Raw genomic sequence first — 115,343 nt, 5'->3', positions numbered from 1 at the left:
AAGTCGGGCTCGCCGGTGTATGAACGCTGGCGCGAACAGGTGCTCAAGGCCCACGACGGCCAGCCGCCCAAGCAGGGTGCCATCTGGCTGACCTACTACCCGAACATCATGATCGAGTGGTACCCGAAGGTGCTGACCGTCTCGACCCTGTACCCGGTCAGCACGCAGAAGACGCTCAACGTGGTGGAGTTTTACTACCCCGAAGAGATCGCTGCGTTCGAGCCGGAGTTCTGCCAGGCCCAGCGGGCCGCCTACATGGAGACCTGCATCGAGGACGACGAGATCGCCGAACGCATGGACCTGGGCCGCAAGGCGCTGTTCGAGCGCGGCGACGACGAAGTCGGCCCGTACCAGAGCCCGATGGAGGATGGCATGCAGCACTTCCATGAGTGGTACCGCCGCGTCATGGGCATGGGCCGCGCCTCCTGGTGAGCCCCCACTGGTGCCGGCCGCCCCGCCGGCACCGCCCACGGGCGACCTGCGGGTCGCCCGTGCTGTTTTCAGGGATCGCCCCAGGCGCCCGCTTGATCGGGGGCAACCCTGACGCGCATTTCCCCCGAAAGCCGGGCCCGGCATCGTATGCTGCGCCCATCTCCAGAACCTGCACCGCGCTCGCGGACATCAGCCCGTGGACAAGCACTTTCTGACCCCGCTCTTCACCCCCCGTTCCCTGGTGGTCTTCGCTGGCGATGCGGCCCATCCTGACAGCGCGATGCCGCTGGCGCGGGTGCTGCTGCAATCGCTGGAAGACAGCGGCTTCAGCGGCCCCATCACCCGCCTGGACATCGAGGGCGAGATCACCGCCAAGCTCTCGGAGCTGGCCCAGACCCGGGCCGATCTGGCCATCATCGCGCTGCCCGACGCCCAGATCGAAGCCGCGCTGGAGATCGCCGGGCGCATCCGCTGCCGCGCTGCGCTGGTGCTGTCCTCCGGCCTGCCGCAGAGCACCTGTGCCACCCTGCATGCCGTCGCCCGCCGGCATGGCATGCCGCTGCTGGGCCCGAACAGCCTGGGCTTCCAGCGGCCGTCGGCCCACCTCAACGCCGGCGCCACCGGCCCGCTGAGCCAGACCGGCCCGCTGGCCCTGGTGTCGCAGTCCGGGGCACTCACCACCTCCATCGTCGACTGGGCCCGCCACAACGGCGTGGGCTTCTCCACCGTCGTCTCGCTGGGGGCGAACAGCGCGCTGGGCCTGGCCGAGGTGCTGGACTACCTGGCCAACGACAGCGCCACCCACAGCATCCTGGTCTACATGGAGGGCATCCGCAACGCGCGGCGCTTCATGAGCGCGCTGCGGGCCGCCGCCTCGATCAAGCCCGTGGTGGTGATGAAGGCCGGGCGCAAGCCGGCCGGCACCCATGCCGCACGCACCCACTCGGCCGCCATCGTCGGGTCGGACGATGTGTTCGAGGCGGCGCTGCGCCGCGCCGGCGTGGTGCGGGTGCGGGCCTTCACGCAGCTGTTCTCCGCCGCCAAGTGCCTGGCCTCACGCTACCGACCGGTGGGCAAGCGGCTGTCCATCATCACCAACGGCGGTGGCCCCGCCGTGCTGGCGGCCGACTGGGCCAACGAGATCGGCCTGGAAGTGGCGCACCTGGGCGACAGCAGCCGCATCCAGCTGGCCCCGCAACTGGGCCCGCAGGCCGCCCTGGGGCAGGTCATCGACCTGGGCGAGGAAGCCACCGGCACCCACTACGCCGCCGCGCTGCAGGTGGCCAGTGCCGACACGGGGGTGGACGGCGCTCTGGTGATCTATTCGCCCAAGCCCGGCGGCCTGCCGGGCACCGAGCCGGACACCGTGGCGCAGGCGGTGGCCGACGTGGCCCACGCTCAAGGCAAACCGGTGGTGGCCTGCTGGATGGGCGACGAGACCGTGCGTGGCGCGCGGACCCTGCTGGCCCAGCACGCGGTGGCGAACTTCCGCACGCCGGAGTCCGCCGTCGAGGCCTTCGGCAACCTGGCCAGCTTCTACCAGAACCAGCAGTTGCTGCAGCAGACCCCGCCGCCCCTGAGCACCCTGGACAGCCCGGATGCCGAAGGCGCCCGGCTGCTGATCGAGAGCGTGCTGGCCGAGCGCCGCCAGGTGCTCACCGAGATGGAATCCAAGGCCTTGCTGGCCGCCTTCCACATCCCGGTCACCCGCACCATGCTGGCCCGCAGCGCCAACGAGGCCATGCTGATCGCCAGCCAGCTGGGCTACCCGGTGGCGCTGAAGATCGATTCGCCGGACATCAGCCACAAGAGCGATGTGCGCGGCGTGGCCCTGAACGTGATGACCGCCACCCAGGTGCGCGACACTTTCAACGACATGCTGGCGGCCGTGGCCAAGGCGCAGCCCGGGGCCCGCATCCACGGCGTCACCATCCAGCCCATGAGCGGCAAGCCCAACGGCCGCGAGCTCTACATCGGCATGACCACCGACGACCCCTTCGGCCCGGTGATCACCTTCGGCGCGGGCGGCACGATGATCGAGCTGATCGCCGACCGGGCGATGGAGTTGCCGCCCCTGAACCAGTTCCTGGCCCGCCGGCTGATCGAACGGGCCCGCGTGGCGGAGACCCTGGGGCCCTGGCGCGGCGCCCCGGCCGTGGACATCGAGGCGCTGGAGCAGGTGCTGCTGCGGGTCTCGGAGATGGTCTGCGCCCTGCCCCAACTGCGCGAGATGGACATCAACCCCATCATCGTCGACGAGCACGGCGGTATCGCGGTCGACGCCCGCGTGGTGGTGGACCAGGCCGCCCCTTCGGCCAGCCAGCCCTACCACCATCTGGCCATCCTGCCCTACCCGGCCGGCCTGGAGAAGGAATGGCCGCTCAAGGGCGGCGGGCTGTGCACCATCCGCCCCATCCGGCCCGACGACGCCGAGATGCTGCAGGCCCTGGTGCGCGGCCTCTCGTCGGAAAGCCGCTATTTCCGCTTCGTCAGCGCGATGCAGGAGATGCCGGCCCGCATGCTGGCCCGCTACACCCTGATCGACTACGACCGCGAGATGGCCTTGGTGGCCATCCGGCACCACCGCCAGGCGAACGACGACGGCAGTTTCAGTGACCGCGAGGAGATCATCGGCGTCTCCCGCTACATCACCAACCCGGACCAGACGACCTGCGAGTTCTCGCTGGTGGTGGCGGACAACATGGCCGGCCAGGGGCTGGGCTCGCGGCTGATGCTCTCCATCATGGATGTGGCGCGGGCCAAGGGCCTGAGCGAGATCCAGGGCCTGGTGCTGACCAACAACGACAGCATGCTGCGGCTGATGCGCGGCCTGCACTTCGAGGTCAAACCCTATCCGGAAGATCCCGACTTCCGCCTGTGCACCCAACTTCTGTAGCCTCATCTCCTCTGTGACCGGTTGCGGCTGCCGGTCTCCTACAATGGCCGCTCACCCGCCAAGACCCGGAGGACGCCATGTTCGAGGATCTGGAAGTCGGTTCGCAAATGAGCCTCTGGGCCGCCTGCATCCTGTTGGTGCTGGCCGTGGCGGGTGTGGTGGGGGGCCTGTGGGTCCGCGAGTGGCGGCAGGCCCATGCCGCCCCGGCGGCCACTCACCTGCCCCAGGGAGCCTCGGCCTGGTCGGCGCCCCCGACCGCCCGCACGCCCACCTGAACGCCGCTGGCTGACCTGTCCGCAAGGACCGCCGCCCCAGCGGCGGCCTCTCTTTTTCTTGCGCGACACGGCCATGGCCAGCATCCACCTTTCCGACCTCGAAGCCGCCATCAACTGGTGGCGTGAACGCTCCCCGTCGCCCGACGGCGTGGCCGCCTGTGCCGAAGTTCGCGCGCTGGGCGAACCCTATGCCCAGCTGGTCTACCGCCAGCAGCGCCGGATCGACGAGGCGGCCCTGACGTCTGCCGCACGTGCTGCGTGGCTGGCCTGGTACGACAGCACGCCCGACGCCCCCTGCATCGCCATCTGCTCCACGGCGCAGGGCGATGCCATCTGCAAGGGCTGCGGCCGCACCGAAGACGAAGTCCAGCACTGGCCGGTGCTGAGCCCGGCCGAGAAGCGCGAGGTCTGGCAGCGCATCACCGCCGAGGGCACCGCCTGGCGCTTCAACCGTTATGCCGAACGCGCGGGCGGCCGCACGCCAGGGGTGGCATGAGCGCGCCCTCCGTGACCGACGTCGCCACCACCGCGCGCCCCGTCGCCTCGCCGCTGCAGCGCTGGCTGGCGAGCGTGCGGCGCATCCTGCCCCTGGCCTGGCCGGTCTACATCGGTCAGCTGGCGGTGCTTGCCTTCAACACCGTGGACACCCTGGTCGTGGCCCGCCACTCGGCGGTGGACCTGGCGGCCTTCGCCGTCGGTTCGGCGGCCTACATGACGGTGATCATCGGCTTCATGGGCGTGGTGCTGGCGGTCTCCCCCGTCACCGGTCAACTGCACGGCGCCGGCCGGCATGAGGCCGCCGGCGACCAGGCCCACCAGGGCATCTGGCTGGCCCTGGTGTTGTCGGCCCTGGGCGCGCTGCTGCTCTGGCAGCCCGAGCCCTTCCTGTGGATGGCCCAGGCCACGCCGGAGGTCGCGGAGCGCACCCGGGGCTACCTGCATGCACTGGCCTGGGCCTTGCCGGCCGCGCTGATCTTCGCGGTGTTCCGCGCCTTCAGCACGGCGGTCTCGCGCCCCAAGCCGGTGATGTTGCTGCAGTTGGGCGGTCTGTTGCTGAAGGTGCCGCTGACGGTGGCCCTGGTGGCGGGCGTGCCGGCCCTGCACCTGCCCGCTCTGGGCGTGGCCGGCTGCGGCTGGGCCACGGCCGCGGTGCTTTGGTTGCAGGTGCTGGGGGCCTGGCTGTGGCTGCGCCGGGACGGGTTCTATGCCCGCTTTCGCCTGTTCGGCGAGGGTCTGCGGCCGCCGCACCGTCCCGCGCTGTGGGGCTTGTTGCGCCTGGGCCTGCCCATGGGCGCGGGCTTTCTGATTGAGGTGACCGGCTTCAGCTTCATGGCCTTGTTCATCGCCCGCCTGGGCACCACGCCGGTGGCCGGGCACCAGATTGCGATGAACCTGATCTCGTTGATGTTCATGCTGCCGATGTCGCTGGGCAATGCCACCAGCACCCTGGTCGCGCAGCAGATCGGCGCCGGCGAGCTGAAGGACGCCCGCCGCCTGGGCTGGCACGGCCTGTGGCTGGGCTGCGGCCTGGCGGTCATCGTCGGCAGCGCGGTCTACCTGGCCCGCACCCCGGTGCTGCAGCTCTACACCGACGATGCCCAGGTGGTGGCCGCCACCCTGCCCCTGCTGGCCTGGCTGGCCATCTTCCATGTGGCGGATGCGATGCAGACGGTCGTCGCCTTCACGCTGCGGGCTTGGCGGGTCGCCACGGCGCCGATGGTGGTGTATGCCGTGTCGCTGTGGGGCGTCGGGCTGGGAGGCGGCTATCTGCTGGCCTTCAATGTCCTGGGGCAGGTGCCGGACCGCCTGCAGGGCGCCCCCGGCTTCTGGACGGCGGCCACCGTCGGGCTGCTGGTGGCCGGCACCGGCCTCACGGCCCTGCAGGGCTGGGTGCTGCGGCGCCGGCCTCAGGCCGTGGCCGCGTCGGCCTGAACCCGGCTGGCCGGCAGGGTCAGCACGAAGCAGCTGCCACCGCCTTCGCGGCCCTCGCAGCGCACCCGCCCGCCATGGCGTCGGGCGATCTGACGCACCAGGGCCAGGCCCAGGCCCACGCCGCCTTCGCGTTCGGCATGGCCGGCCATGCGGTAGAAAGGCTCGAAGATGCGCTCCCGCTCGGTTGGCGGTACGCCAAGCCCGCGGTCACAGATGCGCAGCGCCAGCTCACCGTCCGGCTGCGGCACCACCTGGGCCAGGATGTCCGCGCCACCATAGCGACAGGCGTTCTCCAGCAGGTTGCGCAGCGCCCGCCGCAGCAGCCGCTCACTGCCCTGCACCGCAACGGAGGGGCCTTCCACCTGCGCGCCGACCCGACTGCCTTCCTCGGCCAGCACAGCCAGCACATCCACCGGGTCGTCCAGCTCCATGGCCACACCGGCCTCCAGCCGGCTGGACAACAGCACCTCTTCGACCAGTGCATCCAGCTCACGGATGTTGACGTTGATCTCCTGGCGCAAGGAGACACGCATGGCCTCGGGCGCGTCCTCCAGCATCGAGACCGCCATCTTCAAGCGGGCCAGCGGCGAGCGCAGTTCGTGGCTGGCATTGGCCAGCAAGGTCTGGTGCGACTGCACCAGCGTCTGGATGCGGTCAGCGGCTTGGTTGAAGCTGATGGCCAGGGTCGCCACCTCGTCACGGCCCTCCTCCGGCACACGCTGTGCCAAAGCGCCGGCCCCAAAGGCCTCCACGCCCTGCTTGAGCCGCTCCAAGCGCCCCGTCAGGCTGCGCACCACCGGATAGGCCCCGGCCGCCACCGCGATGAACAGCATGGCCAGCAGCACCACCAGCCCCAGGCTCGCCGGCCATTCACCGGCGGGGCCCAGCAGGAAGCCCGGCGGCGGCAAGGGCGGGCGCTCTTCCCGTCCGCCATCGTCTGCACCGGCCTGGCCTGGCGGGGCGGGCATGCGGCCCTCGCGCTCGGGCGGCCCCCCCCACTCCCCTTCCGGGCCGCGTTGCGGTGCCGAGGCCTCCTGCACCGGCGGCATCCGCCGCAGCGGCAACAGGTGGGGTTCGGGGCGCATGATCGACAGCCGGCGGCCGTCGTCCAGGGGAACGGACAAGGGCCGCCCCCGTCCTTCGGCCTCCAGTTCCTGGTAGCGCCGTGAGGCAGCGATGCGCAGCCCGTGGGCGTCGGTGAGCGCCAGCGGCGTGTGCAGGCGGCGCGTCCACTCGTCCAGCGCCTCGGCCTGGGTCTGCAACGGCGCGCTGCGCGCCGGCAGCGAGTTCTGCACCAGCGAGGCCCAGCCGGCCAGACGCTCGGTGAGCATGGCGTCGGCTCGGGCGCGCTCCTGGGCCAGATGGCGTTCCAACAGCCACCCCGACGCCAGCGCAAACAGCGCCAACGCCGCGATCACCGTGAGCCAGATGCGCAGGTAGAGCGACTTCAATCCGAGTCCTGCCGGCGCGCAAAGACGTAGCCGGAACCCCGCACGGTGAGCACCCGCTTGGGATTCTTGGGATCGTCCTCAATCACCGCGCGGATGCGCGAGACGTGCACGTCGATCGACCGGTCAAAGGCCTCCAGCGGATGGCCTTTGAGGGCATCCATGATCTGGTCGCGGCTGAGCACCCGGCCCGGGCTCTGGGCCAGCACGGCCAGCAGATCGAACTGGTGGCTGGTCAGCTCACAGCGCAGGCCGTCCAGCCGGGCTTCGCGGGCCCCCAGGTCGATCTCCAGCCGACCGAACTGCAGCACATCCTCGACCACCGGCTCCGGGGTGGCCCTGCGCAACAATGCCTTGATGCGGGCCAGCAACTCGCGCGGCTCGAAGGGCTTGGGCAGGTAGTCATCCGCCCCCAGCTCCAGGCCCACGATGCGGTCCATCGGTTCGCCCCGGGCCGTCAGCATCAGCAGCGGCAGACGCCGCAGCCGGGCATCGGCCCGCAACTCCCGCGTCAGATCCAGGCCATCGCCATCGGGCAGCATCAGGTCCAGCACCAGGGCATCGTAGGTGCCCAGTTGCAGCCGCGTGCGCCCCTCGGCCAGCGACCCGGCCGTGTCCACGTCAAAGCCATGGCCCCGCAGGTAGTCCCCCACCATGGCGGTCAGGCGGGAGTCGTCGTCGATCAGCAGCAGCTTGGAAACGGCCATCTCGAGCATCGGGCCGGACGTCGATTCAAACGTCCGACGGGAAGACTGAAACGTCAGCATGGTACCCCCCTCCTCGGCACCACGGCTCATTGACCGGCCTGCGGCCCGGAGGCCCGGTCCGGCGCAGGAACCATCGGCGCGTGCGGCATACCGCGGCGCCCCCCGTGGGGACCGGCCACCCCCGGCCGGCCGAAGGGGCGATCCGCCTCGCAGCGGGCCTTCCACTGGGTCACCAACCGGGCCCGCTGTTCCGGGCTCAACACCGCTGCAGCCTCCAGGGTCGATTGCAGCAGACGGCGGCTCGTCACATCATGGGCCGCCTCCATCCTGACGCGCAGCGCCTCGGCCGCCTTTACGTCGACCTTGGGCGCGGTCAGCAGCTTTTCCCATTCGCCGGCCTCGGCACGCCGTGCCTCATGCTGCTTCTGCAGGTCGCGCCGAGTGGCCTCGCCAATCTGGCGCAGCTTGTCTTTCTGCGCATCGGTAAGCTGCAACTCCGGCGGGAAATGACCATGCCACAGGCCTTCCATCGGCGACGGGGCTTCCCCCATGGCAGGCGCAGGTGGCATCGGTTGCCCCCCGGCCTGCGGCGGCGGCGCATCTTCCTGGGCGGATGCCAGGGCCACCAGGCCCAGGCTTCCCCCCACAGCCAATGCCAGGCCTGCCGCGGCCAGCCGGATCTGTTTGGTACTGAAGCTCGAACGTGTCATCACGGCATCCCTCCCTCGTCGGTTTCGCGATGGAGGGATCGTCGCCTTGACCCGTTAGGCCGAGTTGGCCGCACCGTAAAGATGGGTAAACCGCCCGAGGCCTTCAGCCCGCGACCACCGTGCCCGGCTCCAGCAGGCGGCGCAGAGGCACCATCATCTCGCACGCCATGCGGTCGCAGAATTGCTGGCGCACCTCCCGTGGAGCTTCCGCGCGGGCCATCAGCAACATCTGGGTCCCGAGCACCTGGGTCGTCAGCAGATCGCGGCAGACGAGTTGCAGCTCAGTGTCCTGAGACAGCCCTGGCAAGGGCCTGAGCAGTTCCTCCAGGTGGGACAGCCGCTCCTGGAACCACGGCGGCAAGCCGCCCCCCCGGGTCTCCTGCTGCAGCGCCGTGAGGATGGTCTGCAGATGATCGGGGTGATCCACCCAGTAGGACAGGAAGCCGCGCAGGCAGCCGTCGATCTGCTCCCAGACGGGCCGCTCGTCCCATCCCGAAGGCCGCTCCTGGGCGCAGGCCGCATCAAGGATGCCGACCCAGACATGGCGCATCAAATGGGCCTTGGTCGGGAAATAGGCATACAGGGCCATCGGCGAGAGCCCGACACAGCGCGCCAAGGTGCGCATCGACACGGCCGGTTCCCCGCCCGCCCGAAACAAGGCCCAGGCGGCGGCGATGATCTGCTCGCGCAGCGCCTCGCGTTCCGCGCCACAGCGTCGGCGGGAGCGCGGGCCGACCTCGGGGCAAGCGTTGTCAGCCATCACGCGCAGGCACTGGATCAAGGAAACCGGAGGGACGATGCATCGCGCCGAGCATCGCACCCGAGGGCGGATTCCGTGCAGGAAGGCACACCCGGCCTGGGGTTTTCGCCACACCCTGCAAACAAGGGGGGGCGGGCCACCCGCCGTACGCGTACGCTTGGATCTGACAAGCTCCTTACCCCTTGGAAGGCTGAACTGGCAGGGCACCTCCCGGCGAAGCAGTTCCGCGTCGGTGCATGACACAAGATTTGCCGTCCCCCTTTCCAGCCGACACCCTGCTGGACACGCTGGAAAGCGCCATCAGCCTGCTGGCCCTGAGCCAGGCCGCCCCCGACCGGCTCCCCACCGTGGTGACGCATCTGCTCACCCTGGGCCAGTGGATGGCCCAGCACGGCGGACCGCACTGGGCCGAAGCGGGACGGGTGCTGGAGCGTCATGCCGAGCGGCTGCGCCTCCCCGCCCCATCCCGGGAACACCAGAGCACACGCCAGGAGCTGTTGGCCCTGCTGCAAGGCTGGCACGCCCAGTTGACCCCACCGCCCTTGGCCAACCCTGTGCAATCGATCCCCGCGCTCGGCTTGCCGTCGGACGCCCCGCGAGAGGCCCATCTCCAGCGCCTGGCGCTGGATGAGCATGCCATCGTCAGCGTGACCGATCGCCGCGGCGTGATCACCGAGGTGAACGACCGGTTCTGCCACATCAGCGGCTACCGGCGGGATGAACTGCTGGGGCGGACCCATGGCCTGCTGCGCTCCGGGCGCCATCCCGACAGCTTCTACCGGGACATGTGGGGCACGATCGTGCGCGGCCAGGTCTGGCAAGGGGTGCTGTGCAACCGCAGCAAGGACGGGGGCTACTACTGGGTGAAGTCCACCATCGTGCCAGTGCCTGATGCCCAGGGCGCGGTGGTCGAGTTCATCTCGGTGCGCACGGATGTCACCGCCCTCAAGGAGATCGAGGAGCGTCTGCACCTGCTGGACCGGGCTGCCCAGGGCAGCCGCACCGGCATGCTCGTGGTCGACCTGTGCCACCCGGACACGCCGGTGGTCTGGTCCAACGAGGCCGCCCGCCAACTGACCGCAGACGATGCCCCCTCCGACGCGCCCCCCGACGCCAGCTCGGCCCTGCGACGTCGGCTGCGTCTTCAGATCCAGGCCCGCGACCTCGACGGCGCTCCGTTTCCGGTGCACACCGAGGCCGGTCGGGTGTACGAACTGCGGCTGAGCCCCATCCATGACGACCAAGGGGTGGCCACCCATGGGCTGGTGCTGGTAGAGGACATCACCGAAAGCCAACGCCAGCGCGAAGCCCTGCACCGCACCCAGGCGCGGCTGCTGCAAGCGCAGCGCATGGCCCGCCTGGCCCACTGGCGCTACGACGCCCACTGCCAGCGTCTGGCCGGCAGCGAAGGCCTGGGCGAGCTGCTGGGGCTGAGCGACGCCCAGACCCCAGCAGACCTGGCGACGCTGTACCGGCACGTGCGGCCCGAAGACCGGTTCACCGTCCTGCGCAGCCTGGCGGCTCTGCGCCGCACTGGCGCTGCCGCCATCAGCTTCCGCTACCAGGCCCCCCACCAGGCCCTGCGGCATCTGCACGCCACCGCCACGGCAGAGACCCTCCCCCACCAACCCCGACGCTGGATCGGCACCCTGCAGGACCTGACCCCCTTGCGCCAGGCGGAGGAACGGGTGCGCCAACTGGCCCAGGTGTTCGACCACACCGACCGGGGCGTCTGCATCTCGGACCTGGGCGGAACCATCCAGCACGCCAACCGAGCGGCCAGCCAGGTGCTGGGCCTGCCGGTGACCCAGCTGCTGTCACGCCGACTGGAAGAGTTCATCGCCCCCGCCCAGCGCGAGGAAGCCACCCGGCAATGGCAACATCTGGCCCAGCATGGCGGTCACTGGAGCGGCCTGCTGCGGGCTCAGCGGCTGAATGGCCAGGCCTTCGACATCCGGCACGAAACCGGCTCGATCACCGCGCCGCAAGGCCAGGCCCGTTACTACTACCACCTGTTCCAGGACTGCGCGCAGGAACTGCGGCACCACGAGGAACTGCTGGAGGCCAAGCTGGCGGCCGAGCGGGCCAACGAGGCCAAAACGGCGTTCCTGTCGCGCGTCAGCCACGAACTCCGGACGCCCCTCAACGCGATCCTGGGCTTTGCCCAGCTGATGGAACTGGACCTGCCCAACACCACGCCGCACGGCCAGTACGTGCGCGAGATCGTCACCGCGGGCCGCCACCTGCACGCGCTGATCAACGACGTGCTGGACCTCTCCGCCATCGAGTCCGGTCAGGTCAAGGTGTCGCGCCAGTTACTGGTCTTGCCCGAACTGCTGCGCGAATGCCTGAGCTTGGTCAGCCCGCTGGCCGAGGCGCGGCAGATCCGCCTGCAGCCGGCGTGCGACGTCCCGCCCACCCTGTTTGCGGACCGCACCCGGCTGAAGCAGGTGCTGATCAACCTGCTGTCCAACGCCATCAAGTACGGGCGGACGGGGGGCATGGTGCTGCTGGAGACCTGGTCGACCCCGCCGAGCATCCGCATCACCGTCACCGACGATGGCCCCGGCATCCCGGTGGAATACCGGGAGCGCCTGTTCCGCCCCTTCTCGCGCCTGCACCTGGAGGCCCGCCCCGTCGAAGGCCATGGCATGGGGCTGGCCATCTCCCGGCGGCTGATGGAAGCCATGCAGGGCCAAATCGGCCTGGAGGACAACCCCGCCGGCTCAGGATGCCGCTTCTGGCTTGAACTGCCGAGTCAGCCGCTGGCGGCTTGAGTCGGACGCACCAAGAAAAACGCCACCGCGGCTGCGGTGGCGTTCTCATTTGGCGGGAGGGAGTCAGCTGTAAAAAGGCTGGAAACCCAGCATTGGCGCGGGTTTCCGGGGTATCAGGAAGTCGCGTGCCCCCAGCCGTGCCCCGATCCATGTTTCGTGTATTTTGCGTCCTGTTCCTCTTTTTCCATTTCGACTTGGCTTCAGAATCGACGGGAACAGCGGGACGGCGGGAACACCTTCAGTAACCCACTGTCAGCAAAAGAGTTTTCCGTTCCCGCCAATGCAAAAGGGTGTTCCCGTCGCCCTGTTTGGACGGGAACACCCCTTCGGGGCTTGAGGCCCGGCTTTCGGGCCCTGCTGATGGCGCCGGCTGGCCGGCGTGCGGGTCAGATCACAGGGTGTCGGCGAAGATCGACGCCTTGACGTGGTAGTACGCCGTCAGGCCCATCCCGGGCAGGCGACGCTTGTTCATCAGCCGGTCCTTCTCGTGCACCAGGTGGCCGCGCTGGCGCAGCAATGTGGCCACGGCCGAGGGGTCGAAGCCCTTGCAGATCTCCCGGAACCGCTCGCGGAAAATCATGTAGTCCACCAGCGCTTCCTTGCGCTCCTGGCTGGCGCTGCCGGTGCGCTCCAGATAGTCGGTGGCCGAGTCGGCTTTGATCGGCTCGCCATCGCCGCCCATCATGATCCTGAAGCCGGCGCGCAGTGGGGTGTTGGGCTTGTGGTCCTCCATGCCCCGGTGGTGCCAGGTGAACAGCGCTTCGCCATTCGTCTCCAGGAAGGCACGCACCTGGCGCAACATGGCCACCTCTTCGCCGTTGTCCAGGTGGCCACGGGCCGCCAGCCAGGCGTTGAAGCACTCACGCACCGCCCATGCCGCGTGGCCCACCGGCCACGGCAGGATGCCGGCTTCAATGGCCAGCTCGCCCGCCACCGCCACCAGTGCAAAGCGCCCGCCCACGCGGCGCACCTGTTCGCTGGCCACTTCGGGCACCAGGGCCGCCCGCTGGCGCTCGATCTGCGGGGCCAGCAGCTGCGGCAGCCCCTCGAATCGCGGGGCCAGCCATTCCAGCCAGGCCCGGCCCGCGCTGCCGTAGACCCGCGCCGCGCCCTTGGTGATCGACTCGGCCAGGTCGCCCGCGCCCTCGTGGCCGTGGAGTTCCTCAATGCCCCCCATGCCAGCGCCAGCATCCAGCGGGATGTCCACCATCCGCACTTCCTGGCCCGCCATGGCTCGCTTGCCAGCCTCGGCCATGTGGTCCGCCATGCTCTTCTCGCCTGACGACAGCCACAGGATGCGCCAGCTCAGCCGGCGCCGGTTGAAGCCCTTGGCTGTGCTGCGGTTCTTGTTCTGGGCGTTACCCAGCATGTAGACCGTCTCCCCCAGCTCGCGGCCGTCCACCTGGCCAATCTCGTCCAGGATCAGCACGCCGTCGCAGTGCTGCATGGCTGTGCCCTCGATGGCGTTGGAGGTGGCCCGCCATGTCTGCATGTAGGTGGGGCGGCCCCACACGCTGGCGGCCACCCGCAGTGTGGTGGTCTTGCCCTGGCTGGAGCCGCCCCGGAAATGGAAGCCGCCGCTTTCGGCGCCCGTGGGCTGCAGCAGCGCGCCGGCCAGGGCCGCACACACCCCGAAGGCCAGCCGGCTGTTGTGCTCGCACAGGGCGGCCACGGTGCGCTGCCAGTCGCCCAGCTCGCCGGCCCGCCGGTATTGGTCATCAATGCCGGACTCGCTTTGATAGACGTAGCGCCGCTCCGGGCTGGCGCTGATGCACCGGGTGGGCAGCACGAACACCCCGCCAGCATGCCAGCCCAGGCGGTCGGTGCAGGTCACCCGGTCGGCCGGATACCGGCTGTTGATGTACTGGCCCACCAGGTTGCGCACCCGGGTGCCATGGCCCATGTCCAGGCCCATGTCCCGCAGGCGGGCGGCCCACTCGGCCCCCTCCCCGCTCAGCAGCGCCGAGGGCATGGCCCAGGTCTTGGCGTTGCCGTCGAGGTCGGCGAACTCCAGCAGCAGGCCCCAGCCGTTGGCATCGTCGGCCCGGGTGCGGGCGGTGATGCGCAGCGGAGCACACAGCCACACCGGCCGCTTGGTGTTGCCTTCGGCATCGCGGGGTACGTGCCACACACCCCGCTCATCCAACACGAAGGGATCAGGCTGGCCGCCACCGGCTTCGGTCTGCTCGCCGTCCTGGTCATCGTCCCGGTCCTGGGCTGTGGCGCTGGCGTCGCCATCCAGCACCCTGGCCTCATCCTCGGCCCCGTTCGGGCCGCCTGCGGCCGGCCTGGTGCCACGGCGGGGCCCTGGCACGGTCGGGTGCGCCAGGGCCGCAGCCACCTGGCGGGCCACCTCGGCCGCGCCGGCATGCTGCGCCAGGTCGTTGAAGTCGCTGCCGCCCTCGGGCAGGCCATCCGGGAAAACAGCGCCAGCCAGTGCAGCGCCTTCCACCGCCACCGCCCGCGCCGCGCTGGCGGCCTTCTCTCGGCCGGGGTTCTTGCCGGTGCGGGTCTCTGTGTCGTGGTCATCGTCACCGCACACCAGCAGCAGGGCCCCGGGGTGAAGAGCGCGCAGCGCCTTGGCCACGTGCACCAGGTTGCCGGCGTCGAAGGCCACTGCCACAGGATGCCCAGTGGCCTCATGCAGGCTGGCGGCCGTGGCGTAGCCCTCGGCCAGCAGCAGCACGGGCGGTGCGGCTTGCCCCTCTGCGGGCGTCTGCACCTGGCCGATGAGGTGCCACAGGCCCGTCTTGCGGCCCCCAGCCATGAAGCGCTTTTCCCGCATGCCGCGGGCTTCCTGCTCGGCCGTGGGCCTGGCCGGCGCGATGCGCTGCAGGTTCTGCAACTGGCCCGCCTGGTCGCGCATGGGCACCAGCAGCGTCCCGTCCACCAGGTAGCGCACGCCGTGGCCTGCCACGCCCTTGCGCTGCAGGTAGGGGCTGGCGCCCTGCTCGCTGGCGCTGGCCCACAGCTTCACCGCATCCCGCGCGGCCTGGTCGGCGCGGCGGCTGTACTCGGCCTCCTCGGCCTCGCGCTGCTGGCGCTTCTGCTCAGCCAAGCGGGCCCGCTCGGCTTCGTCCTGCAGTTCTGCGGACGTCCGCGCATCCCCCGCCGCCGGGAAGCTAAAGCCTCGGTCCTTGGCCATGCCGAACAGCGTGCCAATGGTCACCTTGCCGCCTGCCTTGACGCTGCGCCAGGTGTCCCGGGCGGCGTGCTCGTCATAGCCCTGGCCCTGGGCGCTCCAGTCGTTCCACAGGTCAAAGCCGGCGACGTCCGGGAATTCGCTCTTGATGGCCATGGCCAACCTGGCCCAGGTGTCCCGGTCCACGTCTGGCGGGATGTGGCCCAGTGCCTGGCGCACCAGCTCGGGGGTGATGGGGTGGCGCGGTGTTGCAGCGCCTTTGGGCTTGCTGTTGGACATGGGTGTGGGGGGGTGGCCGCCAGCTGCGGACGCTGGTCAGTGGTAGTTCTTCGGTGTTGGTGCCACGGGCTGGTCGGGCATCAGCGGCCCCTGCGCGATCAGCCGCGCACGCATGGCATTGGCAAAGTGAGCTTCGAGCTCCTCGGCAACCAAGAGGCCGGATGCCAGCACCTGGTCATCGGCCCCGAGCACGGCCCATTGCCCGGGCAGAGCGGCCACCGCGCCCAGGGATTCCAGCGGCGGCCGACCCTCCATGAGCTGGAGCAAGGCAACAACGTCCACAGGCGCCAGGGGAGGCGGGCCACCCTCGGCCAGCGGCTTGCCGCACAGAAACAGCCAGTAGGCTCTGAAGGTGGCGAAGGCGGCCGTGTTGGCAACCACGGTGCCGCGAGCCACCACGGCACCGGCATCGTTGAGCACTGCCACCTCTGCAGGCCGGCCTTGGGCTGTCAGGGTCAACTGCCCCTCCAACGACACCGCCACATCGATGCCATGGGCCTGCAGGCGCCCTGTTTTCATGGGTCCGATCATCGTTCTCTCTCCTTCAGGTTTTGGGGCCACGGTTCGACGTGACAGGGTTAGCCGGGTCGATCAGCGATCAGCCTTCGGTGTCTTGCGCAGGCTGCGCGGGCGGGGCGGAAAGGGTCCTGAGCCAGCCGCCGGCTTTCAAGTAGTCCCGATAGCCTCTGACCATGACGGCCTCAACCTCGTCCGCGACGTCCTGACCGGACACGATCACTCGCCCTGTTCCATCAAGGATGGCCAGCGCGCCAGGGCATGAGCTCACACCACCAGAGGGATCGAGCAGCTCCACCCGCAAACCCTCGTGGGAAACGGTGCTGATTCGCGCGACAGCAAACAGGGCAGCGGGCTCCTTGATCTCAGAGCCGATGCGCTCCCAGCCCTTTGCACGCAGGAACTGCCTGTAGCCATTGACACTCACCAAGGCCGCCACGGCCGCCACAACCTCGCCCTGGCACACGATGCCCCCATCGGAGTCCAGCACAGCCAGGGTGGCCGGCGCGCTATTCACAGCGACAGCCACGTGCTCATGGGTGCCCGTCAACTTCACGCCATAGGCCTTCAGGCGGCCCTGTGCCTGCAGTCCAGTCATGCGCGTGCCCCCTGCTGAAACGAAACTGTGGGCCGGCCCGACCGCCCTTCCTCGGTCCACGCGCAACCGAGGCCTTCGGCTTCGATGTTGATCAGGTCGCTGACCTGATGGGCTACCTTGTCCTCCATCAGCTGCGCCAGCACGCCGACATGCTTCTCCAGGACGCGGGGCCTGGCCCGCAGCCACGGATCAGCGAGCATGAGCCGCTGCGCATAGGCCAGGGCACTAACCACGTCGGCCGCCTCTTGCACCAGGCCATCAGCGTTCTGCAGGGCGTTGCCCAGCGCTTGAACAGTGGGGGCCGGCTTGGCTTCTGCCGCTGCGGCCAAGTCACGGGGGATGTCTCGCTTCATTGCAGTTCTCCTTGAGAGTTGGACAGGGTTGAAATGCCATGCCGAGCGGCATGTGCTCGCAGGAATCGTTGGCCATCTGCCCAGCCAGCGACGCGGGACAGAGCCCCCGCTTGTTCCGCCAAGGCGGACACGCAGAAGAGCAGATCAGCCAGGTCTGCACCGGTCTGGAACGAACCGCTGCCCCTCCTTCCGTCGCGGTCGTCGCTCGCCACCATGCAGGCCAGCCCATTGGTGAAGGCAGCGATGTGCCCCATCAGGTTCTCAGCCTGCTCTGCGTGGCCCTCAAGGCTCTCCAGATCCTCGTCGGTGAGGTTTTCGCTGGCACGGTCCAGCAGGCTGTCCATCAACCTGGGCAGGTCGAAGGTGCCCACCAGCCTGGAAGCAGTCTTCGGGCGCATGTCATGTTCACCTTGCGCAGACGGATTCGGGGCCTGCACCGAGGCGAGGCGAGGCAATGCAGCGGCTTCACCGGTGGCGCTTGCCCCGGGTGTCTTGGTGATGGCCATGGTCAGTCCCCCCGGCTGGCGCTGGTGGTGGACTCGGCCGCATCGGCGGCCTGCTCGAAAGCCTGCGCCAGTGCGCGGGCCTGGGCGGCGGTGATGCGGCTGATGCGCTCGCTGTCGGTGTCCTGCAGCGCAATGGACACGGCCAGCGGCTCGCCGGCCTGGCGCGAGCTGTACACGCTCAGCAGCAGGTCACCAGCCAGGCAGACGCCTTGCAAGCGACGGGTGCGGGTGGACGCGGGGACGCGATAGAAAGGGCGCAGCGTGGCGCCAGGGGTGAGGACAGGCGCAGCGGCGCCCAGGGGATTACCAGCCATGATGTTGGCTCCTTCGTTGCGGTCATCAACCGCCACCCTCCACGCCAATGAAGGGCGGCGGCCCAAAGCAGGGTTGGCGTACCGGAACGAAGGGACCGGCGCACCCGAAGGTGCCCCCACCCGGGCCGCCATGGAATTGGAGCCTGAGCGCTGCGCGCAAAGAAAAAGCCGCTCTTGAGGCGGCCGCGCGCCTTCGTTTTCCGGGACGCCAATCCCGCTGGCTTTCGCCAGTGGCCACTGCATGTGCAGCGGTTGCAGGCAGTGTAGGGCAAAGCCAAGGCGCAAGGAAGCGCTGGCGCTGGCTGCAGCGTGCCGCATGTTCAGCCCCCCGCCTGCCGCTCTTCGTGGAGATGCAGGTCCACCAGGTCGTGGGGATAGGCCGTGGTGTCCAGGAAGGACAGATCCAGCGTGGTCAGCTCGTCCTCCGCAGGCAGCGAGCGGCACACGTAGTTGCCGCTGCGGCCATCGAACACCAGGACACGCGGGCCCGGCTGATCGGCCGGCCACTCCATGCGGGCGACGTACTGCCGCTCCTCGCCATCGGCCCACAGGGAGAAGTGGCCCACCGTGGCAGGCCAGCGCGCCCGCAAGATCGCCGCGGCGCGGTCCACCAGGTCGTGCATGTAGCGGGGTGCGCCCTGCGCAGGCGCGGGCACATCCGGTGTCCCGTCGAAATAGGGATCAAAGGTTGCGTCAAATGTCATGGTGTCACCCGTGGCGAGAGAAGGCGCGCACCGAGGCGGCATAAGCCCGCGTCGCCATCTGCTCTTGCATGGCGCGGCTGGTACCGGGTGGCGTGGTGATGTGCTGCGTCAGGTTGATGGTGCCGCCGTTGCGGACGTCCGCACGGCCCCCGCTGCCATCGGCACCGCTGCTGCGGGCAGGCTGCAGCGGTGTCACGAGGCCTGCCTTCTGCGGCATGAGCAGGTAGCTCTTGTTGCCGATGCCGAGAACCTCAGGCTCATTTCGCTCCACGATGGGGTGGATCCCACCGGCCTGCGCAGGCCCGCCGTTGGCCAGCCCAAGCCCCATCACACCGATGAAGTTGTCCAGCGAGTCGCCCGGCAGCGCGTTGGCCACGGCAGCACCCGAGGACGTGGAAAAGCCCCCGAAGAGCGAAGCGCCCCAGCCAATGGCGCTGCTCAACCAGGAGCCACCGGCCCCGGCTGCACCAGCGCCAGCCACACCGCCTGTGCCGAAGATGGCATTGCCGATCTTTGCAGCCAGGGCCTCCGCCGCCATGTTGTTCAGCATGTCCACGAAGCTGGTCTCGATGCTCTTGAAGTCGCCCTTCATCGCCTTGGAGAGGAAGCCGCTCATACTGTTCTGGATGTTGCGCTGCGCCTGGTCGGTGAAGGTGGTCCACTCGTCGGCTTGTTTCTTCACCTGTGGGTTCAACTGGTCCATGTCGCCATAGATCGACTTGGCGGCTTGGTCGAACTGCCCTTCGGAAATCGCCCCGCTGCTCAGCCGCTCCTGCAGGATGGACAGCTGTTCATTCAGCTCAGCCACCTTGTCGGCCTTGCCGTACAGCAGCTGGTCAACGGCTGCATTCAGATCCTGCAGGTGCTTCTGTGCCGGGTCGAGGTTCTGGATACTCTGCTCCAGGTTGAGGATGGCCTCATCAATACCCAAGCGGTTGTCCCCGCTGGACTTGAGGTTCGCCAGGTACTGCAGCTGCAGACGCAGGTTTTCAATCTTCACCGAGTCGGTTTGCTCCAGCGCGCGCAAGGCCTGGACGTAGCTCTCGGGAATCTCCGGCCCCACAAAGTCAGGCTTCTCGGTCTTGGCCTTGCCGCCGCCTGTCCGGCCCCCGGCGCCACCGGCCCCGCCAAACGTCACACCGGCCAGCGACAGCTTGGGCGCGTTGCGTCCCTCGTGGCTGTAGTCGGCCGGGGCGTCCTGCCCCACCAGACGCTTCAGCGCTTCGTTGGCCTGGGCGGCCTCACGTTGCAGACCGGGGATCTCGGCCCGCAGCTCGGCTACCCGCTTCTGCAGCGCGCTGTTGCCTGGGTCCTTGTTCAGCGCGTCAGACAAGTCCTCCAATTGGCTCACAGCTGCCTGCAGCTTCAGAGAAGACACCTCAGATCCCATCTCCGTGGTGTAGGTGTCCCAGAAGTTGGCCTTGCCGGACGTCACCTTGTTGAGCTTCTCTGCCCAATCGTTCAGTGCCGGCAGCATCTCAGTCACGATGGCCCGGGCCGAGAGAGTGACGTTCGTCTGAAACTGCGCCAGCTTCTTGTTGAACTCCTCGGCCCGTGCAGCTTCCTCGGCCGTGGTTGTGGCCACCAGCTGACCGGCATCTGCTAGGTCGTGCAGGAAGTGGGCTGCTTCCTTGGCGCTCTTGCCGAACAGCTCTTGGATGAGGCGGGCCTTGTCGCCATCGTCAGCGTAGCGAGACAGCGCTACCGCGGTCTGGCGCAGCGCCTCGGCCGGGTCCAGCTGGCGCAGCTCTTCGGCGTGCAAGCCGATGGCTTCCAGGGCCTGGCTCACGCCGTTCTTGCCGTCCGCGTCCTTCAGCACGCCGTTGAACTTCACCAGAACGTCGGAGACCAGATCCAGGTTATCGCCAGTGCGCAGGGCCAGGGCCTCCAGGGCGCTGATGCTCTCCACCGTGCTACCCGTGGCGTCCACCACGTCATTGAGCGCGTCCACCGCGTTGGCGTTGTTGCGGATGAAGGCCGCGATGGTTCCCAAGGAGAAGGCACTGCCAATGGCCACGCCAAGAGACTCGGCCGTCTTCTGCATCCGCTCCCAATCAGCCTGGATAGCGGCGGCGTGTTGTTCGGCGATGTGGCCGGCCTTGTCGAGGTTGTACTGGAAGTTGGCCAGGCGGGCTTCCAGGTCGATGGTCAGCTTTGCAATGGGCATGGTCAGACCTCCCTCGGCCCAGCGCCCTGCTGCCGCTGCTTCACGAAGTCATAGATGGCCCGCTCACTCCACCCCACGCAACGGGCGCTGATGCGAAACCCGCGTGGCGCTTCACCACGGGCCACCATGCCATACCAAGTGGTCTTGCTCACCCCAAGGATGCGCAGCACCTCGGGACGGCGAATGAGACGGTCACGGTTTGCGGCTTCAGGCGCCTGCTTCACCGAGGCCAAAGCGACAAGAGAGGACATGAGGGCTCCTTCCAAGTTGAGACGGAACCCGCCGGAACGCTTCGGACCGCGGCGGGCTTGGAAGGAACGATGGGGCCGGGAAGCACTTCCCGACAACTTCCCGATTCCGCCGTGAGACGTGGCGGTCCGCTGTCACTCTGTGAAGACCGCCCGAGTAGAAGGCGGGCGGGAAGTCCCGGGAAGTGCTGGCCCCGTTAGATCAAGCCGACTTGCGCGGCTTGGCGTGCCACGCCTGCTCCAGCGTCTCTGGCGCAGCCGCCTTGCCGCCCGGCACATCGGCGTGCTTCTTCGCCAGCGATGTGACCCACCTGCCGGAAATGCCATAGCGCTCGCCGACCACCCCACTGGCGCTCTTCGTTCCACGCTCTTTCTCAGTCCAGTAATCCTGCACGATCCGAACTTCCCGATCGACGCCAGTGAGCTCGCCTTCATCGGGCCCGGTGCCGGCGTCCATCTGATGGTCACCGTACCCGAACAGCTCGGCCGCCAGGCTTGCGCGGATGCACCATGTGGATGCGGATGAAAGATAGAGGTCTTCAATTCGCGTGGCCCTACCTCCCCACATTTCAGCGATCCAGATGACTGGCGGCAGCAGTCTCGTTAGCTCATCGGTCCAGTCGAAGAGATGATGCCGACTCTTCCATAGGACAGGATGCAATGTGCTCCGGCCACAGGGGAGCCTCCTAGCCGTGTCCGCACGCGAGGCAGCGAAAAATTCGGCGCGCTCGGTCTGCTCCTCGACCCATGTTCGATAGCTGCGGTCAAAGTCCCTGTCCATGAAATGCAAAAACGAAGGCGCGTTGTTGGCGGCCTGATCGCTTGCCAGTACCGTGGCCACCTTCCAGTGGTCGCCAAGTCGCTCGGCAATCAAGCGCGCGGCAGGCCGCAGCGGGATGCCCTTTTCGCGCATGACGTGGCGCACCACATCTGCCAGGCGAGCCAGTGCGCCATCGGGCGAGTCATCGGCCCTGAGGTAGAGAGAGGTTGTGCGTTTAACCTGTTCCGACATGGATTCCCCACAGCCCCGCAAGGTGAGTGCACCTCGCCGCCGGGCGGGGGCCGGACTGGCCGCCCGTGATCAGCGGGCGGTGGCGTGGTGCGCTGCCATCCTAAGGCTCATCAACTGATCCTCAAAGCGGACGTCCGCACTCGCTCGCCGCCGCTGGTTGGCGGCACGGGTGAACCCTTCGCCGCAGCATTCCAGGGAAGACCGGCGAGGGCCGCAGCGGTTCGGCGACGGGCTGACGATGTCCAGACAACGCCCCACCCCCTGAAATTCCCGCTGTACCCCCCCACCCCGAAACCCCCGCGCCCAAAAATTTGGCTGGGGGATCGGTTTCCGGGCCATGGGCCGCAGACTTTGACTCCCCCCCTGCCCTTGCCTGGCCGTGCATGGCCATAGGGCTGGCCTATCGACCAGGCGAGCCATCGGGCCTGGTGCTGAAGCTGAAGCAGTGACTTGAACTGAAGGACTCTCTCACTCTCTCCTGTTCCCGCCGTTCCCGTCCTGTTCACGGTGCCGTCCCGTCATTCCGTCGCCTGTCGTCCGCCCATTGAGGCTAGCCACACCTGCACTTTTCCTCTGAACGGTGTGGGTGTTCCCGCCGTCCCGCCCTACGTGGTACGCCGCCGCCTGTTCCTGCCCTGGAGCCCTACCCCTGGGCAGCGCGAACGTAGTCCCCTCCCCGCCACCGGCCAAGCCGGCCGCCCAATGACAAAGGGCCCCTGCGGGCCCTGGATCAAAGCTAGATGGACGAAGCCCGGCGGTCGCCGGGCTGAGGGTGTGCCTGCGCCTCAGGCGGTGCAGTAGCGCTTGACGGTGGCCGTGCTCAGGCCGAAGTGCGCCGCGGTGGTGGCGATGCTGGCCCGGTTGTCCTGGCGCCAGGTGCGCACGGCAGCAGCGTCCGCCTTGGCCGGCCGGCCCAGCGAGGTCTTGCCCCGATGTGTCAGGCCGGTGCTGGCCAGCGCCTGGCGGGCGGTGGCCCTGCCCTGCTCGGTGCGCTCCACGATGCGCTGGCGCTCCATGTCGGCCACCTGGGCCAGCACGGCCAGCACCAGCTCGCCCACGCCCTTGGCAATGGTGCCCAGGCCGCGCACCTCCAGCGTCACGCCACGCTCGATCAGGCCGCGCACGGTGGCCTGCACGTCCAGGGCATCACGGCCCAGGCGGTCCACGGCGTAGACACACACGGTGTCGCCCTCCCGGGCGTACTGCAGCAGCGCTGCAAAGCCGGGGCGCTTGGCCGCCGGCACGGCGCCGCTGATGCCTTCGTCGCTGAACTCCTTGGCGAACCCACCGCCCAGCGCATTGCGCTGGCTCTCGATGCTTTGGTCCGTGGTGGAGACGCGGTAGTAGGCGATGCGGCTCATGGGGTGCCCCGTCTGGCTCAATTGATATGTATTCATTATGATCCTAGCTCACAATGCATTGCAAGTATGTTTAGAGCCAATTCTGGAGCGGTTGGCGTGGGTGGCGCAAAAGTTAGAACTTCTGCACCTAGCGTGCGGCACCTTGGTCAAAAATCCCCGCACACTCAGGCCGCGCTGCGCGCCTGCCGGAACGGGATCACCTTGCCACCTCGCTGCACCTGGTCCAGGTAGTCGGCCCAGCCGCCCATCATCTGCCGGCGCTCTTCCAGGTACTGGGCATGGTTGTAGGCGGCCCGCACCTTGTTCGGGTCCACGTGCGACAGCTGGGCCTCAATCACCTCGCCCCGGTAGCCCATCTCATAGAGGGCCGTGGAGGCGATGCCACGGAAGCCGTGGCCGGTCTGCCGCCCTTGGTAGCCCATCACCTTCAGGGCCTTCAGGATGGTGCCGTTGGACATGGGCTTGTCGTGGTCGCGCTCACCAGGGAACAGGCGAGCCGGCCCGGTGCAGCAGTCGGCCCCGCCGCGCGCCACCTGCAGCAAGCGCAGCACCTCCAGCGCCTGAGGTGACAAGGGCACCAGGTGCGGCCGGCGGTCGCCCTTGCGTCCCTTGCGACCGGTGCGCTCCGGAGGAATCAGCCACTCGGCCGCCTCCAGGTCGAACTCCTGCCACTGGGCCTCGATTAGCTCCGAGGTGCGAACGAAGGTCAGCGCCATCAGCTTCAAGGCCAGGCGGGTGAACACCGCCCCCTGATAGGCGTTGATCCGCTGCATCAGGTCCGGCAGATCCGCCGCCCCCACCCGGGCGAAGTTGCGAACCTCCCGCGGCTGGAGGAAGTCGCCCGGCTTCACGTCGGTCACTGGGTTGCGCTGGGCCAACTCGTGGGCAATGGCCCAACGCATCACCAGCCCCGAGGACTGCAGCACCCGCCGGGCCAGCTCGGGGGCGCCGCGTGCCTCGGTCTTCTTGGCCATGCGGATGAAGTCCGATGCCTTCAGGTCGGCCACCGGCTTAGCGCCGATCTCCGGGAAAGCATCCGCCTCCAGCCTGGCCAGCACGTAATTGCCGTAGCGCTCGGTCACGCCCTTGCGCCAGTTCTCCCACCAGCGCCGGGCGACCGACTCAAACGAGTTCTCCATGGCCAGCAGGCGCGCTTCCTTGGCCTCCCGCCGCATGGCGCCAGGGTCCACGCCATGGGCCAGGGTGTCCCGGGCCTTGGCGTGCTCGCGCCGTGCCTCAGCCAGGCTGACCTGCGGATAGTGGCCCAGGGCCAGGCGCTTCTCTTTGCCGAGGAAGCGGTACTTCCAGCGCCACAGCTTGGAGCCACCAGGATTGCGGGGCCCCGGCCTGGTGACTTCCAGGTAGAGGCCGCCGGCATCGGCTAGGCGAATGAAAGCACGGTCCTCGGGGCACTTGGCGGCACGGCACTCGGTGTCAGTCAGGGGCATGGGCTGTTCCTGGGGGCATGAAGCGTGCCCCCAGCATAGTCCCTTCCCTGCCCCCAAATGTGCCCCCAAAAAGTCCCGGCTCTTGCCGAACCTTAACGGACCTTGGCGGAACGTCCAGACGCAAAAAAGCCCCGACTGGCGGGGCTTTATGCCGTCCCGGTGGACCTTGACGGACCTTGCCGGAACGATCTTTGGCGGAGAGGGAGGGATTCGAACCCTCGGTACGTTATTCACGTACGCCTGATTTCGAGTCAGGTACAATCGACCACTCTGCCACCTCTCCTGAAAGCGGCTTTTCACCCGGTTTTGCCAAACTGCAAAGCCCTCGAGTGAAGCTGTGCATTCTAGCGCAAGCTTTTCGCTTTCGGCAAGCAATCGCGAAGTCGCCGTCGCGGCTCACTCCGGCAGCGCTTCCTCGCGCATCAGCGCCACCAGTTCGTCGCACGAAGGCATGGCGCTGCCCTCCTCCCCGGCCAGCAGCATCTCGGCCAGCTCCCGCTTGTCGCGGTGCAGGGTGAGGATCTTTTCTTCCAGCGTGCCTTCACAGACCAGCCGGTAGACCGTCACCGGCCGCTGCTGGCCGATGCGGTGGGCGCGGCCGGTCGCCTGGTCTTCCACGGCCGGGTTCCACCAGGGGTCGGCGATCACCACGTAGTCCGCCACGGTCAGGTTCAGACCGAAGCCGCCAGCCTTCAGGCTGATCAGGAACAAATCGCCTTGCCCAGCCTGGAAGGCATCCACCCGCTGCATGCGCTCGGCGGCCGGGGTGCTGCCGTCCAGGTACTGGTAGGCGATGCCGGCCGCGTCGAGCGGCCCCTTCAACAGGGTCAGGAAATCGACGAACTGGCTGAACACCAGCGCCTTGTGGCCATTGGCCACCAGCTCGGCGGCCAGCTCGCCAAAGGCCTGCACCTTGGCCCCCACCAGGCTCAGTGACGGCGTGACCAGCCGCGGGTCACAGGCCGCGCGGCGCAACCGGGTCAGCCCAGCCAGGATGTTGAACTGGGCCTGGCCAGGCGCATCGCCCGACAGGCTGCGCTCGGCCGCCACCAGGGCGTCACGCCGCAAGGCCTCGTAGTGCGCCTGCTCAGCCGCATCGGGCTGGACCTTCAGAACCAGCTCGGTGCGTGGTGGCAGATCGTCCAGCACCTGAGCCTTGGTGCGGCGCAGGATGAAGGGGGCGATCAGCCGGCTCAGCTGCCGGCGCGCGGTCTTGTCGCGCTGGCGTTCGATGGGGCCGGCAAAACGTTCATTGAAGCGGGCCTGCGTGCCCAGCAGGCCGGGGTTGCAGGCCTGCATCACCGACCACAGCTCGCCCAGCCGGTTCTCGATCGGGGTGCCCGACAGCGCCAGCCGGAACCCGGCCTGCAGGCCGAACACGGCCTGGGTGCGCTTGGCGGCGGCGTTCTTGATCGCCTGCGCCTCGTCCAGCACCAGCGTGGCCCAGGGCCGGGCGGCAAAGGCCTCGGCCTCCGGCTGCAGCAGGGCGTAGGACACCAGCAGCACCTGGCCCGGCCGGTCCAGCGCCCGCTGGGCCGCTCGGTCGGCGCCGGGCTCGCCATAGACCTGCACATCCAGCGAAGGGGCAAAGCGCCGCGCCTCGGCCCGCCAGTTGCCCACCAGCGAGGTGGGCGCCACCACCAGCGCCGCGCCCTGGCCCGCGCGGGCCAGCAGCACGGCCAGGGCCTGCAGCGTCTTGCCCAATCCCATGTCGTCGGCCAGGCAGGCACCCAGGCCGGCATAGGACAGGCGCATCGCCCACTCGAAGCCCTCTTCCTGGTAAGGCCGCAGGGTGGCCTGCAGCGTGCGCGGCAGCGCCGGCACCCAGGCCCGGGCTTCGTCCAGCCGGGCCAGCTGCGCGGCGAAGGCTTCGTCCACCGTGACGGCCAGGTCCTGGGTCAGCTGCTGCAGCCAGGGCGCGGCCACCTTGGGAATGCGCAGGCTGGCCAGCCCCTCCTTGCCGGCGCGGGCTTCGGCCACGGTGGCCAGCGCCTCCAGCCGCTCGCGCAGTTCCTGGGTCAGCGCCAGAAAGCGGCCCTCCCCCAGCGGCACGAAGCGGCTCTTGCGCCCCTTCTGCAAGGCCAGCAGCTGTTGCAAGCCCAGCACCAGTTCCTCGTCCACGGCCAGCTCGCCCTCCAGCGCCAGCCACTCCTGGCGGGTGTGCACCCGCAGGGTCAGCGCGGACAGGCCACTGCCCTCGACCTTCAGGGCCTTGCCCTGTGGCCAGTCCAGGGCCTGCAGCGCGTGGAGCGTGCCCAGGCGCTCCACCACGGCCAGGGCCTGTTCGGGATCGTCCAGCGACCATTCACACGGCGCCTCGTCCGCAGCCGCGGACAGCGGCGGGCAGGCCTGCAGCACGGTGTCCAGATGGGCCCGCTCGGCCGCCAGGTCCCGCTGCACGCCCAAAGATTCACCGCCCAGGGTGGCCACCAGCCGGGCCCGGCCCGCCCCCGGCACCAGCCGCGGGCCTTCGGCCGCCCAGGCCGGCCCGAACGGCGCGGCCACCAGGCGCAGCTGCAGACCTTCGCCCACGGGCACCAATTCGGCCCGCAGCCGGGCGTCGGCCGGCACCTCGCGGGCAGCCTGGGCGGTCTGGGCATCGTCGCTGTGGATGCGGAAGTGCGAGCCCAGGCCGGTCAGCACCTGCTGCAGCTGATCGGCCCCTTGCGGCGGAATGTCCAAGCCCTCGGGCCCCAGCAGCTGGGCCACGCGCTTCTGGGCCGGCGTGAGCCGCACCAGCCGGGCCCGGTGGGGGCCGTCCCGCACCACGCAGATCAGCCGCAAAGCCTCCAATTGCTTCTGCTCGGCCGCACTGCCCCCCCAGCGGGGCTGGGCTTCGTCGCTGCCCACCTGCATGGGCGGCCACAGGCGCACGCGCAGCCGTTCGCCCTCGCGCAGCACCTCCAGCTCGGCCCCGGCCTCCTGCAGATCCACCAGTTGCTCGGGATCATCGGCCAGTGCCAGCGAGGGGTGGCCCACCAGGGCCGCGACGGCCGCCGGCAGATCAAAGCGCACCGTCCGGCCATAGCTCTCCTGCTGCAGGGTGCGGGCCACCGCCGCATCGGCCGGGGACAGGGATTCCGCACCGCGCTGCAGGCGCGACAGCGGCACCTCCTTGAGCTTGCCCCAGCCGCGCGCGCCATGCCGCTGCTCCATCGCCAGCAGGTCCAGCACCCCGCCGCGAGCGTCCAGCTCCAGCACCCAGCGCAGCCGGGTTTCAGCCGAGGGCGCGGCCTCGGCGGGTGCAGGCGCGACGATGCCGCGCAAGGCCTCCAGGGCCTGCTGCCAGTGTTCGCGCGGGCCGGCGATGAAAAAGCCGGCGGGTGGCGACTCGCCCTGCAGCACGCACAAAGCGCCCTCCAGCTGCCCCACCGCCACCGTCAGCCGCGCCGCCAGCAGGCGCTGGCGCAGCTGGCCGGCAGCTTCCAGCTCGGCCAGGGACAAGGCCTCGGGCTGGACGCCCTCCTTCAACCAGGCGCGCATCAGCCAGCGCCACAGGTCCAGCGGAGAGACCTGCACCCGCCCGCCCAAGGTGTAAGGCCGGAACGGCCCCGGTTCGCGGCGGGTGTCGCCCCGGCGCATCTGGATGGCCAAGGCGACGAACCCGAAGGGCGTGTCCAGCACGGGCTCGCGCTTGCCGCCTTCGCCCAGGCAGAACTTGAGCGCAGTCTCCCAGTCGGTGGGCGTGCCGCGCGCCAGCAGGGCCAGGGCATAGGCGGTGCCGGCCTGCGCCGGCAGCAGCCGGGTGCGGCGGCCGGTCAGCTTGCGCAGCTCGACCAGGGCTTGCTCGGCCAGGTTGATGCAGGCGTCCCAGTGCCCGGCCTGGGCCTGCGCCACGGCCGCCAGCGCGGTACGCATGGCCTGGCGACCCGGCAAGGCGGCGTCGTCCGGACGGTGGGTGGGCTGCAGCGCGGGCGCCAGCCAGGGGTCCAGCGCATCGGCCTGGCCCTGGGCGCACAGCCATTCGGCATAGGTCCAGCGCAGCACCCCGAGGTCGGCCGCCTCCCCCGGGCCGGAGGCCGTCAGCAGCCGGGCCACCAGGGCGTCCAGGTCCAGGCCCTCCGGCGGTGGCAGCAGGTTCAGGCAGCCGGCCACGACCTCTTGCAGGGCGATCGCGCAGACCTCCGGTGCCAACAGTTCGGCCAAGCCATCGACCAGCACCGGCCCCACGGCCAACGGCAGGATCTGGTCCAGCCGTTCGCAGCCCCAGGGCAGACGGGTCTCCAGGGTGCTCAGCTCGGTCAGCCCGGCGCCGGTCAGGGCCTCCAGCCGCAGGCGCGCCACCGCGGCATCCACCGACGGCAGTTGGCTGGGGCCGTAGCGGCTGAGGGCCAGCAAGGGGTAGCCATCACAGCGGGCCAGGGTGTCCCGCAGCGTCTCGGCCCGCGCCTGGTCCAGCAGGGCGCGCCAGGCCAGCGGCAGCGCCGCCGAGGTGGGCGACCAGTAACCGGTGCGGCGCAGGTCCTGCGCCGCCCAGCCGCCCTGGGCCAGGGTCTGCAGGGCTTCGCGCACCTGCTCCTGGGTGGGGCGGCGGGTGTCGGGTTCGCGCAGGCCCGGCTCGGCCAGGGCCTCGAAGACCCAGGTGCGCGGGCGCGGAACGGCGCCCAGTGCCAACGCCGCCAGCACCACGCGCGCCAGCGGCGGCAGCGCGGTGTGGGCGTCAGCGTTCAGCGGCACCACGTCGGACAAGCGGGGCTCAGGCCTTCAAGACGGCCACGCCGCCCAGATAGGGGCGCAGCGCCTCGGGAATGGCGATGCTGCCGTCGGCCTGCTGGTAGTTTTCCAGCACGGCCACCAGGGTGCGGCCAACCGCCAGACCCGAGCCGTTGAGGGTGTGGACCAGCTCGGTCTTGCCCTGGGCGTTCTTGAAGCGGGCCTGCATGCGGCGGGCCTGGAAGTCGCCCATGTTCGAGCAGGAGCTGATCTCGCGGTAGGTGCCCTGCGCCGGCACCCAGACTTCCAGGTCGTAGGTCTTGCTGGAGCCGAAGCCCATGTCGCCGGTGCACAGCTGCACCACGCGGTAGGGCAGGCCCAGCGCCTGCAGCACGGCTTCGGCGTGGCCGGTCATGTCCTCCAGCGCGGCGTTGCTGTGCTCGGGGGCGACGATCTGCACCATCTCGACCTTGTCGAACTGGTGCTGGCGGATCAGGCCACGGGTGTCGCGGCCGGCCGAGCCGGCTTCCGAGCGGAAGCAGGGGCTGTGGGCGGTCAGCTTGATCGGCAGCTCATCGGCCGCCAGGATGGTGTCGGCCACCGTGTTGGTCAGCGTGACCTCGGCGGTCGGGATCATGTACCACTTGCTGCTGGCGTCTTCGGCCGCGCCCGAGGTGACGTGGAACAGGTCCTGCTCGAACTTGGGCAGCTGGCCGGTGCCCTGCATGGTCTTGCCGTGCACGATGTAGGGCGTGTAGCACTCGGTGTAGCCGTGGCGCGTGGTGTGCAGGTCCAGCATGAACTGGGCGAGCGCGCGGTGCAGCCGGGCCACCGGACCCTTCATGAAGCTGAAGCGCGAACCGCTGAGCTTGCTGCCGGTCTCGAAGTCCAGCCCCAGCGGCGCGCCCAGGTCCACATGGTCCTTGACCGGGAAGTCGAAGGCGCGCGGCGTGCCCCAGCGGCGCACTTCCACGTTGGCCGTCTCGTCCGGGCCCACCGGCACATCGGCCTGCGGCAGGTTGGGCACGCCCAGCAGCATCTCGGTCATCTCGGCCTGCAGAGTGTCCAGACGGCTGGCGCCGCTGGTCATCTCGTCGGCAATGGCGTTGACCTCGGCCATCAGCGTGGCCACTTCGGCCGCGGTGTCCTCCCCCTTGGCGGCCTTGCCCTTGAGCATGCCGATCTGCTTGGACAGGGTGTTGCGCTTGGCCTGCAGTTCCTGGGTGCGCACCTGCAGTTGCTTGCGCTCGCCCTCCAGGGCGGTGAAACGGTCCACGTCCAGGTAGGGCTGGGGGTTCTTGCGGGTCTGAAGGCGGGCCACGACGGCGTCCAGGTCGCGCCGCAACAGGCTGATGTCGAGCATGGTGTGTTCTTTCAGGAGATGCTTGAAATTGTAGGCAGAGGGGCGTGCACCGCAGCGCCGGCCCCTCGGTCACGATCGGCGGCGACAGCGCTCAGGATCGCGACGCGACGAACTCGGCCATGGACTTGTCCCCTAGGCCCTTGGGCAGCGGGAACTCGGTGGTCTCCTTGACGCCCGGCATGTGCCGCACCGACACCGAGCCCAGGCTCTTGAGCCGGGCGATCACGGCCTGCACCAGCACGTCGGGTGCCGAGGCCCCCGCGGTCAGCCCCACGCGGGGCCGGTCGACCAGCCATTCGGTGCGCAGGTCGGCCGCCGAATCGACCATGTAGGCCGGCGTGCCCAGACGCTGGGCCAGTTCGCGCAGCCGGTTGCTGTTGGAGCTGGTGGGGCTACCCACCACGATCACCACGTCCACAGCCGGCGCCAGCACCTTGACCGCGTCCTGCCGGTTCTGCGTGGCGTAGCAGATGTCCTGCTTCTTGGGCTCGCGCACCAGCGGGAAACGGAGCTTCACCGCGGCCAGGATCTCGGCCGCGTCGTCCACGCTCAGCGTGGTCTGGGTGACCACCGCCAGCTTGTCCGGCCGGGTCACCGGCACGGTCGCCACATCGGCCACGTCTTCCACCAGGAAGATGCCCTCGTGCAACTGGCCCATGGTGCCTTCCACCTCGGGGTGGCCCTTGTGGCCGATCATGATGAACTGGTAGCCCTCCTTGGAGAGCTTGGCCACTTCCACATGCACCTTGGTCACCAGCGGGCAGGTGGCGTCGAAGACACGGAAGCCGCGCGCCGCGGCTTCGTCCTCCACCGCCTTGGGCACGCCGTGGGCCGAGAACACCAGCGTCGCGCCGGCCGGCACCTCGGCCAGGTCCTCGATGAAGATCGCGCCCTTGGCCTTCAGATCGTTGACCACGTAGGTGTTGTGCACGATCTCGTGGCGCACGTAGATGGGGGCGCCATGGATCTTCAGCGCGCGCTCGACGATCTCGATGGCCCGGTCCACGCCAGCGCAAAAACCACGCGGCTCGGCCAGCACGATGTCACCCGGTTGAAGGTTCAGGGCTGCGATGGGGCTCATCTCAGAGCACCCCGATCACCTGGACCTCGAAGGTCACAGCCTGGCCCGCCAGCGGGTGGTTGAAGTCGAACACCGCGTTGTCCGCGCCGACCTCGCGCACCACCCCGGCAAAGCGGCCCTGGCCGTCGGGGGTCGGGAACTCCACCACGTCACCCACCTGGTATTCAGCCTCCGGGTCGCCATGTTCGCGCAGCAGCGCCAGGCTCACCCGCTGGATCATCTCCGGGTTGCGCTCGCCAAAGGCCTCGCCCGGCGCCAGCGTGAAGCTGGTGCGCGTGCCCTCCGCCAGCCCCAGCAGCCGGGTTTCGATGGCCGGCGCCAGTTGCCCCGTGCCCAGCGTCAGGGTCGCCGGCTGGTCGTTGAAGGTGGTCACCACGTCCGCACCGTCCGGCCCGGCCAGACGGTAGTGCAAGGTGAGGAAGGATCCCGGCTGGATGGTATTCACAGGGTGAAGCTCGCGCTGATAGTCTGCGCCGATTTTACGGGGCGGCCGGATCGCCCCCGGGGAGGCGTGGATGTCATTGAAGGATCTGCCTGCGGCCCTGCGCCCGCGGGAGAAGCTGCTGGCGCAGGGCCCGGCGGCCCTGGCCGATGCGGAACTGCTGGCGCTGCTGCTGCGCACCGGGCTGAAGGGCAAGGGGGTGCTGATGCTGGCCGACGAGCTGTTGGCCAGCTTCGCCGGTTTCGGCGGCCTGCTGCAGGCCCGGGCGGAGGACTTCCGCCGCGTCAAGGGCCTGGGCCCGGCCAAGCGGGCCGAACTGGCCGCGGTGATGGAAATGGCCCGCCGCGCCCTGCGCCAGCCGCTGGAGCGGGGCCCGGTGTTCGATTCGCCCCGCACCGTCAAGGACTACGTCAGCCTGCACCTGGCGCGGCGCGAGAAGGAGGTCTTCGGCGTCCTCTTTCTGGACGCCCAGCATCGGCTGATCGAATGGCGTGAGCTGTTTGCCGGCACCCTCACACAGACGAGCGTCTACCCCCGTGAGGTGCTGCGCCAGGCCATGGACCTGAACGCCGGGGCCGTCATCCTGGCCCACAACCACCCCTCCGGCCTGGCCGAGCCCTCCAAGGCCGACGAGTTCCTGACCCAATCCCTGAAGACCGCGCTGCAGATGGTGGACGTGCGGGTGCTGGACCATCTGGTGGTGGGCGCCGGCGAGGTGGTGAGCTTCGCGGAACGCGGACTGCTGTAGCTGTTGTAGGCTTGGGGCCCGCTTGAGCACCTGAGCCAGAGAGAGACGATGAAGGGACACGGACTGCAGGACCTGGGCCGCTTGCGCGCCGAGCTGCGCCGTGCCCAGGCCGAGGCGGCGGCCGAACGGGCCCGCCAGGCGGCCGAGCAGGCCCGGGCCGAGGCTGAGCGCCATTTGTTCAGCCACGCGGTCGGGCCGGTCCAGCCTTTGAAGATGGACAACCGCGCCGTCGCCAGCCGCCCGCTGCCCGCCCCCATCCCCCGCCAGCGCGAGCTGGATGAGCAGGCCGCGCTGAAGGCCGCGCTCTCGGACGAGGTGGATGTCGAGTCGCTGCTGCTGACCGATGACGGCCTGAGCTTTCGCCGGCCCGACATCGGCCCCGACGTGGTGAGCAAGCTGCGCCGGGGGCACTGGAGCATCCAGGGCGAGCTGGACCTGCATGGCCTGCGCCGTGACGAGGCCCGCGAGGTGCTGTCGGCGTTCATCCGCCAGGCCCACCAGCACAGCCGCCGCTGCCTGCGGGTGGTGCATGGCAAGGGGTTGGGCTCGCCCGGGCGGGAACCGGTGCTCAAGTCCAAGGTGCAGCGCTGGCTGGCCCAGCGCCAGGAGGTGATCGCCTTCACCCAGGCCAGCGGGCCGCAGGGCGGCGCCGGGGCGCTGATCGTGCTGCTGGGCAGCCGCCGCCATGGCGGCACACCGGCCAGCGGCGGCTGAGGCTCAGTCGGCGCGGTTGCGCATCCAGTCGGCGGTGTCGAACAGCGAGCGCTCCAGCCGGGCCCGCATCTCAGGGGCGATGCCCTGCTCTTCCATGGCCTGGAACATGCACGTCAGCCACTGGTTGCGCTCCTCGACCCCGATCGAGAACGGCAGGTGCCGGGCCCGCAGACGCGGATGGCCAAAGCGCTCGATGTAGTGGTTGGGCCCGCCCAGCCAGCCGCAGAGGAACCAGAACAACTTGTCGCGTGCCTCGTCCAGCGTGCTGCCGTGCCGGGAGCGCAACAGCGCGTACGCGGGCTCCAGGTCCATCAGGTCGTAGAAGCGGTCGACCAGGGCCCGGATGACCGGCTCACCGCCCAATTGCTCGAACGGGGTGGGGCCGGGGGTGGGAGATTCTTCGACGTCGTCGGTACTCATCAGGCGCTCAGGCGGGTGGCGGCCGCCACGATGGCCTGCGCGGCCGGGCTGCCGGGATAGCATTCCAGCAGCAATTGTCGCCGAGTGACCGCGTCCCGCACCGCCGGGTCGGACGGCACTTCGCCGACGAACTCCAGCTTGACCGGCGCATCCAGCCCCGGTGAGACGTAGCGGTCCACCACCTGCTGCAGCTGGCCGCGGATGGCCCGCCCTTCGCCAGGCCGGATGACCTGGTTGATCAGCAGGCGCAGATCGCGCCGCCCATGGGCCGTGGCCAGCACCTTGATCGTGGCATAGGCATCGGTCAGCGCGGTGGGCTCAGGGGTGCTGACGATCAGCACCTCGTCGGCCAGCGAGACGGTGAACAGCACCACATCGGAAATGCCTGCCCCCGTGTCCAGCAGGATGCGGTCGAAGTGCGGCCGCATCTGGCGGATGACATCCAGCAGCTTTTCGCGCACATCGGGCGTCAGGCGGGAATACTCGACCATGCCGGAGCCCGCCAGCAGCACCGAGAAACCGCCCGGCGCCGGCATCACGGCCTCCTCGAGCGAATGCTTGCCGGTGAACACGTCGTGCAGCGTGATCTTGGGATAAAGGTTGAGCACCACGTCCAGGTTGGCCAGCCCGAGGTCGGCATCCAGCACCAGCACGCGCTGCCCCTGCCGCGCCAGGGCGGCGGCCAGGTTGGCGGACGAGAAGGTCTTGCCCACCCCGCCCTTGCCGCTGGTGATGGCGGTGATGCGGGCCTGCCGTGAGGTCCCCGCGGAGGAAGGTGCAAATGAAGTCATGCGTCGTCGTCCTCCGGCACGGCGCCGCCGAAGAGCAGGCCTTTTTCCTCGGCACTCACCGTGGAAACAGGCGTCGGTTCCAGACAAGTGCGGTTGCGCCCCTCGGACTTGGCCCGGTAGAGCTGCAGGTCGGCCCGCTCAACCCAGAGCGAGGCGGTCGACCGCACCCATTGCGGCGCGAAGGCGCCGCCGATGCTCACAGTGACACCCAGCCGCTGATCCGGGCCGGTGTCGATGGAGCGCCCCTCGATGCGGGTGCGCAAGCGCTCGGCCACAGTGTGGGCGAAGGCTGGCGCGCAGTTGGGCAGGATCACCGCGAATTCTTCGCCGCCAATACGGGCCGGCAGGTCCATCGGCCGCACGCATTCCTGCAGGGTGTCGGCCACGGCCTTGATCACCAGATCGCCAACCCGGTGGCCATGGGTGTCGTTGACCCGCTTGAAGTGGTCGATGTCCAGGATCAGCAGCAAGGCGGGCTCCCCCGAGCGCGCGACCCGGTCGATCTCCCGCAGCAGGGCCGATTCGAAGGCCCGCCGGTTGGGCAGCCCGGACAGGGCGTCCCGGCTGGAAAGATCGCACAAGGCGTCGATCAGCCCCTGCAGCCAGACCGCGCTGCCCGGTGCACCGCGCAACTCGCCATGGCCGGACTGCTGCAGCAACTGCATCGCATGGTCCAGCCGCAAGGCGTTCGGATCCGCAAGCATGCGGTGTTCGGTGGTGGTATTCACAGAGTATGTGAAATGGCTGACGTCTGTAGGGGTTTCGGAGCAGTCTAGCAGCGCAAATCGGGGCGCCAGATGCCGAAATAGCGTGGTGAACCCCCCTCAACTCCGGACCTCATGGGACAGCCAATTTCGCACCATTGCCATCAGCCCCCATCGGCCCATCCCACCCGGGTGAGCCGGTCCGAGCGTGTCCGTTTGCCCAAGCCTATTCCCACATGAACGCTTTCCTCGACGCACCGCGCAACCCCACGGCCATCGACGGCGACATCGTGGACCACGAGTTCAGCTTCGGCCCGGCGGATTTCGACCGGGTGCGCAAGCTGATCTACCAGCGCGCCGGCATCAGCCTGCATGAAGGCAAGCGGGCCATGGTCTACAGCCGGCTCTCGCGCCGGCTGCGCGAGACCGGCCATCGCAGCTTCAAGGACTACCTGCAGTGGCTGGAGAGCGCCACCGGCCCGGCCGCCGATCAGGAGTGGGAGCAGTTCGTCAACAGCCTGACCACCAACCTGACGGCCTTCTTCCGCGAGGAACACCATTTCCTGGCCTTTGCCGAGGCCCTCAAGGCCTTCAAGGGCAAGCCACCACGGGTCTGGTGCAATGCCGCGTCGACCGGCGAGGAGCCCTACTCCATCGCGATGGTGCTGGCCGAGGAACTGGGCGAGCACTCCGGCGCCCGCCTGATCGCCAGCGACATCGACACCAAGGTGCTGTCCACCGCGCGGCGCGGCGTCTACACGGCCGATGCCCGCGGGCTGTCGCCCGAGCGCCTCAAGCGCCACTTCCTGCGCGGCACTGGCGCCAACGCCGGCTTCATCCGGATCAAGCCGGACCTGGCGCGGATGATCGACTTCCGCCCCTTCAACCTGATGACGCCGAACTGGTCGATGGGCGAGCCCTTCGACATGGTGTTCTGCCGCAACGTGATGATCTATTTCGACCATGACACCCAACGTCAGGTGCTGCGCCGCATCCACGGCGTGATGCGCCCCGGCGGGCTGCTGTTCGTCGGTCATTCCGAGAATTTCACCGACGCACGCGAGCTGTTCGTTCTGCGCGGCAAGACGATCTATCAGCGCGTCTGAACGGAGCCGCCCCATGGTCACCTCTTCCCTCCCCGCGGCCCGCAGCAGCGTGCCCCCCCTGGTGCCTTCCGGGGGTGGGACCCGCACCGCCCGCCTGGAACGGCTCAAGGCCCAGCCCCGCAAGCCGGGTGAAGCCTCGTTCTTCTTCTACGACGCCCATTTCAAGAATGAAGCGGTGAAGGTGCTGCCCGGCGAGTACTACGTGGACAACGAGGACATCCTCGTGATGACCACGCTGGGCTCCTGCATCGCCGCCTGCCTGTGGGACCGCAACGCCCGCGTCGGCGGCATGAACCACTTCATGCTGCCCGAGGGTGCCGGCGACTCCGGCCGCTATGGCAGCTACGCGATGGAACTGCTGATCAACGAGATGATGAAGCGCGGCGCCTCGCGCATGACGATGGAGGCCAAGATCTTCGGCGGCGGTGCGGTGATCAGCGGCATGAACACGATCAACGTGGGCGAGCGCAACACCAAGTTCGTGACGGACTTCCTGGCCACCGAGCGCATTCCCATCGTCTCGAAGGACGTGCTGGACATCTACCCACGCAAGGTCTGCTTCCTGCCGGCCAGCGGCAAGGCCATGGTCAAGCGCCTGGCCCCGGCCAGCGCCGATGCCCTGGTGGCCCAGGACCGCCTGGCCGCCCAGCGGGCGGTGCCGGTGGCCACCGGCGGCGGCTCCATCGACCTGTTCTGACCCCCCATACCAACAAAACTCTTCTAGGAGGACGCCTGACATGCCCAAGACGACCGTCGTGGTGGTGGACGACTCGGCCCTGGTGCGCAGCCTGTTGGCTGAGATCATCAACCACCAGCCGGACATGACCTGCATTGGCGCCGCTGCGGATCCGTATGCCGCGCGCGAGATGATCCGCAACCTGAACCCGGACGTGATCACGCTGGATGTGGAGATGCCGCGCATGGATGGCATCGACTTCCTCTCCAAGCTGATGCGCCTGCGTCCGATGCCGGTGGTGATGGTCTCCACGCTGACCGAACGCGGCGCGGAAGTGACCCTCAAGGCGCTGGAGCTGGGCGCGGTGGACTTCGTCGCCAAGCCGAAGATCGGCATCGCCGACGGCCTCAAGCAACTGGCCGAGGAGATCACCGAGAAGGTCCGCATCGCGTCCAAGGCCCACATCAAGCGCATGGTGCAGCCCACCACCCCGGCCCGCCCGGCGGCAGCCGGTGGCGCGGTGGCGGCAGTGTCTGCCGTGGCGTCCGGTGCCGTCAGTGGCACCGCCCGCCCGGCCGTGTCCTCCGGCCTGGGGCGCATCTCGACCGAAAAGCTCATCTTCATCGGCGCCTCCACCGGCGGCACCGAGGCCACCAAGGAAGTGCTGCTGGGCCTGCCGCCCGATGCCCCGGCCGTGGTCATCACCCAGCACATGCCACCGGGCTTCACCCGCAGCTACGCCGCCCGCCTGGACGGGCTGTGCCGCATCCGGGTCAAGGAAGCGACCGATGGCGAACGCATCCTGCCGGGCCACGCCTACATCGCCCCGGGGGGCCTGCACCTGAGCGTGGAGCGCTCCGGCGCCAACTACATCGCCCGCGTGCGTGACGGCGAGCCGGTGAACCGCCACAAGCCCTCGGTGGAAGTGCTGTTCGAATCTGCCGCCCGGGTGGTCGGGCCCAATGCCTTCGGCATCATGCTGACCGGCATGGGGGCCGATGGCGCCAAGGCCATGCGGATGATGCGGGACGCCGGGTCCTACAACTACTGCCAGGACGAGGCCAGTTGCGTCGTGTTCGGCATGCCACGCGAGGCCATCGAGGCCGGCGCCGCGCACGAGGTGCTGCCGCTCACCCAGATCGCCCCGCACCTGATGGACAAGCTGCGCCAGACCCATGGCGCCCTGCTGCACCGGGTCTGAACCCGCCGGTGCCGCGCCGGCTCAGGCCTGCGGCACCAGGTAGCGCCGCTCCCAGGCGGAGATTTCCGCCAGGTAGTGGTCGTGCTCCAGCAGCTTGACCGCCAGGTAGGCCCGCACGAAGTCCGCCCCCAGCAGCGTGGCCGCATGGGGGCTGCCCGCCATGCGCTCGTAGGCCACCATGAAGGTGCGCGGCAGGTCATGCGCCTGGTCGTAGCCATCCCCCACCAGGGGCTCGCTGGGCGCCAGGCCCTGCTCGATGCCGGCCAGCCCCGCCGCCAGCGAGGCCGCGATCGCCAGGTAGGGGTTGGCGTCGGCCCCGGCGATGCGGTTCTCCACCCGCCGGGCCGCGGGCGCGCTGGTGGGCACGCGCAATCCGGCCGTGCGGTTGTCGGGGCCCCATTGCAGGTTGATCGGCGCCTGGCTGCCGCTGACATAGCGGCGGTAGGAATTGACGAAGGGCGCGAAGACCAGCATCAGGTCGGGCAGATGGGCCTGCAAGCCCCCGATGAAGTGGCTGAACACCGGTGTGGCGGCCCCGTCGGCATCGCTGAAGATGTTCTGGCCCTGGGCATCCACCACGCTCTGGTGCAGGTGCATGCTGCTGCCCGCCTCGCCAGCCATCGGCTTGGCCATGAACACGGCGTTCATGCCATGGCGCAGCGCGATCTCCTTGGCGGCGTACTTGAACAGAAAGGCCTGGTCGGCCACCTGCAACGGGTCGCCGTGCAGCAGGTTGATTTCGTACTGGCTGGTGCCCACCTCGTGGATCCAGGTGTCGGCGGCAATGCCCAGCGTCTCGATCGCGGCGTGGAACTCGTCCCAGAACGGCGCCAGCGCGTTCAGCTGGTTCATGCTGAAGGCCGACTGCCCCACCTCGGCCTGGCCGGCGCGTCCGGCCGGCGGGCGCAGCGGCTGGGCCGGGTCGGTCACGGCGGCGGTCAGGTAGAACTCGATCTCCGGCGCCACCACCGGGGCCAGCCCCCGGGCCGCATAGCGCGCCAGCACGTTCTTCAGCACCGAACGCGGCGCAAAAGCGCACAGCTCGCCAGTCAGCTCGACACAGTCGTGCACCGCCAGGTAGCGCGGCACGCTGGCCCAGGGGGCCGGCCGCAGCGTGCGCAGGTCGGGCACCAGGCGCACATCCGGGTCCTCGTCGGGGAAGATCTCGTCGTAGGAGTACTCGCCCGTGACGCACTGCATCGAGATGGCCTGGGCGATGCGCAGCTCCTGCCCGCGGGCAAAGGCCGCGGCCGGCATCAGCTTGCCGCGCGGGTAGCCGGACACATCGGGGAACAGGCACTCCACGTCCCGCACGCCCTCCGTGCGAAAGCGTTGCAGGAGGTCGTCGGGCACAGGGGTGGTGGACATGGGATGGCCCGGCGGGCGGGCGGCAAGGTCAGAGGAAGAGTTCCTGCAGATCGCTGAGGAAGTCGAAACCCCGCGCGGTCGGCCGCAACAGCGGCCCCTGCGGGCTGTCCCGTCGTTCTAGCAAGCCGCGGGCCACGGCCGCTTCCACGGGGCGGGCGATGGCCGAGGGTGGCAGGCCGGTGCGTTCACCGAACAGGGCCTCGTCAAAGCCCTCGCGCAGACGCAGCGCGTTGAGCATGAACTCGAAGGGCAGCGCCTTGCGGCTCACCTCCTCCTCGTTGGAGACGGCCCGGCCTGCCAGGGCCTCGCGCATGTAGGCAGCGGGCTCGCGCCACTTCACCTGGCGCAGCACCCGGTGCGGGAAGCTCAGCTTGCCATGCGCGCCGGCGCCCAGGCCCAGGTAGTCACCGAACTGCCAGTAGTTGAGGTTGTGCGCGCAACGGTGGCCAGGGCGGGCGTAGGCCGACACCTCGTAGCGTTCCAGCCCCGCCTCGGCGGTGAGCTCGACCAGCCGGTCCAGCATCTCGGCACTGGTGTCCTCGTCGGGCAGCACCGGCGGCCGGTTGGCGAACTGGGTGTTCGGCTCCAACGTCAGGTGGTAGAGCGACAGGTGCGGCGGCTGGAAGGCCAGCGCGGTGCGCAGGTCGGTCTCCAGCCCGGCCAGGTCCTGCCCGGGCAGCGCATACATCAGGTCGAGGTTGAAGGTGTCGAACACCTGCCCGGCGAGCTCGGCAGCGGCCAGGGCCTGGGCACGGTCGTGCACCCGGCCCAGGGCCTTCAGCTTGGCGTCGTCAAAGCTCTGCACCCCGATCGACAGCCGCGTCACGCCCGCGGCACGGAAGGCCCGGAAGCGCCCGGCCTCGAAGGTGCCAGGGTTGGCTTCCATCGTCACCTCGCAGCCGGGTTGCAGCGGCAGCAGCAGACGCAGATCGTCCAGCAGGCGGGCGATGCCCTCCGGCGAGAACAGGCTGGGCGTGCCCCCGCCCAGGAACACGCTGTGCACCGGGCGCCCCCAGACCAGCGGCAGGCTGGCCTCCAGGTCGGCGCGCAGCGCGTCCAGGTAGCGCGACTCCGGCATCTCACCGACCGCCGCGTGCGAATTGAAATCGCAGTAGGGGCACTTCTGCAGGCACCAGGGCAGGTGCACATAGACCGACAGCGGCGGCGGCGCGCCCAGCTGCAGGGTGCCCGGGCGCAGGTAGCGGTCGGTCAGGCTGAGCGCGCTGGCCGCGCCCGGCGACGGCGAGGTGTCGCGCGTCATGCGCCCAGGTGCCAGTCGCGGCGCAGGCGCTCGACCATCTGGGCCGCGGCCAAGGCGCGGTGGCTGTGCGCGTTCTTGGTCTCGGCCGGCAGCGCGGCCACGGTGCAGCCGAAGGCCGGGATGAACATCAGCGGGTCGTAGCCAAAACCGCCCTGCCCTTGCGGCGCGGTCAGGATCTCGCCGCCCCAGCGGCCGAAGGCGATCAGCGGCTCCGGATCGGCCGCCGAGCGCACCGCCACCAGTGTGCACACGAAGGCGGCTCGCCGGTCGGTGACGCTGTGCAGCCGCTGCAGCAGCAAGGCGTTGTTGGCCTGGTCCTGCAACGCCCGGCGGGCTTCGCGTTCCAGCCCGGCGTCAGCTTCCAGCGGCGCGAACACCGCGCTCTGCACGCCCGGCTCGCCACCCAGCGCGTCGACGCACAGGCCCGAATCATCGGCAATGGCCGGCAGCCCGGTGGCCTGGGCCGCGTGGCGCGCCTTGGCCAGCGCGTTCTCGATGAAGGTGATGTGCGGCTCCTCGGCCTCGCTGACCCCCAGCGAGCCCTGGGTCACCAGCTCGATCGGCAGGCTGCCGAACAACGTCCCCAGCTCCTTGAGCTTCTTGGCGTTGTTGGAGGCCAGCACCAGACGCAGTGGCGCGCTCATGGTCTCAAGCCTCCTTGGGCAGCGGCTGGGCCAGCGCCGCCTTCTGCAGGCCCACCAGCTCGCCGATGCCGGCCGTGGCCAGGCCCAGCAGCCGGTCCATCTCGGCCCGGGTGAAGGGCACGCCCTCGGCGGTGCCCTGGATCTCAACGAAGCCGCCGGCGCCGGTCATCACCACGTTCATGTCGGTGTCGCAGGCGGAGTCCTCAACATACTCCAGGTCCAGCAGCGGCGTGCCCTCGACGATGCCGACCGAGATCGCGGCCACCTGGTCACGGATGGGCGAAGCCTGCAGCAGCCCTTGGGCGATCAGCGTCTGCACCGCATCCTGCGCAGCCACGAAAGCGCCGGTGATGGCCGCGGTGCGGGTGCCGCCATCGGCCTGCAGCACATCGCAGTCCAGCGTGATGGTGCGCTCGCCCAGCGCCGCCAGGTCGAACACCGCGCGCAGCGAGCGGCCGATCAGGCGCTGGATCTCCTGCGTGCGGCCGGTCTGCTTGCCCTTGGCGGCCTCGCGGGCGCTGCGGGTGTGGGTGGCGCGCGGCAGCATGCCGTACTCGGCCGTCACCCAGCCCTCGCCGCTGCCCTTCTTGTGCGGCGGCACCTTCTCCTCGACCGAGGCGGTGCACAGCACGCGGGTCTGGCCGAACTCGATCAGCACCGAGCCCTCGGCATGGCGGGTGTAGCCGCGGGTGATGCGCACCGGACGCAGTGCATCGGCGGCACGGCCCAGGGTTCGTTGGTAGCTCATGGATTCGGATCCTTCTGAAAGAAAGCGGCCGCCCCAGGCGAGGCGGCCGCAGAAAAGGGCGGGGAGCCGATCAGTCGTTCGGCTTGCGCGAGGTGCGGCGGATGGCCTCGTTGATCTCGCGGATCGAACGCTCGATCTCGGCCTCGTCGAGATCACCGGTCGCGCTGTCACCCAAGGTAGCCTGGATGGTCGAGGCAAAGACGTCCTCGCCCAGCGAGCGGGTGGAGATGCCGACGGTGGAGTCGGCGTCCTCCACGGTTTCCCACTCCACGCCCAACAGCGTGACGTTGTCGGAATGGGGGCCACCGTTGCGCAAGGCCTCCTCGACCAGATCCGGCACCGCATCCTGCAGCGCCCGGGTGCTGAGCATGTCGACGATGACCTCGTCGCTCACACTGCTCCACAGGCCGTCAGAGCAGACGACGATGCGGTCGCCCGGCAGCAGCGGCACCGGCCCCACCGTGTCCACCACCGGCTTGCCGGGGCTGCCCAGGCAAGTGAACAGCACCGAGCGGTTGAAGCGCGCGTCGATGGGCACCACATGGGCCAGGCTTTCCTGCAGCTCCATGTAGGAGTGGTCACGGGTGCGGGCCTGCAACTGGCCCTTGCGCACCAGGTACAGGCGCGAATCGCCGCAGTGCGCCCAGTAGGCCGCGTTGCCCTGCAGCACGCAGGCCACGACCGTGGTGCGCGGGGTGTCCACCAGGGCCCGCTCGGTCGCGTAGCGCAGCAGCTGGTGGTGACCTGACAGGATGGCCTCCTGCAGGAACCGGATCGGGTTCTTCAACGAGGGCTTGGCCTCGCGCTGAAAGGCGGCGGCCAGCGCCTGCAGCGCCAGCTGCGACGCCACCTCCCCTTCGGGGTGGCCACCCATGCCGTCGGCCAGCGCGAACAGGCCGGACTCCCGCGTGTAGCAGTAGCCCATCCGGTCCTCGTTCTTCTCGCGCCCGCCCTTGCGGCTGATCTGGTAGACGGAAAACCTCATCACGGCACCTGTGCTGGTCTGGGGCGCGCCATCAGGCGCGGCTGCTGCTCTTGAGGTTCTCGATCTGCAGCTTCAGGCGCTCGGTGAAGCCGAGCGAGGTGTAGCGGCGCTCGGTCTCGCGCGAGAGCTCCTTCTGCAGTGCAAACACGCTTTGCGGGCGCGACAGCGGGTCGAGCGACATGCACCACTCGGTGACCTCGATCAGATTGTCGGAGTAGACGTTGCGCATGCGCGAGAGCGACAGCTGCAGGCGGTCCTTCTCAATGCGCTGCGGCGCATCGTTGGGCGGGTAGCCCTGCATGCAGGCATAGATGCAGGAGCCGATGGCGTAGATGTCGGTCCACGGGCCCAGTGAGCCGTCACGGCGGTACATCTCGGGGGCGGCAAAACCGGGCGTGTACATCGGCCGGATGAAGTTGCCTTCCTTGCTCAGCACCTCGCGCGCCGCGCCGAAGTCCAGCAGCACGGCCTTGTTGTCGTTGGTGATGAAGACGTTGGCCGGCTTGATGTCCAGATGCAGCATCTTGTGCTGGTGCACGATGCGCAGCCCGCGCAGGATCTCGTCGAACAGCGAGCGGATGGTCGACTCGCGGAACACCTTGTCGCGCTTCAGGTCGCGTGCGGTGACGATGAAGTCCTGCAGGGTGTCGCCCTGCAGGTAGTTCATCACCATGTAGACGGTTTCGTTCTCGCGAAAGAAGTTCAGCACCGAGACGACGCTGGGGTGGCTGATCTGCGCCAGTGAACGGCCTTCCTCGAAGAAGCTCTTCAGGCCCAGCCGGTAGAGCGGCTGCTTCTCGGGTTTGACGCGGGGGATCAGTTCGCCAGGCGCCCGCTCGGCCAGCGAGGCCGGCAGGTATTCCTTGAGCGCGACCAGGTGGCGGCTCTCATCCTCGGCGAGGTAGACCACGCCAAAACCGCCGGCGGCCAGCTTCTTGACGATCTGGTAGCCACCGACCACGGTGCCCGCAGGCAGCGGGGCGGGTTTCGGCTTTGACATAATCGGGTTTTTGCTTCCTGCAAAAGCTTCATGCCAGTTTACAGCATGACCGGCTTCGCCAGCGCGAGTGCAAGCCCGGTTACAGACGGCGACACGGCCGTTCCCAGCGTGACCGTGGAGGTCCGCACGGTCAACAGCCGTTTCCTCGACATCGCCTTCCGTCTGCCCGACGAACTGCGCCAGACGGAACCCGCGCTGCGCGAGCGCTTGACCACGGCGCTGCGCCGCGGCAAGGTGGAGTTGCGCGCGGCCGTGGGCCGTGGCACCGACGACGCCCTGCCCCAGCCCAGCACGGACCAGCTCAACCGCCTGTCGCGGCTGGAGTCCACCATTCAGGGTTGGCTGCCCAAGGCCCAGCCGCTCTCCGTCCATGAGGCGCTGCAGTGGTGCCGTGGCGGCAGCACCAGCGCGGCACCGACGGCCGCACTGGACGAACTGGTGCAACAGGCCACCAAGGCGGCGATCGACAGCCTCAAGCAGGCCCGGGCCCGCGAAGGCAAGCGGCTGGTGGCCATGCTGCTGGACCGCATCGGCTCGCTGCGCGAACTGGCCGCCCAGGCCGAACCGCTGGTGCCCGCGGTTGTGCAGAAACAGCAGGAGCGCTTCCTGGAGCGCTGGCAGGAGGCCCTGGCCAGCGCGAGCGACAGCGGCAACGGCGTGTCCGTCGAGTCGGCCCGTGAACGGGCCCTGGGCGAAGCCGCAGCCTTCGCCATCCGCATCGACGTGGCCGAGGAGCTCACCCGGCTGGTGGCGCACCTGGACGAGATCGAACGCCTGCTCAAGGCCGGCGGCGAGCTGGGCAAGCGCCTGGATTTCCTGATCCAGGAACTGCACCGCGAAGCCAACACCCTGGGCTCCAAGTCGGCGGCGCTGGAGCTGACCGGCATCTCCGTGGACATGAAGGTCCTGATCGAGCAGATGCGCGAGCAGGTCCAGAACATTGAATGAGCGCCCCGATGGAAACCCCCGGCAACCTCTTCGTGGTGGCCGCACCCAGTGGTGCCGGCAAGTCCAGCCTGGTCAAGGCCCTGCTGGAACTGGATTCGCACCTGCGGGTGTCCATCTCACACACCACCCGGGCGCCCCGCGGCCAGGAACAGCACGGCCGCGAATACTGGTTCATCGGCACCGATGAATTCCAGGGCATGGTCGCGCGTGGCGAGTTCTTCGAATGGGCGGAAGTGCACGGCAACCGCTACGGCACGTCGCGGGTGGGCATCGAGCAGCGGCTGATGGCCGGCGAAGACGTGGTGCTGGAGATCGACTACCAGGGCGCGCTGCAGATCAAGCAGATCTTCCCGAACGCCGTGCTGATCTTCATCCTGCCGCCCAGTTGGCAGGAACTGGAACAGCGCCTGCGCCGACGTGGCGAAGACCACCCCGACGTGATCGCCCAGCGCATGGTGAATGCGCGCATCGAGGTGGCGCAGGCCCGGCATTTCGACTACGTTATAATCAACGGCTTGTTCGAGACGGCGCTCTTTGACCTCAAGACCGTCGTCCATTCGCAGCGTCTCAAGTATGTGACGCAGCGGCGCGCCAAATCGGCCGTGTTCACCGCGCTCGATCTGGCCTGAGAAGCCGCATCCCGTTTGCAGAATTCACCATCAGGAATTCACATGGCCCGCATCACCGTCGAAGATTGCCTGAAGAAGATCCCCAACCGCTTCCAGCTGGTGCTGGCAGCAACCTACCGGGCCCGCATGCTGAGCCAAGGCCACGCGCCCAAGATCGAATCCAAGAACAAGCCCAGCGTGACGGCGCTGCGCGAGATCGCCGCTGGCGAAGTCGGCGTGGAGATGCTGCGCAAGGTTCCGACCTGAGCCCGCATCGGGTCAACCCGTCGTCAACGGGCGCCGCAAGGCGCCCGTTTTGTTTGTGTGCTGCGCCACCAAGGGCCCAAACCGCCGAGGTGGCGGGTTATGGGCTAAATTCAGTCCATGGGCATTCGTTCCTTCGCCGCTGACCTGTTGCCTGCCGCCCTGCTGGGTCGGCCCCATCTGCTGCCAGTCTTGGCCCCTGCCGTGGGAGCCAAGCCGCAGGAGATCACCACCTTTGCCGAACTGGCCGACAAGCTCGGCTATCTGAGCAAGGCCGACCTGAAGAAGGTCCGCGACGCCTACAAGTTCGCCGACGAGGCCCACCTCGGCCAATACCGGGCCAGTGGCCAGCCCTACATCACCCATCCCATCGCGGTCGCTGGACTGGTGGCCGACTGGAAGCTCGACGCCCAGGCCCTGATGGCCGCGCTGATGCACGACGCGATGGAGGATTGCGGCGTCACCAAGGTGGAGTTGATCGAACGCTTTGGTGCGCCTACCGCCGAACTGGTGGACGGCCTGACCAAGCTGGACAAGCTGCAGTTCTCGACCCGCGAGGAAGGCCAGGCCGAGTCCTTCCGCAAGATGCTGCTGGCGATGTCGCGTGACGTGCGCGTCATCCTGATCAAGCTCTGCGACCGGTTGCACAACATGCGCACCATGGATGCGATGCGCCCGGACAAGCGCAGCCGCATCGCCCGCGAGACGCTGGACATCTACGCCCCCATCGCCCACCGGCTGGGTCTGAACCAGACCTACCGCGAGTTGCAGGAGCTGTCCTTCTCCTACATCCACCCCTGGCGCTTTGCGGCGCTGCAGAAGGCCGTGCTGCGGGCCCGCGGCTACCGGCGCGACATCGTCTCCCGAGTGCATGACGACGTGGTCGAGGCCTTCAACGAAGCCAAGATGAAGGCGGAGATCAGCGGCCGGGAGAAGACCGTCTATTCCATCTACCGCAAGATGGAAGAGAAGCGTTCGGGCTTCGCCAAGGTCAACGACATCTTCGGCTTTCGCATCATCGTGCAGACCCTCCCGGAGTGCTACCTGGCCCTGGGCGTGCTGCACCAGCTCTACAAGCCGGTGCCGGGCCGCTTCAAGGACTACATCGCCATTCCCAAGCCCAATGGCTACAAGTCGCTGCACACCACGCTGGTGAGCCCCTTGGGCACCTCGGTGGAGTTCCAGATCCGCACCGAGGAGATGCATGCCGTTGCCGAGGCCGGCATTGCCGCGCACTGGCTCTACAAGGTGGGCCAGGAGGCCAACCCGAGCGACGTGGCCCAGCGCCTGGGCGCCCTGTGGCTCAAGTCCCTGCTGGACATCCAGGACGAGACCCGCGACGCCGGCGAATTCCTGGAGCACGTGAAGATCGACCTGGTCCCCGATGCGGTCTACGTCTTCACCCCCAAGAGCAAGATCCTGGCACTGCCCAAGGGCGCCACGCCGGTGGACTTCGCCTACGCCATCCACTCCGACGTGGGCGACCGCTGCGTGGCAGCCAAGATCAACGGCGAGGCCGCCACCCTGCGCACCGCGCTCAACACCGGTGACGTGGTCGAGGTCATCACCGCCAGCAGCGCCCGCCCCAACCCGGCCTGGCTGAACTTCGTGCGCACTGGGCGCGCCCGCTCCAAGATCCGGCATTACCTGAAGACGCTGGAGAACGAGGAAACCCAGGCACTGGGCCAGAAGATGCTGGCCCAGGCGCTGCGCGCCGAGGGCCTGCCCCTGCCGCCGCAGGAACCGAACAATGGCAAGCCCTCGGTCTGGCCCACGCTGCTGCGCTGGAGCGGCAACCGCACCCCGGCCGACCTGCTGACCGACGTCGGCACCGGCAAGAAGATCGCCACCATCGTGGCCAAGCGCATTGCCCAGTTGTTGCGTGAACAGGGCCAGGTGCCCGACGCCGTCACGCTCAGCCTGGGCCGCTACAGCAACGACGACAACGCCCCCAGCCAGGGGCTGGTCGTGATCGACGGCTCCGAAGGCGCGTCGATCACGCTGGCCCACTGCTGCCGCCCCATCCCGGGCGATGCCATCGTCGGCTACCTGGGCCGGGGGGAAGGCCTGGTGGTGCACACGGCCGACTGCCTGGTCGGCAAGCGCCTGTTCGAGCGCGACCGCGAACGCTGGATGCAGGTCGAGTGGAGCGAGGAGCCCACCCGCCTGTTCGAGACCGCGGTCAGCATCGTGATGCGCAACGGCAAGGGCGCCCTGGCCCAGGTCGCCCAGGCCATCAGCAGCGCCGAGGCGGACATCACCCACATCGACATGGGCGACGAGGCCGTGGGATCCACTGCCGAGATGCGCATCCTGGTGAGCGTGCGGGACCGCCAGCATCTGGCCGATGTGCTGCGCACCCTCAAGCGCAGCCCGGCCGTGCTGAAGGTCCAGCGGGTCAAGCCGGTCTGAACCGGCACCGGCCCTTGGCGGCTCAGCCGGCCGCGGGGGCTGGATACCGCACCGCCAGCACCTCCAGCGTCTCCTGCCCGCCCGGGGTGGTCAGGGTGACCTCGTCGCCCTCGCGGGCCTTCAGCAGCGCACGGGCGATCGGCGACACCCAGCTGACCTCGCCGGCCAACTGGTCCACCTCGTCCACGCCCTTGATCGTGATGGTTCGCTCCTCGCCCTTGCTGTTGGCGTAGGTCACGGTGGCGCCAAAGAAGATCTGGTCGTTGCCGTGGTGGGCGGAGGGATCGGCCACCTCGGCCAGGTCCAGGCGCTTGGTCAGGAAGCGGATGCGGCGGTCGATCTCGCGCAGGCGTTTCTTGCCATACAGATAGTCGCCGTTCTCGGAGCGGTCCCCGTTGGAGGCCGCCCAATGGACGATCTCGACGATTTTCGGGCGCTCGACATCGATCAGGTTCAGCAGTTCGGCCCGCAGCCGGGCATAGCCAGCCGGCGTGATGTAGTTCTTGGTGCCCGCAGGCAGCGGGGGCAGGCCACCGGTGTCGTCGTCGTCATCGGCGCCATCGGTCTCCTTGGTGAAGGCCTTGCTCATCTCAGGGTTCACAATCAGGTCAGGACATAGCGCACAGGCTGGGGGGCGGGTGGCAGATCGGTCTCCCCCAAGGCCTCGCGCAGGCTGGTTTCGATGGTGACACAGAGCGCGTCCAACGGCAGGTGGTTCAGCTGGGTGCCAAAGGGGTCTTCGATCTCGTCACCCAGCGCATCCAGCCCGAAGAAGGTGTAGGCCACCAGCCCCACCACCAGCGGCGTCAGGCCATGCAGGGTGTCCACCAGGCCGAACGGCAGCAGGAAGCAGTAAATGTAGGCCGTGCGGTGCAGCAGCAGCGTGTAGGCGAAGGGGATGGGCGTGCTGGCGATGCGCTCACAGCCGGCCGCACAGCCGGCCAGCTCGGCCAGCCGGTTTTCCATCGTGGCGGCCAACTGGGGTTCCAGCCGCCCCTCGCGCACCCACTGCCCCAGGCCCTGTCCGGCTTCCTGCAACAAGGCGGCCGGCACATTGCGCTTGCCCGCCAGCCGCGCAGCGGCGGCCTCGTCCAGACAGCGGGCCAGATCACCCCGGGCCGAACTGCCACGCAGTTGGTGCCGCAGGGCGTGGACCATGGCGGCCACGGTCATCACCAGTTGCCGCCGGCTCGGGCCGGCCGAGGCCTCGCCCGGCGCAGGATAGGTCATCACGCCCCGGGCCCAGCTGCGGCAGGCGTGGACCATCTCGCCCCAGAGCTTGCGGCCTTCCCAGTAGCGGTCATAGGCCGCGCTGTTGCGAAAGCCCAGGAAGATCGCCAGCGCCAGGCCGATCAGCGAGAACGGTGCCGTGGTGACTTCGATCTTGTGGTCCAGGAACTCGCCATGCACCCCCGTGACCAGCACGGCGAACAGCACATTCACCGCCAAGGCGGGCAGGATGCTGGGCAGCACCGAGCCACGCAAGATGAAGAACAGCGCCAGGCCGTGCGGCCGCTCGCGAACGATCATTTGCCGGCGGCTTGCGGGTACTGGGCCGCCGCTTCGCGCAGCCGCTGTGCCACCTGGCGCGCCAGCGCCGCCGGGGCCGTCACCTTCACCTGGGGCCCATGCCGCAGGATGTCCATGGCCAGCTCGGTCGCGTCCGCAAACGGCAGCTTCATCTCCAGGCAGCCATCGGCCAGGGTGCGCAGCGTCTGCCGCGGGTGCCATTCCTCCAGAGACACCCACTGGGCCGCCTCGGGCGTGAACACCAGGTTCGCCCACTGGACGGCCTTGCCACTGAAGATGCCGTAGCCACTGTCCAGCTCGGTCTCGACCGTCTTCACCGCCACGTCCTTGGCCCGGCTGTCGAGCACCTTGGCCGAGCGCACCGCATCCAGCGCGAAGCGGCGCAGGCCATCGCTCTGGTGGCACCAGGCATCCAGGTACCAGGTGTTGCGGTAGTGGATCAGGCGCTGCGGCGACACCTCGCGCTGCGATTCGCTCTGCTTGGCCCGGGTGAAATAGACGATGTCGAGCCGGCGGCGCTTCAGCAGGGCGCTGCCGATCGCCTCGAACCAGCGGCTGGGCACGGGCCGGCGGGCCGGATGGACGATCTTGACCCGCTTCATCAGCTCCTTGGACTCGGACGCCGTGGTGCCCAGCATGCCGTTGAGCTTGTCCAGCAGCGGCTGCAGATGCCGCCCCAGCACCCCGCCTTCATCCAGCCCGGCGATCAGCTGGTGCATGGTCAGCAAGGCCAGGATCTCCGATTCGCTGAACCAGACCCCCGGCAACTGGTGGGCCGTCTCGCCCAGGGCGGCCTCCCCTTCGAACTTGTAGAGGTTGTCGAACCGGTCATAGACGATGGGGGCGTCCATCCGGTCGCGCAGGTACTGCAGGTCACGCTTGAGCGTGGCGCGCGACACCTCCAGCTCGTCCATCAGGGTCTCGAAATTGACCCCGCCGCGGCTCTTGATCAGCAGTTCGATGCGGTAGAAGCGTTCGGTCCGGTTCATGTTCTCAGCTCATGGGATGAGCCATCAGCTTACCCCAAAAGAGGGGATTTCCTTCCGCCGGCAGGGCCGCGAAATGAGGTTTCAAGGCTCACGCCATGAGCTCATGGCCTCGCACACTGACCTCCAGGCTGACGGACATGGGGTCCGCCACCCGCCCGGCGGGCCGAACCGCCGACGAGACCTTGCCAAGGAGCACTCACCATGGCCCAGACCTCTTTCGCTTTCGACGAACTGCCCGTCACCGCGCCTGTTGGCCGCCCCCGTCCGGCCGACGCCGCGGAGATCGCCGATCCGTCCTTCCAGACCGGCTACGGCATCGGCTGGGACCACGCCCGCCACGGCCAGGTGCCGCCGCCCCGGCACCTGCTGCCCGGGCATCCGGTTCGCCAGGGTTGGCAGGCAGGGCGGCGCGCCTTTGCCCGCCGCACGCTGGCCGCCCACGCTGGCGTGCCCCTCTGGCTGGGCCTGCGCCTGGAGGCCTGGGAGCGCAACCTGGCCTTCGAGGAACTGCTGGTCACGCCCCGCTTCCTGGCCCAACTCGTCACGCCCCGGTGCCCGGTCGCCCGGGAGGCCCTCGCCGCCGGACAGGGCCGGGTGGTCCGGCTGAACCAGGCTGCTGGCTATGCCGCGGGCAACCTGGTGATGCTCTCTGAACGGGTGGCAAAGGTGCTGGAAGGCCTGGACCTGGCGACGGCCCAAGCCACCGCAGCGCAGGCTCGTGCCGCGGAAGACGGCCTGTGCCAGCAGTTGAGCGCGGCCGAGTGGGACCGCCTGGCCACCCTGATCTCACTGGCCACGCCCTTGGCACCGGAACAGGCGGCCACCCTGCCCTTGCGCGCTCTGCCGCCCAACCGGGTGCGTGTGTTGAATCCGGTCCAGGGTCTGCAGGCCTGGGTCACGTTGCAGGTGGAGTTGGATGGCTGGAGCCAGCGCATGAACCGCTTCGCCACCCTGCTGCCCGAGACGGCCCGTCCGGCCTTTCGGGTCTTCGTCGGTGGGCTGCTGCCCCGGGTCTGGCAGGCGGGACGCCCGCTGGATGCCCAGACCCTGCGGGAGCGTCTGGAAGATGCCTGGTGCGACGAGCGCGTGGTGCGCCGATGGCGGCGTCTTGCCCAAGCGCTGAGCCAGGCCGACATCGACCGGCTGCTCGACTCGGCCGTCACCCTGGGCTTGAGCGGGCGGCGCCTGTGCGGCCATGCCCAAGCAGCCGCCACCGAGGGCTGGGCCCTGGGCAGCCGGGGTCGGGTGGACGACGTCGCTGCGGCGACGCCAGTTCAGTTCAGGCCGATGCCGTGCAGGAAGCTGTCCACCGCCTCGGTGTAAGCCCCGGCCTCACCCAGGCGTTTGTTGACGTCGGCATGGGTCATGTCCAGCGGCAGCACCGTGGCCTTGCCGCCCAGGGACATCACCCGGTCCGCAAAACTGCGCGCCTGCGGACAGGAATCGGACCGCTTGGTGGAACACACCAGCATGAACGGTGCGGGCGCCTTGCGCAGACGGTCGATGGGGGAGGTCTGGCGCCAGAAATTGCGGTCGCTGCCGAACACCTTGTCATAGAAGCTGTAGTGCTTGTCTTCCATGGTGCGGGGCACATCCATGGACGCACTGTCCAGCGACACTGTGCCCAGCCAGGGCCGTGCCCCCTTGCCCAAGGCCATGCCGGGGTCGGACGCGATCAGCGACACCAGATGGGCCCCGGCCGAGTGCCCCATCAGCACAAAGCGGGTGGGGTCGCCGCCCCAGTCGGCCGCGTGTTTCTGGGCATAGACCAGGGCGTTGACGACGTCGTCCGCCTGGGCCAGCACATCCGCCTTCGGCAGCAGCCGGTAGTTGGGGCAGACGACGACATAGCCCTTGGGAATCCAGTGGGTGATCTTGTTCATCACCACATTGCTGGTGGACTTGTCCCCGATCATCCAGGCACCGCCGTGCACCATGAAGATCACCGGCAGCGGCGCATTGCCACTGCGGTTGGCGGGCAGATACACGTCCAGACGCTGGGCGGGATCCGATCCATAGTTGATGTCCAACTGCCCCTTGACGAAGGACGGCAGCGTCAAGGGCTCGGACTTGCCCTCCCCGAACTCACCGCTGTCCTGCAAGGCCTCCAGACGACGGGACAGCATGCGGTCCATGATCGCATCGCGCAGCGGCCCCCCGAAGACCGGCGTCACCAGCAGGCCTCCCAATGCGGCCAGAACCCATCGTTTGCTACGGTCTTGCATGGTGTTCCCCTGCACAGGATGGTGTTGCACATGCCACGTCCAACGCGGGGGCATGGCTTGGCGGTTGACACGGACATGTGAGTTTCAGTCTCCGGAAGAAGCCAGAAAGACCTCGCAGCCCCCGCGCGGATTCGGCACATACCGGTCCCCTCCCAGCGGCATGATCTTGGGCCCGAAGGGGTTGGCCGTGCCGATGAACATGCCGTGTGGCGTGGACACCAGCGTGCGCAGCCCCATGTTGTACGGATTGCCCATGCCATTGGTGGTCACCGGCACCCAGTTCACGCCGTCATAGCTGCGATAGAGGTCGAAACCGCAGGAATGTTCCATCAGGAACTCGGGCGTCAGCTTGTTGACGATGTTGGTGAAAGCGGGCGGCCAGCGCCGGCGGTTGGCATAGCCCAGCACCGAACTCCACTCGAAGGTGCCCATGTAGAGCCAGCCCTCGTGCGCGCACATGCGCCAGAAATAGCCGTTGAAGAAGTTGTCGAAGCCCGGCAGCCAGCCCGACAGGGCTTCCTTGCGGCCGATCGGCGTGTCGCGGCTCTCGCCCACCAGCAGGTCCCAGTGGCCATCCGGCGCGATGCGGATCATCTCCGGCGGCGCCGGACCGATGCGGTTCTGCGTGTCGACCCCACCGCCCTGGATGCCACCGCCCACGTAGAGATGGCCCTTGAACGGATACAGGCTCAGCACGCACTGATTCAGCGGCCCGCGATAGGCGCCCTTCTCGACCACCTTTTCCCAAAGGTAGGGCTTGGGGCCGTCCACCGTGCTGCGCCAGATCTGGAAACCTTCCAGGTTGAAGGTGCCCACGTAAAGGTGGTCGCCGAAACCGGCCATCTCGAAGATGGTCTTGTTGCCCGCGTCACCAAAACCGAAGTCGGACACCGGTTCCCACTCGCCGCTGCCAGGGTCGGTGCTCTCGTAGACCACCGAGTGGGCCGAGACGTTCGGGTTGCCGCCGCGTGAGCCCGCTGGCGTGGTGAACATGCGGCCCTTGAACGGCACCATGGTGCGGATGGTGGTGACCGGCAACCCGCCCAAGCCCGGCTCGCAGGTCGGCTCGAAATGCCGGCCATCGGTAGACCGCAGGATGTTCGGGCCCGGCCCACGGGCAGGGGACCAGGTGCTCACGAACAGCTCAGGCTCTGCCGCGGGCGTGGGCTGGTAGACCACCATGCCGCGAAAGCCCAGTTCCCGGGGAATGGGCTTGCCGTGGCTGCCAATGATCGTCGGCGCCTTGAACACCTTCTCCCAGCTGTTCTCGGCAGGCGTGTAGCGCCAGATCTCGGCGTGCATGTCGAGATCGAAGGGGCTCTCCGGACACTCGACCGGCCACACGTCCATGCCGATCGGCAACCGGGCCTTCATGAAGGGGAAATTGCCCCGAGTGGTCGCGACGTAGAGATGGTCCTTGTAGTAGGCCATCGAGTGCGCATAGGCATTCAGTCCGTCGCCAAACCCCCCGTGCGCGATCAATCGGAAATCACGCTGGCTGAATCCCGGATACGTTCCCAGCTTGTTAGACGGCCGCCGCACTCTGTTCTTCCGTTGCCATGGCCGCCATGAAGGAGGCCAGCAACTGCTCGGCCTCCTCCCGGCTGGCGGCCGGCCCCACACGGGCCTGTTCACGTGTCATGAAATACCAAGCATCGCCGGACTGGATGATCCGGTCGCAGCGGAAGTAGTTCTTCTGAATCTCGCCTGCCCGTTGGCGAGGTCGGGCCTGGAACTCCCCGCCCCAGAAGCGTTCGCAGCCGTGGATCAGTTCCTTGGGCCGTGACGAGGGAAAGAAGTGCCCCCCATCGGGCACCCGCCGAAACACCGCATGGCTCCAGACCTGCAGCAGTTCCCGGCCAGTCAGCCGCGCCTGCGAATGGTCGCCATACATCGCCATGATCGGGAAGCTCAGCTTGCGCAAGGCGTCCAGGCGCAGCCCGTCGTCGGCCCCCATCAGCTCCTGGCCTGCATCGGTCTGGTCCATCAAGCGGATCCACTGGCTGGCGGTTCGGTTGCCGTACTTGCCGATGAAGGGGCTCACCAGCTCGGCCAGGGCCGGCGGCACCTCCTCGCTGCGCAGCTGCAGATGCGCCACCTCGGTCAGCAGCTTGTAGCCAAAGTACGGGTCCCGCGTGTCCAGATGGATGTTGTGGGCGTGGAGGATGGCCTGCATCTCCTCGCCGAACTGCCCGGCCTCCCATTGACGCTGGTGCCGGGCGGCCGCGATGTGGGTGTCGGCCAGCACCAGGCTGCGAAACCGCTCAGGGGCTTGGCAAGCGGCGTTGAGGGTGATCACGCCGCCATAGCTGTGCGACAGGAAATGCGCTTTCTCGATGCCCAGATGGTCCAGCAAGGCCAGCAGGTCCTGGGCCTGCTGGGGCGGCGTGTAGCCGCCGGGCGTCATCTCGGAGCGGCCATGGCCCCGCAGGTCGTACAGGGTGACGCGAAAGCGCTGTGAAAACACCGGGGCATAGTGGAAATACCAAAATGCCAGATTGGTGGCGAGACCGTGCACCATCACGAGGTCTTCGACCTCACCCTCGGCGTTCTGCGGCTCCATCTGAACATAGTTCAGACGCACACCATGGACTTGTGCGACAGGCATGACGGCTTACTCCACCTCAGGACAGCTCGGCGCGGTGGCTCTGCTCGACTGCCAAGGCGATCACGGATTGCGCATCCCGATACAACGACACCTCCACCTGCATCGTGTCGTGCATCACCTGAGCATTCTGCCCCGCGGCATCCAGAAACCGAACCTCGAATTTCTCCGGCTGTCCCTGCAAGCCCGTTCCCAGACACTTCGCCGCCGCTTCCTTGGCGCACCACAAGGCCAGCAGATGCTCGCTGTGCTGCCCAGCAGGAATCGCGCCAAGCGCCGAGCGTTCCTGCTCGCTCAGCGAGGCGGCGAACAGTTCCGGGCTGCGGATGCGGCCCCATTGCTCGGCATCGACCCCGACCGGCACCTGCGGTGGGTTCACCGCCACCACGCTGCCCCAATCGTTGTGGGTGAGCGAGATCTCCGGCGCGGCGATCAGCCGATCCCGCCACTCGCCGTCCACCCAGGGCGCCCCCAGCGCGTCATGCCGGACCACGATCTCGGACGAGTACAGCCACTCCCCGGTCTGCTGGGCGATCCAGTAGCGCACGGCCTCCTTGATGCAGGCGCGGCCCAGCAGCCACTGCCGCTTGTGGCGGGTGTTGCCCGTCAACGCGGCCCACGCCTCCCGCTCCTCGGCACCGAGGTAGATGTGGGCCAGGATGCGCAGGAAGATGTTGGCCGACTGGCTGCAGAAGTCCTCCGGCAGGTGCTCCAGCGCCCACACCAACGTGCCGCGCTCGGCCCCAGCGGACATGGCTTGCCCCAGCCAGCCGTTCAAGGGGTCACGTCGGACCTGGTAGAAGCGATTCGGCACCGCGAAGAAGACGTTCACCAGGTTGTGCACCCGCACCAGCGGTTGCCCTTGCGCGTCCAGGCACTCGAACTGCCAGGCCCGCGGTGCCGTCACCGCATTGCTCGAGGGATCCAACGAATGCTGGCGTGCCAGCAGGCGCAGCTGTGGCAGATCGGCCGGACAGGGCGTGTAGAGCTCGATCCGGTCGATGGTCGACGGGAAGCAGTTGAAATCCGTGCCCACGAACTGGGCGATCCAGTAGGCCGCCAGCTGGCCCATGGCGTCCAGCAGCACCGGGTTGAGCACCAGCTGGGTGGGCTGGCCCGGCACAAAGAAGTCGCGCAGACTCACCGGCGAGAGCTGGCAATCGATGCCAGCGTCGTCCCAGCCGTCGATGTGGGTGATGCTCTGGAACACCGGGCCATGGAACATGCCGCAGGTGTAGAGCTCCTCGTCATTCCACAGCGAATTGCGCCATTCGGTCAGGGGCGTCAGGCCGGGCAGTTGCCAGACCGGCTGGAACAGGAACTCGCCACTGACCAGCTTGCCCGAGGGACCGGACAGCACCGCCGCATAGCGCTGCTGCGTCGCGTCGACCACGCGGGCCTCGACGGTCAGCTCCACCTCGCCATCATCCAGCGCGATCCAGTCGAAGGCACGGACATGCTCGATCACGGTGATGTTGACACTGCCGGCCAGGGCCGCGCAGGCCTGGGCCATGATCTCCAGGCTGACCATCATGGGCACACAGGACAAACCCAGCACCGCGTCCTGGGGATCCACCCGCCCCGACAGCACATGGTCGCGCAGGAAGTTGTCGCGCGCCAGGCTCAGCGCACTGCGGGCCACCAGATGCTCGGCGTCCTGCTCGACGATCTCGTCCAGGAAGCCCGTGGCGGCGGCGACCGGGTCCACGGCCGCAGCCCCTTCGCCGTCGAAGGTCTCGGGCTGAAAACGGTTCATCACCGACTGCTGCTGGGCCAGGAAACCCCGCATCACGTCGAAATACTCGCCCATGACCTGCTGGCGCAGTGCCAACTCGGCATCCTCAGTGGCTTCCACAGAGGCCGCGGCGAAGGCAGGTTCTGTCGATACGGCGGGCACTGCTGCAACGGTCGATTCGGCAGGTCCGGCCACCGCCTGCACCACCGCGGGGGCGGCCAGCGTCCCCAACTGGACGCGCTCCGCCTCAGTCAGGTGCATCTGCGGCATGGTGTTGTTCAGCAGAATGCCCTTGGCCTTGGGCACCGACAGATCGCCCAGCGGCACCTGCGCGAGCGCGCGCTGCTCGAACAGCTTGCCCAGCGATACCGGCTTGCGGTTGACCCAGAGCTGGCCCAGCACCATCAGGAACTGGTCCACGCCCGGGCGCTTGCGCTGGTTGGTGGCCACGGCCACATACTCGCGCCCGGCCAGGATGTCGTTCACGAAGGCGGTCAGGTTGGCCGAGGGGCCGACCTCGATGAACCAGCGCACGCCCTCGTCGTGCATCTTCTGGATCGTCTCTCGGAAGCGCACGGTGGTGGACCACTGCGACGCCGCCGTCTGGCGGATGGCCGTGGCGCCATCCGGGAACAGGCCAGTGGTGGCGCAGGAGTACAGCGGCACGCGGGGCGAGCCCAGCTTGATGGCCTTGTAATACTTCAGGAAGGCCTTGGTGACGGTGTCGAAGGCCGGCGTGTGGTAACCGCGGTCAAAGGGCAGCGGCATGCAGATGGCGCCGGCCTGGGTCAGGCGCTGCTGCAGCGTGGCCATCACGTCGACGTCCCCATACAAGATCACCTGGTTGGCGCAGTTGTCCATGGCCACGACCACGCCCGGGCCGCTCTCGGCCAGGTGCTGGTCCAGACTGGGCCGGTCCATGGCGCCCACGGCCAGCAGCGCGCCGGTCGGGATCGAGCCGTTGGCCAGCTCTTCGCGGTAGACGCGGTTGAGCTCGCGGATGAACTCCGCCAGCTCCTGCGACGAGGCGGCCGGAATGGCCCCCGAAGCCGCCAGGGCCGACGACTCGCCGGAGCTGTGACCCAGCATCACGTCAGGCTGCACACCCATCGTGCCCAGCAGGGCGTTGAGCGCCTGGGCCCCGACGAACACGGCCTCGGAGCCGACGTCCATGTCATGCATGCGCCGCTCGAGCTCAGCCCGGCGCTCCTCGCTCAGCCCGGTAGGCGGCGGGAAGGCGATGTCGGTGCGACGCTCGCCCGGCACATCGGGGTACAGGCCGCACCAGAAGTCCAGCCAGTCGCGCACATCGTCGAAGCACTGGGCCATGTCCGACAGCATCGCGCTGTACTGCGAGCCTTCACCCGGGAAGATGAAGGCCAGCTTACCCTCCAGCGGCTGTGCGCTGTAGAACATGCCGCCGCGGGTGGCCCAGGAAGTGGCGCCACCGCTGCCCAGCTTCTTGAGGGCCTGTTGCAGCTGCTTGTTCAGCCCGGCGGCGTCGCTGGCAACGATGGCCAGGCGACAAGCGCCCTCGCCCACCTGACCAGCCAGGGAAGCGGCGATGTCGCCCATCGACAGATCGGTGCGGGCCGTGAGCCAAGCCTGGACCTGCGCGATGCGCTCGACCAGGGCTTCGGTGGTATCAGCCGCCAGCACGCACAGCTCGGACGGCCAGGGCAGGCAGCGCGCCGGCTTAGCGGCGGCCACGGGCGCCTCTTCCAGCACGGCATGGGTGTTGATGCCACCGAAACCAAAGGAGTTCACCCCGGCGCGGCGCGGGGCGCCCTGCGGCGTGATCCAGGGCCGCGCTTCGTTGTTGACGTACAGCGTGGTGTCGTCGATGCCCAGCTCGGGGTTGACCTCGCCGCAGAGCATCGGCGGCAGCACCTTGTGGTGCAGGGCCAGGGATGCCTTGATCAGCCCAGCCATGCCCGCCGCCGGGATGGTGTGGCTGATCATGGACTTGACCGAGCCCAGGGCGATGCTGCCCTGCGCCGCCGTGCGCGCGCCGAACACCGACTTGAGCGAGGCGATCTCGGTCTTGTCGCCCAGCGGGATGCCTGTGCCATGGGCCTCCACCAGGCCGACCGTGGACGGGTCCACGCGGCTTTCGGCATAGGCGCGTTGCACCGCCAGCGATTCGCCTTCCATGCTGGGCGCGAGCAGACCGGTGCCCCGGCCGTCACTGGACTGGCCCACGCCACGCAGCACCGCATAGATGCGGTCGCCATCGGCCAGCGCCTCGTCCAGCAGCTTCAGCACCACGATGCCCAGGCCTTCGCCCAGCAGGGTGCCGTCGCTGCCCTTTTCAAACGGACGTACCTTGCCACGGCCGCTGAGGGCGCCGAGCTGGGTGAAGATCACCGCCACCTCAGCCGGCAGGGAGGCGTTGACGCCGCCCGCGATCATCAGCTTGCTGCGCCCCAGGCGCAGCTCATCGATGGCAGCGTTGACCGCCAGCAGCGAGGACGAGCAGGCCGCATCCACCAGGTAGTTGGGGCCCTTGAGGTTCAGGCGGTTGGCGATGCGGCCAGTCATCACATTGGGCACCAGGCCCGGGGCGATGTCGGGCGTGGCCGCCGGCAGCTTCTTGACCAGCAGCGTGCGCACCGATTCCAGCTGCTCCGGCCCCAGGTGGGGACAGGCCGCCTGCAGGATCTCCAGCGTCTGATCGACCACGATGTGGTTCTGGATCAGCGTGCCCTGCCCGCGGTGCAGGTAGGTGCTGTGGCCCAGCACGATGCCGGTGTCGCGGTGGTCGTAAGACGGATCGAGGTAGCCCGCGTCCTTCAAGGCCTCGGCTGCCACCTTCAGGGCCAAGAACTGGTCCGGCTCACCGCCGTCCAGCGAGCTCGGCATGATGCCGAACTCACGCGGGTCGAAGCGGTACAGATCCCTCAGGTAGCCGCCGTAGGGCGTCTTGATGCGACCGCTGTCCAGATAGCGCTGGGCATCCCAGGAATCCACCGGCTCGGAGATCGCGTCCACCCCGCCGATGATGTTGCGCCAGAACGCCTGCAGATTGGGGGCCTGCGGGTACATGCAGGCCATACCGATGATGGCGACAGGCGCCGGGGTGGATGCGTTCCCGCTCACGGGGACTCCTTGGGAAAGATCGGTCATGGCAACGAACTCACACCGACGACTTGCTGGGCTGCTGACCGGCGGTGCCGCCCAGCCGATTGAGGGCCTGGCTGGCGATGCACTGCATGTCCTCGATCATCATCACCACCTCACCGGCGGCATTGGTGTAGTAGACGTTGGCGCCCACGAGGCCGGCATCGTCCAGCGGCACCACCTCCAGTTCCATCGTCATCTGCTCGGGCAGCGTGTCCACAAAGCGGACCACCCGGCCGAAGCGCGTCGGCAAGCAGGTCTCGTTGCGGAACTCGCGTGACCAGACGATGGCCAGCTGCGGACCGGCGTCGATCACCGCTGGGTCGAAGACCCAGTGGTCGTGCTCGGCCGGCACGCCGCGCAGCCAGCTGTGCGGTGCGCTGGGCACCACGGCCGCGGCGGCGGCATCGGCCGACAGGCCCTTGAGCGCCGTCATCACCTGGAAGCGCGGCCCGTGGAACAGGAACTGGTCGTAGGCCTGGGCCACCGGCAGCTTCTTCTCGAAACGCGCCCGCACCGGATGGGCAAAGCCCTCGGGCAGGCGCTGCTCCAGGCGCAGCACGGCCTTGTAGTGCACCACCGTCTTGCCGCCCTGCTGCTCGCTCTGCAGCGTGGCGTTGACCTCGAAGCCCTCCGCACTGCCATAGGGCGGCGGGTTGATCACGATGTCAAAGCGGCGCACGGCCTCCTTGAGCTCCACGCCCTTCATCAGGCGGAAGTCCTTGACCTCGACCACGCGCCAGCCCGGCCACAGCGCGTGGCCGGCCTGGGACAGCAGTTCCAGCGCCACGGCCGCCGGCAGCACCGGGGTCGCATCGATGCGGTGTTCCTGCAGGTAGGCATGGTTGGCGTCGATGGCGAAGCTCACCACCTGACCGCCCATCGGCAGGGTCATCATCTCCGCAGCACCGAGCAGCGCACCCAGCACCTTGCCGGGCACCGCAGGCGCCTGCAGCTGCACGCTGCCCAGATCGGCCTCGCGCTGCTCCCAGGGGCCTGCGCCGCAGATGATCTCGACGTAGGTGTCGTCGGTGCGCAGCAGCTCGTCCTTGAGCAGCTGACGACCGTCGGCCGCCGTCACCAGGTAGACGCCCTTCTCGGCGAACTTGGCCTCGGTCTCGGCGGTGACCATGCCGGCGCCGAACATCGTCGGGCCCCACGGTCCCCAGCACAGGGCGTTGACGTTGACCTGCCCACCCCAGCGACGGTAGAGCTGGCAGCACAGGCGGTTCATCAGTTCGTTGGCGGTGGCGTAGTCGGACTGGCCGCTGTTGCCGTACCGGCCCGCCACCGAGCTGAACACCGTCAAGAAGCGCAGCGACTCGGCACGCAGGTACTTCTGCAGCAGCAGCAGGCCGATGACCTTGGTGTTCACCACGCGGTCCCAGCTGTCCGAGGCCTTGTCCACCAGGAGCTTGTCCTCAATCACACCGGCGCCGTGCAGCACGCCGTGGACGGCGCCGAACTGGGCGTACAGGTCCTCGATCAGGCCCTTCATGCCGGCGTCGTCAGCCACGTCGACCGAGCGGTATTCAACCTTGGCCCCGCGCTGTTCGAAGTCGGCGCGGTTGCCCCGCATTTCGCGGGCGGCCAGCACGGCCGCCACCTTTTTCTGAATTTCGGCCGGCTTGAGCGAGCTCTTGCCCGCGCGCACCTGGGCGATAAAGTGCTGGCGCAGGGCCTCCGGCGTGGCCAGCGCGGCCTGCTCCACCGGTTCGGCCTCGGGCCAGGCGCCGCGGCCGGTCAGCACCAGGGTGTTGCCCGGCAGGGCCAGCTCGCGCAGCACCTCGGCGGTGATGCCGCGGGCGCCGCCGGTGGCCAGCACCACGATGCCCTGCAGCCGGGCCATGCGGGCCGGATCCACCGGCGCGACCATGGCCTCGGTCTTGAAGACCGTGCGCTGACCGTCGGGGTAGCCCACTTCCTGGCGGCCCCCCACAACTTCCAGCTCGGTCATCATTGTCTGGATCTGGGCCGCCGGCGACTGGCTGGGGTCCAGGTCCACGATCTTGACCCTTAGCTCAGGACGTTCCTCGTGGAAGGACTTGAGCATCCCGGCGGCGCCGGATTGCAGGGTCAGGCCGGCCGGCACATGGGCCCCGGCACGGTTGAAATAGCCGCCCAGCGCGCTGACCGACATCACATGGGCGCCCTCGCCCAGATTGGCCGACAGTTCGCGCAGCAGCAGGAACAGCGATTTCTCGTTCACCAGCAGTTGCTGGCGCCATTCGGCCACCGAGCCTTGCGGGGGCAGCATCTCGCTGCCCAGCTCGGCCAGGTGGATCAGGCCGGCCAGGGGCTGCGCACCTTCGCGCAGCTTGGCCGCCCATTCGATCAGGGCCGACTCACTGCCCAGCACATCACGTCCCACCAGGACGGACTCGCGCCCCTGCTCACGCAGGGCGCCTGCCAGGGCCTTGGCCTGGCCTGTCAAGTCATCGGTGATGACGAACAGGCCGGCCTTGAGCTGCTTCAGTGCATCGGCATCCAGGGCTTCGTGCACGGGCACGACGACATGCCGAGGCGGGTGGTTGCTGCTGGCGGAGGCAGCAACCTTTGATCCCGTCTCGGCAACATCAAAAGGGCTGGCGACAGCGCTCCCGCTCTTGGCCGAACCCATGATGTCCAGCATGCCGTTCAGCGTGGGCTGGGTGTTGAGCTTGCTGCGGCTCTCGGTCAGGGCCGCGCGCAGGCCATCGGGCAGCTTCTGCAGCATGGCACCGACGACCTCGATGCGCTTGATCGAGTCGATGCCCAGGTCCGACTCGAGGTTCTGGTCCAGACCCACCATGTCGCGCGGGTAACCGGTCTTCTCCTCGACGATGGCCAGCAGCATGTCGACCATCTGCTCGCGGCTCAGTGCCGCACCGGCGGCCGGGGCCACCGCCACGGGAGCGACAGCCACTGGAGCGGCCACAGGGGCGGGCTTGGCAGCGACAGGGGCCGGCACCGGCGCAGGCATCACCGGCGCGGGCACGACCACGGGCGGGGTCATCGGCGCCACGGCTGCCGGAACCACCGCAGGCGCGGCTGGCGGCACCTCGGCCACACGGGCCAAGGCCACCGGCTGCACGGCACGCGGCAGACGGGACGGGCGGGCGGGCATGGCCACACCTTCGCCAACGAACATGGCCATCACCCGTTCCTGGGTTTCCAGGAACTGGCGCATGGTCTCGAAGTATTCCGACATGACGCCGGAAGAACCTGCCGGTGGCAGGGGACGTCGTTCATCCATACGGGGCTCTCTTCTCCAACGTGAAGGGGTTGCGGGCTGCGGGACCGAGGGCGTGGCCGCCACCGGCATGGAAAGGTGAGCGGCTGCTGCGGCCACCGGATGAGCCGCCGAGGCCGGGCCAGCGGCCGGTGCCGCCAGCGCGAGCGTCTCGGCCTGCTCCAGCGTGACACCGATCTGGCGCACCGGATCCGACAAGCGACGCACGCCGCTGCCATTGATCATCCAGGCGTGCTTGGGCACGCTGACGATGCGCTGCAGCGCGGCCAGCTGCGCAGGGTCGCCAACGCGGCAGTCGCGGCCGAACAGCACCGACAGGTCCAGGTCCAGGCCCGCGCACAGCATCTGCGCAACGCCATTGAGGAAGCCACCGATGCCAGAGCCGTCGTCCAGCGCAATCGCCGTGTGCGGCTGGCCGGCCAGGATCTTGGCCGTCAGCTTGGTCAGCACCGCCTTGGGCCCCACCTCGATGAAGGTGCGGGCGCCGTCGACATACATGCTCTCCACTTCGGACACGAATTCGACCGACTGCACCAGGTGTTCGGCCATGCTGCGCTTGACCGTCGCGACGTCGTCCGCATGCGGACGACCGGTGGCATTGGAGTAGACGGGCATCTGGCCCGGTTGCCAGTCGGTGGACTCGATCATCGCGGCCAACGCCGACTGGGCCGGCGCGACCAGCTTGGAATGGAAGGCCGCAGCCACCGGGATGGGCGTGACATCAAGGCCCGCCGCCGTCATCTTGGCCATGGCGGCCTCGACGCCCGCGCGGGTGCCCGAGATGATGGTCTGCAGCGGGGCATTGTGGTTGGCCACCACGACATCCGAGACATCCGCCAACAGACGGTCAACCTCAGCGCGCTGGGCCTGCACCGCCGCCATGGTGCCCAGCTCGGCCCCATCGGCCTTGGCCGCATCCACGATGAAGCGACCGCGCGCGGCCGACAGCTGCATCAGCGTGTCCAGCCCGAAGGCCCCGGCCGCATGATGGGCGACGAACTCGCCATAGCTGTGGCCAGCCGCCATGTCGGGCGCCAAGCCCATGCCTTTGAGCAGGCGCAGCAGTGCCACTTCGATCGCGCCCAAGGCGGGCTGGGCCACATCGGTGCTGGTCAGCGCTTTGCGGGCGGCATCCAGTGCCTCTTCGTCGTAGACCGCGGGCGGGAAGATGAACCGGCCCAGCGTGCTGCCGCGGCCGAAGCGTTCCTCGAACGGCGCCTTCAGCGCGGCATTGGCTTCGGACAGCGCATCGGCGAACTGAGGGAAGGCCACCGCCAACTCGCGGCCCATCATCGGGTACTGCGAGCCCTGGCCGGAGAACAGCACCGCGACCTTGCCCGGTTCGGCCCCGACGGCACCATGGTGCACACCCGGCGGCAGCATCGGCACCTGCCCATTCAGGAAGGCCACGGCCTTGCCCAGCTTGTCGGTCAGGTCGGCCAGGTCCTTGGCCACCACGGCCAGGGTTTCCAGGCCCGGTTGCCACTGCGATGCCAGCGTCGCAGCCAGATCCCGCAGGGCCAGCGCCCCCAGCGTGGGGAGCTCATCGGCCAGTGCAGCAGCCTTGGCCACCAGCTGGGCCTTGTCGTCGGCCGCCAGCAGCACCAGTTCGGCCGACCACTGGTTCATCGGCGCGGAGCGCAGCCAAGGACGGTATTCCCGGGTGTATTCCTCCATCACCACGTGGAAGTTGGTGCCGCCAAAGCCGAAGGCGCTGCAGGCGGCGCGGCGTGGCGTGGCATCGCTCGTCAGCCAGGGCTGGGCATCCAGCAGCACGTGCAAAGGAGCGTCCTCGGCCAGCAGAATCTTGTTGGGCTTCTTGACATGCAGGTGCGGCGGCAGCACCTTGTGCTGCAGTGCCAGGGCCGCCTTGATCAGACCCGCCACCCCGGCGGTTGCCTTGGTGTGACCGATCATGCTCTTGACCGAGCCGACGACCGCCGCGTGCGGCGCCACGCCCTGCTCGCGCATCAGCTGGCTGGTGCTCTCCAGCTCGGCGGTGTCGCCCGCCACGGTGCCGGTGCCGTGGGCCTCGAACAGCCCCACCTCGGCTGGGCCAAAGCCCGCTTGCGCGTAGGCGCGGCGCATCGCCCGCAGCTGCCCCGCGGGCAGCGGTGCGGTCATACCCTTGGCATTGCCATCGCTGCTGGCCCCCACCCCCTTGATCACCGCGTAGATGCGATCGCCGTCCCGCTCAGCGTCTTCCAAGCGCTTGAGGGCGATCATCGCGATGCCCTCGGAGATGGCGATGCCATCGCCTTCCTGGTCAAACGTCGCGCAACGGCCACGCGGCGACAACGCCTGGGTCTTGCTGAAGCACAGGAAACCAAAGGGGCCCTGCACCGTGTCCACGCCGCCGGCCAGCACGAAGTCGCTGCGCCCAGCGGTCAGCTCGGACACCCCCTGGTAGACGGCGGCCAGCGAAGAGCCACAGGCGGCATCAGTGGTGAAGTTGGCACCGCCGAAGTTCAGGCGGTTGGCAATGCGCCCGGCGATGACGTTGACCAGGATGCCTGCAAAGGAATCCTCGGTCCACTCGGGCAGACGATCCGCCACGTCCTTGGGCAGTTGGCCCGCGAAGCGCGGCAGCTCAGCCCGCAGGCCGTACTGCGTGCCGACATCCCCGGTGCCGCCGCTGGCCCCCAGGATGACCGAGGCGCGCTCGCGGTCGAAGGGGCGTTCCACATAGCCCGCATCAGCCAGCGCCCGGTGAGCCACCTCCAGCGCCATCAGCTGCATCGGATCGATGGCCTCCAGCGACTTCGGCGGCATGCCGAACTTCAGCGGGTCAAAGGCCAGGTCGTCCACAAAACCACCCCACTTGGAGTAGATCTTGTCCTTGGCGTAGCGGTCGCTGTCGAAATACAGACGCCAGTCCCAGCGATGCGAGGGGATCTCGCTCATCGCATCGACCTTCTTCAGGATGTTTTCCCAGTACTCCCGGGCCTCGGCTGCCTTGGGCAACAGGGTGGCCACACCCACGATGGCCACATCGGCGGGCGGCACCGGCACGGGTGCAACCACCTGAGGCTGGCTGTCTGCCAGACGATCAGCCAGCAGGGCCGCGGCATCGTCGGTCACTTGGCGGTGCAAAGTGGCGATGTCGGTCACTTCGGCGCGAAGCGTGGCCACCTGACCCAGCATGTACATGCCCTCGGCGCTCTGACGCTCCGGCGTCAGGGTCTCCAGCGCGCCGTTCAGACCGCTGCGGGTGGTGCCCTTGGAAGCGATGCGCAGCCGGCCCATCACCAGGTCGTCCAGCACCTTGCGCGCCTCATCCACCGGCACCTTGGCCTCGCGCATCTGGTCGCGCTGGCGGAAGAAGTCCTGGGCGAAGGCGGTGTAGGCACAGCGGCTGGCATGCCCCGGGCCGGACTCCAGCGCCACCGTGTGATCGCAGTCGATCACTTCCTTCTGGAACTGCTCAACAATCGCGCCGCTGTCGACGATTTCCTTGGTGAACAGATAGGCACTGCCCATCAGGATGCCGACCTTCACACCCTTGGCCATCAGCGGAGCCACCAGGGTCTGGACGAAGGCGGACGACACCGCGTCGTGGATACCGCCAGCAAACAGCACCTGCAACTCGGCCGGTGCGACCTTGCCCTTGCCCAGCTCCTCCAGCAGCTTGTCGACCATCGTGCTCCAGAGCACGAAGCTGCTCAAGGGGCCGATGTGGCCACCGCATTCGCGGCCTTCAAAGATGAAGCGGCGTGCGCCTTCCCCGACGAACATCGGGATCAGGTTGGCCGAGGGCACATGCAGGAAGGTCGGGATGCCCGCTTTTTCCAGGGTCACTGCCTGGTCGGGACGGCCGCCGGCGATGATCGCGTAGGCCGGCTTGTGCGCGGCCGCCATGGCCAGTTGCTCATCCAGCAGGGCCTGGGGTGCGAAGCCCAGCAGGCCGATGCCCCAGGGCTTGTTGCCCAGGCGCTGGGTGGACTCGTCCAGCAGCTTGCGCAGGGCTTCGCCCTTGAGCAGCGCAAAAGCCAGCATAGGCAGCGCCCCACCCTCGGCGACCGCTTGTGCGAAAGCCGCGCTGTCGGAGACGCGGGTCATCGGCCCCTGCACCAGCGGATAGGGAATGCCCAGAGCCTGCGCCAGCGGCGCGTCCTGGGACAACGCCTTCGAGGACACCGCGGCGGACAGGTGATCGATCACAGCGGCATCAATGGCCTTGAGCACCTCGCCCAGACGGCGGTACTGCTTGCGCCAGGTGCCGGCGAAGCAGACGTCCTGTCCCAGCGGCAGCAGGCCGCCACGCAGGTTCACCCAGTCGATCTTGCCCTGCACCAGGGTTCTCAGGCGTTCGAAGCCCGCGCCCTCCCCCTCCACCGCCAGTTGACGCGCCGCGGTGTGGCCCGGACGCACCAGCACGCGGATGTACTCGCCATGCTCGCCATCCCCGATGGCCTGGGCCTCGTTGCCTGACAGGTTGCCCAGCAGTGCCACCAGGGCCTCGGACGGGCCGGCATCCTCCAGCAGCAGCAACTGCGAATCCAGGGCCACACCCGCCATGCCGATGGCATGGCAGGCAGCCGCCACATGGGGGGTGACGCCTCCGCGCAGGTACAGCGGCAAGGTGGTGAGCTTGAGCCACTTCTGAATCAGGATGAAGCTGGCGTCTTCGCCGACGAAGCCGCCGGCCTCATTGCCCTTGAGCAGCCAGCCCTCCACCACGCCCTCGGCCGGCAACGCCGGCAACACCGGAGCGCAAACCTCGACCAGGATGTGCACGCCGCGCTCATGGAGCTGGACCAGAAGATCCCAACTGGAGATGGCAACCCCGGGCTCGACGATCAGCCAGGCCAGGCCAGCCAGCGCCGGGGAGCGCAGCGCGGTCTCCAGCGTCAGGTCCATGCGGTCCAGCTTCAAGCCATAGCCCTCGCCGGCAAAGCGGCTCACCGCCGCCAGCATCGACAGCACGGTCTGGCTGTCGGACTGGAATTCGGCGTTAACCACCCCGACGGCACCGGCACGGCAGGCCGCAATGGCCAGGGTCGCATCGGAAGCGCCCGCGGGGGTGAAGACAAATGTGGTGAACAAGGGCTTGGGCATGTCTTCGGGCCGGTTAACCTCCGGACGCGTCGGCCAAGCGCGCCGGATGGATAGGAGAAACGCCCATCAGTGGACCCGCTCGGATTCCACCTCCGATACGGATTCCGTTGATGGATATGCGTCTGGTGCTAATGTCCCCCGCCCCCCTTCTAGCGACTATCCCTAACTGACGCGCCAGCGCCCGTCAGGGGTATCGGCCGGGTCGGTGTGAGATTGTGGGGACGAGACGGGGTTTTGCCGTCATCCCTGAAGAGGGGACAGGACGGCTTTCAAGCTTGGGGGGCTCTCATCAAACAGAGGAGGAGACCCATCGGCCTGGAGCCCCCTCCGACACCCCACGGACTCAGGGAATCCAGGACCAGACCTGCACGGTCACGAAACGCTGCACGGCCAGCGTGAACGCCTTCCAGACCGGCATGGACAGCCCCGCGATCTTCGCGTAGCCCGTCATCCCGGTGCGCAGCTCCCCATCAGGATTGGGGACGACGGCGATCACCTTGACCACTGTCCCCAGGGATTCGCTGGTCACGTTCCGGTCGATCACCGTGACCTTGCCGTCGTAGATCCGATCGCTGAAAGCCACCGGCCGCACCCGCACGACAGCCCCTTCCTTCACATAGGAGATGTCCGTTTCCGGCACCTGGATCTCCACGGTCACGTTGGAGGTGTCTTCCACCGTGGCAAAAGCCTGCCCCTTGTCGATGTAGCTGTTGAGGCGATCCTTCAGGTGCAGTGTCAGCAGGTTGCCATCGAACGGCATCACCATGGAAGCCCGGCCCACCTTGGAGGCATACAGATCCCGCTCGTCCTTCAGGGACTTGAGCTTGGCCTCCGCGGCGGCGATCTCATCCTTGGTCGGTCCAGTCTTGGCCAGGGTCAGGGCGGCGCGCTTCTCTGCCGTCTGTGTCACGTCGACCTGGTACTCGCGGCGGGCGGCATCCAGTTCATCGTAGGACACGACACCGTCCTTGTGCATCTGCTCCATGCGCGGCACGCGGGCCTTGGTGAAGGACTCATGCTCCTGCGCCACCTCCAGCTCACGCTGGGCCACCGCCACATACTCGGGCTTCGGCTTGGACTTCAGGTCGGCCACCACCGCCTGCTGCTCGGCCACCTTGGCGTCAAGGACACTGACCTGGGCCTGGTAATCCGGCGTGGCCAGCGTCGCTATCAGCGTGCCTTTCTTGACCGTCTCCCCGCCATCGAAGTTGACCGACTGGACCACCCCACCGAAGTCGGTGGTGATCACCTGCCGCTGATTGGGATAGGTGCTGAACCGCCCGCCGCTCTCGTAGGGATAAGGCATGACCAGCACCAGCAAGGCGGTCAAGGCCCCGGCCACCTTCAGGTAGCGCGACCAGCCGCTCTTGGGCTTGAGCTCATCCTCGGCCTCGCCCACCGAATCGGGCAGGGTCCGCTTGCGCCAGCGGTCGAACTGCACGGAACGCTCGTAAGCGGCCTGGATCATTTCCAGACGCTTGATGGAACGCTTGATCAGGTAGAAGCCCATGATCAGGGCCAGCACGATGGCCGTGCCGCCCAGCATCACGGACTGGAGATAGGCCCCCACCATCAGACAGGCCACGATGATCAGCACGAAGGCATACAGCGTGGTCAGCAACGCGTAGGTGGACAGCAACCCGCCGTCGGCGTCCTTGTAGCCGCGGCCGTTCAGGCGGTTGAGCAGCGTCTTGTAGGCCTTGCCCCGCAGATGCGGCTCGTTGGCAAAGGCCGACAGCAGGTGGTAGCCACAGCCCTTGACCAGCGGATTGCCGGAAACGAACAGCAGGTCGAGGCCGGCAATGAAGAACAGCGCCATCCCGATCTTGGGCGCCAGGCTGCCCCCGTCGCGGGTGTTGTACCAGATCAGCACCCCGAGGCTGAACAGTGCCAGCCGGACCAGCAAGGGGCCGCCCTGCAGCCACATCCGCTCCCGGCGGGACAGCTGCTCGACATGGCTCACCTTGGCCACGAAGCGGGGCAGGAAGCCCATGAACACCGAGACCCCGATGGCGCTGACCGTGGCCCGGAAGGCGTGGGCGATGAACGCCGTGGTCAAGGTCACCAGCAGGTTGACCGTGAACATGCTGAAGATCACATGCTCCAGCAGGCTGGTGAGGCTGTGCAGCCGCTCCATGTCCTCGACGATCAGCCGGCTGTACTCGAAGCACAGCATCAGCGCCGCGACCAGCAGCAGCGGCAGCACGTAGACGACGTAGCGCAGTGGCGCGACCACTGGCCCCAGCAGCTTCAGGGCGGGACGGGGGTCGAACAGCTTCAGCATCCAGCGGGTGGCCCGTGGATCGAAGCCCACCGCGTCGTTCATCCCCGCCGGCAGATCGCCTTCGGGCCCTGCTGCCGGCTTGGCCGGCGTCGGAGCCGGCACCGGTGTCCCCTCCGCCGGCGCGGCCGTCACCGCCGCCGCCTCGACCTGCGCCACATGGGCCTTGCGAACGGCCTGGCCGTCCTTCACCTCGTAGCCCTTGTCCCGGAACGGAGCCAGCAGCGCGTGGGTGTTCCCCTCCATGTCCAGCAGTTGGCGATCCCCCAGGCTGGCGAAGAACAGCTCGATCTCCTTCTGCGAGATCGGACGACCGAACCGGTCCTCGAACACCGACTGGAGCTTGGGATAGTTCTCACAGCCCGGCAGCACCTCCAGCAGGAAGAACTGCCATGGCTCCATGTCGTGAACCTTGTTGAGCAGCTTGTCGCGCAGCAGATAGCTGGGCTGGCCGTCCTTGGTGATCTTGAAGGCTTCCAGGCGCTTGGGCAAATAGGCGGGCAAGGCCACCTTCTTGGTTTGCTCGGTCATGACCAGGTCTTTCTGCGTTTAATTCATCGGGCTCGAAGCCGGGCTCGTGGCCACGCTGTCCAGCACATCGGGGGCAGCGACCTTCCAGCCGCCTCCCAGAGCCTTGTAGATCAGCACCAGCGACAGATGCTCATCCCGCTGTGCGTCCAGCTTCAGGCGCTCGGCCGCGGTCAACTGACGCTCGGCGTCCAGCACCTCGAACAGGGTGCCCTGCCCGCCCTGGTAGCGCTTGCGTGCCAGCTCGGCCAGCGAAGCCACCGCCTTCATCTGCCGGCCCAGAGCCTGTTCCCGTTCCATCGTCTTCTGGTGGTAGACCAGCGCGTCTTCGGTCTCCATCAGCGCGTTCTGCACGGCACGTCGGTAAGCCTCCACATGCAGGACCTGCACCGCCTCGGCCGCACGCACCGAGGCGTCGTTGCGCCCGCCATCGAAGACCTTGAAGACCAGCTGGCTGCCCACGCTGCCGAACAAGGCCTTCTCGGTGATGAAGCGCGACAAGTCGGTGCTGGCATAGCCGAACAGGCCCGTCAGCGAGATCGTGGGAAAGAACTCGGCCTTGGCCACGCCGATGCGGGCATTGGCTGCCCGCAGATTCTGTTCGGCCATCCGGACGTCCGGCCGCTGCTCCAGCACCGACGCCGGCAAGCCCTGCGGGACCGGGGGCGGCGTCAGTTGAGCCAGACTGCGCCCACGCCCCACGGCCGACGGGTTGCTGCCCAGCAGAATGGACAAGGCGTTCTCGGCGGCGGCGATCTCACGCTCCTTGGCAGGGATGGCCGCGGCCGCTTCCTCGGCGGCGGCGCGTGCCTGCATCACTTGCAGCAGGGTGCCGGCGCCGCCCGTCTGGCGAACCTCGGCCAGGCGAGCCACCTCCTGGCGGTTGGCCACGTCCTTCTGGAGCAGCGCCAGTTCCCGGTCGAGCGCCAGCAACTGCACATAGGTGCTGACCACATTCGAAACCACGGTCAGCGTGATGGCCCGGCGGTCCTCGTCGGTGGCCATCAGATCGGCGATGTAGGCCTCGTTGGTCCGGCGGACCCGGCCCCACAGGTCCAGCTCCCAGCTCACCTGGGCCTGGATCTCGTAGGCGGCGCTGTTCACCGGGGTGCGGCTGGCCAGGGGCACCTGCCGCTCCTCGCTCAGCTTGTCACGCGTGGAAGATCCGCGCGCCGTGACCTCCGGCAGCGCCTGCGCCTTGGCCAGATCGGCCCGGGCCGCGTATTCCCGGACCCGCCCCACGGCGATGCGGATGTCCCGGTTGTTCTCCAGCGCCTGCTGGACCAGTGCGTCCAGACGCGAATCGCCAAAGGACTTCCACCACGCCAGGTTGGCCATGTCGGCCATCGCAGCGGCATCCGGCTCGGGCGTCCGCCAAACCCCCGGCGTGGGCATCTCAGGGCGCTGGTAGTCCGGTCCCATGGCACAGCCAACCAGCGTCGCCGCCATCAAGGCGGCCAGTGACAGGCGCATGGGAGGCAGGCTCCGGGCGCGCAGGGAAAGTGGGTACGTCATTCGTCCTTGTGCTCCCGTGCGAAGCGCTCGGCCAGCAGATCCAGCGCGTGCTCCTCGATTTCCTTGACCCGCACCAGGCGGTTGCGCAGTTCGTCGAGGATGGCCTCGAACCAACGGATCTCGTACTCGATGTGGCGCCGCTCGGCGACGATGTCCTCCATCGGCATGTTCGGCGGCGGGCGGCCCTCCTCGTCGAACAGGAACTTGATGCCCTCCGCGATGCGGGTGTTGGCATTGATGTACTGGACCTGCTTCTCGACGTACTTCTTGACCTTCTTGGCCTTGAACTCCTGGATCACAGCCAGGCGAAGCGCCCGCTGCTGGGGCGACAGCTTGCCGAGGTCGGGGTGGCTGGTCACGGGATCGCCGTCGATCGGGCCGATCCGTGGCCGGTTGCCGGGCTTGCGCTCTGGGTGGTCGGTCATGCGGGGTGTTCTCGTTCGATACCTGGTCCGGGCGTTCAGTGGTAGCCCAGCTCGGCGGCCAGTTCCAGCACCTTGGGATGCAGGCCCTTGCCATCGGGGCGCCAGGCCAAAGGCTTGTCCAGCGGAGGCACCTTGACCTTGTGAGGCCGGAATGCCGGTCCGCGCAGGAAATTGGGGTCGTTGCCAAACAGCGCCGTGATCGGCCCGAAGCAGGCAAACGGCGAGCGCTCCGGATGCATCATGGCGTCGATGGCCTCGGCATCGTCCCGGATGCCCAGCCAGCGGCACACATCCCCGAGGAAGTGGGTCGGGTCGTGCATGATGTCCTCCCCGCGCACCCGCATCTGCTGCGCCGGGGGTACCTGATCCAGGAAATTGAGGATGTTGGCGTTCAGGTCGTGCCAGGCGAACTGAGGATCGACAAAGGCCCGGTCCTCCAGGAAGTCGATCGAGTTCACGTAGAGCGCGAACGCACCATCGTTCATGGCCATGATGGACTTGCAGGTGGCCACCGGATGGCGTGTCAGGTGCAGGAAGCGTGCATCCGGAAAGGCCCGGTACATGGCCTGCATCCGCTTGATCGAGATGGTGTAGGACGGGCTCTTCTCGACTGCGATCAGCGGGTGGATGTCCGCCACCAGCTCCTGGTAGATCTCGGCGGTGCTGCGGTGCTGCCGCGCCGCACACCAGTGGTTGGCCATCTGCACTGTGGCGGTGGTTTGCTCTCCCCCATAGATCTCAGCCACCGCGCGCAACAGGCCTTGGCGGGTCTTGGAGAAGTTCTCGATCTCATCGCTGCGGCGAACCCACAGCTCGATCAGATGCTCCACATTGAACAGGCACAGCTCGGGCAGACCGAAGGTCTGCGGGTGCTGGCCGATCATCGCGTTCATCAGCGATGTGTAGGACCTCGGAGGGGCCAGAAGGAACAGCGGTGCGGCCATCGGGACTGCGTGGAGGAAGAAGAGGCCTCAGAGACTGGCGATGCCGAAGCGGACACACCCCAAGACGGGGATGTCGAGACACCCGCTGGCGTGCCTGACGGCGTGGTGCTTGCCCATGACAACGGCTCCGAAGGTCCCGCTGCGCGGGATCGATTGAGAAGGTGGTCCGCAGACCCGAAGCCGGAACGCGCCGCACAGAGCGGCTTGGCATCCCGGTGTGCGAACTGTCTCGCCCGCCCGCTCTCAGCACAATCCCGAACTTGCATGGCAACCCTCATGAACAAAGGGCATGTTCAGGCCTTGACTCGGCTGCCAAATGCAGGTTTTTCCTGCCTCCGCAACGCTCCCGCGTTGGCGAAGGACCCGCCGGAAATGAAAAAAGCCAGCACGTATTAAACGTGCTGGCTTTTCATTTCTGGTGCGGCTGGCAGGATTCGAACCCACGACCCCTTGGTTCGTAGCCAAGTACTCTATCCAACTGAGCTACAGCCGCCGGAATTCAGCAGTATATCGAAGCTTGGTGCGGCTGGCAGGATTCGAACCCACGACCCCTTGGTTCGTAGCCAAGTACTCTATCCAACTGAGCTACAGCCGCTTAACTTTTCGCTGAAGCTGACATTCTAGCACTGCCAATCTTTGGAATGCAAGCGTCTCCGCCAACACCCGTGCAGCGCCACGCAGCCCCTTAATCCAGCAACGCGGCGCGCTGATCGAAATGACAGGCTTGCACCTCGTCATCTTCCTGGCGCGCGATCCGGGCCAGCATGCGCAGGGCTTGGCGTCGCACGCGGCTGGGCAGGCCTTCGGCACTGGCCGTCTGCTCCAGCAGACGCCTGGCCCGCCCCCAGAGCTGGCGTTGGGCGAAGGCCAGACCAGCGGCGGCCGCCACGGCCGGCTCCCGGCCGAAACGGTTCAGCGCCTCTTCCAGCACGGGCAACCACCGGTTGTCCACGGCCTCGACACAGGCCACCAACCCCAGGGCCAGTTGCTCGCGGGCCTCGGCATCGGTCCGCTGCAGATGTTCCCAGGCCGGCCAGAGCCAGGACAAGCCCTGTTCTGCCTGCCCCAGCGTCGCCGCCCGCCGTGCGGCGCGCGCCAGCACCCAGGCATCCCGTCGATCGCCGTCGTCGAGTGCCTGCCAGACCTTCTGCAGCTGTCCTTCATCGAAGGTCTGATCCAAGGCCTCGAAGGCCAGTGAACGGAGCAGCGACTGGGCCGCCCCCGCCGAGAACCCCTGGTGCTTGGCCAGCAGACGGGCCGTCTGCAAGGCCTCCATCGGCCGCCGCAGCTGCTGTGCGGCCTGCAGCCGCAGCCGCAGGGCATGGGTGCGTCGTGCCACACCGGGGGGCAGTTCTGCCAGCAAGGCCATGCAGCGACCGGCATCGCGGTCTTCCATCGCCAACTGGGCCGACAGCAGTTGGATCCCTTCGAAGGCGCTGCCGCTGCCACCACAGGCCTGGGCCAGTGCCAGCTGCTCCTCGCGACCAATGCGGTCCTGCAACCGATGCAGGGCAGAGGCGGCGATCAGATGGGCCTGCACCGCGAAGTTGCGGTCTTGCGCCAGAGCTTCCGACTCGGCCTGCAAGGCCAGCGCCTTCTGAACCGCCCGCTGGGCCCGCGCATAGCGGGCGGCCATGAATTCGGCGAACCCCTCGCGCAGCAGGTCCTGCGCGGCACGTTCTCGTTTGAGGTCGCGCCATTCCCTGGCCCGGGTCGGCAGGCTCAGCAGCGCGTGTGCGGCCTGCAAGCCGGCAAACAAGACGATGCCCACCCCCACCAGCGACAGCAGGAACAGGTTGAGCGACATGTCCAGCCGCCAATGGCCATAGAACAGCGAGACCAGCGCATTGTTCTGGCCCAGCACACTGGCGGCCACCACGGCCACCACGAACAGGAGAACCAACCAGATGACCGACCGCATGACGCCCGCCTTTGTTCAGCGGCCAGCGGCCGCGGCGGCCAGAGCGGCCAGGGTCTCATCCGGACGCGGCAGGCCGCTCTGACGGCTCTGCCCGGCCACCTGCTGCAGCTGATCTGCCACGGCCTGCACCCGGCGCGAATCCTTGTCGAAATAGCGCGACAGCAGTTGCTGCGCCTGCGCCATGTCGCCCTGCGCCTGGTCGAACTGGCGGGACAAGAGGGCCAGCCGGGCGTTGAGCAGGTGCAGCTTGAGGTTCTCGCGCAAGAAGAAACCTTGTTCCGGCGTGAGCAAGGCGGCCTCGGGATGGTCCACCTGGGTGACCCTCACCAGCGAGCGCACCTCCTCCCACGCCAGGGTTGCCACACGCTGCCAAGCATCCTTGACGGTCGCCCACCAAGCGGCTTCGGGCAGATCGGATGCCACCTCCACGCCCGAGGCCGCGGAAGCAGCCGACGCGGGGTGCGCCGCACCACGGGCGGTCCTGGTCGGCGCGACCACCCCGCTCGGACGGCGGTTGGGGGTGTTCACCAGCGGCAGATCATCGACCTGACGCACCACCTCATCGAGCCGGATGGACAGCGCCGGCACATCGGCCACGCCGACCGCCCGCAGCCGGTCCATGTCCCGTGCGACGGCACGGTGCACCCGCTCCAGCCGGGGCTGGTTGACGCGCGAGAGCCGATCATCGGCTTGCTTGAGGGCCGACATCAGGGGCTCCACACTGCCGGTGATCGCCGCCTGCTGCTGCGCCACGCGAAGCCCGGCCTCGATGTCGGCCAGCACGTTCTCATCGCGCGAACGCGACAGCGAGGCGATCAGATCCTCCACCTGGGAACGCTGCAACGCCGTCTCGGCCACCTTCGCGTCCAGCAGCGCCAGCTTGGCAGTCGCCTGGGTCGCCTCGTCGTGCGCCTGGCGCGACAGCATGCGCGCCTCGGTGGCATCGTCCTGGCTGGTCTGCTGCCGGCGCACCAGTTCCGACTCCAGAACCTGCAATCGGTCATGGGTGGTCCACGCCAGCGTCAGGCTGCCGGCGCTGACCAATGCCATGGCCGCCAGGGCCCATGGCAAGACGCGCCGCCCCATCCCTGCGGGGGCAACGGTGGCCTCGGCGGCGGGAGGCGTGGCGGTGGGCGCCGCAGAGGCGGCGTCAGCGACGGTGGGGGGGGTGTCGGGTGTGCTCACGTTGCGGACAATTGTATCGACCACCCCCTGCCGCGCTTCTGCGCTGACGCAGCGCAGCCACAGGGCATGCTCACTCGTTCAGGGCGCCGCCCGCGCCGCGCCCACCGCACGCACGACCCCTTCGACGCCGGGCTCGATCAAGTCGACCTGCCCAAAGCCGGCTTGGCGCGCCCGGGCCACGATGCGAGGGTGTGTGGCCAGGGCCCGGGCGCGGGCCCAGTCGGCCTGCGGCAACAGGAGGCCCAGGTGCGCCACCGCTTCGGAACTGCTGAGCAGCCAGCAGCTGTGGGCAGGGTCATTCACGGCCGCTTCGGCCTGGGCCCGCTGCCCGTCCGTCCAGGAGGGTGTCCCACGGACATAGGCTTGCAGAACATGGACCTGGGCGCCTGCGGCGCGGAGCGTGCTGGAGAACCAGTCCCGGCCCCCGTCCCCGCGGACGATCCAGACCCCCCGCCCCGCCCAGTCTTCGTCCTTCAACCGGGCCCAGAGTCCTTCCGAATCCAGCGACTCCCCGAGGTCCGGCGCCGTCACCGCGGCCGCAGGCACCCCCGCCGCGGTCAGAGCCTGCGCCGTGCCGGGGCCGGTGCAGCCCGCTCGCACCCCTGCGGGCCAGGTCCAGTCCGGCGGCAGCGCCGCCAGGAATTGCTGCACGGCATTGGGGCTGACGAACATCACCAACATGCCGACACGCAGGCTGGCGGCCATCGCCCGCACGGCGTCGGCATCCGGTGCCGGACCGATGGCCAGCAAGGGCAGTGCCTGCGCCGGTAGCCCGTGCGCCGACAGCCGCCGGACCCAGTCGCCGGCCTGCGGCTCCGGACGGGTGACCATCAGACGTGCGAGCCCGGCGGCGGTCATCGCATTCAGCCGGCCTGGGCAACCAGATAAGCGGCGCCGCCGGCGTCCAACAGCCGGCGTGCCGCATCGTGTCCCAGCGTCTCGGCAGCGTCGGTGTCTGTCACATCGGCCTCCAGCCGGGCGCGCAGCAGCGGCATCTGCGGCTGCAGGGCATGGCCGAGCGCGACGTCGAGCCGCATGCGCCCTTCGCCGACGAACACGGCATGGGCCGCCAGGGGCACGCTGCAACTGCCCCCCAACGCACGGGACACGGCCCGTTCGGCATGGGTGGCCAGCCAGGTGGCCGGGTGGCCCAGCGAGGCCAGGGCCTCCCGCAGGGCCACGGCATCGGCCCGCACCTCCAGACCCAAGGCCCCCTGCCCCGCCGCGGGGATCATCGCCTGGGGGTCGAAGGTGGCACGGATGCGCGCCGCCAGGCCCAATCGCTTGAGGCCAGCTGCCGCCAGCACGATGGCGTCGTAGACCCCCTCATCCAGCTTGCGCAGGCGCGTGTCCAGATTGCCACGCAGCGGCTCAATGCGCAGGTCGGGACGCAGGGCCTTGAGCTGCACCACCCGGCGCAGGCTGGAGGTGCCCACGCAGGCACCTTGCGGCAGCTCGGTCAGGCCGGCGTACTGGTTGGACACGAAGGCATCGCGCGGATCCTCGCGTTCCCAGATGGACGCCAGGACGAAGCCTTCCGGCAGATCCATCGGCACGTCCTTGAGCGAATGCACCGCCAGATGGGCCCGGCCGGCCTCGATCGCCACTTCCAGTTCCTTGACGAACAGCCCCTTGCCGCCCACCTTGGACAAGGCGCGGTCCAGGATCTGGTCGCCCCGCGTGGTCATGCCCAGCAGTTCGGTGGGCAGGCCCAGCTCTTGCTGGAGCCGGTCGCGCACATGCTCGGCCTGCCACAGCGCCAGGCGGCTCTCCCGGGTGGCGATGACGACGGGGGTGACGATGGAGGCGGTGGACTGCATGGCCGGGATTATGGCCGCCCCGCACTGCTAGCATCGCGTCCGCCCACGGACGCCCTGGAAGGACTTTTCATGCCCGCTGCTCAGCCCGCCCGCCGCACCCGCACCGCCCGCCCGGCCGAGGATCCGGACAAGGACCGGCCGCTGGTCGAGGACATCCGGCTGCTGGGCCGCCTCCTGGGCGACGTGATCCGTGAACAGGACGGCAGCGGCGCCTACGAACTGGTGGAGCGGGTGCGTCAGCTCTCGGTCGCCTACCGGTTGAAGAAGGACGCCAAGGCCGGCCAGGCCCTGGACCGGCTGCTGAAGAACCTGACCGCCGACCAGACGGTCAGCGTGATCCGCGCCTTCAGCTACTTCTCCCACCTGGCCAACCTGGCGGAAGATCGGCACCACCTGCGCCGGCGCGAGCTCCACGAGGCCCTGGGCGAGCACCAGGCCGGGTCACTGGCGCACTGTTTCGAGAAGCTGGCCCAGGCCAACCACCGGGCGGCCGACATCGCAGCCGTGCTGGCCCAAGCCTACATCTCGCCAGTGCTGACGGCCCACCCGACCGAGGTGCAGCGCAAGAGCATCCTGGATGCCGAGCGCGCCATTGCCGAGCTGATCGGCGAGCGCGATCACCTGAAGAGCCTGGCCGACCGCACCGCCAACGAACGCCTGATCCGCGCCCGCATCACCCAGCTGTGGCAGACCCGGATGCTGCGCTACACCAAGCTGACCGTGGGCGACGAGATCGAGAACGCGCTCAGCTACTACCAGGCCACCTTCCTACGCGAGGTGCCCCGGCTCTACCAGGAGGTCGAACAAGCCCTGTCCGGCCATGACGTGGGCACCTTCTTTCGCATGGGCAACTGGATCGGCGGCGACCGCGACGGCAATCCCAATGTCACCGCCCCCACGCTGCGCCTGGCCCTGTCGCGCCAAAGCGAGACCGCGCTGCGCCACTACCTGACCGAGGTGCACGCCTTGGGCAGCGAGCTGTCCATGTCCCAGATGCTGGCACCGGTGACACCGGCCATGCAGGCACTGGCCGACCGCTCACCGGACCACAACCCGCACCGCGAGGACGAGCCCTACCGACGCGCCCTGACCGGCATGTACGCCCGGCTGGCCGCCACGCTGCAGGCGCTCACCGGCACCGAGGCCCTGCGCCACGCCGTGGCGCCCCAGCAGCCCTACGCCCAGGCCGAGGACTTCCTGGCCGACCTGCAGGTGATCGCCGATTCGCTGCGCCACCACCATGCCCAGGCCCTGGCCGAACCGCGGCTGGCGCCGCTGATGCGGGCCGTGCAGGTCTTCGGCTTCCACCTGGCCACGGTGGACCTGCGCCAGAGCTCCGACCAGCACGAGGCCGTGGTGGCCGAGCTGCTGCGCACCGCGCGCATCGAATTCGAGTACAGCGCACTGAATGAAGCGGAACGCCGGGCCCTGCTGCTGACGGTGTTGAACGATGCCCGTGGACTGCGCCTGCGCGAGGCGGACTATTCGGAGCCCACCCTCTCCGAGCTGGCCATCTTCGACGCCGCGGCCGAGGGCCGCCGCCGCTATGGCCCGGCCGCCATCCGCCACTACATCATCTCGCACACCGAGGATGTCTCGGACCTGCTGGAGGTGCTGGTGCTGCAGAAGGAAGCCGGTCTGCTGCACGGCCTGCTGGGCGAGGCGGCCACCGCCGACCTGATCGTCTCGCCGCTGTTCGAGACCATTGCCGACCTGCGCCACGCCGGCCGCATCATGCGCGAGTTCTACGCCCTGCCCGGCGTGGCCGCCATGGTTCAGCGCAGCGGTGGCGAACAGGACGTGATGCTGGGCTACTCTGACAGCAACAAGGACGGCGGCCCCTTCACCAGCAACTGGGAGCTCTACCGCACCGAGGTGGAACTGGTCACGCTGTTCGACGAACTGCAGGCTGCGCACGGCATCCGCCTGCGGCTGTTCCACGGCCGCGGCGGCACCGTCGGCCGCGGCGGCGGCCCCAGCTACCAAGCCATCCTGGCCCAGCCGCCGGGCACCGTGCGCGGGCAGATCCGGCTGACCGAACAGGGCGAGGTGATCGCCTCCAAATACGCCAACCCGGGCATTGGCCGCCGCAACCTGGAAACGCTGGTGGCCGCCACGCTGGAAGCCACGCTGCTGGCCCCGGCGAAGGCCCCACCCAAGTCCTTCCTGGACGCGGCAGAAGCCCTCAGCCAGGCCAGCATGGCCGCCTACCGCAAGCTGGTCTACGAGACGCCCGGCTTCACCGACTATTTCTTTGAATCCACACCGATCCGCGAGATCGCCGAGCTCAACATCGGCTCCCGCCCCGCCTCGCGCAAGGCCACCCGCGCCATCGAAGACCTGCGCGCCATCCCCTGGGGCTTCTCCTGGGGGCAGTGCCGGGTGGCCCTGCCAGGCTGGTGTGGCTTCGGCTCGGCCGTGCACCACTTCCTGGACCAGGACCCGGCCCAGCGGGACAAGCGTCTGGCCCTGCTGCGGCGCATGCACCAGCAGTGGCCCTTCTTCCGCACCCTGCTGTCGAACATGGACATGGTGCTGGCCAAGAGCGACCTCACCCTGGCCACCCGCTACATCGAGCTGGTGCCCGACAAGAAGCTGGGCAAACGCCTGTTTGCCGCCATCCGGGCGGAATGGGAACGCACCGAAGAGGCCCTGGCCTGGATCACCGGTGAGAGCCGGCGGCTGCAGAGCGCCCCCAGTCTGGCGCGCTCCATCGAGCACCGCTTCCCCTACCTGGACCCACTCAACCACCTGCAGGTCGAACTGATGCGCCGCTACCGCAACCGGCGCGAGGGCGACCCCGTCAACGAGCGGCTGCAACGCGGTATCCATCTGTCCATCAACGGCATCGCCGCCGGTCTGCGCAACAGCGGCTGACCAGAGCCGCCAGGGGCGCCTGTTCCCCCCCGGCACCGGACCTCCCGCGACCGATCCTCTGTCTCAGGTAGGGAAACCATCGTGCGACCTAGGGAGGGCCTTTGTGGGCCGGTGTTCTTATGATGCAAACGCAAAAAGGAATTTCTGACGCGAAACGCGGTTGGAGGGAATGGACAGCATGGAGCACACGGTCGAAAGCGTTGAGCCGAAGATCATCGAGATCGTTACGGAACTGACCGAGGACTGGGATGTCGACCTGGATGGTGGCGTCGGCCCCACCACGACGATGATCGCGGACATCGGCTTCGCCTCCATCGACTTCATCCAGCTGGTGGTCGCCATTGAGGGGGCCTACAAGCAGAAGCTGGGCTTCCAGGATCTGCTGATGCAGAACGGCGCCTATGTGGATGACCTCAGCGTGCGCCAGATCGCCGCGTTCGTGGCCGGCCGCCTCAGTGGTGCCGCCCCGGCGCCGGCACCGACTGCGGCGCCCGTCCCCACCAAGTCGGCTGCGCCGGCGGCGGTCGTCAGCAGTGTGCCCGACAGTGAACGTGTCACGGCGGAGAAGCTGGCTCGTTTCCGTGCCAGCATCGCCCGCCGCACGCTGACCGGTGACGGCGGCCCGAAAAACCCGCCCGCGCTGTTTGTGCTGTCCCCCCCGCGCTCGGGTTCCACCCTGCTGCGCGTGATCCTGGCTGGCAGCTCCAAGCTGTTCGCCCCGCCGGAACTGCACCTGCTGCCCTATGCCACGATGGGTGACCGCCTCAAGGCGCTGTCTGGCGAGCACACCGAACACCTGCTGGACGGCACCGTGCGCGCCCTGATGCAGCTGCACGGCTGGGAGGCCGAGCAGGCCCGCGCCTTCGTGTCCCGCTGCGAGCAGGAGAACATGAGCACCAAGGCGTTCTACCGCCTGCTGCAGGAGCCGCTCAAGGGCGAGAAGCTGCTGGTGGACAAGACGCCGTCCTATGTGATCGACGTGGACATTCTCAAGCGGATTGAGGTCGACTTCGAGAACTCGCTGTTCATCCACCTGCTGCGGCACCCCTGCGGCATGATCCGTTCGTACGAAGAATCCAAACTGCAACGCCTGATGCCCATGGTGCAGGAAAGCAGCTTCGGCGCCCGTGAACTGGCCGAGCTGACCTGGCTGACCGCCCAGCAGAACACCCTGGAATTCGCCAAGCAGGTGCCCAAGGAGCGCTGGCTGACGCTGCGCTACGAGGATGTCGTCTGCAGCCCGGAAACCTCAATCCGCCAGATCTGCGACTTCGCCAAGATCCCGTACGAGGACGCGATGATCAACCCCTACGAGGAGATGGATCAGCGCATGACCGACGGTGTGGACAACGCCTCCAAGATGAGCGGCGACTTGAAGTTCCACCTGCACAACGCCATCAACCCCGATGCCGCCGTGCGCTGGAAGCAGTTCTACACCGATGGCATCCTGGGCCAGCCCACCCTGGAGATGGCCCGGGCCCTCGGCTACTGACGTGCTGGCGGGGGCTCGAGGGGCGCTCAGAGTCCCTCGGCCGCCAATGCCTCCCGCACCAGGGGCAACTGGCGGCGCGACACGGCCAGCCAGTCGTCGTGGGGAGCCAGCCGCACGGCCCAGCCTTCGCCCGCTTCCTCCCCTTCCCCGGTCCCCACGCGCCGCTCCAGCGCCCGCACGGCCACTCGCGCCACCAGCGCATTGCGGTGCACCCGCACCACGGCACGCCCCAGGCGCTCTTCCAGATCGGACAGGGCGTCGTCCAGCACGTAGCAGTGCTCGCGGGTGCGCAGCGTGACGTACTTCTGCTCCGCCTTCAGGTAGACCACCTCCGGCACCGGCACCCGCAGCACCCGCCCCCGGTCGCTGACCACCAGCACCGGCAGCTCAGCCTCCGCGGCCTCGGCCGGACGCGCCAGCGGGCGCCCCAAGCGCTGCAGCACCCGCCCCAGGGCCTCTTCCAGGCGGGCACGCCGCACCGGCTTGGTCAGGTAGTCGACGGCCTCCAGCTCAAAAGCCTGCAAGGCATGTTCGGCGTGCGCGGTGACGAACACCAAAGCGGGCGACGGCCGCATCTGGCGCAACCGCTGCGCCAGCGCCAGCCCATCGGTGCCGGGCAGATGGATGTCCAGCAGCACCGCATCCACCCCTTCGCGCGACAGCACGTGCAGCGCCTCGGCCGCGCTGCCGGCCTCGTGGATCTGGGCCACCGGGGCGGCCCCGCCGGCCAGCAGGCCCCGCAAACGCAGGCGGGCCAGCGGCTCGTCGTCCACCAGCAGCAGCCTCAATCCCTCCTCGGCCATGCCTCTCCCCTTCCCATGGTTCAGCCTGCGGGCACGCTGAGCGAAGCCCGCCAGCGCCCGTCTTCGATGATGCCGCTGTGGAAATCGGCATCCAGGTCGTGCATCAGGCGCAGCCGTTCGCGCACGCTGGCCAGGCCGATGCCATGGCCGCGGCGGGAGGCACCGCCCTCCAGTGGCACCGTGTTCGTCACCGACACCAGCACCCGGTCGCGCCGGCGCCGCGTCCGGATCTCGATCTTGCCGCCCCGGTCGCTCGGCTCAACGCCGTAGCGCACTGCATTCTCGATCAGCGGCTGCAACACCAGCGGCGGCAGCCGCACGTCATCCGCCTGAGGGTCCAGGTCCCATTCCAGGCGCAGCCGGTTGCCAAAGCGCAGCTGCTCGATGTCCAGATAGCGCCTGCTGAGTGCCACCTCCTCCCGCAGGGTGGTGGACTCGTCCATCGCCCCCAGGGCAGCGCGAAACAGCTCGGCCAGATCCTCCAGCACCTCTTCGGCCCGGCGCGGGTCCACCTGCACCAGGGCGATGGCGGTGTTGAGCGTGTTGAACAGAAAGTGCGGCCGGATGCGGGTCTGCAGGTCGGCCAGCCGGGCGGCCGTCGCGGCGGGCAGACGGGCCCGGTGGCGCCAGCGCTCGGAGAGCAGCAGCAGCCAAGCCAGCAGGCTGCCGGCCATCCACGGCGCCAGCCAGGTCGTCTGCACATCGCCCGAGACGCCCAGGCGGTTCATCGGTACCCAGGCGCACAAGGCCGCCAACCCGCCCACGCTGGCGATGCCCCCGGCCTGCACCCAGGCGGGCAACCGCGCAATCAAGGGGCGCGCCGCACACACCACCAGCAGCCAGCCCAGCGTGGCCGGCACGGCCACGGCCGCCGCCTGGCTCAGCAAGGCCACCCAATGGCCCAGACTGCGGGTCACGAACAGCAAGCCGGCCCCCAGCACCGCATGCACCAACCACAGGGAGCGCAGCACCATGCCGCTGCTGCATCCCGGCAAGGCCGCGGGTGTGCCGGGGCGCGGCCCGTCCGGCCGCAGCTCGTCGAACAAGGTGGTCTGGGTGTCACTACTGGTTGGGCTCACGCGGGCGATTCTGGCCGGCCCGGCCGCCCCGGGGCAAGGCGGCGGCCTAAAATCGCCGATTCCCTGCCCGAACACGCTGCCCCCTGCCATGAGCACCAACCAACTCGACAAGAAATCCCAGGCCTGGTCCGCGCTCTTTTCCGAGCCGATGAGCGAGCTGGTCAAGCGCTACACCGCCAGCGTGTTCTTCGACAAGCGCCTGTGGGCCGCCGACATTGAGGGTAGCCTGGCCCATGCCGAGATGCTGGCCGCCCAGGGCATCATCAGCGCCCAGGACCTGGCCGACATCCAGCGCGGCATGGCCCAGATCCAGAGCGAGATCGAATCCGGCGCCTTCGAATGGAAGAGCGAGCTGGAGGACGTGCACCTGAACATCGAGGCCCGCCTGACCACCCTGGTGGGCGACGCCGGAAAGCGCCTGCACACCGGCCGCAGCCGCAACGACCAGGTGGCCACCGACGTGCGCCTGTGGCTGCGCGGCGAGATCGACCAGATCGCCACCCTGCTCGAAGACATGCAGCGCGCCCTGGTGGCCGTGGCCGAGAAGAACACCGAAACCGTGATGCCCGGCTTCACCCACATGCAGGTGGCGCAGCCGGTGAGCTTTGCCCACCACCTGCTGGCTTATGTGGAGATGTTCGCGCGCGATGCCGAGCGCCTGGCCGACCTGCGCAAGCGCGTGAACCGCCTGCCGCTGGGTGCGGCCGCGCTGGCCGGCACCAGCTACCCGCTGGACCGTGAGCGCGTGGCGCGCACGCTGGGCTTCGAGGCCGTCTGCCAGAACAGCCTGGACGCGGTGAGCGACCGCGACTTCACGATCGAGTTCACCGCCTTTGCCTCGCTGGTGATGATCCACATCTCGCGCCTGGCCGAGGAGATCGTCTACTGGATGAGCCAGAACTTCGGCTTCATCAACCTCAGCGACCGTTACTGCACCGGCTCGTCGATCATGCCGCAGAAGCGCAACCCCGACGTGGCCGAGCTGGCCCGCGGCAAGGGTGGCCGCGTGGTGGGCCACCTGATGGGCCTGATCACCCTGATGAAGGGCCAGCCCCTGGCCTACAACAAGGACAACCAGGAAGACAAGGAGCCGCTGTTCGACACCGTGGACACGGTCAAGGACACGCTGCGCATCATGGCCGAGATGATCGGCGGCGAGGTGGCGGCCGATGGCAGCCGCAGCGCCGGCCTGACCGTCAAGGCCGAGGCCATGGAGGCCGCTGCGCTGCGCGGCTACGCCACCGCCACCGACCTGGCCGACTACCTGGTCAAGAAGGGCCTGCCCTTCCGCGATGCCCACGAGGTCGTGGCCCACGCCGTCAAGGAAGGCCTGAAGCAGGGCGTGGACCTGGCCGAGCTGCCGCTGGCCACGCTGCAGGGCTTCCACGCCAGCATCGGCGAGGACGTGTTCGAGGTGCTGACGCTGCGCGGCTCGCTCAACGCCCGCAATGTGCTGGGCGGCACCGCGCCGGCCCAGGTCCGCGCCCAGATCGCCCGGCACCAGGCCCGACTGGGCTGAGGCGGCGGCGGTTCCTCCGTCGCCGATCCAAAGAGAAAGGGGCGCCACTGGCGCCCCTTGTCATGTAGAGGACGAGCCTCCTCAGTCGTCGAGCTTCACCTCGCTGGCGGTCACCAGCGTGCCGTCCGACGAGCGCACGCCCTTGACCTCGACCTTCAGGCCATTGGCCAGGTTGGCGGCGGTACCAGGTGGCTCAAAGGCTGCCTGGGCGTAGGACACCGTCTGGGTCCGGATCACGAAGGTCTGGGCCGTGGTGTCCAGGCTGCCGATCTGGCCGCTCAGCTCGAACTCCTGGCCACCGCCGCTGTCATCGCCGCCCGCGCTGTCCTCGCTGCCCTTGAGCTCCAGCTTGGTGGCCTTGAGCACCGTGCCCTGCATCCGGCCTTCCACCTCCACCCGCACGCCGGCGGCCAGGGTCAGGCCGTTGGCATTGAGTTGTGCGGCCGAGGCATCCACCGTCACGCCGGCGACGACGAAGCTCGACAGGCTGGTGTAGCTGGACACCACCGCCTCGATCTCGGCCTCGGTGCCGTCGGCGGGCAGGTAGGTGGCGGACTGGGCGGTGGTCACCACCCAGCGGCCGCTGCCATCGGCCTGGGTCGACAGGCGCAGGCGCAGCGTGGCGCCATTGGCCAGGCCGGCCGGCACGGCATCGGCCGCGTAGGTCAGCGTGGCCGGTCCCATCTGGAACTGGCGCTGGGCGCTGTCCCAGCCCGACACCACGCCGCGCAGGGTGTAGTGGTCGGGGTTGCTGCGGGGCAACACCAGCCGTGCCGCATAGACCGTGTTGACCGGATCGAAGATGGCGTACACCTCCACCTTCTGTCCCAGCGCGATGGCGGACAGGCCGCCCGCCAGGCTGCTGTCGAACAGCGTGGACGCGGTGATGCGCACCGTCTGCCCCAGCACGGTCATGGTGCTGGCCGTGAGATCCACCGCAGAGACCGGTCCGAGCAGGTCGCTGATGACATTGACGTCCTGCGCGGTGGCGGTCAGCGCGGTGCTGTCGATGGCGCCGCTCTGGATCTCCACCGTCATGCCCAGACGCAGCACGTCGCGGCTGAGGGTGTTGCCATCCGCATCGTGGATGCGGGCCGTGCTCTCGTCGAAGTGCACCCCGTTGACCACGACCGAGCCGAAACCGGTGATGGCGCCGCTGCTGTAGCCGGCGCTCATGCCCGTCCCACCGCTTTCAACGCCACCGCCACCACAGGACACCAGCAATGCTGCGGCTGTGAGCCATGCAAGGCCCTGGAATTTCAACCAGCGCCGTCCAAGGAATTCACGCATGGGGCTTCCCCTCCTGATCTTGTGCAGCAGGCCGCCCATCGTCTTGCTGCGAATACATGTACACCCCGACCCGCACACGGGCGTCAGGCGTCAGGTCTGTCGACTCGACCGCGTCAATGCGGCGCTGGATCTCCGGCACCAGCGCCTGGGAGAGCAGCTTCCACTGGGCCTCAATGATGGCCCGCAGTTCCCGGGCGAGGTCCAGGGTCAGACCATCCGCCCAGATCGCCTGCTCAAAGTGCCTGGGTTGAAGGCCGCCGACGTTCTCCACCGCGGCCGACAGATGGTCGCCCACGTTGGCGCCCAAGTAGGCCATGAGCTTGGCCGTGTCTGCATCGGGCACGAAAGCCGACTGGCGCAGTGTCACCGTGTCGGCATCGGCTTCCCACTCCACCAGCTTCAGGCGAACCATGTCATCCAGCACGCTGCGCGGATGGACATCGCGGGAAACCTGGGCCGCCAGTGCCTCGAAACTGGGTGCCACACCCTGACGCCGCAGGATTTGCGGCTGGCCCCGGCCATTGAGGTAGTCCGGGTCCGTGCGCCAGCGCTCAAACACGCGCAGTGCCATCGAGGGGCGCAAGCCGGACGATGCGTCGGGCTCGGCCAGCAGCCGGCCCACTTCACGGCGGTTGATGCCGGTGGCGGTCGATAGGCGACTGACAAGGCGGTGCGGCAAAGCCTCGGGTGTGGCACGCAGGGCGGCGTCGCGCGCCGCCTGCACATAGGCGGCCTTGAGACGCTCCTCGGCCTGCGCATAGGGCAGGCCCCGGGCCACCAGCAGCTCCGCCAGTGGCCGTAGAACCGCCTGCACGGCCCCCAGCAAGGCGGCGTGTTCGGGAGGAACCGTGGATGTGCTCATCGCAGCGAGGAGAGTCGATGAATGTGCATAAATCCCATTTTAACACAAACCTTCTCACACGGGGAAGTTCACCCTGTCCTCAGTCATCCGCGTTGACGACCGACACCACCAACGCCCCCATCGCAGGCTGAAAACTCAGGAGTCAAGATCCAAGGTTGGCCCATGACATGGACGCACCCCTTTTCCGCTTCGTTTCAAGTGCGAGACGCACATATGCGGTTTCTTCTTCCTGAGGCGGGGCGCGTTGGGGTTGCAACTACCGGGTTGGGCCAAGCCCCCTTCAGAGGGAGCCAAGAAGTTCGACCAATTAGATAATCTGACAATATTTAGCAAAGCCTTATCGTCACCATTGACATTCAGCTTAATTAAATTCAGACACTTTTACCAAAGTACAAGATGGATGCAGAGGTTCCCCATCCGCATCCATGAGCGCCGCTCAATAAAGATCGATGAACATCAACGACCCAGGAGTGTCGCCAACTGACTGACCATTGACGAAAGGCCAAACGTGCCAGTGCCCTGACCACCCACCCCGCCCCCGGAAGTCAGGGATTCGGATGCATACGAAGATGCCGCAGAGAAAGCAACCAAAGCGACAAAGAAGACCTTCTTGGAAAACTTCATGAGTTAATTCCCTATTGAATCGCCGTGACAAAGATGAAGAATTTGCATTCAAGACATGTGGCGACATTCCATGTCCGACCTGAGTCTATTCTGAAAATGACCGCAGTCAGTCGTCCATGCTAATTCGTGAAGCCACCAGCGTCGTCCCGTCTGTGGACAAGCTGCCCTTGACCTCGATCTTGGCCACGGTGGCCAGTTGCGCCTCGGTCAGGCCGACCCATTGGCTGACGCTGGCGTAGCTGACGGTCACGCCGCGCAGCACGAAGGTCTTGGCCATGGTGTCCAGGGCCGAGAGGCTGCCGTGCAGCTCATAGTCCTCGCCCTGCCCTTGCTCGGCCCCGTCCTCCAGGTGGACGGAGGTGGCCACCAGCACGCCGTTGACCACGCTGCCCTTGATCTCGACCTGGGCACCCAGCACCACGCCGCTCTGCCCATCGGGGAAGCTGGCGCTACTCGCGTCCACCGGAATGTCGTTCACGCTGAAGCTGGTGGCCGAGGTCCAGGCGGTGATGTTGCCCTTGACCTCCGCTTCGGCATGGTCCTCGGACAGCTTGCGCTCATTCGTCTTGAGCGACAGCGCCGTCCAGCTGCCGTCGGCGGCCGGGGTGGTGGCCAGCTTCACACGCACCCACTGGTTCACGGCCAGGCTGGTGGGTTGGGGGTTCAGGCTGGCGTAGCTGATGGTGGCCGCCCCCATCTGGAAGGTGTGGGCCGTGGTGTCCAGCGCCAGGATGGGGCCGCGCAGCTTGTAGCTGTCGGTGCTGTCCTCCAGATCCACCCGGCTGGCCACATAGAGCTGGCGGGCGGCGTCGTACTGGGCATGCACTTCCAGCGCGCGGCCCAGCACGGCGGACAAGCTGCTCAGCCCCCCGCTCAGGGCGGTGTCGTACACGGTGCTGCTGCTCACCTCCACCGTCTGGCCCAGCAGCGTGAAGCGGCTGTTGGCGGTGTCCACCGCCGTCAGCGGGCCCTTGATCTCGCTGCCGTAACGAATGACCGAGGCGACCGCGGTCTGGGTGCTGGCATCGACGCTGCTGCTTTCGATCTCCACGCTGTCGCCCAGGCGCAGGTCGTCGGCCGGATGGCTGGTGCCATCGTCGTCCAGCACGGTGACGTGGCTGGTGTCGAAGCGCACCCCGTTGACGATCACCGAGCCGAAGCCGCTGATGGCGCCACTGGTGTAGGCCGCGCTGGTCGCGGTGGTGGTCGTGCCCGTGCTGCTGGTGCCGCCCCCGCCGCCACAGGCAGCAAGGATGGCGGCCCCGCACAGGGCCACGAACGAGGCCCGGCGGGTGACGCCCGGGCGGGAGAGGGAAACCGGAGGAAATGGGTACATGGTCGGTCCTTGAGGCCTGCGGGAGAAAGCATTCGCCGCGGCGCCAAGTGCCGCAACGTGGCCCTACTATAACTGTGCAACTTGCACATTCAATGACACCGCTGCCGATCCTCACCACTGGTTGCAATTGGCGGGCGCCCCAGCAGGACTGATAATCCATCCAGTATGTCCAGCCCGCGTCGCCTGATCGCCCACCTCGACATGGATGCGTTCTATGCCTCCTGCGAGTTGCTGCGCTACCCGGAACTGCGGGGACAGCCGGTGGTGATCGGCGGCGGGCGGCGCCACCAGCCCGAGCGTCTGCCCGAGGGCGACCGGCGCTACGCCCGGCTGGGCGACTACACCGGGCGTGGCGTCATCACCACCGCCACCTACGAAGCCCGAGCCCTGGGCATCCACTCCGCCATGGGGCTGATGAAGGCCGCTGCCAAGGCCCCGAACGCCGTGCTGCTGCCGGTCGATTTCGACCTGTACCGCCGCTGCTCGCGGGCCTTCAAGGCCGCCGTGGCCGAACTGGCGCCGGTGATTGAAGACCGCGGCATCGACGAGATCTACATCGACCTGACCGAGGTGCCGGGCGCCCAGGACCCGGTCGGCCACGACCCGCTGGGCGGGGTGCGGGCCCTGGCGCGCGAGCTGAAGAACACCGTGCAGCGCGCCACCGGGCTGACCTGCTCGATCGGCGTGACGCCCAACAAGCTGCTGTCCAAGATCGCCTCCGACCTGGACAAGCCCGACGGGCTGACCGTGCTGACGATGGACGACCTGCCCACCCGCATCTGGCCGCTGCCGGCCCGGCGGGTGAACGGCATTGGCCCCAAGGCCGCGGCGCGCTTGAGCGCGCTGGGCGTGAACACCATCGGCGAACTGGCCCGCTGCGAGCCGCGCTGGTTGATCGAACGCTTCGGCCGCAGCTATGGCGCCTGGCTGCACGCCGCGGCCTGGGGGCGGGATGAACGCCCGGTCGTGACCGAGAGCGAACCCGTCTCGATCAGCCGCGAGACCACCTTCGAGCACGATTTGCACGCCGTGCGCGACAAGGCCCGGCTGTCCACCCTGTTCACCGACCTGTGCGTGCGCGTGGCCGAGGACCTGCGGCGCAAGGGCTACGTCGGTCGGACCGTGGGCCTGAAGCTGCGCTACGAGGACTTCAAGACCGTCACCCGCGACCTGACGCTGCCGCAGCCCACCGCCGACGCGGCCGAGATCCGCCACGCGGCAGGGCTGTGCCTGAAGCGGGTGGACCTGCGCCGGCGCCTGCGCCTGTTGGGCGTGCGGGTGGCCAACCTGCAGCGGGCCGATGCCCCGCTGCCCCCCAGCAGCGGCCGGCGTACCCGGCCGGCCTCACGCGGCAGCGCAGGCACACGCGCTGCCGGGGAGGCTGCACCGCCGCTCATGGGCGTCGAGCGCGATCTGTTTGAGGATCTGGACCCGCCGCAGCCGGCGCCCGCCCCCGCGGCGTCAGCGGGGCGGCGCCTCGCCGGGGGCTGAACCCACCGACAGCGGCTGCCGCGTCGGCAGGCGCCACAGCCAGGTGGCTACCACCGCGCAGCACAGGGCCGGTATCACCCGCCAGGCCGAGGCGATGGTGAACCAGGCCACCGTGCAGCTGACGGCCATCATCCCGATGGCCAGCTGCTTGGCCCGCAACGGAACGGCCCGCGTGGCCCGCCAGTCGCGCACCAGCGGTCCCAGGCGCGGATGGGCCAGCAGCCAGGCCTCCCAACGTGCGCTGCCACGCGAAAAGCAGAACGCCGCCAGCAGCACAAAAGGCGTGGTGGGCAACAGCGGCAGGAAGATGCCGATGCCCCCCAGGCACAGCGCCACGCCCCCCGCGACCAGCCACAGCGCACGCTGCCAGCGCGGACGCGGTGGTGAAGACGAAACCGACGGAACGTTCATGGGGGAGACGGCAGGCTGGAGCGATTGAGGCAGCGCAAGTTTGACCCAGTTGCGGCGGCTTTGCACTGGTGGGGCCCGCTGACCACGGCGACAATGGCGCTCTTTCTCACAGACTGCCGCTGCCATGTCCGCACTTGCCTGGTCCGAAGAACTCGTGCTGCAGCATCCCCAGATGGATGCCACCCACCTGAAATTCGTCGAGCTGCTGAATGCCGCCGAGACCGCGCTGGCCGAATCCGAGGCAGCCGGCCTCAGCGCCTGGGACGCCCTGGTGGCACACACCATCGGCCACTTCGACCAGGAAGACCGCTGGATGCTCTCCACCGGTTTTGCCGAGGACAACTGCCACACCCGGCAGCACCAGCAGGTGCTGGCCATCATGCAGGAAGTGGCCCGGCTGGCCCGCGATCATCAGGACTTCGGTCCGCTGCAGCGCATCATCCCCGAGCTGGCCGCCTGGTTCAGCATGCACGCCCAGTCGATGGACTCCTCACTGGCCGTGCACCTGGAAGTGGCCGGCTTCGACCCGGTGACCGGTGCCTGCCGCACGCCCCAGCCCGAGGGGAATGCCCCGATCAGCGGCTGCGGCAGCGACCACTGCGCGCCCGACCACGCCCCGGCCGCCTGAACGCGCCGCCCTGGTCGCCTGCGCTACAGTGCGGCCGCCATGGTCGCCCTGCCACCGCCTACCTGCCCACCCGCCGATGAGGAGGTCCGCCTCCCCTCACTGGACGCCCTGCGCGCCTTCGAGGCCGCCGCCCGGCTGGGCAGCTACGAGCGCGCCGCCGAAGCCCTGCACATCACCGCCAGCGCGGTGGGCAAGCGCATCAGCACGCTGGAAGACCAGCTGGGGCTGGCCCTGTTCCAGCGCGGCGGCAAACCGCTGCAGCTGAGCGCCAGCGGACGCGAGTACCTGGCCGGCGTGCTGCCGGCGCTGACGCAACTGGCCGCGCTCCCGCTGCACCGGCGCGCCGCCCAGCGTGGCCAACGCCTGCGGTTGAGCGCCCCCCCCACGCTGGCGCGCGAGGTGCTGGTGCCGGCCCTGCCCGCCTGGACACAACGGCACCCGGACATCGAGCTGGAACTGGTGCTGTCGGTCCCTTTTCTGGACCAGGGCGGCAGCGACGCCGATCTGGATGTGCGCCACGGACAGGCGCTGCGCACCGACGATGTGCCGCTGATGCAGGACGTGCTGATCCCGCTGGCCAGCCCGGCGCTGCTGCCCGAGGGCCGCTTGCGCGAGGCGGCCGACCTGGCCGGCCTGCCGCTGCTGCGCAACCCACTGGAGCCCTGGATCCCCTGGTTCAGGGCTGTGGGGCTGGACTGGCCCGAACCCGAGCAAGGCCCCCGCCTGTTCGACCTGGGCATGCGGCTGGAGGCTGCGCTGTGCGGCCAGGGCGTGGTGCTGTCCCGCCCCAGCCTGGCCCGCCAGGCCCTCAGGACGGGGCGGTTGCGCCCGGTGCTGGGCGTGGGGGCCACCCCCTGGCTGGCCGCCAGCAGTGCCTACTGGCTGCTGCCGCATGAGGACCATCCGGTGGCCCTGGCTGGCGCCCGCTGGCTGCGCGAAGCCTGCGAGCGGGCCGCCGCCGATGGGTTGGCCCTGGTGGCCGGCGGCCACTGAGGCCCGGTTTTCCGGCACGGCCGGACGAAATTTCCGCTCACGGCCGCCCCCTGCGGTCTAGCATCCCGGCTCCCGCAGAAGAACCGAGACTGACCGATGAGCGTGATCACCCACATCGAAGACCTGCGCGTGCTCGCCCAGCGACGCGTGCCCCGCATGTTCTACGACTATGCCGACTCCGGCTCGTGGACCGAAGGCACCTACCGCGCCAACGAAAGCGACTTCCAGAAGATCAAGCTGCGCCAGCGCGTGCTGGTGGACATGGACCACCGCAGCACCGCCACCACCATGATCGGCCAGCAAGTGGCGATGCCGGTGGCCCTGGCCCCCACCGGCCTGACCGGCATGCAGCATGCCGATGGCGAGATCCTGGCCGCCCGCGCGGCCGAGAAGTTCGGCGTGCCCTTCACCCTCTCGACCATGAGCATTTGCTCGATCGAGGACGTGGCCGCCCACACGACGAAGCCCTTCTGGTTCCAGCTCTACGTGATGAAGGACCGTGGCTTCATCGAGCGCCTGATCGAGCGCGCCAAGGCGGCCGGTTGCTCGGCCCTGGTGCTCACCGCCGACCTGCAGATCCTCGGCCAGCGCCACAAGGACCTGAAGAACGGCCTGTCGGCCCCGCCCAAGCCCACGCTGGCCAACCTGCTCAACCTGGCCACCAAGCCGCGCTGGTGCCTGGGCATGCTGGGCACCAAGCGCCGCCAGTTCGGCAACATCGTCGGCCACGTCAGCGGTGTCGAGAACATGGGCTCGCTGTCCGAGTGGACGGCCAAGCAGTTCGACCCCTGCCTGTCCTGGGACGATGTGCAGTGGATCAAGAGCCTGTGGGGCGGCAAGCTGATCATCAAGGGCATCCTGGACGTCGAGGACGCCAGGCTGGCGGCCGATTCCGGTGCCGATGCGCTGATCGTCAGCAACCACGGCGGCCGCCAACTCGACGGCGCGCCCTCCAGCATCTCGGCCCTGCCGCCCATCGTGGACGCGGTGGGCGACCGCATTGAGGTCTGGATGGACGGCGGCATCCGCTCCGGCCAGGACGTGATCAAGGCCTGGGCCCTGGGCGCGCGCGGCACCCTGATCGGCCGCCCCTTCCTCTATGGCCTGGGTGCCATGGGCGAGGAAGGCGTGACCAAGGCGCTGGAGATCATCCACCGCGAGCTGGACCTGACCATGGCCTTTTGCGGCCACACCCAGCTCAACCAGGTCGGCAAGGACATCCTGCTGCCCGGCACGCTGCCCGCCTGAACAGGCCCTTGGCCTCAGGCCCCGCTCAGAGGCTGCGCGCCGCGAAGGTGTCGCAGTCGCTGAGGTGGCCTTGCGACAGACCGCGCCGGAACCAGCTCACCCGCTGCTGGCTGCTGCCGTGGGTGAAGCTCTCGGGCACCACCCGGCCCTGGGCCGCCTGCTGCAGGGCGTCGTCGCCGATGTGCGAGGCAGCGTTGAGCGCCTCCTCCACATCCCCCTGCTCCAGCCAGTTCAACTGCGCCTGGGCATGCTGGGCCCAGACGCCGGCCAGACAATCAGCCTGCAGCTCCACCCGCACCGAGGTGGCGTTGGCTTGGGCCTCGCCCTGGCGGGCCCGCAGCGCGTCCACCTTGCCGGTGATGCCCAGCAGGTTCTGCACATGGTGGCCCACCTCGTGGGCAATCACATAGGCCTGGGCGAAATCGCCCGGCGCACCCAGCTGCTGACGCAGCGTGTCGTAGAAGGACAGGTCGATGTAGACCTGGCGGTCGCCGGGGCAGTAGAACGGCCCCATGGCCGCCTCGCCCGCCCCGCAGGCGGTGGGGGTGGTGCCGCGGAACAGCACCAACGTGGGCTTCTCGTAGGTCTTGCCCGCCTGGGCGAACACCGCGGACCACACGTCTTCGGTGCTGGCCAGAACCGTGGTAACGAAGCGGGCCTCCTCATCGTTGGGCGCCTGATGGGGCTTAGGCTGCGTGGCCACCGGGGCCCCCTGCGGCAGGCCCCCGCCATTGAGCAGACCCAGCAGGGTCAGCGGGTTCACGCCCAAAATCCAGCTGGCCAGCAGCGCCAGCACGATGCCACCCAGGCTCAGCCCCCGCCCGCCAATCGGCAGCATGCCGCCGCCGCCCGACGCGCCGTCATCGCGGCGGTCCTCCACGTTGTCGCTTTCCCGGTTGCCTTGCCAACGCATGGCGCCCTCCCCTGCAGAAAGATGGTTCGGCAGGGATTGTCGGTGCTTCGGACCGGCCTCGGCAGGTTCAGTGCGGTGGGGCCGGCGGGAGCGTCAGCAACGCGTCGCCTCGCCGCACCGCCGCGCGGACAAAGTCACGCACCGCGGCCTCGGCCACCTCCTCACCGTGGCGCAGGCGCAGGCTGCGCTCGCCCTCGTCGGCGCCCATCGCCTCGCCGCGCGGGCTCAGGCGCCGCAGGTGCACGCCGCTGCGGTGGGGTGCAATGGCCAGCACCGGCCGCCCGCCCTCGGGCGCCAGCACCAGGTTGCCCCACTTGATGGCCATGACCAGGCCCGGTTCGGCCTGCAGCGCCAGCGCACGCAAGCGCTCGGCCAGCACGCGCTGGCCTTCCGGCAGGAAGTCCAGCCAGGCCCGCACCAGAGCCTTTGAGGGTCCGGCCCGCATCGGAGGGCCTTCAGCCCGCGGCCGTCGCCCGGGCCACCAACTCGCGCCGGTGGTAGGCCTGGAACAACTCCAGCGCCAGGCGACGCAAGGGATCGCGCGCGCTGGCATGCGCCGTGGCGATCCGCTCGTAGGCGTAGCGGCGGTCGTAGCACATGCGCGCCACCTGCACCGGCTGATGTTCCAGCGCCATCATGGACTTGAAGCGCAGCAGCGCCCCCATGTCGATGTCCGCGGAGGACGGCGGCAGGGCGCGACGCGCCGAAGGCCGGGCCTCGGCCGGCCGGTGCGCCAGCACCTCGGCCAGCCAGGCCGGGACAGCATGCGATTCAACGGTGACGGAAGGGTCGCGGGGGGTCATGGGCGCTCCTGGCCTCCGGGGGATCCGGATGCCAGCGATGGTGCGCCCGCCGTCAAGCCCCCGAAACCGGGATCAACTGCCCAAAAACCAGGCAGTTCGCGCTGCCTCAGGTCTTGGGCAGCGTCACGCCGGACTGGCCCTGGTACTTGCCGCCGCGGTCCTTGTAGCTGGTCTCGCAGACCTCGTCGCTCTCAAAGAAAAGCACCTGCGCGCAGCCCTCGCCGGCATAGATCTTGGCCGGCAATGGCGTGGTGTTGCTGAACTCCAGCGTCACATAGCCTTCCCACTCGGGCTCGAAGGGCGTGACGTTGACGATGATGCCGCAGCGGGCATAGGTGCTCTTGCCCAGGCAGATGGTCAGCACGTTGCGCGGAATGCGGAAGTACTCCACGGTGCGGGCCAGCGCGAAGCTGTTGGGCGGGATGATGCAGACATCGCCTTCCACGTCGACGAAGCTCTTCTCGTCGAAGTTCTTCGGGTCCACCACGGTGGAATGGATGTTCGTGAACACCTTGAATTCCCGCGCGCAGCGGATGTCATAGCCATAGCTGGAGGTGCCATAGCTGACGATCTTCTGCCCGTCGGGGGAATGGCGGACCTGGCCGGGCTCGAACGGCTCGATCATGCCGTGCTGCTCCGCCATGCGGCGGATCCACTTGTCGCTCTTGATGCTCATCGGGTTTCCTCGGAAGGCCTCGATTCTAGAAGCGCGGCCCGGCCTGGGGCATGATCGACCCCACGCAACCGGAGACTGCCTTGGCCACGCTCTTTCGCCCCGCTGACGAGCTGCTGGTGGATTACGCGCGTTATCACCGCGACCGCCGCAACATCGCGACCCACTGCGTGGGGATCCCGCTGATCGTGTTCGGTCTGGACGTGCTGTTGTCCCGCCCGGTGCTGGGCTCGGTCCAGGCCGGTGGCGAGGCCTGGCACCTGCTGCCCGCCGGCCTGCTGTGGGGGCTGAGCACGCTCTGGTACCTGAGCCGCGGCCTGCCCGCCATCGGCCTGCTGGTGAGCCTGCTGCACGCGGCGATGGTGCTGCTGGCCGCCCCGCTGGGCCAGGGCAGCACCGGCAGCTGGCTGACCTGGAGCCTGGGCTGCCTGGCCCTGGGCGCGGTGTGTCAGGCCGTGGGCCATTACTACGAGGGGCGAGCGCCGGCCTTCGTGGAAGACCTGGTCGCCCTGCTGGCGGGCCCGCTGTTCGTGGTGGTGGAACTGCTGTTCACCCTGGGCTGGCTGGCCGGTCTGCGTCAGCAGCTTGAACGCGAAGCCGGCCCGACCCAGGTGCGGGATCTGGCGGGTCCGGTCACATCGATGCCAGGGGCAGGCCGCCGGCATCCTCGTCCGCACCGAGCAGCTCGATGATGCGCGACAGGTCGGTCTCCAACCGGGCCAGCGTGGCGGCGTCCAGTTGTGCCAGTGCCACCGGCAGCACGCCGCTGAACGGCCCCGGTGTGTGCTCGAGCAGCTGAGCCCCGGGCGGCAGCAGCCGCAACTCGACGGCCCGGCGATCGCGTTCGGAGCGGGCGGTGGCCACCAGTCCCCGGTCCACCAGTGCCCGCACCAGGTTGCTGGCCGTCGATTGCCGGATGTCCAGCGCCCGGGCCAGGTCGTTCACCCCGATCCCCGGCCTGGCCTGGATCACGCTCAGGGCCCAGACCTGCGCCCCGCCGATCCCGACCTGCCGTTCAACCTGCTGGAAGTGGGTCTTCACGGCATTGAACACCTGGCGAAAACGCCGCAACACCCGGGCGGCCGGCTCGTCCAGCACGGTGGCGGCAGGCGAGTGCTGCGGCGCCTCGTCCGCCGAAACAGGGGTGCAAGGATTTACCATTTCAGAATGATAGGCTGTCTTTTTGCCGGGTTTGCTGCCCGCAGCAGGGGCTGAGATGCGCTGGTACCTGCGCCTGCTGGCCATCCTGCACCGGGAACTGGGTCAATTCGATCTGTGGTGGAGCCGGGCCGTCGTGCTCACCTACGCCGTGCTCACCGGGCTCAGCATCGTGCTGTTCGCCCGCACCACCGAATGGGCGCTGTCGCTGTTCTTCGACCTGCAGCACGCCCTCTGGTGGAGCCCGCTGCTGTGGACCCCGCTGTGCACCGCCGCCATCGTCTGGGTGACACGCCGCTGGGTGCCCGGCGCCGCCGGCTCGGGCATCCCGCAGGTGATGGCCGCGCTGGACAGCCGGGTCGAGCGCGCGCAGCGCGGCCTGTACGTCTCCATCAAGCTGGCCGTGGGCAAGTACCTGCTGGCGTCCTGGGGCCTGCTGGCCGGGCTGTCGCTGGGGCGGGAGGGCCCCTCCGTGCAGGTGGGCGCCGGCATCATGCACAACGCCCGCCACTGGCTGCCCCAGCGCAACCTGGTGTCCGAGCATGGGCTGCTGGTGGCAGGCGGCGCAGCCGGCATCGCGGCGGCCTTCAACACGCCACTGGGCGGGGTGATGTTCGCCATCGAGGAACTCTCGCGCCGGCCCGAGCAGCGCAACAGCGGCCTGATCATCGCCGCCATCGTGCTGGCCGGCCTGATGGGCGTCTCGATGCAGGGCAACGAGAGCTATTTCGGCATCATCCGGGTCGACGAGTTCCGGGCCGATCTGTGGTGGCCGGCCCTGCTGCTGGCCGTCACCTGCGGTCTGGCCGGCGGCCTGTTCTCGCGGCTGATGATCCGCTCGCAGAACGGGCTGGAGAACGACCACTTCAGCCGCTGGCGCCGGGCCCGTCCGGTGGCCTTCGCCGCGGGCTGCGGCCTGTTGATCGCGCTGATCGGCGTGGTCAACCAGGGCATCACCTTCGGCAGCGGCTATGCCCACTCGCGCGCCATGCTCAACGGTGAAGGCGGCATCCCGGTGGTCTATGCGCTGTTCATGTTCCTGTCCACCTGGCTGACGGCCTGGTCGGGCGTGCCCGGCGGCATCTTCGCGCCCTCGCTGGCCATTGGCGGCGCACTGGGCAATGACATCGCGCTGCTGACCGGCAACCCGCAGGTGCCGGCGCTGATCGCGCTTGGCATGACCGGCTTTCTGGCCGCGGCCACCCAGGCCCCGCTGACCGCCTTCATCATCGTGATGGAAATGGTCAATGGCCACGCCATGGTGCTCAGCCTGATGGCCTGTGCCCTGGTGGCCAGCGGCGTCTCGCGCATTCTCAGCCGGCCGCTGTACGGTGCCCTGGCCGAGATGCAGCTGGAGCGGCTGCCCAAACCCGCAGCCCCCGAAGCGTCCGAGGTTCCCGTGGAAGCGGACAAAAAAACGGAGCCCACGCGGGGCTCCGGAACATAGTCACTCCTTGAGACGCCGGGCCGCTGCTGAGACAGCCCAACGCGCCCCGAAATTATATCGTCACAAATATAACCTTGCCTGGATCGCCATGCCCTCCGCACCGCCCCTGTCGAAGAACGTGCTGACCCGCTACCGCGGCAACTGGCAAAGCGAGATCGACAGCGCCGCGATCTACCGCGCCATGGCAACGGCCGAGCCGCAGGCGGACCTGGCCGCGCTGTACCGGCGGCTGGCCCTGGCCGAGGAGGGTCATGCGCTGTTCTGGCAGCGGCGACTGGAGCAGGCGCTGGGCCGGCCCCTGCAGCCCCGCACCAGCACACGAGCACGGGTGCTGATCTGGTTGGCCCGGCGGCTGGGGGCCAATGCCGTGCTGCCCACGGTGATGACCCAGGAGACCGACAACCGCGGCACCTACGACGGCCAGACGGAGACCCACGGCACCGCCATGCCGGCCCAGGAACGCTCACACGCCCGCCTGCTGGCCCACCTGGCCAGCCGGGCCCGCCACGGCTGGAACGGCAGCCGCTATGCCCAGCTGGAGGGCCGGCACGGTGCCGGCGATGGCAACGCCCTGCGCGCCGCCGTGCTGGGCGCCAACGACGGGCTGGTGTCCACCTTCTGCCTGCTGATGGGCGCCGCCGGGGCGCAGTTCTCCGGCACCACGCTGCTGACCACCGCGCTGGCCGGCGCGCTGGCCGGGGCCGGCTCGATGGCCATGGGCGAATGGATTTCGGTGCAAAGTGCCCGCGAGCTCTACGCCCGGCAGATCGCGGCCGAGGCCGACGAACTGGAACAGGCGCCCGAGGAGGAGCGGGAGGAACTGGCCCTGATCTACCAGGCCAAGGGCTTCAGCGCCGAAGAGGCGCAGACCATCTCGCACCGGGTGATGGCCCAGCACGGCAGCGCGCTGGACACCTTGGTGCGCGAGGAGCTGGGCATCAACCCGGACGACCTGGGCGGCTCGCCCTGGGCTGCCGCCGGCACGTCCTTCGTGGTCTTTCTGCTGGGGGCGGCGGTGCCGGCGCTGCCCTTGCTGGTGGCCTCAGGCCCGCACGCGGTGCTGGCCTGCGCGCTGGCCAGCGGGCTGGGCCTGCTGCTGATCGGCATGGGCATCACGCTGTTCACCGGGGGCAGCGCCTGGCGCAGCGGGCTGCGGCAGCTGGCCATCGGCGCCGCCGCCGCGGCCCTGACCTACGGGGCCGGCCGCTGGCTGGCCACCGGGCTGGGCTGAGGCAGGGCCAGGGGCTTGGCATTGCTCACCCCCACGCGGCGGGCGAGGGTGCCCACGGTGAGCCCCTGCACCAGGATCGAGAACACGACCACGCAGTAGGTCAGCGACAGCACGACCTCCCGGCTGTGTCCGGCCGGCAGCGACAGGGCCAGCGCCACCGACACGCCACCGCGCACCCCGGCCCAGGTCAGCACCCGCCAGGTGCCCCGCGGCAGGCTCATCGTCAGCCGCAGCAGCGCCATCAGCGCCGCCACGCTCAGGCCGCGCGCCAGCAGCGTGATGGCGATGGTCAGCGCCGCTGCCACCAGAATGCCGCCGCTGAAATGAACCCGGATCACCTCCAGCCCGATCAGCACGAACAGCAAGGTGTTCAAGATGCCGTCCACCAGACGCCAGAAGCGCGACAGGTGGTCCTGGGTGTCCTGCGGGAAGTCACGGTCGGAGCGGCTGCGGGTGCCCACCACCATGCCCACCACCACCATGGCCAGCGGGCCGGAGAAGTCCAGTTCCTCCACCAGGCCATAGCCGCCCATCACGGTGGCCAGGGTCAGCAGCACCTCCACCTGGTAGCTCTGCACGTCCTTGAGCATGCGGTAGAGCAGGTTGCCCATCAGCAGGCCCATCAGGATGCCGCCGCCGCCTTCGCGCGCCAGCTGGCTGAGCGCCTCGGACGCCGTGGGCCAGTCGCCGGTCTTCACCATCGACAGGGCCAGCGAGAACAGCACCACGCCCACCGCGTCGTTGAACAGTGACTCGCCGGCGATGATGGCTTCCATGGTGCGCGGCACGCCGGCCGACTTCAGGATGCTGCCCACCGCCACCGCATCGGTCGGGGAGATCAGCGCGCCGAACACCAGGCAGTACGGCAAGGCCAGCCGCACCCCCACCATCGGCAGCAGCTTCCACAGCGCCAGGCCGACCAGCAAGGCGCTGACCACCGTGCCCGCCACCGTGAGCGCGACGATGGGTTTCTGGAACCGCACCAGCTCGCCCAGCTTGAACTGCAGCCCGCCGGCGAACAGCAGCACCGCGAGCATGCCGCGCATCAGCACTCCGGGGAAATCGATCGACGCCACCATCGCCGCCTGGTAGCGGCGGGGTTCGCTCCAGCCGATGTAGTCCAGGCCGATCAGCGCGCCGGAGATGGCCAGCGCGATGGTCATCACGCCGATGGTGGTGGGCAGGCCGATGAAGCGGTGGTTGATGTAAGCGAAGACGGCCGTGATGACCAGGCACCAGACGGTGATTTCAAGCATGGGGCGGCGGATCCGGGACGCGGTGCGGCAGCGAGCACAGCGTCATACGGTACCACCGAGGCCACAAAGTTCCCTGGGAAATGTGACCGCGTCCTCCGCCCCGTGGAGGCTCAGAAGGTTTCCCAGTCGTCCGATCCGGCCACCGCCGCGGCCGCTGGTTTCGCCGCCGCGGCTGGCGCGGGCGTTGCGGCCCGCGTCACCGGGGGCCGTGCGGCTGCCTTCGGCGCCGGCTTGTGCGGAGCCGGCGCACTGGCCACGGGGGCGGCTGGGCTGGCCGTCGAGGTGCTGCGCACCTCGTGGGCCGACAGGCGGAACACCGCCACCGCCTCAACCAGATGCCGCGCCTGGTTCTTCAGACTGTCGGCCGCAGCGGCGCTTTCTTCCACCAGGGCGGCGTTCTGCTGCGTGGCCTGGTCCATCTGGCCCACCGCCTCGCCCACCTGGGACACCCCGTTGGCCTGTTCAGCACTGGCCGAACTGATCTCGGCCACGATGTCGCTGACGCGGCGGATCGACCCGACGATCTCGCCCATGGTCTCACCGGCCTGCCCCACCAGCGCACTGCCCTTCTCGACCTGCTCGACGCTGCGGCCGATCAGGGCCTTGATCTCCTTGGCGGCATCGGCGCTGCGCTGGGCCAGCGCCCGCACCTCGCCCGCCACCACCGCGAAGCCGCGCCCCTGCTCACCGGCACGCGCGGCTTCCACCGCCGCGTTCAGCGCCAGGATGTTGGTCTGGAAGGCGATCCCGTCGATCACGCCGATGATGTCGCCGATCTTGCGGCTGCTCTCGTTGATCTCCTGCATGGTGGTCACCACCTGACTGACCACCTCGCCGCCCTGCATGGCCACGGTGGAGGCGCCTTGGGCCAACTGGTTGGCCTGCTTGGCGTTGTCTGCGTTGTGGCGCACGGTGCTGCCCAGCTCTTCCATCGTGGCTGCGGTCTCTTCCAGCGCGCTGGCCGCCTGTTCGGTGCGGCTGGACAGATCCATGTTGCCCTGGGCGATCTCGGCGCTGGCCGTGGCAATGCTCTCGGAATTCTGGCGCACGGTGGACACCACCTGGGCCAGGCTGCCCTGCATGCGCGCCAGGGCCTGCAGCAACTGGGCGGTTTCATCCCGGCCGTCGATGTCGATGTGCGAGCTCAGGTCCCCCTGGGCCACGGCCGAGGCCAGCTCCGCCGCACGCTGAATGGGTTGCGTGATGGAACGGGTGATCACCCAGGCTGCGCCGATGCCCAGGACCAGGGCCGCCGCAGCGAGTCCGATCAGGATCAAGCGGGCGCTTTGTTCAGTGGCACGGGACGCCGCATCCTGGTCCTTGGCCAGCTTGACGTTGTAGGCCCACCATTGCCGGATGGCCTGCTGGGCCGCCGTGTGAGCCTCAAAGGCCGGGCCATTCATCAACTGGGCCGCCTCGGTCATCTTGGCAGGGTCGCTGGTCGTCAGGCGCGACACCGCCTGGACCTTGGCCCATTGGGCGTCATAAGCCACCACGGCCGCGCGGGTGGCCTCCAGGTTGCGCCGGTCCTCGTCGTCCGAGACCAGGTTCTTGGCGTAGTGGTCCAGTTGCTGGTCCAAGCCGCGACGGATCTCTGACATCTGGGCCTCGATCTGGTCCATCTCCTGCGTCGAATTGCTGAGGATGTGACGGAAGCCATAGCGGCGGACGTCGTCGAGCCGCTGCGCGATCTCGTGCTCGGCCTCATAGGAAGGCACCAGGTTCTCGGCGTAGTAGTTGGCATTGCCGGCCAGGCGGCTCATCTGCAGCGCGCTGACGCCCGCCAGCACGGCCAGCAGGACCAGCAGCAGGCCAAAGGCCAAGCCCAGTCGCTGTCCGATTCTCAAGTTCTTGAACATGGTGTCTCCTCCCGTCCTGGACGGGGCTGCAAATTTCTGAAGGTCGCGCCATCAGGCCCGGGGCAGTTCGCCCCCGCCACGCCACAGCGGAGCCTCTCTTGTCAGTCAATCCCTGGTCCCGTGTTCGGTAAAACCTGACACGACTTGAGTGTTCCCAAATCGGCCCCCTTCAGAAGAGGGCAAAAGTGCGGGAAATGCACGCCTGATCCCCACTTTGGTGCGGTTTGGGATCAGCGGAAATCCCGGCTGCGGGCGGTCGGCGCCAGCCGGCCCAGCCAAGGGGTCAGGTCCTCGGCGTGGCCGACGATGAGGTTGCAGACCTCGCCCTCGCGCTGCCAGGTGCCAGCCAGGCCGAGCAGCCGGGCCGACACCAGCACGGTGCGGAAACGCTCGTAGACCCGCGGCCAGCAGATGGCCTGGACCAGGCCGGTCTCGTCTTCCAGCGTGATGAACAAGGTGCCGCTGGCGGTGGGCGGGCGCTGGCGCATGGTGACGATGCCGGCATGGCGCACCAGCCGGCCGGCCGGACAGGCCCGCAAGGCCTCGGCGGTGAGCAGGCGGCGGCGCTGCAACTGCGGGCGCAGCAGTTGCAGCGGATGGCGGCGCAGGGTCAGGCCGGTGCTCTGGTAGTCGGCCACGATCTCCTCGCCCTCGGGGGCGGCCGGCAGGGCCAGCGGGGCCTCGTCCACCGGCGCGCCGCGCAGCAGGGCCGGGGCGCGGCGCAGGCCGGCGGCTTCCCACATCTGCTGGCGGCGGTGGCCGGCCAGCGAGCGCAGCGCGTCGGCCGCCGCCAGGTAGCGCAGATCGGTCTGCTCCAGGCCGGCGCGGCGGGCCAGGTCCTGGGTGTCGGCGAAGGGCCCGGCGGCGCGGGCCTCGACGATGCGCAGGGCCGCGGCTGCAGACAGCCCGGCCACCAGGCGCAGGCCCAGGCGCACCGCGGGTGGCGGCCCACCCGCCTCCAGCGGCGCCGGCGAGGGCCCGTCCAGCGCGCTGTCCACCCCGCTGTGCTGCACGTCCACCGGCCACACCGTCACCTGGTGGCGCCGGGCGTCCTGCACCAGCTGGGCCGGGCTGTAGAAGCCCATGGGCTGGGAATTGAGCAGGCCCACCAGAAACTCCGCCGGGTAATGGCATTTGAGCCAGGCGCTGGCATAGACCAGCAGGGCGAAGGAGGCCGCGTGGCTTTCGGGGAAGCCGTAGTCGCTGAAGCCCTGGACCTGCTTGAACACGCCCTCGGCAAAGTCCTGCTCGTAGCCGCGCGCCACCATGCCACCCACCAGGCGGTCGTGGTACTTCTCCAGCCCGCCCTTGCGCTTCCAGGCCGCCATCGCACGGCGCAGGCCGTCGGCCTCGCCAGCGCTGAAGCCGGCGGCCACCATGGCGATCTGCATGCACTGCTCCTGGAAGATGGGCACGCCCAGGGTGCGTTCCAGCGCCACCTTCAGCTCCTCGCGGGGGTAAGTCACGGGCACCTTGCCCTGGCGCCGGTCCAGGTAAGGGTGCACCGCTCCGCCCTGGATGGGGCCGGGCCGCACCAGGGCCACCTCGATCACCAGGTCGTAGTAGCACGCGGGCCGCAGCCGCGGCAGCATGCTCATCTGGGCCCGGCTCTCGATCTGGAACACGCCCACCGTGTCGGCCCGGCTGATCATGGCGTAGGTGGGCTCGTCGCCCTCGGGCACCTGGTAGAGCTCGATCGCCCTGCGTTCGCGCAGGCCCACCATGGCCAGCGTCTTGCGCAGCGCGCTCAGCATGCCCAGGGCCAGCACGTCCACCTTCATCAGGCCCAGCGCGTCCAGGTCGTCCTTGTCCCACTGGATGACGGTGCGGTCTTTCATGCTGGCGTTCTCGATGGGCACCATGCGCGAGAGCCGCCCGGCCGTCAGCACGAAGCCCCCCGTGTGCTGGGACAGGTGGCGGGGAAAGCCCTGCAGCTGGGTGGCCAGCTGCAGCAACTGTTGTACCGCCAGCGCGTCCGGGTCCAGGCCAGTCTCGGCCACCCGGGCCGCGTCCGGCCCGCGGGTCTCCCAGCCGCGGTGGGCGCTGGACAGGGCATCGAGCTGCTCAGGCGTGAAGCCCAGGGCCTTGCCCACGTCGCGCAGCGCGCTGCGCGGCTGGTAGCTGATGACGGCCGCGGTCAGCGCGGCCCGCTCGCGTCCGTACTTGCGGTAGAGGTACTGGATGACCTCCTCGCGCCGCTCGTGCTCGAAGTCCACGTCGATGTCCGGCGGCTCGTTGCGCTCCTTGGAGATGAAGCGCTCGAACAGCGCGGTGAGCCGGTCGGGCCCGACCGCGGTGATGCCCAGGCAGTAGCAGACCAGGCTGTTGGCCGCGCTGCCCCGGCCCTGGCAGAGGATGCCTCGGCCGCGGGCGAACTGCACGATGTCGGCCACCGTCAGGAAGTAGTGCTCGTAGTGCAGATCGTCGATCAGGGCCAGCTCGTGTTCGATCTGGGCCCGCTCCTTCGCGGGCACGCCCTGGGACCAGCGCTCGGCCGCCCCGGCCCAGGTCAGCGTGCGCAGGTGGCTGGCCGCCGTCTCACCCGGGGGGATGAACTCGTCGGGATAGTGGTAGGTCAGCTCGTCCAGCGAGAAGTGGCAGCGCGCAGCCACCGCCAGGGTCTCGGCCAGCAGCTCGGGCGGATAGGCCTGGGCCAGCCGCAGCCGGGTGCGCAGGTGGCGCTCGGCATTGGGCTGCAGGTCCAGCCCGCAATCGGTCAGTGGCCGGCGCAGGCGGATGGCGGTCAGCACGTCCTGCAGCGGCTTGCGCGAGCGCACATGGAAGTGCACGTCCCCGCAGGCCACGCAGGGCACGGCACTGGCGGCGGACACGGCCTGCAGCCGCTCCAGCCAGCGCTCGTCGTCCAGCGACTGCAGCAGGCTCACGCCCCACCAGCAGCGGCCGATGAAGTGGCGCAGCAGCCAGCGCGCCAGATCGTGCAGGGCCGCGTCATCCAGGTGGCGCTCCGGCAGGACGAGGGCCACGCAGCCGGCCAGGGCCTCGCCGTCGATCAGGTCCTGCGTCAGCCGGTACTGGCCCTTGACCGGGCTGGCCCGCCGCAGCCGGGTGATGAACTCGCACAACTGGCCCCAGCCCAGCAGATCCGCCGCCAGCAGCACCAGGGTGAAGCGGGTCTGGCCGGCCTCGTCCGTCACCCGGAAGCGGCTGCCCAGCCGCAGTTGCAGGCCGCTGGCCTGCACCGCCGCATCCCGCCAGGCCACATGGGCCCGCACCACGCCGGCCACCGAGCATTCGTCGGTGATGGCCAGGGCCCGGTAGCCCAGCGCGGCGGCGCGCTGCACCAGCTCCTCCGGGTGGCTGGCGCCCTGCAGAAAGCTGTAGTTGCTGACGCAGCACAGCTCGGCATAGTCGGGCAGCGGCGGGCGGGGTTCGGCCATCGCGCGTCCTCTCCAGGGGGTCAGGCAAAGTGGCCGTGCAGGAACCAGGCCTCGCCGGCCTCGCCCTCCAGCCGCGTCTGGAAGACCCAGAGCACGCCGGCCCGCTCGCTCCAGGCCACCCAGTAGTCGCGCGCCACCGCGTGCGAGACCACGACGCCGGTGGCGCCCTCGGGCGCCGTGGCCTCGGCCCCCGGCGGCAGCGGCGCCGTGCTGCGGTGCCACCAGCCCCCCTCCACCCGCTGCGGCCCCAGCAGCAGCAAGAGGGGCTGGCCCTGGTGCACCGGCCGGTGCTGGCGCAAGCCCAGGCGCTGCGGGGCCGGCAGCAGAAAGGCCGGCTGCGGCAGCGTGGGCAGGCGCGCCCCGGTGCGCGGCAGGGGCCGGTCCAGCGGCTGCCAGCCCTGCATCCACTCGGGCCGGTGGTCCTCGCAGACCCGTGGGCGGCAGACGCGCTCGGCCCCCAACCGGGCGGCCACCCGCTCCAGCACCTCGTCCAGGGCCTGGGCTTGCTGGCGGGCATCGGGCCAGAGCTGGCCGCTGGGCGGGGCCAGGGCCTGCACTTCGTCGGCTGTCAGACGCAGCGCCGCGGCGGGCGCGGCCAGGGTGACCCGTGCCAGGTGCTCGGCCAGCAACCGGGCCAGGTGCTCGGTCTGGCGGGCCGGCTGGGCGGTGCGCACGGTCAGCGCGCCACCGGGGGCCACGTCGCGGGCGCGCATGGAGTCGTGCTCCCAGGCCAGGGTGAAGGCCAGCACCCCGGCGTGGCGGGCCTGCAGCCAGCCGCAGAGCTGCAGCAGCAGGCGCTGGGCGCCGGCCAGCAGGGCCGGCGCCTGCTCCACGCGAAAGGCCAGTTCCAGCCGCGCGCTGAAGGTCTCGGGCAGGGTGAGCCAGGAGTGGGCCTCGGGCAGCGTCCCGTAGGCCTGGTCCAGCGCGGCCAGCAGGCCGGCCTCGAAGCGGCGGGCCAGGCCGCCGCGCGGCAGGTGGCGCACCTCGCCCAGGCGATGGCAGCCCATCAGGTGCAGGGTGTCGGCGTGCGGGCGCAGGCCGTCCAGCGTCTCCAGCGGCAGCGGGTCCAGGGCATCGGCCAGCGGTACGTCCAGCCCGGGCACCCGGGCCGGCTGCGGCGATGTGCCCTCCACCGTGGCTTGGCGGGCCAGGGCCTGGGCCGCACTGGCGGTGCTGGCCCAGGCCACGCCGCAGGCCCCCAGTTGGCGGCCTTCGGTGGCCAGGCGGCTCAGCAGCGTGGCCTGGCCGCCGAACAGGCGCTGGCTGGCGGCCAATTCCAGGCGCAGGGCATCGCCGCAGCAGGCCACCCGCGGCGTGAACTGCAGGGCCCAGCAGGCCGGCCCCTGCAGGTCGGCCGCGGGCGCGCCCTCAGCGGGCGCCGGCCAGCACAGGGCGGCCCAGAGCATCGACCTCCTCCTCCCGCACGGGCACGGGCTGCGGCACGGCACTGCGGCGCGCCGCCAGCCAGCGCCGCGGCTGCAGCAGGCGGCTGGGCAGTACCGCGCCCAGGGTGCCGGGCACCGAGGGCAGGCTGACCTCGCCCTCGTGCACCGGCCCGCGCCGCTTGAACACCTGGACCTGCAGCGCCCAGTCCAGGTCCACCCGGGCCTGCAGGCGCAACGGGGCGGCCGAGGATTCCTGCCGCGCCGCCAGTGGCCGGCAGGCAAAGACCAGGGCCTCGCTGCCCAGGGCGTTGACCTGCAGGCGGCGGATCTGCTCGGGCCGGGCCTGGGGCACCCAGGCCAGCACCAGGGCGGCGGCCTGGGCGCGCAGCAGTTGCTCGGTGCACCAGAGCCGCTCGGCCGTGGTCTGTGCCTGCACCCAGACCAGGGCCGAAGCCGGCAGCCCGCACTGGGCCAGGCCCGGCAGATGCGGCACCTGGGGCGGCCCCACCAGCACGACGGGTCGCCCCTCGGCCGCCAGGGCCCGGGCCACCGGACCCAGCAGACGCCACTCCAGCAGGGCCGGCTGGGGCTGCAGCAGCTCGGTCAGGGCACCGCAGGGCCAGCCGCCGCCGGGCAGCTCGGCGTCCAGCGCGGCGTGGCCGCTGGAGCGCACCGCGCCCCGCGGCCCCGTCCAGGCCCGGGCCGGCCAGACCCGGCCCGCCACCTCGGGCGGCAGGGACAGGGGCGCGGCAGCGGCGCGCGCGTGGACATCGGAGGCAGGCATGGCGGCAGAAGGCAAGGCACGGGAAGATACTGTACATCCATACAGCCTTCCTGGCCATGCCGGCAGGCCCGGCGCCCGGGATCAGGGGTAGCGGCGCCGTTGCGGATAGGTCCGCAAGTCCTCCGCCGCGGCAGGGTCGAGCACCCCCAGGGCCTGAGCCAGGGCGGCGGCCAGATCCCGGTCGGCCCAGGGCTGGGCGGTGATGCGGCGGTGCTCGGCATCCACCACCAGGTTCGCCCGCTCGAAGCGCAGGCCGGCCCAGTACGCTGCGGTCTGCGCCACGGCCTCGGGCGAGGCGTGTTCGGCCGTGTAGTTGTGCGTGCCCCGGCAGCCGTCCATCACCCCGGCGGCGGCCAGCACCAGGTTACCCCCGCAGATGCTGGCCAGCCAGGCGCCCTGGGCGGCCGCGACCTGCAGGCCGGCCCGCGCACGGCCGGTGGGCACGATGGAGCCTGGGTCCCCGCCCGGCACCAGCACCGCGGCCACGGCCTCGGTGTCCAGCCCGCCGTAGTCGCCATCGGCCTGCAGCCGGGCCCCGTTGGAAGCCCGGTGCACCGCGCCGTCCGGCGTCAGGTAGCGCAGCGGCCAGTGCGGGGCCAGCACCTCCACCGCCAGGGCGATTTCCTGGAACACGCAGCCGGGGTAGAGCAACACCGCCACCGGCCGGCGCACCAACAGATCGAGATTCATGGGTTCAGCGCCTGGCGGCGCCGGGCCGCGGCATCCGCCTGGGCCGTGTCGCCGCGGGCACGGTACAGGAGTTCCAGCTCTTCGTAGACATAGGGATCGGGGTCGGCAGCCGCCTCCCCCTCCTCGGCCAGGGCCTGCTGCCGGGCCAGCGCCTCGTCCTCACGTCCCTGCAGGCGCAGGCACCAGGCCACCATCCAGCGGGCGACACGGGTGGGGCCGGCCGCGCCCTGGGCTTCGCGCAGGCGCAGGGCCTGTTCGAACGAGGCCAGGGCCAGATCGTCACGGCCAGCCTCGTGCCAGGCCATGCCCAGGTTGTTGTAGAGCGAGGCCTGCCAGCGCTGAGCCGCAGGCTGAGGGGAGGCCTGGGCCACGGCCAGCGCCGCCTCGGTGCGCTGCCGCTGGGCGGCCGGCTCGGTCTCGACGAAGGCCAGCATGTGCAGGGCATCCACGGCCAGATCGTCCAGCCCGGCCGCGCGGGCCTGCTGCGCCGCCCGCTCCCAGGCCATGCCTGCCCGGGCACGGGCCTCGGCGGTGCGCTGCTCTGGCGCATGGGCGGCCGACACCCAGGTGCGCCCCCATTCCAGCCACCAACGCACCTGAACCTCGGGGCCGGCCCCCGCCAGCACGGGCTGCAGCCCTTCCAGCAGGGCCCGGGCCTGCACGAACTGCTGCCGCAGACCCTGGCTGCGTGCGATCTGGGTGTAGAGGATGAGGGTGAGGGCTTCGTCCCCCTGTGCCGTGGCCAGGGCCTGCCGAAAGCGCTGTTCGCTGCGCTCGGGGTGATCGAAATCCCAGAGGGACTGAACATCAATGGGCAAGCCCATGGCGTGACTCCCGATCGACAGCCCGCCCAGCCACAGCGTCACCGCCGCCCAGCGCTGGACACGGCCTCTCTGGATCGCTGCGGCAGGCTGGCTTCCCGTCATGGCCTGCAGCTTAGCCTGCCCCCCCGTCTCCGGGAAAGCCCGAGGCCATGTTGCAGCGCAGCTATGGGAAATCACCCAGACCAACGCACGAACGGTCGTTCTTTAATTCGCCCACTCCGGGTCGATCCCCCGTCGGGCGTCGGTGCCGGAGCCACAACACGCAGAGGAGACCCCATGAAACGCTGGTTCCTGAAGACGGTGGTGGCGGCGGCCTGCATCACCGGCACGGTCGCGCCGACCGTGGTCCATGCGGCCGACACCTACACCCAGACGCGCTACCCCATCGTGCTGGTGCATGGCCTGTTCGGCTGGGATTCGATCGGCCCGGTGGACTACTGGTGGGGCATCGACAGCGGCCTGGCCTCGGGCGGCGCCAGGGTCTATGTGTCGCAGGTCTCGGCGGCCAACAGCAGCGAGGTGCGCGGCGAGCAGCTGCTGGCCGAGCTGCAGCGTCTGCAGGCCACCTACGGCTACAGCAAGTTCAACCTGGTGGGCCACAGCCACGGCGGGCAGGCAGTGCGCTATGTGGCCGCCGTGGCGCCGCAGCTGGTGGCCTCGGTCACCACCATGGGCACGCCGCACACCGGCAGCCCGGTGGCCGACGACATCAAGGCCGGCACCACGGCCACCGGCACCACGGCCTGGGTGGCCTCGGTGGCCAATGCCTTCGCGGCGCTGATCAGCCTGCTCTCGGGCAGCCCCGACCTGCCGCAGGATTCCGAGGCCGCGATGAACTCGCTGACCACGGCCGGCGCGGCGGCCTTCAACGCCAACTACCCGCAGGGCGCACCCAGCAGCAGCTGCGGCCAGGGGCCGGAACTGGTCAACGGCGTGCGCTACTACTCGGCCGGCGGCAATGCGGTGCTGACCAATGTGTTCGACCTCAGCGACGCCCTGCTGACGCTGACCTCGGTGAGCTTCAAGGGCGCGTCCAACGACGGCCTGGTGGGCAAGTGCGCCTCGCACTGGGGCACGGTGCTGCGCGACGACTACGCCTGGAACCACCTGGACGAGATCAACCAGGCCTTTGGCCTGCGCGGCCTGTTCGCGCCCGACCCGGTGGCCTTCTACCGCTCGCAGGCCAACCGCCTGAAGTCGATCGGCCTGTGATGCCCGCCCGCCACACGGCCCTGTGGACCGGGACGGCGTTGCTGCTGTGCGGCGGGCTGTGGTGGGCCTGGACAACCCAGGCGCCCAGCGCACGGGCGGCGGGGCAGCCCAGCCCCTCAGCCTCCCCCCTGGGCACCACCGCGGCCGGAGCGCAGCCCGCGACCCTGGAGGCGGTGGCAGCCCTGCAACCCAACCCCTCGCGCGTCCAGCGCAGCGTGGCCCAGGTGCGACAAGCCCTGTACGAGCGAGGCTCGCTGCGTGGCGCGCAACCCGACGGCGGTTTCCGCCTGGATGCCCAGGGCCGGCTGGTGCCGAACCAGGCGGTGCGACGGCGCTTCGACCAGCTGTTGACCACGCTGGGCGAGGCCACGGTGGAGGAACTGGGCGCCCTGCTGCAGCACCAGGCGCGCACCGAGTTGGGCAGCGAGGACGGCGCCGCCCAGGTCATGGCGGTGTGGGAACGCTACCTGCAGCTGCAACGTCAGCTGGCGCCCACCAGCACCACCAGCCCGCCCACGGCGGACAGCCTGGCCCTGGCCCTGCAGGAGCGCGCCCGCCAGCGCCGCCTGGTGCTGGGCAACGACTGGGCCGAGGCCTTCTACGGCGACGAGGAGGCGGCGCTGCAGGCGCGGCTCAAGCGCGATGCGCTGACGCCCGCCGCCGCATCGGCTGACAAGCTGCCCGACAGCGGACTGCCCGCAGCGGCCCGCGCCCCGCACCCCGGCGAGGACCTGACCGCCCTGCAGCGGCAGCGGGAGGCCACGCTGGGGCCGGAGGCCGCCGCGCGTCTGCAGGCCCTGGACCAGGCCCAGGCAGCCTGGACGCAGAAGGTGGCTGAGGTGCGCCGCCAGATCACCCAGCTGCGCGGTGCGGCCGAGCTCTCGGCGCTGCAGCGGCAGCAGGCCATCGATCAGTTGGTCGAGGCCCGCTTTGCCCCGGAGGAGCAGCGCCGCGCCCGGGCCGTGCTGGGCCTGGATCCGGGCGGTGGCTGAACGACTGAGCCGCTGCCGTGGCGCTCACTCGCCGAGGTAGGCGGCGCGGACCTTGGGATCGGTCAGCAGCGCCTGGGCCGGGCCGCTCATGCTGACCTCGCCCGAGTCCAGCACATAGCCCCGGTCGGCCAGGGCCAGCGCCCGGCTGGCGTTCTGCTCGACCAGCAGCATCGTCGTGCCCTGCGCGTGGATGGTCTGCACCACCTCGAAGATCTTGTCCACCATGATGG

General features: G+C 68.9%; 91 protein-coding genes, 3 tRNA genes and 1 pseudogene (1 of these 95 running past the window's edge). 28 read left to right on the top strand and 67 right to left on the bottom strand.

What is annotated here, in order from left to right; translation table 11 throughout:
- The 5 genes from KGA65_RS00475 to KGA65_RS00455 all read left to right on the top strand — a co-directional run.
- Nucleotides 1–432: the 3' end of an aromatic ring-hydroxylating oxygenase subunit alpha gene (locus tag KGA65_RS00475; RefSeq protein ID WP_225861175.1), read on the top strand. Its footprint begins 690 nt before the window's first position; only the last 432 of its 1,122 coding nucleotides appear in the window; its start codon lies off the left edge, out of view; it ends in the stop codon at nt 430–432.
- 196 nt (nt 433–628) lie between these two features.
- Nucleotides 629–3,328, top strand: coding sequence for a bifunctional acetate--CoA ligase family protein/GNAT family N-acetyltransferase (locus KGA65_RS00470; RefSeq protein ID WP_225861174.1), 2,700 nt, complete (start codon nt 629–631; stop codon nt 3,326–3,328).
- A 77-nt stretch (nt 3,329–3,405) separates the two neighbouring features.
- The gene (locus KGA65_RS00465) at nt 3,406–3,603 is read left to right on the top strand and encodes a hypothetical protein (RefSeq protein ID WP_225861173.1); all 198 of its coding nucleotides are present in this window, start codon (nt 3,406–3,408) and stop codon (nt 3,601–3,603) included.
- A gap of 73 nt (nt 3,604–3,676) precedes the next feature.
- Nucleotides 3,677–4,099, top strand: coding sequence for a DUF3717 domain-containing protein (locus KGA65_RS00460; protein ID WP_225861172.1), 423 nt, complete (start codon nt 3,677–3,679; stop codon nt 4,097–4,099).
- Nucleotides 4,096–5,535 carry an MATE family efflux transporter gene (locus tag KGA65_RS00455; RefSeq protein WP_225861171.1) on the top strand — a complete coding sequence of 480 codons (1,440 nt, stop codon included), beginning with the start codon at nt 4,096–4,098 and terminating at the stop codon, nt 5,533–5,535. The genes KGA65_RS00460 and KGA65_RS00455 overlap by 4 nt, the downstream gene beginning before the upstream one ends.
- On the opposite strand, the gene KGA65_RS00450 is transcribed toward KGA65_RS00455, so the two are convergent.
- The 4 genes from KGA65_RS00450 to KGA65_RS00435 form a co-directional block, all read right to left on the bottom strand.
- Nucleotides 5,511–6,986 (bottom strand): sensor histidine kinase, encoded by a 1,476-nt coding sequence (locus KGA65_RS00450; RefSeq protein WP_225861170.1) that lies wholly within the window; start codon nt 6,984–6,986, stop codon nt 5,511–5,513. The genes KGA65_RS00455 and KGA65_RS00450 overlap by 25 nt on opposite strands.
- Entirely contained in the window at nt 6,983–7,699 is a 717-nt protein-coding gene (locus KGA65_RS00445) for a response regulator (RefSeq protein ID WP_225861238.1), read from the bottom strand. Before KGA65_RS00445 ends, KGA65_RS00450 begins: the two co-directional genes overlap by 4 nt.
- Nucleotides 7,700–7,776: 77 nt before the next feature.
- The gene (locus KGA65_RS00440; RefSeq protein ID WP_225861169.1) at nt 7,777–8,400 is read right to left on the bottom strand and encodes a Spy/CpxP family protein refolding chaperone; all 624 of its coding nucleotides are present in this window, start codon (nt 8,398–8,400) and stop codon (nt 7,777–7,779) included.
- Between the two features lie 103 nt (nt 8,401–8,503).
- Nucleotides 8,504–9,160: a TetR/AcrR family transcriptional regulator gene (locus KGA65_RS00435; protein WP_225861168.1), complete on the bottom strand. Its 657-nt coding sequence runs from the start codon at nt 9,158–9,160 to the stop codon at nt 8,504–8,506.
- A gap of 236 nt (nt 9,161–9,396) precedes the next feature.
- Between KGA65_RS00435 and KGA65_RS00430 the strand changes: the two genes are divergently transcribed.
- Nucleotides 9,397–11,937: a PAS domain-containing sensor histidine kinase gene (locus KGA65_RS00430; protein WP_225861167.1), complete on the top strand. Its 2,541-nt coding sequence runs from the start codon at nt 9,397–9,399 to the stop codon at nt 11,935–11,937.
- 391 nt (nt 11,938–12,328) lie between these two features.
- Here the strand turns inward: KGA65_RS00430 and KGA65_RS00425 are convergent, their stop codons facing one another.
- The 17 genes from KGA65_RS00425 to KGA65_RS00345 all read right to left on the bottom strand — a co-directional run bounded on the left by KGA65_RS00425 (nt 12,329) and on the right by KGA65_RS00345 (nt 32,127).
- On the bottom strand, nt 12,329–15,358 hold the full coding sequence (locus KGA65_RS00425; protein ID WP_225861166.1) for a DUF927 domain-containing protein: 3,030 nt from the start codon (nt 15,356–15,358) through the stop codon (nt 12,329–12,331).
- Between the two features lie 36 nt (nt 15,359–15,394).
- Nucleotides 15,395–15,889 (bottom strand): hypothetical protein, encoded by a 495-nt coding sequence (locus KGA65_RS00420; protein WP_225861165.1) that lies wholly within the window; start codon nt 15,887–15,889, stop codon nt 15,395–15,397.
- A gap of 67 nt (nt 15,890–15,956) precedes the next feature.
- Nucleotides 15,957–16,472 carry a hypothetical protein gene (locus KGA65_RS00415; RefSeq protein ID WP_225861164.1) on the bottom strand — a complete coding sequence of 172 codons (516 nt, stop codon included), beginning with the start codon at nt 16,470–16,472 and terminating at the stop codon, nt 15,957–15,959.
- Nucleotides 16,469–16,825 (bottom strand): hypothetical protein, encoded by a 357-nt coding sequence (locus tag KGA65_RS00410; protein ID WP_225861163.1) that lies wholly within the window; start codon nt 16,823–16,825, stop codon nt 16,469–16,471. The genes KGA65_RS00415 and KGA65_RS00410 overlap by 4 nt, the downstream gene beginning before the upstream one ends.
- Nucleotides 16,822–17,331 (bottom strand): hypothetical protein, encoded by a 510-nt coding sequence (locus tag KGA65_RS00405; RefSeq protein WP_225861162.1) that lies wholly within the window; start codon nt 17,329–17,331, stop codon nt 16,822–16,824. The genes KGA65_RS00410 and KGA65_RS00405 overlap by 4 nt, the downstream gene beginning before the upstream one ends.
- A 2-nt stretch (nt 17,332–17,333) precedes the next feature.
- The gene (locus tag KGA65_RS00400) at nt 17,334–17,645 is read right to left on the bottom strand and encodes a hypothetical protein (RefSeq protein WP_225861161.1); all 312 of its coding nucleotides are present in this window, start codon (nt 17,643–17,645) and stop codon (nt 17,334–17,336) included.
- 320 nt (nt 17,646–17,965) lie between these two features.
- Nucleotides 17,966–18,349, bottom strand: coding sequence for a hypothetical protein (locus KGA65_RS00395; protein ID WP_225861160.1), 384 nt, complete (start codon nt 18,347–18,349; stop codon nt 17,966–17,968).
- Between the two features lie 4 nt (nt 18,350–18,353).
- Nucleotides 18,354–20,516: a hypothetical protein gene (locus tag KGA65_RS00390; RefSeq protein ID WP_225861159.1), complete on the bottom strand. Its 2,163-nt coding sequence runs from the start codon at nt 20,514–20,516 to the stop codon at nt 18,354–18,356.
- Between the two features lie 2 nt (nt 20,517–20,518).
- A complete protein-coding gene (locus tag KGA65_RS00385; protein WP_225861158.1) occupies nt 20,519–20,767 on the bottom strand; it encodes a helix-turn-helix transcriptional regulator in 249 nt (82 codons plus the stop codon).
- 199 nt (nt 20,768–20,966) lie between these two features.
- Nucleotides 20,967–21,776, bottom strand: a complete 810-nt coding sequence (locus KGA65_RS00380) for a hypothetical protein (protein WP_225861157.1) — start codon at nt 21,774–21,776, stop codon at nt 20,967–20,969.
- Nucleotides 21,777–22,561: 785 nt separating this feature from the next.
- Entirely contained in the window at nt 22,562–23,137 is a 576-nt protein-coding gene (locus KGA65_RS00375) for a recombinase family protein (RefSeq protein WP_225861156.1), read from the bottom strand.
- Nucleotides 23,138–23,301: 164 nt separating this feature from the next.
- Nucleotides 23,302–24,585, bottom strand: a complete 1,284-nt coding sequence (locus KGA65_RS00370) for a tyrosine-type recombinase/integrase (protein ID WP_225861155.1) — start codon at nt 24,583–24,585, stop codon at nt 23,302–23,304.
- A 192-nt stretch (nt 24,586–24,777) separates the two neighbouring features.
- A tRNA-Ser gene (locus KGA65_RS00365) sits at nt 24,778–24,868 on the bottom strand.
- Between the two features lie 113 nt (nt 24,869–24,981).
- A complete protein-coding gene (locus KGA65_RS00360; RefSeq protein WP_225861237.1) occupies nt 24,982–29,265 on the bottom strand; it encodes a DEAD/DEAH box helicase in 4,284 nt (1,427 codons plus the stop codon).
- Nucleotides 29,266–29,281: 16 nt separating this feature from the next.
- Nucleotides 29,282–30,601, bottom strand: a complete 1,320-nt coding sequence (gene serS, locus KGA65_RS00355; protein WP_225861154.1) for a serine--tRNA ligase — start codon at nt 30,599–30,601, stop codon at nt 29,282–29,284.
- A gap of 91 nt (nt 30,602–30,692) precedes the next feature.
- Complete coding sequence (gene ispH, locus KGA65_RS00350) at nt 30,693–31,682, bottom strand: 4-hydroxy-3-methylbut-2-enyl diphosphate reductase (protein WP_225861153.1); 990 nt, start codon at nt 31,680–31,682, stop codon at nt 30,693–30,695.
- A gap of 1 nt (nt 31,683) precedes the next feature.
- Entirely contained in the window at nt 31,684–32,127 is a 444-nt protein-coding gene (locus tag KGA65_RS00345; RefSeq protein ID WP_225861152.1) for an FKBP-type peptidyl-prolyl cis-trans isomerase, read from the bottom strand.
- A gap of 70 nt (nt 32,128–32,197) precedes the next feature.
- On the opposite strand from KGA65_RS00345, the gene radC reads away from it, so the two are divergent.
- The gene (gene radC / locus KGA65_RS00340) at nt 32,198–32,872 is read left to right on the top strand and encodes a RadC family protein (protein WP_225861151.1); all 675 of its coding nucleotides are present in this window, start codon (nt 32,198–32,200) and stop codon (nt 32,870–32,872) included.
- A 48-nt stretch (nt 32,873–32,920) separates the two neighbouring features.
- Nucleotides 32,921–33,586 (top strand): Smr/MutS family protein, encoded by a 666-nt coding sequence (locus KGA65_RS00335; protein WP_225861150.1) that lies wholly within the window; start codon nt 32,921–32,923, stop codon nt 33,584–33,586.
- A 3-nt stretch (nt 33,587–33,589) separates the two neighbouring features.
- Here KGA65_RS00335 and KGA65_RS00330 read toward each other — a convergent pair whose 3' ends face one another.
- Genes KGA65_RS00330 through KGA65_RS00320 form a run of 3 tightly spaced genes read right to left on the bottom strand, consistent with a single transcriptional unit; the run spans nt 33,590 to nt 35,501 of the window.
- Entirely contained in the window at nt 33,590–34,006 is a 417-nt protein-coding gene (locus KGA65_RS00330; RefSeq protein WP_225861149.1) for a group II truncated hemoglobin, read from the bottom strand.
- Nucleotides 34,006–34,797 (bottom strand): MinD/ParA family protein, encoded by a 792-nt coding sequence (locus KGA65_RS00325; RefSeq protein WP_225861148.1) that lies wholly within the window; start codon nt 34,795–34,797, stop codon nt 34,006–34,008. Before KGA65_RS00325 ends, KGA65_RS00330 begins: the two co-directional genes overlap by 1 nt.
- A complete protein-coding gene (locus KGA65_RS00320; protein ID WP_225861147.1) occupies nt 34,794–35,501 on the bottom strand; it encodes a GGDEF domain-containing protein in 708 nt (235 codons plus the stop codon). The genes KGA65_RS00325 and KGA65_RS00320 overlap by 4 nt, the downstream gene beginning before the upstream one ends.
- Nucleotides 35,502–35,737: 236 nt before the next feature.
- On the opposite strand from KGA65_RS00320, the gene KGA65_RS00315 reads away from it, so the two are divergent.
- The 3 genes from KGA65_RS00315 to KGA65_RS00305 are packed head-to-tail and all read left to right on the top strand — an operon-like array spanning nt 35,738 to nt 38,484.
- Nucleotides 35,738–36,607 carry a CheR family methyltransferase gene (locus KGA65_RS00315; RefSeq protein WP_225861146.1) on the top strand — a complete coding sequence of 290 codons (870 nt, stop codon included), beginning with the start codon at nt 35,738–35,740 and terminating at the stop codon, nt 36,605–36,607.
- A 13-nt stretch (nt 36,608–36,620) separates the two neighbouring features.
- The gene (gene cheD, locus KGA65_RS00310) at nt 36,621–37,304 is read left to right on the top strand and encodes a chemoreceptor glutamine deamidase CheD (protein WP_225861145.1); all 684 of its coding nucleotides are present in this window, start codon (nt 36,621–36,623) and stop codon (nt 37,302–37,304) included.
- A 40-nt stretch (nt 37,305–37,344) separates the two neighbouring features.
- A complete protein-coding gene (locus KGA65_RS00305) occupies nt 37,345–38,484 on the top strand; it encodes a protein-glutamate methylesterase/protein-glutamine glutaminase (RefSeq protein WP_225861144.1) in 1,140 nt (379 codons plus the stop codon).
- 21 nt (nt 38,485–38,505) lie between these two features.
- On the opposite strand, the gene KGA65_RS00300 is transcribed toward KGA65_RS00305, so the two are convergent.
- The 6 genes from KGA65_RS00300 to KGA65_RS00275 form a co-directional block, all read right to left on the bottom strand.
- Nucleotides 38,506–39,852 (bottom strand): glutamine synthetase family protein, encoded by a 1,347-nt coding sequence (locus tag KGA65_RS00300; protein ID WP_225861143.1) that lies wholly within the window; start codon nt 39,850–39,852, stop codon nt 38,506–38,508.
- Nucleotides 39,853–39,880: 28 nt separating this feature from the next.
- A complete protein-coding gene (hemW, locus tag KGA65_RS00295; RefSeq protein ID WP_225861142.1) occupies nt 39,881–41,113 on the bottom strand; it encodes a radical SAM family heme chaperone HemW in 1,233 nt (410 codons plus the stop codon).
- Nucleotides 41,110–41,757, bottom strand: coding sequence for a non-canonical purine NTP pyrophosphatase (locus KGA65_RS00290; RefSeq protein ID WP_225861141.1), 648 nt, complete (start codon nt 41,755–41,757; stop codon nt 41,110–41,112). Before KGA65_RS00290 ends, hemW begins: the two co-directional genes overlap by 4 nt.
- A 4-nt stretch (nt 41,758–41,761) precedes the next feature.
- On the bottom strand, nt 41,762–42,505 hold the full coding sequence (gene rph, locus KGA65_RS00285; protein ID WP_225861140.1) for a ribonuclease PH: 744 nt from the start codon (nt 42,503–42,505) through the stop codon (nt 41,762–41,764).
- A gap of 70 nt (nt 42,506–42,575) precedes the next feature.
- Nucleotides 42,576–43,490 carry a PP2C family protein-serine/threonine phosphatase gene (locus tag KGA65_RS00280; protein WP_225861139.1) on the bottom strand — a complete coding sequence of 305 codons (915 nt, stop codon included), beginning with the start codon at nt 43,488–43,490 and terminating at the stop codon, nt 42,576–42,578.
- 31 nt (nt 43,491–43,521) lie between these two features.
- Nucleotides 43,522–44,490: a serine/threonine protein kinase gene (locus KGA65_RS00275; protein WP_225861138.1), complete on the bottom strand. Its 969-nt coding sequence runs from the start codon at nt 44,488–44,490 to the stop codon at nt 43,522–43,524.
- 30 nt (nt 44,491–44,520) lie between these two features.
- On the opposite strand from KGA65_RS00275, the gene KGA65_RS00270 reads away from it, so the two are divergent.
- The 4 genes from KGA65_RS00270 (at nt 44,521) to KGA65_RS00255 (ending at nt 48,722) form a co-directional block, all read left to right on the top strand.
- The gene (locus tag KGA65_RS00270) at nt 44,521–45,438 is read left to right on the top strand and encodes a YicC/YloC family endoribonuclease (protein ID WP_225861137.1); all 918 of its coding nucleotides are present in this window, start codon (nt 44,521–44,523) and stop codon (nt 45,436–45,438) included.
- 8 nt (nt 45,439–45,446) lie between these two features.
- Complete coding sequence (gene gmk / locus KGA65_RS00265) at nt 45,447–46,067, top strand: guanylate kinase (protein ID WP_225861236.1); 621 nt, start codon at nt 45,447–45,449, stop codon at nt 46,065–46,067.
- A gap of 42 nt (nt 46,068–46,109) precedes the next feature.
- Nucleotides 46,110–46,313: a DNA-directed RNA polymerase subunit omega gene (gene rpoZ / locus KGA65_RS00260; protein ID WP_225861136.1), complete on the top strand. Its 204-nt coding sequence runs from the start codon at nt 46,110–46,112 to the stop codon at nt 46,311–46,313.
- Nucleotides 46,314–46,430: 117 nt separating this feature from the next.
- Nucleotides 46,431–48,722, top strand: coding sequence for a RelA/SpoT family protein (locus KGA65_RS00255; RefSeq protein ID WP_225861135.1), 2,292 nt, complete (start codon nt 46,431–46,433; stop codon nt 48,720–48,722).
- Between the two features lie 22 nt (nt 48,723–48,744).
- Here KGA65_RS00255 and greB read toward each other — a convergent pair whose 3' ends face one another.
- Genes greB through KGA65_RS00240 form a run of 3 tightly spaced genes read right to left on the bottom strand, consistent with a single transcriptional unit; the run spans nt 48,745 to nt 51,241 of the window.
- Nucleotides 48,745–49,311 carry a transcription elongation factor GreB gene (greB, locus tag KGA65_RS00250; protein ID WP_225861134.1) on the bottom strand — a complete coding sequence of 189 codons (567 nt, stop codon included), beginning with the start codon at nt 49,309–49,311 and terminating at the stop codon, nt 48,745–48,747.
- Between the two features lie 14 nt (nt 49,312–49,325).
- A complete protein-coding gene (locus KGA65_RS00245; RefSeq protein WP_225861133.1) occupies nt 49,326–50,252 on the bottom strand; it encodes a bestrophin family protein in 927 nt (308 codons plus the stop codon).
- Nucleotides 50,249–51,241: a helix-turn-helix transcriptional regulator gene (locus KGA65_RS00240; RefSeq protein WP_225861132.1), complete on the bottom strand. Its 993-nt coding sequence runs from the start codon at nt 51,239–51,241 to the stop codon at nt 50,249–50,251. Before KGA65_RS00240 ends, KGA65_RS00245 begins: the two co-directional genes overlap by 4 nt.
- 201 nt (nt 51,242–51,442) lie before the next feature.
- On the opposite strand from KGA65_RS00240, the gene KGA65_RS00235 reads away from it, so the two are divergent.
- A complete protein-coding gene (locus tag KGA65_RS00235; protein WP_225861131.1) occupies nt 51,443–52,564 on the top strand; it encodes a hypothetical protein in 1,122 nt (373 codons plus the stop codon).
- On the opposite strand, the gene KGA65_RS00230 is transcribed toward KGA65_RS00235, so the two are convergent.
- From KGA65_RS00230 to hemC, 15 genes are all read right to left on the bottom strand, one after another.
- The gene (locus KGA65_RS00230) at nt 52,516–53,466 is read right to left on the bottom strand and encodes an alpha/beta hydrolase (RefSeq protein WP_225861130.1); all 951 of its coding nucleotides are present in this window, start codon (nt 53,464–53,466) and stop codon (nt 52,516–52,518) included. The genes KGA65_RS00235 and KGA65_RS00230 overlap by 49 nt on opposite strands.
- An 84-nt stretch (nt 53,467–53,550) precedes the next feature.
- Nucleotides 53,551–54,897 (bottom strand): hypothetical protein, encoded by a 1,347-nt coding sequence (locus tag KGA65_RS00225; RefSeq protein WP_225861129.1) that lies wholly within the window; start codon nt 54,895–54,897, stop codon nt 53,551–53,553.
- Between the two features lie 94 nt (nt 54,898–54,991).
- The gene (locus KGA65_RS00220; RefSeq protein ID WP_225861128.1) at nt 54,992–56,074 is read right to left on the bottom strand and encodes an alpha/beta fold hydrolase; all 1,083 of its coding nucleotides are present in this window, start codon (nt 56,072–56,074) and stop codon (nt 54,992–54,994) included.
- A 16-nt stretch (nt 56,075–56,090) separates the two neighbouring features.
- Nucleotides 56,091–60,905: a type I polyketide synthase gene (locus KGA65_RS00215; protein WP_225861127.1), complete on the bottom strand. Its 4,815-nt coding sequence runs from the start codon at nt 60,903–60,905 to the stop codon at nt 56,091–56,093.
- A gap of 37 nt (nt 60,906–60,942) precedes the next feature.
- The gene (locus tag KGA65_RS00210) at nt 60,943–69,216 is read right to left on the bottom strand and encodes a type I polyketide synthase (protein ID WP_225861126.1); all 8,274 of its coding nucleotides are present in this window, start codon (nt 69,214–69,216) and stop codon (nt 60,943–60,945) included.
- Nucleotides 69,217–69,559: 343 nt separating this feature from the next.
- Nucleotides 69,560–72,028, bottom strand: coding sequence for an HlyD family secretion protein (locus KGA65_RS00205; RefSeq protein ID WP_225861125.1), 2,469 nt, complete (start codon nt 72,026–72,028; stop codon nt 69,560–69,562).
- Between the two features lie 18 nt (nt 72,029–72,046).
- Entirely contained in the window at nt 72,047–73,498 is a 1,452-nt protein-coding gene (locus KGA65_RS00200; RefSeq protein WP_225861124.1) for an efflux transporter outer membrane subunit, read from the bottom strand.
- A gap of 38 nt (nt 73,499–73,536) precedes the next feature.
- Nucleotides 73,537–73,965: a hypothetical protein gene (locus KGA65_RS00195; RefSeq protein WP_225861123.1), complete on the bottom strand. Its 429-nt coding sequence runs from the start codon at nt 73,963–73,965 to the stop codon at nt 73,537–73,539.
- A gap of 35 nt (nt 73,966–74,000) precedes the next feature.
- Nucleotides 74,001–74,909: a sulfotransferase family protein gene (locus KGA65_RS00190; RefSeq protein WP_225861122.1), complete on the bottom strand. Its 909-nt coding sequence runs from the start codon at nt 74,907–74,909 to the stop codon at nt 74,001–74,003.
- Nucleotides 74,910–75,325: 416 nt separating this feature from the next.
- Nucleotides 75,326–75,402 (bottom strand) — tRNA-Arg (locus KGA65_RS00185).
- A 25-nt stretch (nt 75,403–75,427) separates the two neighbouring features.
- Nucleotides 75,428–75,504: transfer RNA gene (locus tag KGA65_RS00180), tRNA-Arg, on the bottom strand.
- A gap of 90 nt (nt 75,505–75,594) precedes the next feature.
- Nucleotides 75,595–76,830 carry a heme biosynthesis HemY N-terminal domain-containing protein gene (locus KGA65_RS00175; RefSeq protein ID WP_225861121.1) on the bottom strand — a complete coding sequence of 412 codons (1,236 nt, stop codon included), beginning with the start codon at nt 76,828–76,830 and terminating at the stop codon, nt 75,595–75,597.
- Nucleotides 76,831–76,845: 15 nt separating this feature from the next.
- Nucleotides 76,846–77,880, bottom strand: a complete 1,035-nt coding sequence (locus KGA65_RS00170; RefSeq protein ID WP_225861120.1) for a uroporphyrinogen-III C-methyltransferase — start codon at nt 77,878–77,880, stop codon at nt 76,846–76,848.
- Nucleotides 77,881–78,093: 213 nt separating this feature from the next.
- On the bottom strand, nt 78,094–78,846 hold the full coding sequence (locus tag KGA65_RS00165) for a uroporphyrinogen-III synthase (RefSeq protein ID WP_225861119.1): 753 nt from the start codon (nt 78,844–78,846) through the stop codon (nt 78,094–78,096).
- A 32-nt stretch (nt 78,847–78,878) separates the two neighbouring features.
- Complete coding sequence (hemC, locus tag KGA65_RS00160; protein ID WP_225861118.1) at nt 78,879–79,835, bottom strand: hydroxymethylbilane synthase; 957 nt, start codon at nt 79,833–79,835, stop codon at nt 78,879–78,881.
- Between the two features lie 69 nt (nt 79,836–79,904).
- Here hemC and ppc point away from each other — a divergent pair, with 69 nt between their 5' ends.
- Both ppc and KGA65_RS00150 read left to right on the top strand, forming a co-directional pair.
- Nucleotides 79,905–82,712 carry a phosphoenolpyruvate carboxylase gene (gene ppc, locus KGA65_RS00155; protein ID WP_225861117.1) on the top strand — a complete coding sequence of 936 codons (2,808 nt, stop codon included), beginning with the start codon at nt 79,905–79,907 and terminating at the stop codon, nt 82,710–82,712.
- Between the two features lie 178 nt (nt 82,713–82,890).
- A complete protein-coding gene (locus tag KGA65_RS00150) occupies nt 82,891–84,204 on the top strand; it encodes a sulfotransferase (protein ID WP_225861116.1) in 1,314 nt (437 codons plus the stop codon).
- 26 nt (nt 84,205–84,230) lie between these two features.
- Here KGA65_RS00150 and KGA65_RS00145 read toward each other — a convergent pair whose 3' ends face one another.
- Together KGA65_RS00145 and KGA65_RS00140 are read right to left on the bottom strand one after the other, a co-directional pair.
- Nucleotides 84,231–85,007: a LytR/AlgR family response regulator transcription factor gene (locus KGA65_RS00145; RefSeq protein WP_225861115.1), complete on the bottom strand. Its 777-nt coding sequence runs from the start codon at nt 85,005–85,007 to the stop codon at nt 84,231–84,233.
- A 20-nt stretch (nt 85,008–85,027) separates the two neighbouring features.
- Entirely contained in the window at nt 85,028–86,086 is a 1,059-nt protein-coding gene (locus KGA65_RS00140) for a sensor histidine kinase (RefSeq protein ID WP_225861114.1), read from the bottom strand.
- Between the two features lie 88 nt (nt 86,087–86,174).
- On the opposite strand from KGA65_RS00140, the gene argH reads away from it, so the two are divergent.
- Nucleotides 86,175–87,605 carry an argininosuccinate lyase gene (gene argH / locus KGA65_RS00135; protein ID WP_225861113.1) on the top strand — a complete coding sequence of 477 codons (1,431 nt, stop codon included), beginning with the start codon at nt 86,175–86,177 and terminating at the stop codon, nt 87,603–87,605.
- Nucleotides 87,606–87,686: 81 nt separating this feature from the next.
- On the opposite strand, the gene KGA65_RS00130 is transcribed toward argH, so the two are convergent.
- The 3 genes from KGA65_RS00130 to KGA65_RS00120 form a co-directional block, all read right to left on the bottom strand.
- Nucleotides 87,687–88,781, bottom strand: coding sequence for a DUF5666 domain-containing protein (locus KGA65_RS00130; RefSeq protein WP_225861112.1), 1,095 nt, complete (start codon nt 88,779–88,781; stop codon nt 87,687–87,689).
- A 106-nt stretch (nt 88,782–88,887) separates the two neighbouring features.
- Nucleotides 88,888–89,757, bottom strand: coding sequence for a DUF6502 family protein (locus KGA65_RS00125; RefSeq protein WP_225861111.1), 870 nt, complete (start codon nt 89,755–89,757; stop codon nt 88,888–88,890).
- Between the two features lie 730 nt (nt 89,758–90,487).
- The gene (locus tag KGA65_RS00120; RefSeq protein ID WP_225861110.1) at nt 90,488–91,717 is read right to left on the bottom strand and encodes a DUF5666 domain-containing protein; all 1,230 of its coding nucleotides are present in this window, start codon (nt 91,715–91,717) and stop codon (nt 90,488–90,490) included.
- 165 nt (nt 91,718–91,882) lie between these two features.
- Between KGA65_RS00120 and dinB the strand changes: the two genes are divergently transcribed.
- Nucleotides 91,883–93,208 carry a DNA polymerase IV gene (dinB, locus tag KGA65_RS00115; RefSeq protein WP_225861109.1) on the top strand — a complete coding sequence of 442 codons (1,326 nt, stop codon included), beginning with the start codon at nt 91,883–91,885 and terminating at the stop codon, nt 93,206–93,208.
- Here the strand turns inward: dinB and KGA65_RS00110 are convergent.
- Entirely contained in the window at nt 93,179–93,619 is a 441-nt protein-coding gene (locus tag KGA65_RS00110) for a YbaN family protein (RefSeq protein ID WP_225861108.1), read from the bottom strand. The two genes, dinB and KGA65_RS00110, sit on opposite strands and share 30 nt — an antisense overlap.
- Nucleotides 93,620–93,743: 124 nt before the next feature.
- Between KGA65_RS00110 and KGA65_RS00105 the strand changes: the two genes are divergently transcribed.
- The 3 genes from KGA65_RS00105 to KGA65_RS00095 all read left to right on the top strand — a co-directional run bounded on the left by KGA65_RS00105 (nt 93,744) and on the right by KGA65_RS00095 (nt 96,488).
- Nucleotides 93,744–94,247, top strand: coding sequence for a hemerythrin domain-containing protein (locus KGA65_RS00105; protein WP_225861107.1), 504 nt, complete (start codon nt 93,744–93,746; stop codon nt 94,245–94,247).
- A 39-nt stretch (nt 94,248–94,286) separates the two neighbouring features.
- Nucleotides 94,287–95,240, top strand: a complete 954-nt coding sequence (locus KGA65_RS00100) for a LysR family transcriptional regulator (protein ID WP_225861106.1) — start codon at nt 94,287–94,289, stop codon at nt 95,238–95,240.
- Nucleotides 95,241–95,336: 96 nt separating this feature from the next.
- On the top strand, nt 95,337–96,488 hold the full coding sequence (locus tag KGA65_RS00095) for an alpha-hydroxy acid oxidase (RefSeq protein ID WP_225861105.1): 1,152 nt from the start codon (nt 95,337–95,339) through the stop codon (nt 96,486–96,488).
- 25 nt (nt 96,489–96,513) lie between these two features.
- Here KGA65_RS00095 and ypfJ read toward each other — a convergent pair whose 3' ends face one another.
- The 4 genes from ypfJ to dcd form a co-directional block, all read right to left on the bottom strand.
- Nucleotides 96,514–97,401 (bottom strand): KPN_02809 family neutral zinc metallopeptidase, encoded by an 888-nt coding sequence (ypfJ, locus tag KGA65_RS00090; protein WP_225861104.1) that lies wholly within the window; start codon nt 97,399–97,401, stop codon nt 96,514–96,516.
- 67 nt (nt 97,402–97,468) lie between these two features.
- Entirely contained in the window at nt 97,469–97,846 is a 378-nt protein-coding gene (locus KGA65_RS00085; RefSeq protein WP_225861103.1) for a DUF1801 domain-containing protein, read from the bottom strand.
- A 10-nt stretch (nt 97,847–97,856) separates the two neighbouring features.
- Entirely contained in the window at nt 97,857–98,204 is a 348-nt protein-coding gene (locus KGA65_RS00080; RefSeq protein WP_225861102.1) for a hypothetical protein, read from the bottom strand.
- Between the two features lie 106 nt (nt 98,205–98,310).
- On the bottom strand, nt 98,311–98,880 hold the full coding sequence (dcd, locus tag KGA65_RS00075; RefSeq protein WP_225861101.1) for a dCTP deaminase: 570 nt from the start codon (nt 98,878–98,880) through the stop codon (nt 98,311–98,313).
- Between the two features lie 80 nt (nt 98,881–98,960).
- Here dcd and KGA65_RS00070 point away from each other — a divergent pair, with 80 nt between their 5' ends.
- Nucleotides 98,961–99,569 carry an Mpo1 family 2-hydroxy fatty acid dioxygenase gene (locus KGA65_RS00070; protein WP_225861100.1) on the top strand — a complete coding sequence of 203 codons (609 nt, stop codon included), beginning with the start codon at nt 98,961–98,963 and terminating at the stop codon, nt 99,567–99,569.
- Here the strand turns inward: KGA65_RS00070 and KGA65_RS00065 are convergent.
- Nucleotides 99,511–100,038 carry a MarR family winged helix-turn-helix transcriptional regulator gene (locus tag KGA65_RS00065; protein ID WP_225861099.1) on the bottom strand — a complete coding sequence of 176 codons (528 nt, stop codon included), beginning with the start codon at nt 100,036–100,038 and terminating at the stop codon, nt 99,511–99,513. The genes KGA65_RS00070 and KGA65_RS00065 overlap by 59 nt on opposite strands.
- A 55-nt stretch (nt 100,039–100,093) precedes the next feature.
- On the opposite strand from KGA65_RS00065, the gene KGA65_RS00060 reads away from it, so the two are divergent.
- Both KGA65_RS00060 and KGA65_RS00055 read left to right on the top strand, forming a co-directional pair.
- On the top strand, nt 100,094–101,482 hold the full coding sequence (locus tag KGA65_RS00060; protein WP_225861098.1) for a chloride channel protein: 1,389 nt from the start codon (nt 100,094–100,096) through the stop codon (nt 101,480–101,482).
- A gap of 88 nt (nt 101,483–101,570) precedes the next feature.
- Nucleotides 101,571–102,713 (top strand): VIT1/CCC1 transporter family protein, encoded by a 1,143-nt coding sequence (locus KGA65_RS00055; RefSeq protein WP_225861097.1) that lies wholly within the window; start codon nt 101,571–101,573, stop codon nt 102,711–102,713.
- Here the strand turns inward: KGA65_RS00055 and KGA65_RS00050 are convergent.
- The 7 genes from KGA65_RS00050 to KGA65_RS00020 all read right to left on the bottom strand — a co-directional run bounded on the left by KGA65_RS00050 (nt 102,674) and on the right by KGA65_RS00020 (nt 112,909).
- Nucleotides 102,674–103,969 carry a cation:proton antiporter gene (locus tag KGA65_RS00050; protein WP_225861096.1) on the bottom strand — a complete coding sequence of 432 codons (1,296 nt, stop codon included), beginning with the start codon at nt 103,967–103,969 and terminating at the stop codon, nt 102,674–102,676. The two genes, KGA65_RS00055 and KGA65_RS00050, sit on opposite strands and share 40 nt — an antisense overlap.
- A gap of 110 nt (nt 103,970–104,079) precedes the next feature.
- On the bottom strand, nt 104,080–105,828 hold the full coding sequence (locus KGA65_RS00045) for a methyl-accepting chemotaxis protein (RefSeq protein WP_225861095.1): 1,749 nt from the start codon (nt 105,826–105,828) through the stop codon (nt 104,080–104,082).
- Between the two features lie 230 nt (nt 105,829–106,058).
- Nucleotides 106,059–109,226: an error-prone DNA polymerase gene (locus KGA65_RS00040; RefSeq protein ID WP_225861094.1), complete on the bottom strand. Its 3,168-nt coding sequence runs from the start codon at nt 109,224–109,226 to the stop codon at nt 106,059–106,061.
- A gap of 20 nt (nt 109,227–109,246) precedes the next feature.
- Nucleotides 109,247–110,632: a Y-family DNA polymerase gene (locus KGA65_RS00035; protein WP_225861093.1), complete on the bottom strand. Its 1,386-nt coding sequence runs from the start codon at nt 110,630–110,632 to the stop codon at nt 109,247–109,249.
- Complete coding sequence (imuA, locus tag KGA65_RS00030; protein WP_225861092.1) at nt 110,595–111,395, bottom strand: translesion DNA synthesis-associated protein ImuA; 801 nt, start codon at nt 111,393–111,395, stop codon at nt 110,595–110,597. The genes KGA65_RS00035 and imuA overlap by 38 nt, the downstream gene beginning before the upstream one ends.
- Nucleotides 111,396–111,476: 81 nt before the next feature.
- Entirely contained in the window at nt 111,477–112,085 is a 609-nt protein-coding gene (locus KGA65_RS00025; RefSeq protein ID WP_225861091.1) for a DJ-1/PfpI family protein, read from the bottom strand.
- Entirely contained in the window at nt 112,082–112,909 is an 828-nt protein-coding gene (locus KGA65_RS00020) for a tetratricopeptide repeat protein (RefSeq protein ID WP_225861090.1), read from the bottom strand. Before KGA65_RS00020 ends, KGA65_RS00025 begins: the two co-directional genes overlap by 4 nt.
- A gap of 276 nt (nt 112,910–113,185) precedes the next feature.
- Here KGA65_RS00020 and KGA65_RS00015 point away from each other — a divergent pair, with 276 nt between their 5' ends.
- Nucleotides 113,186–114,121 (top strand): esterase/lipase family protein, encoded by a 936-nt coding sequence (locus KGA65_RS00015; RefSeq protein WP_225861089.1) that lies wholly within the window; start codon nt 113,186–113,188, stop codon nt 114,119–114,121.
- Complete coding sequence (locus KGA65_RS00010) at nt 114,121–115,113, top strand: lipase secretion chaperone (protein WP_225861088.1); 993 nt, start codon at nt 114,121–114,123, stop codon at nt 115,111–115,113. The genes KGA65_RS00015 and KGA65_RS00010 overlap by 1 nt, the downstream gene beginning before the upstream one ends.
- Before the next feature lie 24 nt (nt 115,114–115,137).
- Here the strand turns inward: KGA65_RS00010 and KGA65_RS00005 are convergent.
- A pseudogene (locus tag KGA65_RS00005) lies at nt 115,138–115,343 on the bottom strand (ABC transporter ATP-binding protein); the annotation flags it as partial.

Source organism: Ideonella benzenivorans, from assembly GCF_020387415.1.
GTDB classification, from domain to species: domain Bacteria; phylum Pseudomonadota; class Gammaproteobacteria; order Burkholderiales; family Burkholderiaceae_C; genus Ideonella; species Ideonella benzenivorans.
This window is presented reverse-complemented; position numbering and strand designations above follow the sequence as displayed.

Coding starts and splice junctions, on each gene's coding strand:
- KGA65_RS00190 (WP_225861122.1), bottom strand. CDS start 74,909: ATGGCCGCACCGCTGTTCCTTCTGGCCCCTCCGAGGTCCTACACATCG.
- ispH (WP_225861153.1), bottom strand. CDS start 31,682: ATGAGCCCCATCGCAGCCCTGAACCTTCAACCGGGTGACATCGTGCTG.
- serS (WP_225861154.1), bottom strand. CDS start 30,601: ATGCTCGACATCAGCCTGTTGCGGCGCGACCTGGACGCCGTCGTGGCC.
- KGA65_RS00305 (WP_225861144.1), top strand. CDS start 37,345: ATGCCCAAGACGACCGTCGTGGTGGTGGACGACTCGGCCCTGGTGCGC.
- KGA65_RS00235 (WP_225861131.1), top strand. CDS start 51,443: ATGGCCCAGACCTCTTTCGCTTTCGACGAACTGCCCGTCACCGCGCCT.
- KGA65_RS00020 (WP_225861090.1), bottom strand. CDS start 112,909: ATGGGCTTGCCCATTGATGTTCAGTCCCTCTGGGATTTCGATCACCCC.
- KGA65_RS00300 (WP_225861143.1), bottom strand. CDS start 39,852: ATGTCCACCACCCCTGTGCCCGACGACCTCCTGCAACGCTTTCGCACG.
- ypfJ (WP_225861104.1), bottom strand. CDS start 97,401: ATGCGTTGGCAAGGCAACCGGGAAAGCGACAACGTGGAGGACCGCCGC.
- KGA65_RS00330 (WP_225861149.1), bottom strand. CDS start 34,006: ATGAGTACCGACGACGTCGAAGAATCTCCCACCCCCGGCCCCACCCCG.
- imuA (WP_225861092.1), bottom strand. CDS start 111,395: ATGCCTGCCTCCGATGTCCACGCGCGCGCCGCTGCCGCGCCCCTGTCC.
- KGA65_RS00195 (WP_225861123.1), bottom strand. CDS start 73,965: ATGACCGACCACCCAGAGCGCAAGCCCGGCAACCGGCCACGGATCGGC.
- KGA65_RS00445 (WP_225861238.1), bottom strand. CDS start 7,699: ATGCTCGAGATGGCCGTTTCCAAGCTGCTGCTGATCGACGACGACTCC.
- KGA65_RS00390 (WP_225861159.1), bottom strand. CDS start 20,516: ATGCCCATTGCAAAGCTGACCATCGACCTGGAAGCCCGCCTGGCCAAC.
- radC (WP_225861151.1), top strand. CDS start 32,198: ATGTCATTGAAGGATCTGCCTGCGGCCCTGCGCCCGCGGGAGAAGCTG.
- dinB (WP_225861109.1), top strand. CDS start 91,883: ATGTCCAGCCCGCGTCGCCTGATCGCCCACCTCGACATGGATGCGTTC.
- KGA65_RS00370 (WP_225861155.1), bottom strand. CDS start 24,585: ATGCCCCTGACTGACACCGAGTGCCGTGCCGCCAAGTGCCCCGAGGAC.
- KGA65_RS00225 (WP_225861129.1), bottom strand. CDS start 54,897: ATGGCCTACTACAAGGACCATCTCTACGTCGCGACCACTCGGGGCAAT.
- KGA65_RS00405 (WP_225861162.1), bottom strand. CDS start 17,331: ATGGCCATCACCAAGACACCCGGGGCAAGCGCCACCGGTGAAGCCGCT.
- KGA65_RS00255 (WP_225861135.1), top strand. CDS start 46,431: ATGGGCATTCGTTCCTTCGCCGCTGACCTGTTGCCTGCCGCCCTGCTG.
- KGA65_RS00435 (WP_225861168.1), bottom strand. CDS start 9,160: ATGGCTGACAACGCTTGCCCCGAGGTCGGCCCGCGCTCCCGCCGACGC.
- KGA65_RS00325 (WP_225861148.1), bottom strand. CDS start 34,797: ATGACTTCATTTGCACCTTCCTCCGCGGGGACCTCACGGCAGGCCCGC.
- KGA65_RS00150 (WP_225861116.1), top strand. CDS start 82,891: ATGGAGCACACGGTCGAAAGCGTTGAGCCGAAGATCATCGAGATCGTT.
- ppc (WP_225861117.1), top strand. CDS start 79,905: ATGCCCGCTGCTCAGCCCGCCCGCCGCACCCGCACCGCCCGCCCGGCC.
- hemC (WP_225861118.1), bottom strand. CDS start 79,835: ATGCAGTCCACCGCCTCCATCGTCACCCCCGTCGTCATCGCCACCCGG.
- KGA65_RS00205 (WP_225861125.1), bottom strand. CDS start 72,028: ATGACCGAGCAAACCAAGAAGGTGGCCTTGCCCGCCTATTTGCCCAAG.
- KGA65_RS00400 (WP_225861161.1), bottom strand. CDS start 17,645: ATGGCTGGTAATCCCCTGGGCGCCGCTGCGCCTGTCCTCACCCCTGGC.
- KGA65_RS00025 (WP_225861091.1), bottom strand. CDS start 112,085: ATGAATCTCGATCTGTTGGTGCGCCGGCCGGTGGCGGTGTTGCTCTAC.
- KGA65_RS00315 (WP_225861146.1), top strand. CDS start 35,738: ATGAACGCTTTCCTCGACGCACCGCGCAACCCCACGGCCATCGACGGC.
- KGA65_RS00275 (WP_225861138.1), bottom strand. CDS start 44,490: ATGTCAAAGCCGAAACCCGCCCCGCTGCCTGCGGGCACCGTGGTCGGT.
- KGA65_RS00455 (WP_225861171.1), top strand. CDS start 4,096: ATGAGCGCGCCCTCCGTGACCGACGTCGCCACCACCGCGCGCCCCGTC.
- greB (WP_225861134.1), bottom strand. CDS start 49,311: ATGAGCAAGGCCTTCACCAAGGAGACCGATGGCGCCGATGACGACGAC.
- KGA65_RS00100 (WP_225861106.1), top strand. CDS start 94,287: ATGGTCGCCCTGCCACCGCCTACCTGCCCACCCGCCGATGAGGAGGTC.
- KGA65_RS00055 (WP_225861097.1), top strand. CDS start 101,571: ATGCCCTCCGCACCGCCCCTGTCGAAGAACGTGCTGACCCGCTACCGC.
- KGA65_RS00095 (WP_225861105.1), top strand. CDS start 95,337: ATGAGCGTGATCACCCACATCGAAGACCTGCGCGTGCTCGCCCAGCGA.
- KGA65_RS00220 (WP_225861128.1), bottom strand. CDS start 56,074: ATGCCTGTCGCACAAGTCCATGGTGTGCGTCTGAACTATGTTCAGATG.
- KGA65_RS00385 (WP_225861158.1), bottom strand. CDS start 20,767: ATGTCCTCTCTTGTCGCTTTGGCCTCGGTGAAGCAGGCGCCTGAAGCC.
- KGA65_RS00280 (WP_225861139.1), bottom strand. CDS start 43,490: ATGAGGTTTTCCGTCTACCAGATCAGCCGCAAGGGCGGGCGCGAGAAG.
- KGA65_RS00335 (WP_225861150.1), top strand. CDS start 32,921: ATGAAGGGACACGGACTGCAGGACCTGGGCCGCTTGCGCGCCGAGCTG.
- KGA65_RS00165 (WP_225861119.1), bottom strand. CDS start 78,846: ATGGTCACCCGTCCGGAGCCGCAGGCCGGCGACTGGGTCCGGCGGCTG.
- KGA65_RS00035 (WP_225861093.1), bottom strand. CDS start 110,632: ATGCTCTGGGCCGCCCTGTGCTGGCCGGCGCCCGCTGAGGGCGCGCCC.
- KGA65_RS00210 (WP_225861126.1), bottom strand. CDS start 69,216: ATGCCCAAGCCCTTGTTCACCACATTTGTCTTCACCCCCGCGGGCGCT.
- KGA65_RS00240 (WP_225861132.1), bottom strand. CDS start 51,241: ATGAACCGGACCGAACGCTTCTACCGCATCGAACTGCTGATCAAGAGC.
- KGA65_RS00430 (WP_225861167.1), top strand. CDS start 9,397: ATGACACAAGATTTGCCGTCCCCCTTTCCAGCCGACACCCTGCTGGAC.
- KGA65_RS00110 (WP_225861108.1), bottom strand. CDS start 93,619: ATGAACGTTCCGTCGGTTTCGTCTTCACCACCGCGTCCGCGCTGGCAG.
- KGA65_RS00230 (WP_225861130.1), bottom strand. CDS start 53,466: ATGCAAGACCGTAGCAAACGATGGGTTCTGGCCGCATTGGGAGGCCTG.
- KGA65_RS00465 (WP_225861173.1), top strand. CDS start 3,406: ATGTTCGAGGATCTGGAAGTCGGTTCGCAAATGAGCCTCTGGGCCGCC.
- cheD (WP_225861145.1), top strand. CDS start 36,621: ATGGTCACCTCTTCCCTCCCCGCGGCCCGCAGCAGCGTGCCCCCCCTG.
- KGA65_RS00145 (WP_225861115.1), bottom strand. CDS start 85,007: ATGGCCGAGGAGGGATTGAGGCTGCTGCTGGTGGACGACGAGCCGCTG.
- dcd (WP_225861101.1), bottom strand. CDS start 98,880: ATGAGCATCAAGAGCGACAAGTGGATCCGCCGCATGGCGGAGCAGCAC.
- KGA65_RS00130 (WP_225861112.1), bottom strand. CDS start 88,781: ATGAGCGCCGGCTACAGCAGCGGCGCCATCACCGGTTTCGGCTCGGTC.
- rpoZ (WP_225861136.1), top strand. CDS start 46,110: ATGGCCCGCATCACCGTCGAAGATTGCCTGAAGAAGATCCCCAACCGC.
- KGA65_RS00080 (WP_225861102.1), bottom strand. CDS start 98,204: ATGACCCCCCGCGACCCTTCCGTCACCGTTGAATCGCATGCTGTCCCG.
- KGA65_RS00410 (WP_225861163.1), bottom strand. CDS start 16,825: ATGAAGCGAGACATCCCCCGTGACTTGGCCGCAGCGGCAGAAGCCAAG.
- KGA65_RS00125 (WP_225861111.1), bottom strand. CDS start 89,757: ATGAGCACATCCACGGTTCCTCCCGAACACGCCGCCTTGCTGGGGGCC.
- rph (WP_225861140.1), bottom strand. CDS start 42,505: ATGAGCTACCAACGAACCCTGGGCCGTGCCGCCGATGCACTGCGTCCG.
- KGA65_RS00270 (WP_225861137.1), top strand. CDS start 44,521: ATGCCAGTTTACAGCATGACCGGCTTCGCCAGCGCGAGTGCAAGCCCG.
- KGA65_RS00200 (WP_225861124.1), bottom strand. CDS start 73,498: ATGCGCCTGTCACTGGCCGCCTTGATGGCGGCGACGCTGGTTGGCTGT.
- KGA65_RS00245 (WP_225861133.1), bottom strand. CDS start 50,252: ATGATCGTTCGCGAGCGGCCGCACGGCCTGGCGCTGTTCTTCATCTTG.
- KGA65_RS00380 (WP_225861157.1), bottom strand. CDS start 21,776: ATGTCGGAACAGGTTAAACGCACAACCTCTCTCTACCTCAGGGCCGAT.
- KGA65_RS00175 (WP_225861121.1), bottom strand. CDS start 76,830: ATGCGGTCGGTCATCTGGTTGGTTCTCCTGTTCGTGGTGGCCGTGGTG.
- KGA65_RS00010 (WP_225861088.1), top strand. CDS start 114,121: ATGCCCGCCCGCCACACGGCCCTGTGGACCGGGACGGCGTTGCTGCTG.
- KGA65_RS00460 (WP_225861172.1), top strand. CDS start 3,677: ATGGCCAGCATCCACCTTTCCGACCTCGAAGCCGCCATCAACTGGTGG.
- KGA65_RS00290 (WP_225861141.1), bottom strand. CDS start 41,757: ATGAGCGCGCCACTGCGTCTGGTGCTGGCCTCCAACAACGCCAAGAAG.
- argH (WP_225861113.1), top strand. CDS start 86,175: ATGAGCACCAACCAACTCGACAAGAAATCCCAGGCCTGGTCCGCGCTC.
- KGA65_RS00040 (WP_225861094.1), bottom strand. CDS start 109,226: ATGGCCGAACCCCGCCCGCCGCTGCCCGACTATGCCGAGCTGTGCTGC.
- KGA65_RS00045 (WP_225861095.1), bottom strand. CDS start 105,828: ATGTTCAAGAACTTGAGAATCGGACAGCGACTGGGCTTGGCCTTTGGC.
- hemW (WP_225861142.1), bottom strand. CDS start 41,113: ATGACGCGCGACACCTCGCCGTCGCCGGGCGCGGCCAGCGCGCTCAGC.
- KGA65_RS00015 (WP_225861089.1), top strand. CDS start 113,186: ATGAAACGCTGGTTCCTGAAGACGGTGGTGGCGGCGGCCTGCATCACC.
- KGA65_RS00170 (WP_225861120.1), bottom strand. CDS start 77,880: ATGGCATTGGTCAGCGCCGGCAGCCTGACGCTGGCGTGGACCACCCAT.
- KGA65_RS00395 (WP_225861160.1), bottom strand. CDS start 18,349: ATGACATTTGACGCAACCTTTGATCCCTATTTCGACGGGACACCGGAT.
- KGA65_RS00440 (WP_225861169.1), bottom strand. CDS start 8,400: ATGACACGTTCGAGCTTCAGTACCAAACAGATCCGGCTGGCCGCGGCA.
- KGA65_RS00120 (WP_225861110.1), bottom strand. CDS start 91,717: ATGTACCCATTTCCTCCGGTTTCCCTCTCCCGCCCGGGCGTCACCCGC.
- KGA65_RS00085 (WP_225861103.1), bottom strand. CDS start 97,846: ATGCGGGCCGGACCCTCAAAGGCTCTGGTGCGGGCCTGGCTGGACTTC.
- KGA65_RS00050 (WP_225861096.1), bottom strand. CDS start 103,969: ATGCTTGAAATCACCGTCTGGTGCCTGGTCATCACGGCCGTCTTCGCT.
- KGA65_RS00320 (WP_225861147.1), bottom strand. CDS start 35,501: ATGCTTGCGGATCCGAACGCCTTGCGGCTGGACCATGCGATGCAGTTG.
- KGA65_RS00375 (WP_225861156.1), bottom strand. CDS start 23,137: ATGAGCCGCATCGCCTACTACCGCGTCTCCACCACGGACCAAAGCATC.
- KGA65_RS00060 (WP_225861098.1), top strand. CDS start 100,094: ATGCGCTGGTACCTGCGCCTGCTGGCCATCCTGCACCGGGAACTGGGT.
- KGA65_RS00105 (WP_225861107.1), top strand. CDS start 93,744: ATGTCCGCACTTGCCTGGTCCGAAGAACTCGTGCTGCAGCATCCCCAG.
- KGA65_RS00415 (WP_225861164.1), bottom strand. CDS start 16,472: ATGACTGGACTGCAGGCACAGGGCCGCCTGAAGGCCTATGGCGTGAAG.
- KGA65_RS00065 (WP_225861099.1), bottom strand. CDS start 100,038: ATGGTAAATCCTTGCACCCCTGTTTCGGCGGACGAGGCGCCGCAGCAC.
- KGA65_RS00425 (WP_225861166.1), bottom strand. CDS start 15,358: ATGTCCAACAGCAAGCCCAAAGGCGCTGCAACACCGCGCCACCCCATC.
- KGA65_RS00420 (WP_225861165.1), bottom strand. CDS start 15,889: ATGATCGGACCCATGAAAACAGGGCGCCTGCAGGCCCATGGCATCGAT.
- gmk (WP_225861236.1), top strand. CDS start 45,447: ATGGAAACCCCCGGCAACCTCTTCGTGGTGGCCGCACCCAGTGGTGCC.